The sequence below is a fragment of the Bordetella hinzii LMG 13501 genome, from assembly GCF_001548475.1.
Taxonomy (GTDB): domain Bacteria; phylum Pseudomonadota; class Gammaproteobacteria; order Burkholderiales; family Burkholderiaceae_B; genus Bordetella; species Bordetella hinzii.
Genome location: NZ_LRUJ01000019.1, coordinates 1 through 86,448, shown reverse-complemented (window position 1 = coordinate 86,448; position 86,448 = coordinate 1). Strand labels below are relative to the sequence as shown.

The window sequence follows — 86,448 nt, the reverse complement described above, 5'->3', positions numbered from 1 at the left end:
CCGGCAAAGCCGGCCGGGCCCAAGGCCGCTGGCAAGAATCCGGCCCGCGCCAAGAACGCGGCCAAGCCGGCCGGCGGCAACAAGCCGCGCTCGCGCCGTGGCGGCGAGGGCCGTGGCGATGATTGGCAGCCCAAGGGCGCCGCGGCCCACGAGTCCCGCCTGGGCTTTCTGGGCGGGCGCGGCGGACGCGGCGATCGTTGACCGCTGTGGGGCGCGAGCCACCTTTGGCGGTGGGGCGCGTCCCTTTATCGCGTAAACCCTGGATGAATCAGGAAAATTTACGGTTTATCTGGTAAAATCATTTGTTTTCTGGCGCGTCTTTACCGTAGTTGATCCGTATTTGCCCTTAACCCGCTTGCCCCTTGCGGTGGCTGAGCGGGGCTGGGGCAGCTGGCGTTTGCGAAGTCCCAACAATGGGATTTCGGCAAAAAGGCCGCTGACAGGTAACCGAAGGGAAAGACGAGCTACGCTATTGCACTCGGCCCTGGCCGGGAGTTGAGCCTGGCGGCGCCTGGCCGCGGGCAGTGGCGACAAAGGTCGCAGAGCGTTCGGTCTGCAGGGCCGTTTCCGCGTGTGCGGAGACAGGGCCGGCAGTCCGGGCAACACGGTGGGCTGGGCATGCAGCCCATTTTTTTTGAGCGTATGGCAGATTTATTCGCACTGACCGAAGAAGCGTTGGCGGGCATGGGCATCGAACTGGTCGATGTCGAACGTGCCGCGCTGGGCTTGCTGCGCGTGACCATCGACCGCGAGGGCGGCGTTCGCATCGAAGATTGCGAACAGGTGTCCCGTCAACTGTCGCGCGTCTACGAGGTCGAGAACATCGATTACAAGCGTCTTGAAGTGGGCTCGCCCGGCGTGGACCGTCCCTTGCGCACCGAGGCGGAATTCCGCCGGTTCGCGGATGAGCGCGTCGAGATCAAGCTGCGCGAGGCGGTCGACGGACGCAAAGTGTTTACCGGCACCCTGCGGCTGGCGGAGCCATCTGCCGACGGCAAGACGGTGTTCGGTCTCGAATTTGAGGCAAAGAAGGACGATATTCAGGTACTGAGCTTCACGCTCGATGACATCGAGCGCGCCAAGCTGGATCCCGTTCTGGATTTCAAGGGCAAAAAGCGATGAGTCGCGAAATTCTTCTGTTGGTCGACGCTCTGGCGCGTGAAAAGAACGTGACGCGTGAAGTCGTGTTCGGGGCGCTGGAAAGCGCGCTGGCTTCGGCCATGAAAAAGCGTTTCAAGGAAGACGCCGATATCCGCGTCTCGATCGATCGTGAAACGGGCAGCCATGAAGGCTTCCGTCGCTGGCTCGTGGTGCCTGACGAGGCCGGCCTGCAAGAGCCGGACAAGCAGGAGCTGCTGTCCGATGCGCGCGAGATTTCGCCCGACCTCCAGGAGGGCGATTACATCGAGGAGCCGCTGGAGCCGGTCGAGTTCGGCCGTATCGGCGCGCAGGCCGCCAAGCAGGCCATCCTGCAGAAGATCCGCGACGCCGAGCGCGAGCAGGTGCTCAATGACTTCCTCGACCGTGGCGAGACCATCATCTCGGGCACGATCAAGCGCATGGACAAGGGCGATTGCATCGTCGAGACAGGCAAGATCGAGGCCCGCCTGCCGCGCACCGAGATGATTCCCAAGGAAAACCTGCGGGTGGGCGACCGCGTGCGCGCCTTTGTGCTGCGTGTCGATCACGCCGCCCGTGGCCAGCAGGTCATTCTGTCGCGCACCTCGCCCGAGTTCATCCGCCAGCTCTTCGAAAACGAAGTGCCCGAGATCGAGCAGGGCCTGCTCGAGATCAAGGCTGCCGCCCGCGATCCGGGCGTGCGCGCCAAGATTGCCGTGGTGGCCTACGACAAGCGCATCGATCCCATCGGCACCTGCGTGGGCATGCGCGGTTCGCGCGTGACCGCCGTGCGCAACGAGCTGGGTGGCGAGCAGGTCGACATCGTGCTGTGGTCGGAGGATCCGGCGCAGTTCGTGATCGGCGCGCTGGCCCCGGCCAATGTCGAGTCCATCGTGGTCGATGAAGACAAGCACGCCATGGACGTCGTGGTCGATGAGGAAAACCTGCCCAAGGCCATCGGCGCCAAGGGCCAGAACGTGCGTCTGGCCTCCGAGCTGACCGGCTGGCAGATCAACATCATGACGCCGGAAGAAAGCCTCAACCGCCAGGAAAACGAGCGCGCCTCGCTGCGCGCCACCTTCATGGACAAGCTGGATGTGGACGAGGAAGTCGCCGACATCCTGATCGACGAGGGCTTCACCGGCCTCGAAGAAATCGCCTATGTCCCCATGCAGGAACTGCTGGAGATCGAGGCCTTTGACGAAGATACGATCAACGAGTTGCGCGCCCGCGCCCGCAATGCCTTGCTCACCGAGGCCATTGCCCAGGAAGAACGCCTGGAAACCGCGCAGGACCTGCTCGAACTGGAAGGCATGACGCCGGAGCTGGCCGCCAAGCTGGCCGAGCGCAATGTGCACACGCGGGATGACCTGGCCGAACTGGCGACCGACGAGCTGGCCGAGATTGCCGGCATGGACGAGAAGCAAGCCAGCGACCTGATCATGCGTGCGCGCGCCCACTGGTTCGACGAGGAATGAGCGCGCCGCTGCCTGGCGTTGCTGGACCGCCCCGCGTTGGAATTTGTAAATAGCTGCAGATAGGGAAGAGAGCCTAATGTCGAGTAATACTGTCGCCCAGTTCGCTACCGAGCTGAAAATGCCTGCCAACGTGCTGCTGGAGCAGTTGCGTTCGGCTGGCGTTGACCTCAAATCGGTCGACGATACCGTCACCGACAGCGACAAGGCGAAATTGCTCGACTCGCTGCGGCGCGCGCATGGGGCGACCGAAGGCAAGAAGATCACCCTGACGCGCCGCCAGACCTCCGAGATCCGCCAGGCGGACGCCACGGGGCGTTCGCGGACGATTCAGGTCGAAGTGCGCAAAAAGCGCGTCTTCGTCAAGCGCGACCCGGCCGAACTGGCCGCGGAAGCCGCCGCTGATGCCAAGGCCGCCGCCGAACAGGCCGCCGCCGAGGCTGCGCAGACGCCGGCCGCCGCGCCGGTGACGGCGCCCGAGGCAGCGCCAGTGGCCGAGGCGCCGCAGGCCCCTGCTGTGCAGGCCGCCACCCCGGCCGAGACGCCCAAGACCGAAGCGCCCGAGGCGGAAACGCCCCAGGCCGAGGCCGCCCCGGCCGAGCCGGCGCCCGAGCCGCGAGCCGCCGAACCCAGCAAGACCCAGGCGGCCGATGCCGTCACCGAAACCCCGGCTCCGGCGGCAACGCCGGCGCCAGCTCCCGCGGTCAAGGCTGAAGCAGAGCCCCAGTCCGCCCAACCCGCGGCTTCCCGCAAGCAATCCACGGCACAGCCGGTCGAGCCCGAAGCCAAGAAAGAATCTGTCGCCGCGCCCACGACTCAAGAAGCCGGGCCCGAATCCGTTGTGCAAGCTCAAACTGAAATAACTCCCAAGCCCTCGGCCCCGGTGGCCAAATCCGAACCCGCCCAATCCGCGCCCAAGGCCGACGCGGCACGTCCGCAGGCCGCCGATACGGCGCGCCGCGTGGCCGCGCCCTCGTCGGCCGACCGCGCCCGCGAAGACGCGCGCCGCGCCGCGGAGGCCGAAGCGGCCGCCCTGCGCGAAATGCTCAACCGGCCGCGCAAGGTGCTGCGTGCTCCCGAGCCGGAGCAGGCGCCCAGCAACAATGCGGCCCTGTCCGGCACCCTGCACAAGCCGGCCGGCAAGAAAGACGCCGCTGCCGCGCCCAAGAAGGAGGGCGGCGCCAACAAGCCGGCCGTGGGCGCCGGCGGCAAGAAGACCATCAAGACGGCCGAGGTTTCCTCGACCTGGAGCGACGACGCTTCGCGCAAGAAGCCGGCCGACAAGGCCGCTGCCGCGCCGAGCACCCGCGATGGCTGGCGTGCCGGCGGCAAGGGCGGCGGCAAGGGGTCGCGCGGCGGCCGCAATCAGCAGAACGATCGCCGCCACGAGCCCGCGCCGCAGGAATTCATCGCGCGCGAGATCCACGTGCCGGAAACCATCTCCGTGGCCGACCTCGCGCACAAGATGTCCGTCAAGGCCGCCGAGGTCATCAAGCAATTGATGAAACTGGGCCAGATGGTCACCATCAACCAGGTCCTGGACCAGGAAACCGCGATGATCGTGGTCGAGGAACTGGGCCACGTCGCGATCGCCGCCAAGCTGGACGATCCGGAAGCCTTCCTGGACGAAACCCCGGGCGCCGCCGAGGCCGAAGCCTTGCCGCGCGCGCCGGTCGTGACCGTCATGGGCCACGTCGACCACGGCAAGACCTCGCTGCTGGACTACATCCGCCGCGCCAAGGTCGCCGCGGGCGAAGCCGGCGGCATCACGCAGCACATCGGCGCCTATCACGTCGAAACCGACCGCGGCAGCGTGACCTTCCTGGATACCCCGGGCCACGAAGCCTTCACGGCCATGCGCGCCCGCGGCGCCAAGGCGACCGACATCGTGATCCTGGTCGTGGCCGCCGATGACGGCGTCATGCCGCAGACGCGCGAGGCCATCCACCATGCCAAGGCGGCCGGCGTGCCCCTGGTGGTGGCGGTCAACAAGATCGACAAGCCCGAAGCCAATCCGGACCGCGTCAAGCAGGAGCTGGTGGCCGAGGAAGTCGTGCCTGAAGAATACGGCGGCGACGTGCCCTTCGTGCCCGTGTCGGCCAAGACCGGCGCCGGCATCGACGACCTGCTCGAAAACGTGTTGCTGCAGGCCGAGATCCTGGAGCTCACGGCGCCGGTCGACGCGCCCGCCAAGGGCCTGGTCATCGAAGCCCGCCTGGACAAGGGCCGTGGCCCGGTGGCCACCATCCTGGTGCAAAGCGGCACGCTCAAGCGTGGCGACGTCGTGCTGGCCGGCGCGAGCTTTGGCCGTGTCCGCGCCATGCTCGACGAAAACGGCAAGCAGATCCAGACCGCCGGACCCTCGATTCCGGTCGAGATCCAGGGCCTGACCGAGGTGCCGGCCGCCGGCGACGAGCTGATCTCGCTGAGCGACGAGCGCAAGGCGCGCGAAATCGCCCTGTTCCGCCAGGGCAAGTTCCGCGACGTCAAGCTGGCTCGCCAGCAGGCCGCCAAGCTGGAGTCCATGTTCGACAACATGGGCGAAGGCACGCAGACGCTGCCGCTCATCGTCAAGACCGATGTGCAAGGCTCGCAAGAGGCTCTGGTGGCCGCGCTCACCAAGCTGTCGACCGACGAAGTGCGCGTGCAGGTGGTGCATGCCGCCGTGGGCGGCATCTCGGAAAGCGACGTCAACCTGGCGATCGCCTCCAACGCGGTGGTCATCGGCTTCAATGTCCGTGCCGACCAGAGCGCCAAGAAGCTGGCCGAGAACAACGGCATCGACCTGCGCTACTACAACATCATCTACGACGCCGTGGATGAGGTGAAGGCCGCCATGTCGGGCATGTTGGCGCCCGAGAAGAAGGAAGAGGTCATCGGCCAGGTCGAAGTGCGCGAGGTGTACACCATCTCCCGCATCGGCACGGTCGCCGGCTGCATGGTGCTCGACGGCGTGGTCCGCCGCGATTCGCAGGTCCGCCTGCTGCGCAACAACGTGGTCATCTGGACGGGGCAGCTCGATTCGCTGCGCCGCTTCAAGGACGACGTCAAGGAAGTCAAGTCGGGCTTTGATTGCGGCCTGACGCTGCGCGGCAGCAATGACCTGGAAGTGGGCGACCAGCTCGAGGTCTTTGAAATCAAGGAAATTGCGCGTACCCTGTAAAAAACAGGGCCCCGCGCGGGTTGTTGTTACATGAGCCGTCACAAGTCCAAATCCATCCCCGGCCGCAATCTGCGGCTGGCCGAACAGATCCAGAAGGATCTGGCCGGGATCATCCAGCGCGAGATCGACATGACCCGCGCCGGCCTGATCACGCTCTCGGGGGTGGAATTGTCGGCCGACTACGCGCATGCCAAGGTGTTCTTCACGGTCTTGGGCGCCGAGCCCGAGACCGCCGCCGCCTTGCTGAACGAAAAGGCCGGCTGGCTGCATTCGCAGCTCTACAAGCTTTTGCATATCCATACGGTTCCCACGCTGCGCTTCGTGCACGATCCGCAGCTGGAGCGCGGCATCGAGATGTCGATGCTGATCGACCGCGCCAACCGCGGCCCGCAGTCGGGCGTCCCCGACGAGCCTGAAGACCAGTCCTGATCGGGCTGTCGTCGCTTTTTTTCTCTGTTTCGGATTCCGACGATGGCTAAACGACGCGGGCAGCCGCTCGATGGTGTGCTGTTGCTGGACAAACCGGTGGGTTTGTCGAGCAACCACGCCTTGCAACGCGCCAAGCGCACGCTGGATGCGGCCAAGGCCGGCCATACCGGCACGCTGGATCCCTTCGCCACGGGCCTGCTCTTGTGCTGCATGGGCCGAGCGACCAAGATCTCCGGCGCCATGCTGGAGGCCGACAAGACCTACCGGGCCACCTTGCAGTTTGGCGAGGAGACCGATAGCGGCGACCTGACGGGCAATATCGTGGCGCGGGCCGAGCCCGGCTGGGATGGCGCCGACGAGACGGCGCTGCGCGAAGTGCTGTCACGATTCCAGGGCAGCATCGAGCAGATCCCGCCGATGTATTCGGCGCTCAAGCGCGACGGCAAGCCGCTGTACGAGTATGCCCGCGCCGGCATCGAGCTGGAACGCCCGCCCCGGCGGGTCACGATTTATCGCATCGAACTACTGTCGTTTACCGGGCGCCAGGCGGAGATCGATGTGGCGTGCAGTAAAGGGACTTACATCCGTACGCTGGCCCAGGACATCGGGCGCGCGTTGGGGTGCTATGCCCACCTGGCGGCCTTGTGCCGCACCCAGGTCGGGCCTTTCTCCCTGGACCGCGCGATAACCCTGGATGCCCTGCAAGCGATGCCCGACCCCAAGGCGGCCCTGCTTGCGCTCAATGAATTGCCGGCGGGTTTGCTGCCCGCCACCTGAACTTAAAGGACCTGCTATGACCCGCGCATTGCGCAACGTCGCCATCATCGCCCACGTGGACCACGGCAAGACGACCCTGGTCGACCAATTGCTGCGCCAATCCGGCACCTTCCGCGAGAACCAGGCGGTCGCTGAACGGGTCATGGACTCGAACGACCTGGAAAAAGAACGCGGCATCACGATTCTGGCCAAGAATTGCGCCGTCGAGTACCAGGGCACCCACATCAACATCGTCGACACCCCGGGACACGCCGACTTCGGCGGCGAGGTCGAGCGCGTGCTGTCCATGGTCGATGGCGTGCTGCTGCTGGTCGACGCGGTGGAAGGCCCGATGCCGCAGACCATCTTCGTGACCCGCAAGGCGTTGGCCCTGGGCCTCAAGCCCATTGTCGTGGTCAACAAGATCGACCGTCCCGGCGCGCGCCCGGACTTTGTCATCAACGCCACGTTCGAACTGTTCGACAAGCTGGGCGCCACCGAAGAGCAGCTCGACTTTCCGGTGATCTACGCCTCGGGCCTGTCGGGCTACGCCGGCCTGACCGAGGACGTGCGCAGCGGCGACATGCGTCCGCTGTTCGAAGCCATCCTGCAGCACGTGCCGCAGCGCGACGACGATCCCAACGGCCCGCTGCAGATGCAGATCATCTCGCTGGACTACAACAGCTACGTCGGCAAGATCGGCGTGGGCCGCGTCAACCGCGGCCGCATGCGTCCCGGCATGGACGTCGCCTTCCGCTTTGGCCCCGAGGGCCAGGTCCAGCGCGGCCGCATCAACCAGGTGCTGAAGTTCAGTGGCCTGGAGCGCGAGGTCGTGGAAGAAGCCGAAGCCGGCGACATCGTCCTGATCAACGGCATCGAGGACCTGAACATCGGCACGACGGTGACCGATCCGGCCACGCCCGAGGCGCTGCCCGTGCTGCGCATCGACGAGCCCACCCTGACCATGAACTTCATGGTCAACACTTCGCCGCTGGCCGGCCGCGAAGGCAAGTTCGTGACCAGCCGCCAGCTGCGCGACCGCCTGGAGCGAGAGCTCAAGTCCAACGTGGCGCTGCGCGTGCGCGACACCGGCGACGACACGGTGTTCGAAGTCTCGGGCCGCGGCGAACTGCACCTGACCATCCTGCTTGAAACCATGCGCCGCGAAGGCTATGAGCTGGCCGTCTCGCGCCCGCGCGTGGTGTTCAAGGAAATCGACGGCGTGAAGTGCGAGCCTTTCGAAGCCTTGACGGTGGATGTCGAAGATCCGCACCAGGGCGGGGTAATGGAAGAGCTGGGCCGCCGCCGCGGCGACCTGCAGGACATGCAGCCCGATGGCCGCGGCCGCACCCGCCTGGAATACATCATCCCGGCGCGTGGCCTGATCGGCTTCCAGAACGAGTTCCTGACGCTCACGCGCGGCACGGGCCTGATGAGCCACACCTTCCATGAGTACGCGCCGGTGCGCGAAGGCTCGATCGGCGAGCGCCGCAATGGCGTGCTGATCAGCCAGGACAACGGCGATGCCGTGGCCTATGCCCTCTGGAAGCTGCAAGACCGCGGCCGCATGTTCGTCAGCCCCGGCGAACCGCTGTACGAAGGCATGATCATCGGCATCCACAGCCGCGACAACGACCTGGTCGTCAATCCGATCAAGGGTAAGCAGCTGACCAACGTGCGCGCTTCGGGCACGGACGAGGCCGTGCGCCTGGTGCCGCCCATTCAGTTGACGCTGGAGTACGCGGTGGAATTCATCGACGACGATGAACTGGTCGAGATCACGCCCAAGTCCATCCGTCTGCGCAAGCGCCACCTGCAGGAGCACGAGCGCCGCCGCGCCGCGCGCGAAAGCGTGTAATCGCGGCCTTCGCGAGACCCCTGGGCGGGGTCTCGCGGGCCAGGGCCCGAAGGCCTGGATCCGGCACAGCGCCGGGTCCGGGCCTTTTTGCTGGCGCGCGGCCGGGCCGTGGCCGGCCTTCGGGGAGCGCTCAGGGGGAGGGCGGCTGGCTTAGGAATGCCGGCTCGCATTCCACGGGCAGTTTGAGCGAGTTGGCGATGAAGCACTGTTCGTGCGCCTGGTGGTGCAGCCGCCGCGCCAGGTCCTGGTCATCGCCGGCGCGCAGGGTGATGCGCGGGCGCAGCACGATGCGGGTGAAACGGCCCCGGTCGCCGTCGATCATGGTGCCTTCGGCATGGTCTTCGTAGTCCAGCACGACGATGCCGGCCTCGGCGCAAAGATGCAGATACCAAAGCTTGTGGCAGGCGCTCGCCGAAGCCAGCAGTAGTTCTTCTGGGTTCCAGCGCCGGGGGTCGCCGCGGAAGGCCGGGTCGGCCGAGCCGGGGATGTCGGGCTTGCCCTGCGCCTGGATCAGGTGATCGCGCGCATACTGGCGGTAGCCGGAGGTTCCGCTGCCGGTATTGCCCGTCCAGCGCACGGTGACCGCGTAATGATGTTCATGCCCGCTCATGATGGACTCCGTTGGTGTTCGGCCAGCGCCGCATCAGCCCAGGGCGACATGATTTCGGTGCAGCCCTGGTTGCCGCGGCCGTCGCGCAGCACGCCGCTGGGGCAGGCATAGGCAAAAGGATAGACGCCGCGCCGGGCCTGGGCGTGCGGAAAGCGTCCGGTCAATGCGGCAAGCGTCAGTTCCCCCAGGGCCGGGTCGACGATCAGGGTGTCGGTGCTGGCGTCGATGCGGGGGTGGTGGAATGCTTCCTCCAGCGACATGCCGTAGTCCATCAGGAAGGACGTGAGCTGCAGCACCGCGGGCAGGATCTTGCGTCCGCCCGAGGCGCCCAGCGCGAATAGGCGTTCGTCCTGGCGCCCCACGACGGGGCAGATATTCATCAGGCAGCGCTTGCCCGGCGCCAGCGAATTGGGCTTGCCGGGCTCGGGGTCGAACCACATGACGCCGTTGTTCAGCAGCATGCCGGCAGAGGGCGCGACGACGTGCGAGCCGAAGGCCGACAGCAGGGTCTGGGTGACCGCGCACAGATTGCCGTGACGATCCACGACGCTGAAATGCGTGGTGCAGGACGGCGAGCGCGGGTCCTCGTTGTCGCCCATGTTCTGGTAGCGCCATTGGTATTCGTCCAGCAGGACTTCGGCATAGCGCTCGAAGGCCGCCGGCCCGGGACGGCCTTCGGGCCGCAGCAGGGTTTCGAGGCGGCCCAGGCAGCGGGCCAGGTTGGGGCCCGAGGTCATCTGGGGCGTGGCATAGACGGTGCCGCCCCGATAGGGGACAGCCAGCGCATCGAGCCACTGAGCTTCATAGGATTGCAGATCGCTCAGGGCCAGGCAGCCGCCCAGGGCCTGGACGTCGGCGGCCAGCGCGCGGCCGATGTCCCCGCCATAGAGGGCCTGGGCACCTTCGTCGGCCAGCTGCCGCAGGGTCTGGGCCGCGCGCCGGAAGTCGAGCCGGTTGGCGGCCGTGGCCGTCCAGCCGCTGGCCTTGGGCCACCGGCCCTCGTCCAGGAACAGGGCGGCCGCCCCGGGGTCGCGAGCCAGCCAGCGGGCCGAGCCGGCGATCATGAGCGTGGTGTACCAATCGATGAGCGGGCCCTCTTCGGCCAGGGCGATGGCGGCTTGCAGCGTATCGCGCCAGGGCAGGCGGCCGTAGGCCCGGTGCGCCGTGGCCATGCCGGCCACCGTGCCGGGCACGGCCACGGCGCTTGCGCCGCGGCAATTGCGGTCGTCGACCACGGCCGGCCAGGGAAAGAGGTCGGCCGAGACACTGCCGTCGCCGGCCAGGGGGTAGTCGGCCGGATCCAGGGCGGCGGGCGAGCGCATGCCAAAATGCACCACGCGGGCCTGCCGCGTGTCGGCGCGATAGATGACCATGGCGCCGCCGCCCATGGGGCCGCTCATCCAGGGCTCGACCACACCGGCGGCAAAAGAGGTGGCCACGGCGGCGTCGACGGCGTCGCCGCCGGCGGCCAGGATGGCCGCGCCGGCTTCGGCGGCCTTGCGATGTTGGGCGGCGACGACGCCGTCGGCGCTGTGCAATACCGCCTTGCGGGTGATCTGGGTGCTGGAAAAGTTATCGTGCACGATGGGTCTCCTCTGGGCTATCGCTACAATGCCGCGATGTCCCGACGCAATCAACCCTCCGTGCTTGACCAGCCCTCTCTCTCCGAGGCCGATGGCATCCGCTACCTGCACTTCGGCAGCGAGTGGATACAGGGCGCCATGCGCATCAAGAATCCGGCCGAACTGGTGCTCGAGTACACCTCGCAGATGATGGCCTGGCTGCTTTTCCTGGAGCCGCCGCGCGAGCAATCCATCGGCCTGCTGGGGCTGGGCGCGGGCTCGCTCGCGCGTTTCTGCCTGAAGCACACGCGCAGCCCCCTGGACGTGGTGGAGTGGAACCCCCAGGTGACCGCCGTCTGCCAGATGTTCTTCAAGCTGCCCACGCCCGCCCGCCTGGCCGTGCACCATGAGGATGCCGCCGCCTGGGTGGCCGATCCCCTGAATGCCGGGCGCTGCCCGGTGCTCATGGTGGATCTCTACGACGCCAAGGCCGAAGGGCCGGTGCGTGACAGCGTGGGGTTTTACCGGGATTGCCGGCGGGTGCTGGGCGAGGTCGGGGTGCTGGCGGTCAACCTCTTTGGCCGCCACGAGAGTTTCGGCCGCAACATTGACAACCTGTCGAAGGCCTTCGACGACCGCGTCATCCTCCTGCCCGAGATCGACGCGGGCAACCAGATCGTGCTGGCGTTTTCCGGCCCGCCCCTGGCGGTCACGCCGGCCGAGCTGCTGGCGCGCGCCGAGACCGTGGAGTCCCAGTACGGGCTGCCGGCCCGCCGTTGGGCCCGCTCGCTGGTGCGCCATGCCGTGGACGGCACGCTTCATCTCTGATTATTAAGGGTTTCTCCCGGGGCAGACAGCCGCCGTGGGACGGTTTACCATGTCTGTAATTATGAATTATGGATAAGCCATGGCTGCTCCCATCGTCCGCCAGGCGCTCTACCTGGAGGTCGCCGACCGTCTGCGCGACATGATCCGTTCGCACGCCCTGGCGTCGGGGCAGTGGATCGACGAGGTGCGCCTGACCGAGCAGCTGGGCATTTCCCGCACCCCTTTGCGCGAGGCCCTGAAAGTCTTGGCCAATGAGGGGCTGGTGCGGCTGGAGCCGCGTCGCGGCAGCTTTGTCAACGAGCTGGCGGTCAGCGATCTGGAGCAGATCTTCCCGCTCATGGCCATGCTGGAAGGGCGCTGTGCCTACGAGGCCGCCCAGAAAGCCACGGCGGCCGAGCTGCAGGCCCTGGGGCCGCTGCACGAGAGCCTGCGCGAACAGGCCGCGGCCGGGCGCGTCGACGACTACTACGACACCAACTACCGCATTCATGTGGCGGTGCAAGCGCTGGCGGACAACCGCTGGCTTTCCGACATGGTGGACAAGCTGCGCAAGGTGGTCGGCCTGTTCCGGCACAAGAGCCTGGCGCTGCCCGGCCGCCTGCAGGAGTCCTGCGCCGAACACCTGGCGATCTATGCCGCCCTGCAGGCGCGGGATCCCGAGGGGGCCGAGGCGCTCACGCGCAAGCACCTGCTGCGGCAGATGGACGCGCTGCGCCGACTGGCGGAAATGCAGCCCGGCGGGGGGCTGCCCGATACGGAGGATCAAGATCATGTCATCCCTGGACAGACCGATGTCCGCGCGCGTCGCGGAACCACGCGAGCCGGCTGAGGAGGCTCCCGGCGGCAACGGCCTGATGGCGCGCCTTGGACGCCTGCTGGAGCGCGACCGCCTGGCCGACACCGAGATCCTGGCGCTGTTCGAGGCGCGCGCCACCGATGTGCGCGCCAACAAACTGGCTGCCGCCTGGTGCGCGGCCTACCAGCAGGGCGACGGCGCGCGCCGCCGTGCCCTGCTGTCCGGCCTGGTGCGCGCACATGCGCGTTTCAACCCGGCAGGCGAAGAGGCCGCGCGCCTGTTCAAGCGACTCAATGCCCAGCAGGATGGGCTGCGCTTCCTGGTGGACCTGCGCGCCGACATGTTGCGCTGGCGCAAACAGGTGGCCGGGTTGCAAGCCCTGGAGCAGGTGCTGGAAGGGCTGCTGTCGGCCTGGTTCGACGTGGGGCTGCTGGAGCTGCGTCCGCTGACCTGGGACTCGCCGGCATCGCTGCTGGAGAAGCTGATCAAGTACGAAGCCGTCCATGCCATCCAGTCCTGGGATGACTTGCGCCACCGCGTGGCGCCGGATCGCCGCTGCTATGCCTATTTCCATCCGCAGATGCCGGATGTGCCGCTGATCTTCGTGGAAATCGCTTTCGATGCGCGCATGTCCGACAGCGTGCAGTCGCTGCTCGATCCCCAGGCGCCCACGCAGGATCTGGGCCGGGCGCGCTGGGCCATTTTCTATTCGATTTCCAATACCCAGGAAGGGCTGCGCGGGATCAGCTTCGGCAATTTCCTGCTCAAGCGCGTGATCGAGCGCCTCTTGCAGGAGCTGCCCCAGCTCAAGTCCTTCGCCACGTTGTCTCCCATCCCGGGTTTTGCCGCCTGGCTGGCGCGCCTGAAGGGCCCCGAGGTCGAGCGCATCGTGCGCGGCGACAAGGACGGCGAGCGCCGCACGCCCGACGGACAGCGCTGGGTGGCGCGCCTGGGCCGCGCGGCGCGTGGCAAGCCTTCCGAAGCCCTGCGCCGGGCCGGCGTGAAACTGGCCGCCCACTATCTGCAGACCTTGAAGAACGAGCAGCCGCTGGATCCGGTGGCGCGCTTCCATCTGGGCAATGGCGCCCGGCTCGAACGTCTCAATTGGGCGGCCGACGTGTCCGACAAGGGCTTGGAGCAATCCTGCGGCATGATGGTCAACTACCTCTATGTGCTGGACGACCTTGACGCCAATCTGGCGCGCCTGCAGGCGGGCAAGATCACGGTCAGCCGCGCGTTCGGCCGGGTGGCGTAGCGCATGGACGGCACCGTCGGCTGGCAGCGGCAGGACAGGGTGGCCTGGGTCGAGCTCGCCCATCCCGGCCGCCTGAACGCCATCACCGTGGCGATGTGGCAGCGCCTGCGCGAGGTCTTCGTCCAGATCGCGGCCGATCCCGGGGTGCATTGCGTGGTGTTGCGCGGCGCCGACGGCAATTTTGCCGCCGGCGCCGATATCCGCGAGTTCCCGCGCGTGCGCGCCGACCAGGCCGCGGTCATGCGCTATCACCGCGACATCCTGGCCCCGGCACTGGCCGCCATCGCGGATTGTCCCCAGCCCGTGGTGGCCGAGATCGATGGCGTCTGCGTGGGCGGCGGCCTGGAGATTGCCGCGCAATGCGATATCCGTATCGCCTCGCGCCGGGCGCGCTTTGGCGCGCCCATCAACCGCCTGGGTTTTCCCATGGCGCCCGACGAGATGCAAGGGTTGCTGGCCCTGGCCGGCCGGGCGGCCACGGTTGCCCTGCTCTTGGAGGGCAGGATTTTCGATGCCGCCGAGGCGCTGCGGCTGGGCCTGCTGACGCGGGTGGCCGAGGAGGGCGCCCTGGCGGACGCCGTCAAGGCCTCGGTCGACGACATCCTGCGCGGGGCGCCCGATGCGGCGCGGCGCAACAAGCGCCTGGCCCGCCGCCTGGCGCAGGGCGCGCCCCTGAGCGAAGCGGAGTACCTGGAATTTTTCTCGTATGCCGACAGCCGCGACCATAAAGAGGGCGTGCGCGCCTTCCTGGCCGGCGAAGCAGCACAATTTCATGGAGACTGAAAACGGTGAGCAATGCCAATCTGTACGCCGTCCTGGCGGCGGGCTTTCCCAAGGACCGCAACAAGGTCGCGCTGGAGACGCCCGAACTGAAATACACCTGGAAGGACATCGAGCAGGCCAGCGCCTGCCTGGCCAACCTGCTGGCCTCGCTCAAGCTGCCCAAGGGCGCGCGGGTGGCCGTCCAGGTCGAGAAGTCCCCCGAGGCATTGCTGCTTTACCTGGCCACGCTGCGCGCGGGCTATGTCTATTTGCCGCTCAATACCGCCTATCGCGAATCCGAGGTCCAGTACTTCCTTGAGAACGCCGAACCGGCCGTGGTCGTGTGCGCCAGCAAGAATCTCGATTGGGTCCGGCGCGTGGCCGATGCCGCGGGCACGCGCCATGTTTTCACGCTGGACGAGGATCGCCAGGGCACGCTGCTGGCCGCCGCGGCCGGCATGCCGCGCAGCTTCCGGACGGTGGCGCGCAAGCCCGATGACCTGGCGGCCATCCTCTATACCTCGGGCACGACCGGCCGCAGCAAGGGCGCCATGCTTTCGCATGGCAATCTGGCCGCCAACGCCCGGGTGCTGCACGACTACTGGGGTTGGCGCCAGGACGATGTGCTGCTGCATATGCTGCCCATCTTCCATGTGCACGGGCTGTTCGTGGCCTCGCACGGCGCCTTGCTGGCCGGCGCGCGCATGATCTGGCTGCCCAAACTGGACGTGGACCAGGCCTTGCACTATTTGCCGCAAAGCACGGTGATGATGGGCGTGCCGACCTATTACGTGCGCCTGTTGAGCGATGCGCGGTTCAACCGCGAGGTCTGCGCCAATATGCGCCTGTTCATCTCCGGCTCGGCGCCGCTGCTGACCGAGACCTTCAATGCTTTCCGCGAGCGCAGCGGCCATACCATCCTGGAGCGCTACGGCATGAGCGAGACAGTCATGCTGACCTCGAATCCCTATGCGGCGCAGCTGGGCGAGCGCCTGGGCGGCACGGTGGGCCGGGCCTTGCCTGGTGTCCAGGTGCGCGTGGTCGATGACCAGGGCCGGCCCCTGCCGGCGGGCGAGATCGGCAATATCCAGGTGCGCGGACCCAATGTCTTTTCGGGCTATTGGCGCATGCCCGAGAAAACCCGCGAAGAGTTCACCGCCGATGGCTGGTTCAAGACAGGCGACGTGGGCCGCTGGGGCGGCGAGGCGGCGGCCGGCGCCGTGCCGGCCGACTATCTGTCCATCGTCGGCCGCAGCAAGGACTTGATCATTTCCGGCGGCTACAACGTCTACCCCAAGGAAATCGAAAGCGTGATCGACGATATGCCGGGGGTGGCCGAGTCCGCCGTGATCGGCGTGCCGCATCCGGACTTCGGCGAGGCGGTGGTGGCGGTGGTGGTGCCCAAGCCGCAGGCCACGTTGGACACCGAAGCCATGCAGCAAGTCCTGAAGTCGCGTATCGCCAATTTCAAGGTGCCCAAGCGTATCCACGTCATCGAGCAACTGCCGCGCAACACCATGGGCAAGGTGCAGAAGAACGTGTTGCGCGAGGCCTATCAGGCCTTGTGATGTTTCCGGGCGCCGCGCCCTTTTTCGATTTCTCTTTCCAGTCGAGGTGCAACAGGCGCAGATCCGAGCGTTTCCGCAGTTCGTGGTGGTGGACAGTCGCCGCGCCCTTTCCGGGCGCGCGGACATAACAGGCGCGGCCAAGCCGCGAGACAAATACCGAGGAGGAGACCCCATGAAGCATCGCATCATCGTCGCGGCTTGCGCCGCGCTGGCCGCCCTGGCCGCCACTGCCGCCCAGGCGCAGTGGCCCGAGCGCCCCGTGACCATCATCGTGCCGTTTCCGGCCGGAGGCGGCACGGACACCTTCGCCCGGCCGCTGGCCCAGCAGCTGGGCATGCAGCTGGGCCAGAGCGTGGTCATCGACAACAAAGGCGGTGCCGGCGGCACCGTGGGCGCCGGCGTAGCCGCCAAGGCCAAGCCCGACGGCTACACCTTTTTCATGGGCGGCGCCCACCATGCGCTGGCGCCGTCGTTGTACAAAAGCCTGAACTACAACATCCAGAAGGACTTCGTGCCGGTGGCCCTGCTGGCGCAGCCGCCGCAGGTCATTGTCATCAACAAACAGAAGCTGCCGGTCAAGACCCTGGGCGAATTCATCGCCTATGCCAAGCAGCACGCCGGCGACATCAACTTCGGGACGGCGGGCAAGGGCAGCACGCACCATCTTGCCGGCGAGCTCTTCGCGCTGCAAAACGGCCTGAAACTCGTGGACGTGCCCTACCAGGGCGCCGGTCCCATGCTGTCGGCGCTCATCGGCGGGCAGGTGGACCTGGCCTTCGACGGCCTGGGCTCCTCGGCCAACCATATCCGCGCGGGCAGTATCGTGCCGCTGGCCGTGGCCTCGGCCCAGCGCTCGCCGGCCTTCCCCGACGTGCCGACCGCCAAGGAAGCCGGCGTGCCCAACTATGAGGTGTCGACCTGGTATGCGCTCTGGGCCCCGGCGGGCACGCCCAAGGAGGCGGTCGACAGGATGACGGCCGAGGTGGTCAAGGCGCTGAACCAGCCCAAGATCAAGGAGATCTGGCTGGCCAACGGTTCGGCGACCCCCAATCTGACCGGCGCGCAGTTCGGCGCCTACGTCGACAGCGAAATCGGCCGCTGGGCCAAGGTGGTGAAGGATTCCGGTGTAACCCTGGATTAGCATTGGCAAGCGAATGGGTCCGGATAAGGAAAGCACATTGCCGCCCGGCTCGGGCCACAGATACACTGGCCCAAGCCGTTCCGACGGCCTTGTCTTTCCTTCCCGGAGGCTAGCCCATGAAATCTCTCCTGCAATCAGCCCTTTGTGCCGCCTTGCTGGCGGCAGCCGCGGGCGCGGCGGCCCAGACCGTCGATATGTATGTCGACGGTCCCAAGGGGCCGCAGCAAAAGGCGGGCACCATCAAGATCGAGCAGACCAAGTATGGGGCCTTGCTGACTCCCACCCTGGAAGGCCTGCCGCCGGGCGTGCACGGCTTTCACCTGCACGAAAAACCCTCCTGCGACGCCACCATGGTCGACGGCAAGCCGGTGCCGATGGGCGGGGCGGGCGGCCACTGGGATCCCGACAACACCAAGGCGCACAAGGGGCCCTACGATGACAGCGGGCACAAGGGCGACCTGCCCGCCCTCTACGTGACGGCCGACGGCAAGGCCACCTACCCGGTGCTGGCCCCGCGCCTGAAGGCCAGCGACTTCCCTGGCCATGCCCTCATGATCCATGCCGGCGGCGACAACCATAGCGACCACCCCTTGCCCCTGGGCGGCGGCGGCGGACGCATCGTCTGCGGCATCGTCAAATAGCGGCAGGCCCGCCGCGGCGAGGCCGGGGTTTCTTATTGTTTTTTCCAGGCGCTGGCCTGGCTCAGGCGGTCCAGTTCCTCGCGGCTGAGCTGCAAGCGCGCCGCGCCGATCAGCTCGCTCAATTGCTCCTGCGTGGTGGCGCTGGCGATCGGGGCGGTAATGCCCGGCTGGGCGATCTGCCAGGCCAGCGCGACCTCCGCCGGCGTCGCCCCGCTGGCCTCGGCCACCTCGTCCAGGGCCGCCAATATCCTTTGGCCGCGCTCGTCCAGGTATTTTTCGACGATCTTGGCGCCGCGCACGCTCTTGGCGGCGTCCGCGGCTTGCCGGTACTTGCCGGACAGAAAGCCGCTGGCCAGGGCGTAATAGTTGATCACCCCCACATCCTGGGCCTGCACCAGGGCCTGCAGTCCGGATTCGAAGGGCTCGCGGGTATAAAGGTTGTATTCGGGCTGCACGCTCTCGAAGCGCGGCAACCCCAGGCGCTCGCTGGTGATGAGGGCTTCGGACAGGCGGGCCGCGCTGTAGTTCGAGGCGCCGATCGCGCGCACCTTGCCCGCCTGGATCAGGTCGGCGAAGGCCTCCAGCGTGTCGGCCAGCGGGGTGTCGGGATCGTCGCGGTGGGCCTGGTACAGGTCGATGTGGTCCGTCTGCAGGCGCTTGAGCGAGTCTTCGACGGCCTGGCGGATATAGGCTGGCGCCAGGCCCTTGCGGTCCGGCGCCATTTCCATGCCCACCTTGGTGGCCAGCACGACCTTGCCGCGCTTGCCGGTTTTCTTGAGCCATTTGCCGATGAGCGTTTCCGATTCCCCGCCCTGGTTGCCAGATGCCCAGCGGGAATAGACGTCGGCGGTGTCGATGAAGTTCAGGCCGGCGTCGACCATGGCGTCGAGCAGCGAAAAAGTGCCGGCTTCATCGACGGTCCAGCCAAAGACATTGCCGCCGAAAACGATGGGAGGAACGGCCAGGCCGGAGCGGCCCAACGGACGAGTCTGCATGGAGCTTCCTTGGAAGTTGTGGCGCTGAAGCGTTTCAGTATATCGATCCGTCTTTGGCCTGGCGCGGCCTTTCAGGGATATCCCGCGTCCCGGCCCGCGCCACAAGCCCGGGGCCGCACGTTAGACTACGGGGTTTCCTGGTCTGGCAAACAGGGTCAGAAGCCCGTCGCGCGGGGCCGGGGACAACCGCAATCAAACAAATCAATCTGGTGGAAGGAGCATTCCTATGCTGATCGGGAAAAAACATTTTCTGACCGTGGGAGCGCTGGCGCTGGCCATGGCGGCCGGCTCCGCGATGGCGCAGCAGAAGTCGGTGGCGGTGACCGCCATCGTCGAACACCCGGCGCTGGATTCGGTGCGCGACGGCGTCAAGGATGCCCTGAAGCAAGCGGGCTTTGACGCGAACAAGAATCTCAAGTGGCAATACCAGAGCGCCCAGGGCAATACTGGCACGGCCGCTCAGATCGCGCGCAAATTCGTCGGCGACAAGCCCGACGCCATCGTCGCCATCGCCACGCCCTCGGCCCAGGCCGTGGTCGCCGCGACCAAGGACGTCCCGGTGGTGTATTCGGCCGTGACCGATCCCGTGGCCGCGCAGCTGGTGCCCAGCATGGGCGCGTCCGGCACCAACGTGACCGGCGTCTCCGACCTGCTGGCCCTGGACAAGCAGATCGAGCTGATCAAGAAGGTGGTGCCCGAGGCCAAGCGCGTGGGCATGGTCTACAACCCCGGCGAAGCCAATTCCGTCGTCGTGGTCAAGCAGCTGCAGGAGCTGCTGCCCAAGGCCGGCCTGACCCTGGTCGAGGCCGCCGCGCCGCGCACCGTGGACGTCGCGTCGGCCGCCCGCAGCCTGATCGGCAAGGTGGATGTGATCTATACCAATACCGATAACAACGTGGTTTCGGCCTACGAGGCGCTGGTCAAGGTGGGCAATGACGCCAAGATCCCCCTGGTGGCTTCCGACACCGACAGCGTCAAGCGCGGCGCCATCGCCGCCCTGGGCATCAACTATCGCGACCTGGGCGTGCAGACCGGCAAGATCGTGGTCCGCATCCTCAAGGGCGAGAAGCCCGGCGCCATCCCGTCCGAGACCAGCAGCAAGCTGGAGCTCTACGTCAACCCCGGCGCCGCCGCCAAGCAGGGTGTCACCCTGTCGGATGCGCTCGTGAAATCGGCCGCCCAGGTCATCAAGTAAGCTGTGTGTCCCGGGCCGCACCCCGAGGGTCGGCCCTGAACCCTCTGTTCAAGCGCCGTCCTGGTTCACAAGACCGGGGGCGGCCAAGGTTCTCATGTCCCTGTTCTCACTGCTCGGCGCCCTGGAAATCGGCCTGATCTTCAGCCTGGTCGCGTTGGGTGTATTCATCTCCTTCCGTTTGCTGCGCTTTCCGGACCTCACGGTCGATGGCAGCTTTCCGCTGGGCGGCGCCGTGGCCGCCACCCTGATTTCTTCCGGAGTGGATCCCTTCACCTCGACCGTCGCCGCGACGGCCGCTGGCGCGTTGGCCGGCCTGGTCACCGGCTGGCTGAACGTGCGGCTGCGCATCATGGATCTGCTGGCCAGCATCTTGATGATGATCGCCCTGTATTCGGTCAACCTGCGCATCATGGGCAAGCCCAATGTGCCGTTGATCACCGAGCCCACTGTATTCACCATCCTGCAACCGGGCTGGCTGAGCGATTATGTCGCGCGCCCGCTGATTCTCGTGGTGGTGGTGCTGGCCGCCAAATTCCTGCTGGACTGGTATTTCTCCACGCAAAGCGGCCTGGCCATGCGCGCCACGGGCTCCAACGGCCGCATGGCGCGCGCCCAGGGGGTGAACACCGGCGCCATGATCCTGGGCGGCATGGCCTTGTCCAACGCGCTGGTCGGCCTGGCGGGGGCCCTGTTCGCCCAGACCCAGGGCGGCGCCGACATCTCGATGGGCATTGGCACCATCGTGATCGGCCTGGCCGCCGTGATCGTGGGCGAAAGCATCCTGCCTTCGCGCCGCCTCGTGCTGGCCACGCTGGCCGTCATCATCGGCGCCATCGTCTACCGGTTTTTCATCGCGCTGGCGCTCAATAGCGATTTCATTGGCCTGAAGGCCCAGGACCTGAACCTCGTGACGGCCGTGCTGGTGACCATCGCCCTGGTCATTCCCATGCTGAAACGCCGCCTGCTCGGCAAGAAGGGGCGTTGATATGTTGCGCGCAAAAGATATTTTCATCACCTTCAATGCCGGCACGCCGATCGAGACGCGGGCCCTGCGCGGGCTGTCGCTGGAGATCCCCACGGGCCAGTTCGTGACCGTGATCGGCTCCAATGGCGCGGGCAAGTCCACCTTCCTGAATGCCGTGTCGGGCGACCTGCCCATCGATACGGGCACGATCCAGATCAACGACGCCGACGTCACGCGCAAGCCGGTCTGGGTCCGGTCGGCCCAGGTGGCACGGGTGTTCCAGGACCCGATGGCCGGCACCTGTGAAGACCTCACCATTGAGGAAAACATGGCGCTGGCGCAATGCCGCGGCGCGCGGCGCGGTTTCGGCCGCGCGGTCAAGGCGTCCATGCGCGAGCATTTCCGCGAACGGCTGGCCACGCTGGGCCTGGGCCTGGAGAACCGCCTGAGCGACCGTATCGGCCTGTTGTCGGGCGGGCAGCGGCAAGCGGTCAGCCTGCTGATGGCCGCCCTGCAACCCTCGCGCATCCTGCTCTTGGACGAGCATACGGCGGCGCTGGACCCGCGCACGGCGGATTTCGTGCTGCAGCTCACGGCCCGCATCGTGGCCGAGAACCGCCTGACCACCATGATGGTGACCCATAGCATGCGCCAGGCCCTGGATGTGGGCGACCGCACCGTCATGCTGCACCAGGGACAGGTCGTGCTCGATGTGTCCGGCGATGAGCGCAAGGGCATGGACGTGCCCGACCTGCTGGCGATGTTCGAGCGGGTCCGGGGCGAGAAGCTCTCCGACGACGCCTTGCTGCTGGGCTGATCACGGGGGCCGCGCAGACCGCGGCCCCGTTTTTTTGACCAGCGCTATATACCGAGGTATATTTCGAAACCACGGCGCCCTGGCGCCCGACACCCCGGGGCAGACAATGAAAATCCGCAATCGCTTGTGTCTCCTGGCCGCGCTAGCGTGCGTCTCGACCGCGCAGGCCGCGGATCTCACGGTGTCAGCGGCCTCCAGCCTGACCAATGCCTTCAAAGCGCTGGGCCAGGCCTATGAGAGCAGGCATCCGGGCACCAAGGTCGTGTTGAATTTCGCCGCCTCGGATGTGCTGTTGCGCCAGATCGAGCAGGGCGCGCCCGCCGATGTGTTCGCCTCGGCCGACCAGACCGCCATGGACCGCGCCGTGCAAAGCCGCGCCGTGCGTCCCGACACGCGGGTCGACTTCGCCGCCAACGCCCTGGTGCTGATCGTGCCGGCCACGGGCGGCGCGCCGGTCAAGCGCCTGGCCGACCTCAAGGGCGATGAGGTCAAGCGCGTGGCCTACGGCAATCCGGCCTCGGTGCCGGTAGGCCGCTACACCCAGGCGGCGCTGGAGCAACTCGGGCTGTGGACGGCCGTCTCGGCCAAGGGCGTACCGGCCCAGAACGTGCGCCAGAGCCTGGACTACGTGGCGCGCGGCGAAGTCGATGCCGGTTTTGTGTTCGCCACCGATGCGGCCGTGATGCCCGAGAAGGTCAAGTGGGTCGAGACCGTGCCCACGCCGCAACCCATCACCTATCCCATCGCGCTGACGATGCGCGAGGCCAACAAGGCCGCCGCGCAGGCCTTCGTGGACTATGCCCGCTCGCAGGAGGGGCAGGCGATCCTGGCGCGCTACGGCTTCAAGAAGCCTTGAGGCCATCGTCATGAACGACCCGGTCTGGGTCCCCCTGCTGCTGTCGCTGAAGGTGGCCGGCTGGGCGACCGCCATCAGCGCGCTGAGCGGCACGGCCGTGGGTTTTTGGCTTGCGCGCTGGCGTTCGCCGGCGCGCGAGCTGGTCGATTCCCTCCTGACCCTGCCCATGGTGCTGCCGCCCACGGTGCTGGGCTATTACCTGCTGGTGCTGCTGGGGCGCCGCGGCGTGCTGGGCGAGACGCTGGCCGGGTGGGGCATCGAGCTGGTGTTCACCTGGCAGGGGGCGGTGATCGCGGCGGCCGTGGTGGCCTTTCCCCTGGTGCTCAAGGGCGCCCGCAGCGCGTTCGAGCAGGTCGATCCGCAGCTGGAAGCCGCGGCGCGCGTGCTGGGCTTGCGCGAATCATCGGTTTTTTTCCGCGTCACGCTGCCGCTGGCCCTGCGCGGCATCATGGCGGGCGTGCTGCTGGCTTTCGCGCGGGCGCTGGGCGAGTTCGGCGCCACGCTGATGGTGGCCGGCAATCTGCCCGGCCGCACGCAGACGCTTTCCATCGCCATCTACGAGGCCGTGCAGGCCGGCGACGATGGCACGGCCAATCTGCTGGTGATCATCACGTCGGTGACCTGCGTGGCGGCGCTCTTGCTGGCCAGCCGGCTGGTGCCGCGCCGCAAGGGGATGGCATGATCGATATCGCCTTGCGCAAGACGCTGCAGGCCGAGGAGCGCCGCTTCGTGATGGATGTGCGGCTGCGCAGCGATTCGCGGCGCGTGGTGCTTTTCGGGCCCTCGGGGTCGGGCAAGAGCCTGACGCTGCGCGCGGTGGCCGGCTTGCTGCGGCCGGATTCGGGCCATATCGCGGTCAACGGGCGGGTCTTCTATGACGGCGCCAGCCAGCTCTTCCTGCCGCCCCGGCAGCGGCGCGTGGCCTATCTGTTCCAGGATTACGCGCTGTTTCCGCATCTGACCGTGGGGCAGAACGTGGCTTTCGCCCTGCGCGGCGGCTGGCTCAATCCCCGCCGGCGCGGCATGCCGGCCCAGGCGCGGCGCTGGATCGACGCCTTCGAGCTGGGCCCCGTCATCAATAGCTATCCCTCGCAGATATCGGGGGGGCAGAAGCAGCGCGCCGCACTGGCGCGGGCCCTGGCGGCCGAGCCCGAGCTCCTCCTGCTGGATGAGCCGTTTTCCGCGCTGGATGCGCAATTGCGCGGCAAGATGCGGGTGGAGCTGCGCCGCCTGCTCGACAGCCTGTCCGTGCCGATGATGCTCATCACGCATGACCCGGCCGACATCGACGCCCTGGGCGACGCCGTCTTCGAGGTGCGCGATGGCCGTATCGCCGCCAATCCCGGCCTGGCCGTGGCCAGCTGATCAGTCCATGACGCCGAGGATGACACTGGAGGCGCTGAAGAGGGCCTGCACCGGGCTGCCCTCGGCCAGCGCCAGCTCCCGGGCGCTATCCCGCGTGATGACGGCCACCAGCGTGCCGCCGCCATCCAGGTCGATCACCACCTCGTCGTTCACGGCGCCGCCGCGCAGCTGCGCCACGCGACCGGGCAGCCGGTTGTCGGCCGACAGGCGCAGGCCGGGGCCAGGCAGGCCGACCAGGACCGCGGAGGCCTTGATGAGGGCGATGACTTCGCGTCCCGGCCGCAGGCCCAGCTCGGCCGTGCTTTCGCGGGTGATGGTCGCCCGCAGGGAATGGCCGCCGGTGACGACGATGCGGATGTCGTCATTGACGGCGCCGGGCAGCAGCTCGTCCACCCGGCCCAGTAAACGGTTGCGCGCGCTGGTCTTGAACATGAAACGCCTCATGAGGTCGAGATCGCCGGCCAGGCCCTGGCTGGCCAGATGCTGCATGAAGCGCTGGTGTTCTTCTTGCAGCCGGTTGAATCGGGCGATCAGCGTGTGCGCCTGGGCGGTCAGGCGGGTCCCGCCGCCGCCCTTGCCGCCGGCGGCGCGCTCCACCAGCGGGACGCCGGCCAGGTTGTTCATGGTGTCGATGGCGTCCCAGGCGCCTTTGTAGCTCATGCCCACGGCGCGGGCGGCCGCGGTGATGGAGCCGGTCGCGCCGATCTGGGCCAGCAGGGCGATGCGCTGGGCGCCGCCCCAGGTCTGGTCGCCGCTGCGCAGCCAGATGGAGCCATCGAGTTCCAGGTCGGGGGAGGGGGCCATGCGGTCGGATCCGACAAAAGAGGTGTCAGGGAGTTTATTGCAAGTTGTTCGTATTCAGGGCAAGATCAACCACCCTCAGGTCCGGCGCGGAGATGACGATGCAGGCAATATCCAGGATGGTGGTTGTGGTGGCTCTGGCGGGAGGGCTTGCGGCTTGCGCGTCCAAGCCGACGGTGCGCAGCGACTATGACCACAAGGTCGACTTCAGCCAGTATCGCAGCTACGGCTTCATGCCGGGCCTGGGCACCGATCGCGCCGGGTACAGCAGCCTGCTGACCGAACGCCTGAAGACCGCGGTCCGCGGCGAGATGCAGCGCCGCGGCTACGTCTACGACGACAAGCAGCCCGACCTGCAGATCAATTTCAGCGCCAAGCTGGCCGACAAGGTCCAAGTCGTCCCGGCGCCGCCGCCGCCCATGCCGTACTACGCCTACCGCGGCGGCTTCTATGGCGGCTGGCCGGGCTATGGCTGGGGCGACGACGTCTATCAATACACCGAGGGCACCCTCAACGTGGACCTCGTGGACCGGCGCCGCAAGCAACTGGTCTGGGAGGGCGTGGCCACCGGCGAAGTGAGCGATCCCAATTGGTCCCAAAGCCAGGAGCGCGTCAATGCCGCCGTTGCGCTGATCTTTCAGAAATATCCTTTCGTTGCCGGGGCCGCGGCGCCGGCGGCCAAGTAGACCCGGGAAGCAAGCATGGCCAAGCGGGATCCGGCTGGCGCCGGCAAGCGCGGCACGAACCGGCGCCAGCCGGGTGCCTATGACACGGTGGCATTGGTGTTGCAGGGAGGCGGCGCCCTGGGCGCCTACCAGGCGGGCGTCTACGAAGGCCTGCACGAGGCCGGTATCCGGCCCAACTGGATTTCCGGCATTTCCATCGGCTCGATCAATGCCGCCATCATCGCCGGCTCGCCGGAGGACGAACGGGTGGAACGGCTGCGCGGTTTCTGGGAGGCCATCTGCCGTCCCACCGGTTTTGCCAGCCTGCCCTGGGGCGATGTGTGGGGACCGATGTTCCAGGGCTTGCCTTTCGGCTTCGGTTCGCCCGAGGTCAATGGCCACCTGGCCGCGCTCAATGCGGTCTGGCAGGGGCAGCCGGGCTTTTTTACGCCGCGTTATCCCTCGCCGTATCTGTTGCGCAACGCCGGCCAGGCCTCCACCAGCTTTTATGACACGGCGCCGCTGGCCGAGACCTTGCGGCGCTTCGTCGACTTCGACCTGCTTAACAAGAGCGGGGTGCGCACCAGCTTTGGCGCGGTCAATGTGCGCAGCGGCAACTTCAATTATTTCGACAGCCGCGACCGCGCCCTGCGCCTGGAGCACGTCATGGCCTCCGGCGCGCTGCCGCCGGGCTTTCCCGCCATCGAGGTGGACGGGCAGTATTACTGGGACGGCGGCATGGTCTCGAACACGCCGCTGGCCAAGGTGCTGTCGGATTCGCCGCTGCGCGACACCCTGGCCTTCCAGGTGGATCTCTGGCCGGCCCGCGGGCCCTTGCCCACCACCATGGACGAGGTGGCCGAAAGACAGAAGGACATCCAGTACTCCAGCCGGACCCGTACCGTGACGGACAATTTCGCGCGTGTGCTGCGCCTGCGCCGCGGCCTGCAGCGCTTGCTGGAGCGCCTGCCCGAAGACGAGCGCAACAGCCCCGAGCTGGCGGATATCCGGGCCGAGGCCTGCACGCCGGCCGTGAACATCGTCAACCTCATCTACGAGGCCAAGCACTACGAGCGGCACTCCAAGGACTATGAATTCAGCACCGAAGCCATGCGCGAGCACTGGCGCAGCGGGCTGAGCGACATCCGCCGCACGCTGGAGCAGCCCGGTGTGCTGGATCGCCCGCCGCCCGAAGTCTCCTTCGTGGCGCACGACGTGCATCGCAAGTAGCGGCGGCAGTCTCGCGAGCGATAGCTGGGTCAGATTAGTCTGGTTTATGTGCAAGCAAGCCGGAGGGTTATGCAATCTGCCGTAGCCTGACGTGCATTTGAGCAAGCTGGTGCGTGGTTCGCACGCTTGCCGTATGACTTGGCCTATCACTATGACTCAACATTTCCCTGCTTCCGGCCTATCCGACGATGTCGCAACCGCCCCGCCGGCGGTGTTGCCGGCCGATGCAAACGAGACCTGGCATCTGCTTTACCGCGGCTGGGTGCTGAGTACGCCGCAGGGTGTGCGCATCAGCCTCACGGCGCTGGAGCGCGTGTGTTTCCTGGCCATCGCCGAACATCCCGGGCGGGAGCTGTCCCGGGACGCGCTGATGAAGGCGCTGCCAGGAGCCAGCCTGCGCACCCTCAACGTGGCCATCAGCCGCCTGCGCAAAAAGGTCGGCGAAGCGGGCGCCGAGCTTCCTTTGCACACCGTCCATGGGATGGGTTATGTCTTTCTTGGCCATTTGATGGTCCAGCCTTCCTGAGCACGCCCGCCGGGCGTTGTTGCCGCGTCACGCCGATCGAGCCCTTTGCTTATCATTTTCGGCAGAAAATGAGGGTTTCCCCTCAAAAAGTACGCTACATTACGTGGGTCCGCGTCCCCCTCTTCATGAACAGAACAACCGCTCGAGGGCGGAAGTGAGGGAGACGTGTTTTCACTCCGTGAGGGATCCATGCGTTTTTCACCTCAGCGTGTCTCGGGTCTTGGCATCGTTGTCGCTCTTGGCTGGATGTTGGCAGGATGCGGCGAAAAGCCGCATGCAAGCCCGAGTATGCCGCAGGTTGCCGTCGTGACGGTGCAACCCCAGAAAGCGTCGATTGTTTCCGATCTGCCCGGCCGCGTGGACGCGGTGCGCGATGCGCAGATCCGCGCCCGCGTGACGGGCATCGTGCAGAAGATCCTGTTCGAACAGGGCGGCGACGTCAAAGAAAACCAGGTGCTGTTCAAGATCGACCCTGCCTCCTATCAGGCGTCGTACGACCAGGCGACCGCCCAGCTCAAGCAGGCGCAGGCGGACCTGTACAGCGCCAAGCTGCTTGCCGACCGCTATGCGCCCTTGGTCAAGGCCAATGCCGTGAGCAAGCAGGAGTACGACAATGCGGTGGCCAGTTATCGCCAGGCCGATGCCGCGGTGGCGGCGGCCAAGGCGGCGCAGACCTCGGCGAGCATCAATCTGGGCTATACCGATGTCACCTCGCCGATCACCGGCCGCATCGGCAAGCCTTTGGTGACCGAAGGGGCGCTGGTCGAGGCGGGCACGGCCACGCAGATGGCCGTGGTGCAGCAACTGGATCCCGTCTACGTCGACTTCACGCAGTCCACCTCCGAACTGGCCCGCCTGCGCGAGGCGTTTGCCTCCGGCCAGCTGCAAAAGCTCGGGCCGGACGCCGCGCGGGTGTCCATCGTGCTGGAAAACGGCTCGGTCTATAAGTTCCCGGGCAAGCTGCTGTTTACCGGCATCACCGTGGATCCTTCGACCGGCAATGTGAACCTGCGCGCCGAAGTGCCCAATCCGGACCAGGTCCTGCTGCCCGGCATGTATGTGCGCGTGCGCCTCGACGAAGGGGTGGACGAGAAGGCCTTGCTGGTGCCGCAGCAAGCCTTGCAGCGCACCGCCGACGGCCTGCAGAGCCTGATGGTGGTCAAGGACGGCAAGGTCCAGCAGGTCGCGGTACGCACCGGATCCTCGGTCAACAACCAGTGGATTATCAGCAGCGGCCTGTCGGCGGGCGACATCGTCATTGTCGAGGGTTTCCAGAAGATCCGACCGGGGGCTCCCGTGCAGACTTCGCCCTGGGATCCCAAGGCCAAGGCCGGGGCCGCCAGCCAGCCAGGCGCCAAGCCCGCGGACGGGCAGGCGCCGGCCAAGCAGGAATCCAAATCCTAAGCGGCGCGCGGCGCGAGCCGCGTTCCTCGTTCGTGAGCATCGCTTTCAGAGTCAGCCCACATGCCGCAATTTTTCATTGATCGACCCATTTTTGCCTGGGTGGTTGCGCTGTTCATCCTGCTGGCGGGCATATTGGCCATTCCCAATATGCCTGTCGCGCAGTATCCGGACGTGGCGCCGCCGGCCATCACCATCACCGCGACCTATCCTGGCGCTTCGGCCCAGGAAGTGGCCGAGACGGTGACCAGTATCATCGAGGACGAGCTCAACGGGGCCAAGGGCCTGCTGTATTACGAGTCCGTCAGCGATTCCAATGGCCAGTCGCAGATCACCGCCACCTTTCGCCCGGGCACCGACCCGGACCTGGCGCAGGTGGACGTGCAGAACCGGATTTCCAACGTCACGGCCCAGCTGCCGGCGGCGGTGACCCAGCAGGGCCTGCAATATGAGCAGACCAGCGCCGGCTTCCTGCTGTTCGTGACGCTGTCCTCCACCGATGGCACGCTGGACCAGGCGGCGCTGGCCGACTACATCACCCGCAACGTCAAGAATCCGATCTCGCGGGTGCCCGGGGTGGGCCAGTTCCAGCTGTTTGCCGCGCCCCGCGCCATGCGCATCTGGGTCGACCCGCAGAAGCTGGTGGGTTTCAACCTCAGCATGCAGGAAGTCAACCAGGCCATCGCCGCGCAGAACGTGCTGATTTCGGGCGGCTCGATCGGCGCGCCGCCCAATCCCAAGGAAGTGCGCGTCACGGCCACCGTCACGGCCAACGGCCAGCTGAGCACGGTCGAAGGCTTCGGCAAGATCGTGCTGCGGGCCAACACCGACGGCTCCAAGGTGCTGCTGAGCGACGTGGCCCGCATCGAGGTGGGCGCGGACAACTACCAGTTCGGCGCGCGCCTGAATGGCCAGCCCACGGCGGCTTTCGCCATCGTGCTCTCGCCCGACGCCAACGCCTTGCAGACGGCCGAAGGCATCCGCACGCAGATGGCGGCGCTGTCCAAGTATTTCCCGGACAACATCAAGTACGAAATCCCGTATGACACCGCGCCCTATGTGAAGGTGTCCATCGAGAAGGTGATCCACACCCTGGTCGAAGCCATGGTGCTGGTGTTCCTGGTGATGTTCCTGTTCCTGCAGAACGTGCGCTACACCCTGATCCCGGCGCTGGTGGTGCCGGTGGCCATGATGGGCGCCTTCGCGGTCATGCTGGCGCTGGGGCTGTCGATCAACGTGCTGACCATGTTCGCCATGGTGCTGGCCATCGGCATCCTGGTCGATGACGCCATCGTGGTGGTCGAAAACGTCGAGCGCATCATGGCCACCGAAGGCCTGCCGCCCAAGGAGGCCACGGCCAAGGCCATGCCGCAGATCACCGGCGCCATCATCGGCATCACGCTGGTGCTGGTGACGGTGTTCCTGCCGCTGGCCTTCATGAGCGGGTCGGTGGGCGTGATCTACCGCCAGTTCGCGGTGGCCATGGCCGTGTCGATCTTCTTCTCGGCTTTCCTGGCCCTGAGCTTCACGCCGGCCCTGTGCGCGACGCTGCTCAAGCCCATCCCCAAGGGGCATCACGAAGAGAAGAAGGGCTTTTTCGGCTGGTTCAACCGCAAGTTCGAGGCGACCACGCATCACTATCAGAACTGGATCTCGCGCGTGCTGCACAAGGGCGGGCGCATGATGATCGTGTTCGCGCTGCTGGTCGTGGCCCTGGGCTGGCTTTACCTGCGCCTGCCGTCGTCCTTCCTGCCCGAGGAAGACCAGGGCTATGTCATCAGCAACATCGAGCTGCCGGCCGGCGCTTCGGCCAACCGCACGATCGAGGTCATCGAGCAGGTGGAGCATTATTTCCGCCAGCAGCCGACCACCCAGAACATCGTGGCCGTGCAAGGCTATTCGTTCAACGGCAACGGCCTGAACGCGGCGCTGGTCTTCACCACGCTCAAGGACTTCGCCGAGCGCAAGAGCGCGCAGGACTCGGCCCAGGCGGTCGCGGGCGGCGCCTTCCAGCATCTGTTCATGGGGATCAAGGATGCCATGGTGTTCACCGTGGTGCCGCCGGCCATCTCTTCGCTGGGCAATGCCGCGGGCTTCGACTTCCGCCTGCAGGACCGTGGCGGCGCCGGCACCGAGGCCCTGGCCGCGGCGACCGGACAGTTGATGGGCATGGCCATGCAGAGTCCGGTGCTCTCGCAGGTGCGCATCACCGGCCTGGGGCCGGGCGCGCAGCTGTCGCTGAACATCGACCGTGACAAGGCGGCCGCGCTGGGCGTGGACTTTTCCGAGGCGGCGCAGCTGATCTCCACGGCGGTCGGTTCGGCCTACCTGAGCAAATTCCCCAACATGGGCCGGATGCAGAACATCTGGGTGCAGGCGGATGAGAAGTACCGCATGCACATGGAGGACGTGCTCAACCTGAACGCCCGCAACAAGGATGGCGGCATGGTGCCCTTGTCGTCCTTCGTGACGGCCAAGTGGTCGCAGGGCCCGACCCAGGTGGTGCGCTACAACAGCTATGAGTCCGTCCGTATCGGCGGCGATGCCTCGCCTGGCCACTCGACCGGTGAAGCCATGGCCGAGATGGAACGCCTGGTCGCCCAGTTGCCCTCGGGCTTCGGCTACGAATGGAATGGCCTGTCCTACCAGGAGCGCCTGGCCGGCAACCAGGCCGTCGTCCTGATGGCCCTGGCGCTGCTGGTGGTCTTCCTGGTGCTGGCGGCCCTCTATGAGAGCTGGGCCATCCCGCTGTCGGTCATGCTGGTGGTGCCGCTGGGCATGCTGGGCGCGGTGGCGCTGGTCTCCCTGATGGGGATGTCCAACGATGTGTACTTCCAGGTGGGCATGGTGACCGTGATCGGCCTGGCGGCCAAGAACGCCATCCTGATCATCGAATTCGCCAAGGACCAGTACGCGCGGGGCAACGGCCTGTACGAGTCGGCGGTGGAGGCGGCGCGCCTGCGGTTCCGTCCCATCCTGATGACCTCGCTGGCCTTCATCCTGGGCGTGGTGCCGTTGGCCATCGCCACCGGCGCCAGCGCCGCCAGCCAGCGCGCCGTCGGTATCGGCGTGCTGGGCGGCATGCTGGCGGCCACGCCTTTCGCGGTGATCTTCGTGCCGACCTTCTTCGTGGTCGTCATGAGCCTGGTCAAGACCCGTCCGCGCCTGCTGGGCGCCGAGCTTCGCGCCTTCCAGGCCGAGCAGGCCGCCAAGAAGGCCGAAGAGGAAAAACAGGCAGCCAATACCCAAAACCAAGGCGGTCAGGAGAACAAGGAATGACGGCCCTGATGCATAAGCGCGGCGCCCTGGCGGTGCTGCTGGCCGCCGGCCTGGCCGGCTGCTCGCTGGCGCCGGACTATCATCGTCCGCAGGCTCCGGTGCGCGCCGACTGGCCGGACCAGCCCAGGATCAGCTACGGCGCCTACAGCCGGCCCACCGAACTGGGCTCGCAACCGGCCGCCGCCGTGGCGCCGCCGGCCGATACGGCGGCCGCCGAGATCGGCTGGCGCAGCTTCTTCCGCGATCCGCAGCTGCAGGCGCTGATCGAGCTGGCCCTCAACAACAACCGCGATCTGCGCGTGGCCGTGCAGAACGTCGAAGTCGCGCGCGCCCAGTACGGCATCCAGCGCGGGGCGCAATGGCCGTCCATCGGCGCCGGCATCCAGGGCACGCGCCAGCATCTGCCCAAGAATATGCGCACGGGCGGGCCGGACTCGACGTCGATCAGCAGCCAGTACCAGGCCGGCATCGGCCTGACGACCTTCGAGATCGACCTGTTCGGACGTCTGCGCGATCTATCGGAAGCGGCGTATCAGCAGTATCTGTCGACCGAGCAGGCCCAGCGTTCGGTGCATATCACCCTGGTGGGGGCGGTGGCCGAGTCGTATTTCAATCTGCGGGCGGCCGATGTCCAGCTGGATCTCACCCGCAAGACGCTGCAGTCCCGCCAGGAGTCCTACAACCTCGTCAAAACGCGGTTTGACGGCGGCGTGGCTTCCGAACTCGACCTGAACCAGTCCAAGTCGCTTCTGGACTCGGCGTCTTCCGATCTGGCGCAGCTGGCGCGCACGCGCGCCCAGGCGCTCAATGCGCTGGTCGTGCTGCTGGGCGTGCCCAGCCTGCCGGCCGACCTGCCGCAGCCGGCCGAGTTCGGCCGCGACCAGATCCTGGCGACCGTGCCGGCCGGCCTGCCCTCGGACCTGCTGGAGCGGCGGCCCGACATCCTGGCCGCCGAGAACCAGCTGCGGGCGGCCAAGGCCAATATCGGCGCGGCGCGGGCCGCGTTCTTCCCGACGATCTCGCTCACCGGCCTGCTGGGAGTGGCCAGCCCCTCTCTGGACACGCTGTTCCGGGGAGGGCAGGGCTATTGGAGCTTCTCGCCGCAGATCACCACGCCGCTGTTCGCAGGCGGCAGCATCATCGAAGGCCTGAACCTGGCCAAGGCGCGCGACAACATCGCCGTGGCGCAGTATGAGCAGACCATCCAGCAGGCTTTCCGCGAGGTCGCCGATGCGCTGGCCGGCGAGGCGACCTACAGCGCCCAGCTGGACGCGCAGCGCGGCCTGCAGGCCTCGTCGGCCCGCACGCTGGAGCTGTCCAACATGCGCTACGTCAACGGCATTGACAGTTATCTGCAGGTGCAGACCGCCCAGGTGGATTTCTTCAATGCCCAGATCGCCCTGGTGCAGGCGGGCCTGGCGTCGCTTGTCAACCGCGTCGAACTCTACAAGGCCCTGGGAGGCGGCTGGCTGGAAAATACCGCCGTGTCCCAGGCTCAACCCCCGACCACGCAACAACAATGATTGAACTTGGCGTCAATATCGACCATGTGGCCACCCTGCGCCAGCAGCGCCACACTGTGTATCCCGATCCGGTGGAGGCGGCCGTGCGCGCCGAGGACGCCGGCGCGGACGTGATCACTCTGCATCTGCGCGAAGACCGCCGCCATATCCAGGATGCCGATGTCTACGCCATTCGTCCGAAGCTGCGCACGCGCATGAATCTGGAGTGCGCGCTTACGCCGGAGATGCTGGAGATCGCCTGCGCGGTCAAGCCGGACGATGTCTGCCTGGTGCCGGAGAAGCGCGCCGAGCTCACGACCGAGGGCGGGCTGGATGTGCTGGGCCAGTTCGAGGCCGTGGCCGACGCCGTGGCCCTGCTGGCCGCCGCGGGTATCCGGGTATCGCTCTTCATCGATCCGGACGCCGCCCAGATCGAGGCGGCGGCGCGCGCCAAGGCGCCGGTCATCGAGCTGCACACCGGCGCTTATGCCGAGGCCGAAGGCCCGCAGGCCGAGGGCGAGCTGCTGCGCATCCGCGAGGCGGTCCGCGAAGGGCTGCGCCATGGCCTGCGAGTCAATGCCGGCCATGGCTTGCATTACGGCAATGTGCAATCCGTGGCCGCCATTGACGGGATCTCCGAGCTGAATATCGGGCATGCCATCGTGGCCCGGGCTGTCTTCGACGGCTGGGAGAAGGCCGTGCGCGACATGAAGGCGCTCATGATCCAGGCGCGCGGCCGCTAGGCGGCGGCCGGCGCCGGCGAGGCCGTCCCGCGGGACGGCTTTTTTCATGGGCGGGCGCCTGCGTGTGGACGCGCCCGGGCTCGCGTATGATTTCGCTATTGCGGCGCCTTCCCGCGCCGGGCTTTTCCGGTTTGCCATGGTCTCTCTCAGCCCCCCCAGCGGCGCCATCGCCGGCATCGGCATGGACCTGATCCGCGTCGATCGCATCTCCCGAGCCCTGGAGCGCCATGGCGAGCGCTTTGCCGAAAAAATCCTCGGCGTCCAGGAAATGGAAAAATTCCGCGCCCGCAGCGCCCGCGATCCGGCGCGCGGCGTGCGTTTCCTGGCCACGCGCTTTGCCGCCAAGGAGGCTTTTTCCAAGGCCATCGGCCTGGGGATGCGCATGCCCATGACCTGGAACCGGGTGCAGACGCTCAATGCGCCGGGCGGGCGCCCCGTGCTGGTCATCGACGCGGCGCTGCGGCCCTGGTTCGAGCAGCGTTTCGGCGCGGCCCATGTCTCGATCACCGATGAATCCGACATGGCGGCCGCCTATGTCATCGTGGAGTCCCGGGCCGGGGCATCCACCCAATGAGGACAGTTTGATGTCGAAATCCAAGAAACACCGCAAGCTGCCGCCCGGACCGGTCATGGTCGATGTGGCCGGCACGCGGCTGACCAAGGAAGAAAAACAGCGCCTGCGCCATCCGCTGGTGGGCGGCGTGATCCTGTTCGCGCGCAACTTCGAGAGCCGCGCCCAGCTGACGGCGCTCACGCGCAAGATCCACGAGGCGCGCGGCGAACCGCTGCTGATCGCGGTGGACCACGAGGGCGGGCGCGTGCAGCGTTTCCGCGAGGACGGCTTCACGGCCTTGCCTCCCATGCGCGCGCTAGGCGAAGCCTGGGACCGCGATCCGCTGGCGGCCATGCGGCTGGCGACCGCGGCCGGCTATGTGCTGGCCGCCGAACTGCGGGCCTGTGGCGTGGACATGAGCTTCACGCCCGTGCTGGATCTGGACTATGGCGCGAGCAAGGTCATTGGCAATCGCGCCTTCCATCGTGATCCGCGCGTGGTCGCCATGCTGGCGCGCGCCCTGATCCAGGGCCTGGCGCTGGCCGGCATGGCCGCCTGCGGCAAGCATTTCCCGGGCCATGGCCATGTCCAGGCCGATTCGCACCACGAGATCCCGGTCGACAAGCGCACGCTGGCCGACATCCTGAAGGAAGACGCCGCGCCTTATGGCTGGCTGGGCGACGGTGTCCTGTCCTCGGTGATGCCGGCCCATGTGATCTATCCCAAGGTGGACAGCCAGCCGGCCGGCTTTTCGCGCCGCTGGGTGACCGACATCCTGCGCGGCCAGCTGGGGTATGACGGCGTGGTGTTTTCCGATGATCTCACCATGGAAGGCGCCTCGGTGGCCGGCGACATCCTGGCCCGTGCCCAGGCGGCCTTGTCGGCCGGCTGCGACATGGTGCTGGTCTGCAACCGGCCGGACCTGGCCGATGAGTTGCTGGGCCGCCTCGACGTCGCGCATGCGCCGGAATCGGTGGCGCGTATCCGCCGCCTGGCGCCGGCCTTCGCGAGCCCGGATTGGGATGGCCTGCAGGCCGATTCACGCTATCAGCATGCCCGACGACTTCAATCTCAAATCGTTTCTGGCTGATCTGCCGCATCTGCCCGGCGTCTATCGGCATCTGGATGCCGCCGGAGAGGTGCTGTATGTCGGCAAGGCGCGCGACCTCAAGAAGCGCGTGTCTTCGTATTTCCAGAAGAATTTGGCCAGCCCGCGCATCGCGCAGATGGTGGGCAAGGTCGCCCGGGTGGAGGTGACGGTCACGCGCTCGGAGGCCGAGGCGCTGATTCTTGAAAACAATCTCATCAAGAGCCTGCGCCCGCGCTACAACATCCTGTTCCGTGATGACAAGTCCTATCCCTATCTGCTGATCACGGGACATGCCTGGCCGCGCATTGCCTACTATCGCGGTGCCACCCACAAGCGCGGCCAGTACTTCGGCCCTTATCCCAACGCCTGGGCCGTGCGCGAAACCATACAGATCCTGCAGAAGGTCTTCCGCCTGCGCACCTGCGAGGACACGGTCTTCGCCAACCGCTCGCGCCCCTGTCTGCTGCATCAGATCGGGCGCTGTTCGGCGCCTTGCGTGCAGGCCATCGAGGCGGACGACTATGCGCGCGATGTGCAGCGTGCCGCGCGTTTTCTCAATGGCGAGGCGCGCGAGGTCATGGGCGAGATCGAGACCCGCATGCTGCAGGCCTCCAGCGAGCTGCGCTTCGAGGAGGCCGCGGCCCTGCGCGACCAGATGGGCTCGCTGTCCAAGGTGCTGCACCAGCAGACCATGGAGAACGTCGGCGGCGAAGACACCGATGTGATCGCGGTGGCCGCCGCCGGCGGCAAGGTCTGCGTCAACCTGGCCCTGGTGCGCGGCGGCCGGCACCTGGGGGACAAGCCTTTCTTTCCCGCCCACGCCGAGGGCGAGGCAGCCGCCGAAGTGCTGGAGGCGTTCGTCGCCCAGCACTATGCGGACAATGCCTTGCCTCCGGTGCTGGTGTGCTCGCATGCCTTGCCGGATCCGGCGCTGGTCGGGCTGCTGGCCGAGCAGGCCGGCACGCGCTGCCGGCTGTTGACGCGGCCCCAGGGCGTGCGGCGCTCCTGGCTGGAGCAGGCCCAGAAGAATGCCGAGATGGCCCTGGCGCGCGCCTTGACCGAGTCCGGCGCGCGGGCCGCGCGCACCCTGGCCCTGGCCGAAACCCTGGACATGGATACCGACGAGGCCGCGCTCGATGCGCTGCGCATCGAGTGCTTCGATATCAGCCATACGGCGGGCGAGGCCACCCAGGCCTCCTGTGTGGTCTTTCTGCATCATGACATGCAGCCCTCGCTTTACCGGCGCTACAACATCGTGGGCATCACGCCCGGCGACGACTACGCTGCCATGCGGCAGGTGCTGACGCGGCGTTTCGGCAAAGTGGCCGATGGCGAGGCGCCCATGCCGGGCCTGGTGCTCATCGATGGCGGCAAGGGACAGGTGGAGGTGGCGCGCCAGGTCTTCGCCGAACTGGGCCTGGACATCGCCACCCTGGTGGGGGTGGCCAAGGGCGAAGGGCGCAAGGTTGGCCTCGAAACCCTGGTTTTCGCCGACGGGCGCCCGCCCGTGGCGCTGGGCAAGGAGTCGGCCGCCCTCATGCTCATCGCCCAGGTGCGCGACGAGGCTCACCGCTTTGCGATCACCGGCATGCGGGCCAAGCGCGCCAAGGCGCGCAATGTTTCCCGGCTGGAGGAGATCGAGGGAGTGGGGGCCAAGCGGCGCCAGCGCCTGCTGGCGCGCTTCGGCGGGCTGTCCGGCGTGACCTCGGCCAGCATCGAAGACCTGGCTTCGGTCGAGGGGATTTCAGAAGAATTGGCCCAGCGGATCTATGATGCCTTGCACTGATGACGGGCGTCCGCGGGGCGGCTGATGTAGCATACGGGGCACTATGCCGATAAACGTTCCCATTTTCCTGACATGGCTGCGCATCGCCATGATTCCGCTGGTGGTCGGGCTGTTCTATGTCCCCGATGCCTGGATGTCGGTCGGTGTGCGCGATACGCTGGCCGCCGTGGCCTTCATCGTGGCGGCCCTGACCGACTGGTTCGATGGCTGGCTGGCGCGCCGCTGGAACCAGACCTCGGCCTTCGGCGCTTTCCTGGACCCCGTGGCGGACAAACTGATGGTCTGCGCCGCCCTGATCGTGCTGCTGGACCTGAGCCGGGTGGATGCCTTCATCTCCCTCATCATCATCGGCCGCGAGATCACGATTTCGGCCCTGCGCGAATGGATGGCCAAGATAGGCGCCAGCGCCAGCGTGGCCGTGCATCGCCTGGGCAAGTTCAAGACCGCCGCGCAGATGGTGGCCATCCCCTGCCTGCTCTACAACCAGAAGCTCTGGGGCGTGGACACGCGCCTGCTGGGCAATTGGCTGATCCTGCTGGCCGCCGTGCTGACGGTGTGGTCCATGCTGTATTACCTGCAGCGCGCCTGGCCGGCCATCCGCGAGAAAGCGGGCTGAGTGATCCAGGGCCGGGCGGCGCGTGGGGCGCCGCCCGGCCCCATCCCTAGAGGCCATTCGAGTGGCCCGATGAGCGTGGCGGCCAAGCCGCCACGGACCGGAGACTTTTTCAAAAGGGGGCCGCAGCCGGCCCTGTTCGCGCATGAACACCGCTACCGCTGTATCCGATTCCCCCAACCTGCGCCGCCGGGATTGGCAGATCATCCTGCTGATCGGCGTGGCCCACGCCAGTTCGCACTTCTTCCAGCTCGTGCTGCCTTCGCTCTACGTCTCGCTGGGCAATGAGTTCGGCCTGGACTTTGCCCGCCTGGGCCTGCTGGTATCGGTGTTTTATGTGGTCTCGGGGCTGGGCCAGGCCTCGTCGGGCTTTATCGTCGACCGGGTCGGCGCGCGTCCCGTGCTGTGGTTCGGCCTGTCGTGCTTCGTGCTGTCGGCCGTGCTGATCGGCTCGGCCAATGGCTACGGCATGCTGATGCTGGCGGCCGCCATCGGCGGTATCGGCAATTCCATTTTCCATCCGGCGGATTACTCCATCATCAATCACCGGGTCAGCCCGGCACGCTTGGGCCATGCGTTCTCGGCCCACGGCCTGACGGGCAACCTGGGCTGGGCGCTCACGCCGGTGTTCATCACCACCATCACGCTGCTGGCCAATTGGCGCGTGGCGGCTTTTTCGGCCGCCGCGCTGGTGGCCGTCATCCTGCTGCTGACCGTGCTGGGGCGCGACCTGCTGGGCGGCCAGGCCCAGCCGCGCGCCGACGACAAGGCCGCCGCGCCGCAGCCCAGCGCCTGGCAGACCCTGACCGCGCTGCTGGCGCGTCCGGCCTTGTGGGGCGCCTTCCTGTTCTTCGCCTTCACCTCGATCGCCCTGTCCTCGGTGCAGAACTACACCATCCCCTTGCTGGCCCACCTGTATGACTTGTCCAAGGTCGCGGCCAGTTCGGCGCTGTCGGGCTATATGGTGGCCTCGGCCGTCGGCATGGCCGCGGGCGGCTTCCTGGTGTCGGCCACGCCGCGCACCGAACGCACCGTGACGGCCGCCCTCATCCTGGCGGGCCTGACCTTGGTGGTGCTGGCCATGGGCGGGGTGCCGGCGTCGATGGCGGCCTTCGTGGTCGGCCTGGCCGGCTTCTGCTCGGGGGTGGCGGCGCCTTCGCGCGACATGCTCATCCGCCGTGTCACGCCCAAGGGTTCCACCGGTTCGGTCTATGGCCTGGTCTATTCGGGCATGGACGTGGGGTCCGCCCTGGGGCCCCTGGGTTTCGGCCTGCTGCTCGATGCGGGCCTGGCGCAAGGGCCGTGGATTGGCGCGGGCCTGGCCTTCGCGATCGCGGCCATCCTGGCGCAGTGGATCGCGATCCAGGCGCGCAAGGCATCTTGAACCTGTCCGGCACGGTATGACACAGGCCCCGCGAGGGGCCTGTTTTCATTGGCGGGCGGTGCGGATATCGGCCGGCGCGCTGGCGGCCGTGTTGCTGCGCCAGGGATTGATGTCCAGGCCGCCGCGGCGGGTGTAGCGGGCGTAGACGCTGAGCTGCTCGGGCCGGCAGGCCCGCATCAGGTCGCAGAAGATGCGCTCGACGCAATGCTCATGGAACTCGGCGTGTTGCCGGAACGAAACGATGTACTTGAGCAGGCCGGCGCGGTCGATGGGGCGGCCCCGGTAGGCAATCTGCACGCTGCCCCAGTCGGGCTGGCCCGTGACGGGGCAATTGGATTTCAGCAGGCGCGAGACCAGGGTCTCTTCGACGACCTCGCCCTCGGCGCAGGCCAGCAGCTGCGGGGCCGGCTCGTAGCAATCGATCTCGACATCCAGCTTGTCCAGGCTGATGCCTTCAAGCTCGGCGATGCGCAGCGTCTCGAAGCGCTGCGGCAGGATGAAATCCATCCCGATGGGCGCGCCGGCGGCGGCCGACAGGTCGGCCTCGAGCCGCTCGCGCAGGGCCTGGGCATTGGGCAGGCGCGTCTGGTTGAAGGAGTTCAGATAGAGCTTGAAGGACTTGGACTCAATGATATTGGGGCTGTCGGCAGGCACCCGGAAGCTTGCCATGGCAATGCGCGGCTTGCCCTTGGCGTCCAGCCAGGAGACCTCATAGGCATTCCAGATGTCGACGCCGCGAAAGGGCAGCGCGCCGCCCGGCAGGGGCGGCAGGCCGTCCAGGCCCAGACTGGCGCGGTTTTCGGCGCGCGGAATGGGAAAGAGCAGCGAAGCATCGTATTCGGAGGGATAGGCCACGCTGTGGCCCAGCGGCGCGTCGGTAAGCGGCATGGAGATGGCGAAAGGCGGATCAGGTCGATGCCCGCATTGTAGGGCTTTGGAAAGGGTGCTTTTTTTGCATGGTGAAATCCCGCTCGCGGCATGTGAAAGCGCATGCTGCGCAGCAGCGAAGCGGCATTTCACGGCACTCAATCGGTTTTCGTAATGCGAAACAATGCTTGTAATACATTGATTTTACGATAAAAAATTTTCTGCTCATGCAGGCGCCCGCCCATACGCTGCTGCGCAGCATGTCCGTAGACTGTCCTCCATGGATTCGCGGCAAGACCAGACCCTGAATCCGCTGCTTCGCAAACCTCACTACTGGAGAGACACCATGAGCCAACGCGAGACCGACATCCGCAAACTGGAACAAGACTGGGCCGAGAATCCCCGCTGGAAGGGCATCAAGCGCGCCTACTCGGCCGAAGAGGTGATCCGCCTGCGCGGCTCCACCCAAGTCGAGCACACCCTGGCGTGCCGTGGCGCCACCCGCCTGTGGCAGTCGCTGCATTCCGAGCCCTTTGTCAATTCACTGGGCGCGCTGACCGGCAACCAGGCCATGCAGCAGGTCAAGGCCGGCCTGAAGGCCATCTATCTCTCCGGCTGGCAGGTGGCGGGCGACGCCAACCTGGCGGGCGAAATGTACCCCGACCAGTCGCTCTACCCGGCCAACTCCGTGCCGCAAGTGGTCCGCCGCATCAATAATTCGCTGGCCCGCTGCGACCAGATCCAATGGATGGAAGGCAAGAACCCGGGCGATGAAGGCTATGTGGATTACTTCGCGCCCATCGTGGCCGACGCCGAAGCCGGCTTTGGCGGGGTGCTCAACGCCTTTGAATTGATGAAGGGCATGATCGAGGCGGGCGCGGCCGGCGTGCATTTCGAGGACCAGCTGGCCTCTGTGAAGAAATGCGGCCACATGGGCGGCAAGGTGCTGGTGCCGACCCGCGAGGCCGTCGCCAAGCTCATCGCCGCCCGCCTGGCCTCCGACGTGATGGGTACCCCCACGCTGCTGCTGGCGCGTACCGATGCCGATGCGGCCGACCTGGTCACCAGCGATGTGGACGAGAATGACCGTCCCTTCATCACCGGCGAACGCACCGTGGAAGGCTTCTTCCGCACCCGCGCCGGGATCGACCAGGCCATCTCGCGCGGCCTGGCCTATGCGGCCTATGCCGACCTGATCTGGTGCGAGACGTCCACGCCCAATCTGGAGTACGCCCGCAAGTTCGCCGATGCCATCCATCGCAAGTACCCGGGCAAGCTGCTGGCCTACAACTGCTCGCCGTCCTTCAACTGGAAGAAGAACCTGGACGACGCGACCATCGCCAAGTTCCAGCGCGAGCTGGGCGCCATGGGCTACAAGTTCCAGTTCATCACGCTGGCCGGTTTCCATTCGCTGAACTACGGCATGTTCGAGCTGGCCCATGGCTACGCCCGCCGCCAGATGAGCGCCTTCGTCGAACTGCAGCAGAAGGAGTTCGCCGCCGCCGAGCTGGGCTTCACCGCCGTGAAGCACCAGCGCGAAGTGGGCACCGGCTACTTCGACGCCGTCACCCAGACCATCGAGGGCGGCCAGTCCTCGACCACGGCCCTGACCGGCTCGACCGAAGAGGCCCAGTTCGAGCACGGCGAGGCCCAGGCCGCTTGAGCGCGGCGCGCTTTCGGATGCTGTAGTACCTGTTTGTAGGGTGGAGTGTTTTGGGGGACCGACGGGTCCCCCTTTTTTTTAGAGCGTGGCCAGCAGGCTGTCCAGGCTGGGGATGCGGCCGGCCCAGGCGTCCACCGCCTGCGCGTCGACCGTCTCCAATGGCGGGATCTGGGCCAGCACGCGAGTCTGGCCGAATTGTTCGATGGCCTGGCGGTTGCTGTCCGAAGGGGGGCCGCTCATGATCACGCCCAGTACGGGGATGCCGCGCGCGCGCAGGGCATGCAGGCTGAGCAGGCTGTGGTTGATGGTGCCCAGGCCGCTGCGCGCGGCCAGCACGACCGGCAGCCCCAGCTGTTCGATCAGGTCGATCATCATGGTCTGCCCATCGATGGGCACATACAAGCCGCCCGCGCCTTCGACCACCAGCGGTTCATCGGTTTCGGGCGGCCGCAACCCGAGGGTGTCGATGTGGACGCCTTCCAGGAGGGCGGCCGCCCAGGGCGACAGCGGCGCCTGCAAGGCATAGGCCGGCGCGTGCCGGCGTTGCGGCGGCAGGCGGGCCAGGCGGGCGACGGTGGCGCTGTCACCCGCCTCGTCGGCCAGGCCGGTCTGCAGGGGCTTCCAATAATGGGCCTGCCAGGCGCGCGCCAGCAGCGCCGAGACCAGCGTCTTGCCCACGCCGGTGTCGGTCCCGGTCACGAAGACGCCCTTGGGCTTGCGCCAGTGTCCATAGGCCAGTTGATAAGTCACATGGGCTCCTTGTCGGTCGAATTGCCGCAGCACGGCGCGCATCTGGGCCGTGCTCAGAGGCTGGTGGCCGGCGCGCGGCGCGGTGGCGCCTATGCCTTTGAGCGCGCGCAGGAAATCCAGGCCATCGGCGTGCTGTTCGCTGCGGGGCCGGCAGATGGCGTGGCCGGGCAGCAGGCCGGCGCGCATGGTCGGGGCGGCCGGATAAGAAGGGGTGGCGGCGCGCAGGGCGAGCGCATGATGCGCCTGCCGCCACTCGTGGAAGCTGCCTTCGGCCAGGGTGGCGATGGCCAGATGGCCGCCCGGTCGCAGCCAGGCCGCCAGGCGCGCCAGCCCCGCGTTCAGGTCGCCGAACCATTGCACGGCGAGGCTGGAGCAGATGAGGTCATACGTCCCGTGCAGCCCTTGCGGGAACTCGCCATCCATGAGGTGGTAGCGCACCGGCCCGCGCAGCCGCAGCCCGGCGCGGGCCTGGCGCAGCATGTCCGGCGCGATATCGCTCAGTGTCCAGTCGGCTTCGCCCAGGTGTCCGGCCAGGGCGCGGGTCAGCAAGCCCGTGCCGCAGCCTATCTCCAGGATGCGCGGGCGGGCGGGCAGGGGCAGGGCGGCGATCCGCCGCGCCAGGGTTTCGGCGGCATGGCGCTGCACCCGGGCATGGCGTTCGTAGTGGCGGGCGGCCGCGCCGAAACGGTGGGCAGGGTCGCGGCTCATTGCGGCGGCAGGGTTTCGAGAAACGCCCGGATATGCGCCGCGCACCAGCCGGCGGCCGAGCGCGGCAGCATATGGCCGCCGCCGTCGTGCCAGTGGACCGGGGCCGGCAGGTCGGCGCGCGACAGCGCCTCGGGCACGATGGCGTCGGCGGTCGCGGCCAGGCTGCACAGCGGGCGGCGCCATGCCCGCAGTTCGGCCAGCCGGTCTTCATCGCGCAGGCGCAGCAAGTCCTCGTCCAGCCGATCAATGTCGGGCTCGCCGGCCGGCGGGCCGGTGTCGGACCCGGCCTGGCGGTGGAAATCCGCCAACATGGCGCGCGGCTGCGTCCGCAACCGCATGCGCATGCGGTCCAGCAGGCGCCTGGGCACGCCCAGCCCGGGAGCGGCGCCCAGCCGCGCAAAGCTGTTGATGAGCACGAGCGCCCGGCAGTCCGGGAGCGGCGCGCCAAGCAATTTCATGCCGCCCAGGGAGTGCGCGATGGCGATGACGGGGCCCGCCGGCACGGCTTGCGGCGGCGCGCCGAAATAGCCGGTCTCGGCCACGGCCTGCGGCCAGTCCTGAAGCTGGGCGCGCAGGGGGTCCCAAAGACCGGCGTCGCAGGCCCAGCCATGGACGAAATAGAGCGTCGGGCGCGTCATGGCAGGGCCTGGGCCAGCGCGGCGAGCAGCGTATCGATGTCCTGCTCGCGGTGCGCGGCGCTCAGGGCGAAACGCAGGCGGCTGGTGCCGGCCGGCACGGTGGGCGGCCGGATGGCGATGGCCAGCAGCCCGGCGGCTTCCAGGCGGGCTGCCAGCGCCACGGCCTGGTCGGCCGGGCCGACGATGGCCGGCACGATCTGGGTCGAGGAGGCGCCGCAGTCCAGCCCCAGCCCGGCCAGGCCGTCGCGCAGGCGCTGCGCCTGGCCATGCAGATGCCGGCGCTCCTCGTCCAGCGTGGGGACCAGGTCCAGCGCGGCGTCCATGGCGCCCAGCACGGCGGGCGGCAGCGAGGTGGTGTAAATCAGTCCTGAGCAATGATTGACCAGATAGTCGCAAAGCGCGCGCGAGCCGGCGATGTAGGCGCCAAAGCCGCCCAAGGCCTTGCTGAACGTGCCCATGACAAGGTCCACCCCGCCGGGCGCCAGGCCCGACAGCCCCATGCCGCGCGGGCCCAGCACGCCGGTGGCATGCGCTTCGTCGAGATAGAGGAAGGCGCCGTACCGGTCCGCCAGCGCGGCCAGCGCCGCCACGTCGCTGCGGTCGCCGTCCATGCTGAAGACGCTTTCGGTCACGATGAAGGGCGTGCCGGGCGCCTGGCGGTCGCGCCGCAGCAGGCTTTCCAGGTGGTCGAGGTCATCATGGCGGTAGCGGATCTGCCGCTGGCCCAGGCAGCCCTGGTGCAGGCTGGCGTGGTTGAGCCTGTCGGTATAGACGCGGGCTTGGCCGGCAGCCTGGAGCAGGGCGGGCAGCACGGCGGCATTGGCCTGCCAGCCCGAGGCCAGCAACAGGGCGGCCTCGGCGCCTTTGGCGCGGGCCAGCTTGGTCTCGACGGCCTGGTGCATGTCCAGCGTGCCGCAGACCAGCCGCGAGGCGCCGCTGCCGGCGGTCAAGGTCCAGTCGCGAGAGCGCCGGATCAGTTCGGGATGATGACTCAGGCCCAGATAGTCATTGCTGGAGAAGTTCAGCAAGTCGCGCCCATTGCGTCGGATGCGTCCGGCGGCGATGCTTTGCACCGGGTGCAGCTCACGCAGGCGGTGGGCGGCGCGCGCCGCTTGGAGCGCGTCGAGAAAGACAGAATCCAGCTTGGACATGGCAGTGTGCACAACAGGGGCCGGCAGCGTCCCGGCCGTAGAATGCGAGGCATTGTAGTGTGTGGCGGGCCGGCCCGCCGACGGAGTTTGCATGACCCAACCCGATTGGATGCGCCAGGGCTATCCGCATATCTGGCTGCCCTATGCGCAGATGAAGACCACGCCGCCGCCGCTGCCGGTGGCGGCCACCCAGGGCACGCGGCTGATCCTGGCCGACGGCCGCAGCCTGATCGACGGCGTGGCCTCGTGGTGGACGGCCTGCCATGGCTACAACCATCCGCATATCGCCCAGGCCGTGGCCGGACAGCTGCAGGCCATGCCCCATGTCATGTTCGGCGGCCTGACGCATGAGCCGGCGCTCACGCTGGCGGCCCGGCTATGCGCCAGCCTGGGGCCGGGCCTGGACCGTGTGTTCTATACCGATTCTGGGTCGGTGGCGGTCGAGGTCGCCATGAAGATGGCCTTGCAGTTCTGGCTCAACCGGGGCGAGTCCGCGCGGCGGCGTTTCCTGGCTTTCCGCGGCGGCTATCACGGCGACACCTTCGGCACGATGGCCGTCTGCGATCCGCAGGATGGCATGCATGCGCGTTTCGGCGGCATGCTGGCCGGGCACCTGATCGCCGACCTGCCACGCGACGAGGCCTCGCTGGCCGCCCTGCGCGGCCAGCTCGGGCAACATGCCGGCGGCCTGGCCGGCATCCTGGTCGAACCCCTGGTGCAGGGGGCCGGCGGCATGTTGCTGCATGAACCCGAGGTGCTGCGCCGTCTGCGCGTCCTGGCCGATGAATTCGGCCTCTTGCTCATCTTCGACGAGATCTTCACCGGCTTTGGCCGCACGGGCACCATGTACGCCTTTGAGCAGGCCGGCATACGACCGGACATCATCGCGCTGTCCAAGGCCTTGACGGGCGGCACGCTGCCCCTGGCCGCGACGGTGGCCAGCGCGCGCGTCTTCGAGGGTTTTCTGTCGGACGACCCGGGGCATGCCTTGATGCATGGCCCGACCTTCATGGGCAATGCGCTGGCCTGCGCGGCGGCCAATGCCTCGCTGGACCTGTTCGAGCGCGAGCCGCGCCTGGAACAGGTGCGCGCGATCGAGACGGGCTTGCGCGCCGGCCTGGCGCCCTGCCGCGACCTGCCCTGGGTGGCCGATGTGCGCGTGCTCGGCGCCATCGGCGCCGTCGAGCTGTCCGCCATCGGGGACCTGGCCGGGCTCCGGCGGCGTCTGGTCGAGGCCGGGGTGTGGCTGCGGCCTTTTGGGCGCACGGTCTACTTGACGCCGGCCTTCACCATGGAGGCGGCCGAACTGCGGACGCTGACCTCCGTCGTCTGCCGCGTGCTGGGCGAGCAGGCGCCCTGAGCGCGTGGCCGCCATATGGGCGCGGCTTGATTTGCGTCAAGCGGGGCGGGAGGCGGCGGCCTTAGCATCGCGCCCATGCGCGCTCATTCCCTTTTCGCCTTGCCGCCGGCCCTGCCCGCGCCGCAACGCCTCGCCCGCCGGCATGCCTTGCTGCGCCTGGGCGTGGCCTGGCTGGCCATGATGCAGGCAATGATGTTCGCCTGGCCCGGCTATGTCCGGCACGAAGCCATGCCCGCCGATGCCCTGTCCACGCTGGACCGCGCCATCGTGCTGATGAATTGGGCCAGCCTGCTGGTGAGCGTGCCGGTCGTGCTCTATTGTGCTTGGCCCGTCTGGGCCGGCGCCTGGCGCAGCTTGCGGCACGGCCGCGCCGGCATGGACGTGCCGGTGGCCCTGGGCATCCTGGCCGCCTTTCTGCCCAGCGCGCGCGCGACTTGGCTGGGGCATGGCGCTGTCTATTTCGATTCGGTCACGATGTTCGTGGCCTTCCTGCTGAGCGCCCGCTATCTCGATCTGTGCGCGCGCCAGGCCAGCCTGCCCGCGCCGCCGGCGGCGCGCACGATGCTGGCCCTCACCGGCCGCGCGCTGTCGGCCCGCGCCGACCGCGTGGCCGCGCGGTTCGTGATGGCGCAGGTCCTGCTCGCCTTGGGCGCCGGCCTGGCCTGGATGCAGTGGGACCCGGCCCGCGCGCTGCCGGTCATGGTGGCCTTGCTGGTCATGAGCTGTCCCTGCGCCATGGCCATGGCCGTCCCGGCGGCCTTGGCCGCCGCCTACAAGATCGCGGGCGAACAGGCCTGCGCCAGGCCGGCGGCGCTGGCGCGCCTGCGCCACGATCTGCGGCGCAACGCCTTGGGCAGTCTTTACGGCTCGCTGGCCTGGCACCTCCTGATGGCGCCGCTGGCCTTGGCCGGCTGGGTGGCGCCCTGGCTGGCGGCCCTGACGATGTTTCTGTCCTCGATGGCCGTGGCCGGGCATGCCTGGTGGCTGTACCGGAGATCGGCATGACCATCCTGTATCTGTTGCTGCCGCTGTCGCTGCTGTTCGTGCTGGGCATAGGCGTGGCGCTGTGGTGGGCCGTGCTCGACGGGCAATACGAGGAGACCGAAGACGCTTCGCTGTCGATATTGCGCGACAAAGAGGGCTGACGCTCAGACTCCTTGATGCAAATCAAGCCGGCCGCCGGGCTGCTCGCGCATCATCCGGGCCTGGAGAAGAAGCAGCGCCAACTTTGGGTTAGGGGAAGGGCATGAGCGACCAGGTCGCAATACAGGAAGAGGCCTTCAACTACGGCGTGGTTCGGCAGTTCGCGATCATGACCGTGGTCTGGGGTATCGTCGGCATGGCAGTGGGGGTGTTGATCGCCGCCCAGCTGATCTGGCCGCAATTGAATTTCGACACACCGTGGCTGACATATGGCCGGCTGCGGCCCTTGCATACAAACGCGGTGATCTTCGCCTTTGGCGGCAGCGCCTTGTTCGCGACCTCGTATTACGTGGTGCAGCGCACCTGCCAGACGCGGCTGTTCTGTGCGCGTTTGGCGGCTTTCACGTTCTGGGGCTGGCAGGCCGTGATCGTGGCGGCCGCCATCACGCTGCCCATGGGCTTTACCAGCAGCAAGGAATATGCCGAACTGGAGTGGCCCATCGATATCCTGATCACCCTGGTCTGGGTGGCCTATGCGGTGGTGTTCTTCGGCACCATCGTCAAGCGGCGCGTCAAGCACATCTACGTCGCCAATTGGTTTTTCGGCTCCTACATCCTGACGATCGCGCTGTTGCACGTGGTCAACAACATCGAGATACCGGTCTCGATGTGGAAGTCGTACTCGGCCTATGCGGGCGTGCAGGACGCCATGGTGCAGTGGTGGTACGGCCATAACGCCGTGGGCTTTTTCCTGACCACGAGCTTCCTGGGCATGATGTATTACTTCGTGCCCAAGCAGGCGGGGCGGCCGATCTACTCCTATCGCCTGTCCATCGTGCATTTCTGGGCGCTGGCCTTCACGTATATGTGGGCCGGGCCGCACCACCTGCTCTACACCTCGCTGCCGGACTGGACGCAGTCGCTGGGCATGACTTTCTCGCTCATCCTGTTGGCGCCATCCTGGGGCGGCATGATCAACGGCATCATGACGCTGCAGGGCGCCTGGCACAAGCTGCGCACCGATCCCATCCTGAAGTTCCTCGTGACGGCGTTGTCGTTCTACGGCATGGCCACCTTCGAGGGCTCGATGATGTCCATCCGTTCGGTGAATTCGCTGTCCCACTACACCGACTGGACGATCGGCCATGTGCACTCGGGCGCCCTGGGCTGGGTGGCCATGATCACCTTCGGTTCGCTGTACTACCTGATTCCGCGCCTCTATGGCCGCCAGGCCATGTACAGCGTGCGCGCCATCGAGCTGCATTTCTGGATCGCGACCCTGGGCGTGGTGCTGTATATCGCCGCGATGTGGGTGGCTGGCGTGCAGCAGGGCCTGATGTGGCGCGCCACGGCCCCGGACGGCACGCTGGTCTACAGCTTCGTGGAGGAACTCAAGACGCGGGTGCCGTTCTACTTCATCCGTCTGCTCGGCGGCACGCTGTTCTTGTCCGGCATGGGCATCATGGCCTGGAATGTCTGGATGACGGTGCGCGGCGCGCAGGCGGTCAACCCTTCGGTGCCGCGTCCGGCGCTGGCGGCCTGAGGAGCGGATATGTCGCAACAATCGCGTTTCTTTTCGCACCAGACGCTGGAGAAGAACATCGGCCTGATGATCGTGGCCAGCATCGTGGTGGTCTCCTTCGCCGCGCTGGCCCAGATCGTGCCGCTCTTTTTCCAGCATTCGACCACCGAGCCCGCGCCAGGCGTGCGGCCCTACGAGGCGCTGACCTTGATCGGCCGCGACATCTATATCCGCGAGGGCTGCGTGGGTTGCCATTCCCAGCAGATCCGCACGCTGCAATCCGAAGTGCAGCGCTACGGGCCGTACTCGGTGGCGGGCGAATCGGCATTCGATCATCCTTTCCTGTGGGGATCCAAGCGCACCGGACCCGATCTGGCGCGCGTGGGCCAGCGGTATTCGGACGACTGGCATCGCATTCATTTGCGCGACCCGCGCGCGGTGGTGCCGGAGTCCAACATGCCGGCTTATCCCTGGCTGCGGCAGCGCAGCGTCGCCGACGCCGACGTGCAGGCCCGCATGCGGGCCCTGCGCCGCGCGGGCGTGCCCTATGGCGATGAACAGATCGCCCGCGCGCCGGCCGCGCTGGCCGGCAAGACCGAAGAAGATGCCCTGGTGGCGTATCTGCAAAGCCTGGGCGTGCGCAAGAAAGAAGGGGAATGAGATGGCCTGGATCACTGGAACGATGACCGTCCTGTCGATGGCGACCTTTCTGGGCATCGTGGCCTGGGCCTGTTGCCGCGGCCGCGAGCAAGCCAACCGCGAATCGGCGCAACTGCCCTTCGCCCTGCCCGACGAGGGCTGCCATGAGTGATTTCGTCAGCGGCTTCTGGAGCCTGTTCATCACCGTGCTCGCCCTCGGTGGCGTTGCCTGGTGCGTCTGGCTCCTGTTCTCCCAGCGGCGCTGGTTGAGCAAGACCCCCGGCGGCGCGGTGCAGGATACCGGCCATGTCTGGGACGAAGACCTGAGGGAACTGAACAACCCGGTGCCGCGCTGGTGGACCTGGATGTATCTGCTGACCTGCGTTTTCGCCCTGGCCTACCTTTATCTTTTCCCGGGCCTGGGCGCCTATGCGGGCGCGCTGGGCTTCAGCAGCACGGGCGAGGTCAAGGCGCAGCAGGAGAAACTGGCCGAATCCGTCAGGCCGCTCTATGCGCGCTTTGCCGGCATGGACCCGGCCCAGCTGGCGGCCGATCCGGCCGCGCGCGAAATCGGCCAGCGCCTGTTTCTCAACACCTGCTCGCAATGCCATGGCTCCGATGCCAAGGGCGGGCCGGGCTTTCCCAACCTGACCGACAACGACTGGCTGCACGGCGGCTCGCCCGAGGCCATCGCGCAGAGCATCCGCGACGGACGCCATGGCATGATGCCGGCGTGGAAGGGCACGATCGACGCCAAGATGGCGGGCGACATCGCCCACTATGTGCGCTCGCTTTCCGGCTTGGCCGCCGACCCTGTGCGCGTTTTCCGGGGCAAGCGCGAGTTCGGCAACTACTGCGTGGCCTGTCACGGCGTGGACGCCAAGGGCAACCCGGCCCTGGGCGCGCCCAATCTCTCCGACGATATCTGGCTGTACGGCAGTTCGGAGGCCAGCATCACCCGCACCATACTCGAAGGCCGGGATAACCGGATGCCGGCGCATCGCGAACTGCTCAGCCCGGAGCAGATTCATCTGCTGAGCGCCTGGGTGTGGAACCTGTCGCGGCGCGAGACGAGGGACTCGCCATGATGCGCCGGAGCATCCGGGGGCGCCTCGGATGAACAAGCCCGCCGCCGGGACGCCCTGGCAACCGGTGATGCCGCCATCGGGTTCGGTGGAGCAGGCGCTGGACGAGGTGCGCGGCAAGATCCACCCTCGTTCGGTCAGCGGCCGCTACGCGCGCTGGCGCGTGGGGCTGGTCGTGGTCACGCAACTCGTTTTCTACGGCTTGCCCTGGCTGCAATATGGCGGACGCCAGGCGGTGCTGTTCGATCTGGGCGCGCGCAAGTTCTACCTCTTCGGCCTGGTGCTCTGGCCGCAGGACGCGATCTATCTGGCGCTGTTGCTGGTGATCTCCGCCCTGGCGCTGTTCCTGTTCACCGCGATCGCGGGACGGCTGTTCTGCGGCTATGCCTGCCCGCAGACGGTCTACACCGAGCTCTTCATGTGGATAGAGCGCCGCGTCGAAGGCGATCGGCTGGCGCGCATCCGGCTGGACGAAGCGCCCTGGGACGCGCGCAAATGGCGTCTCAAGATCACCAAGCATGCGCTGTGGCTGGCATTGGCCTGGTGGACGGGGTCGACCTTCATCGGCTATTTCGCGCCCATACGGGAGTTGGGCGGACAGCTGTTCGCCGGCCAGCTCGGCGGCTGGCAGTGGTTCTGGATGCTGTTCTACGGTTTCGCCACCTGGGGCAATGCCGGTTTCATGCGCGAGTCGGTCTGCAAATACATGTGTCCCTATGCGCGCTTCCAGAGTGTGATGGTGGACCCGGACACTTATGTCGTGACCTATGACCGGCCCCGCGGCGAGCCCCGGGGCGGGCGTTCGCGCCGCCTCGATCACCGTGGGGCCGGCATGGGCGATTGTGTGGATTGCAGCCTATGCGTGCAGGTCTGCCCGACGGGCATCGACATCCGGGATGGCCTGCAGTACCTGTGCATCGGCTGCGGCGCCTGTATCGATGCGTGCGGCGCCGTTATGGACAAGATGCGCTATCCGCGCGGCCTGATCCGCTATACCTCCGAGCGCGCCATGCAGCAGGGCCTGTCGCCCGGCCAGACGCGCAAGCGCCTGCTGCGTCCCCGGGTGTTGATCTATGGCGGGCTCCTGCTGCTGCTTTGCCTGGGGTTCGCCGGGTCGCTGGCGTTGCGCAGCCCGCTGCGACTGGACGTGATGCGCGACCGCGGCGTGCTGGGCCGCGAGGTGGCCGGCGGCGAGATTGAAAACGTCTACCGCCTGCAGTTCATCAATACCTCCGACCAGCCGCTGACCTTGCGCCTGACGGCGCAGGGGCTGCCGCAGCTGCGCGTGCTGGCCCTGCCGCAGGCGCGCGAGGTGCTGAGCCTGCCGGCGGCCAGCAATACGCTGGTGCCGGTGGTGATCCGGGGCAAGGGCGCGTCCCCCGGCCCGCATTCCATCGTGCTGCGCGCCGAAGCGATCCCCGCCGGGCCGCAAATCGAGGAAGCCGCCACTTTCTATGTGCCTGAATGAGGAGGGCGCCATGCAGAACACGGAGAGCGCGATGCAAAAACCGTCCGGCCCTTGGTGGCGTGAACCCTGGCCATGGATTCTGATGGCCGGCCCGGCCCTGGCCATCGCCGGCTGCGGCCTGACCATTTACCTCGCGGTCTCCCATACCGATCCGCCGGCCGAAGGGGCGGCCCGGCGCGGCCTGGTGGTGGAACATGCGCCGCGCGTCTAGCCTGGGCTTCTGGATCGGGGTGCTGTGGCCGTCCTTTCTGGCGGCGGGCCTGGCCAGCGGCCTTGTCTTTGCCCTGATCGACCCGCTGGACGTGGCTATCCTCGGCGTTCATACGGTCGGGCGCAGCGGCTTCTATACCGTGACCTTTTTCTTGCTCTGGGCCATGGGCGCCTGCTCCAGCGCGCTTACGCTGTGGCTGCAGCCAACCCAGGCGCCGGACGAAGAAGACTAGCGCGGGGAGGAAAAATCGCTTGCTATTGGATAGTGCGCGATATAATATCCCAACATCATGACCCCCAAGACCTCCTCCTCGCCCTCGCTGCTGCTCGATGACCAGCTGTGCTTCGCCCTGCATTCCACCACGCTGGCCATGAACAAGGTCTACCGCAAGCTGCTGGCGGGTCTGGGGCTGACGTATCCGCAGTATCTGGTCATGATGGTGTTGTGGGAGCAGGATGGGCTTACGCTATCGGATATCGGCAAGCGCCTGTTCCTGGACTCCGCGACACTGACGCCCCTGCTCAAGCGGTTGGAGGCCGCCGCGCTGTTGCGGCGCGACCGGGGCCAGCATGACGAGCGCCAGATCATCATCAGCCTGACCCCGCAGGGCCAGGCCCTCAAGGCCCGGGCGGCGTCGGTGCCACGGGGCGTGGCCCAGGCCCTGGCGTGTTCGGCCGAGGAGGTCCATGCCCTCAAGGCCCACCTGGAGCGCCTGCGCGAGCAATTGGCGCAGGGCGAACAGGGCTGACCTGGTCCGCATTATGCGGGGATGTGTATTGCAGTGCATCGATTTATCGTATAAATAGCGAACGATTTAATAGCGAGCTATTTTTTCTCCGGCGGCGTGCCGTCATCCCGTGCCTCGGCGCGGTTTACCTCAAAGGAACCCACCATGTCTCTCGAAAAAGTCCTCTATCGCGCCCATGCCCAGGCCACCGGCGGCCGTGATGGCCGTGCCGTCTCGTCCGACAAGCAGCTGGATATCAAACTGACCACGCCCAAGGAGCTGGGGGGCGCGGGCGGCGAAGGCACCAACCCCGAGCAGTTGTTCGCCGCCGGCTATTCGGCCTGCTTCCTGGGCGCGATGAAATTCGTGGCCAACCGCGACCATATCGCCATTCCCGGCGATGTGTCGGTGCAGGGCGCGGTGGGCATCGGCCCGCTGCCCACCGGCTTCGGCATCGAGGTCGAGCTGACGATCTCGCTGCCGGGCATGGACCGCGCCGTTGCGCAGCAGCTCATCGACAAGGCCCACATCGTGTGCCCGTACTCCAATGCCACCCGCGGCAATATCGACGTCACGCTGACGCTGGCATAAGGCCGGCCTGAGCGGGCAGGCGCCATGAACGGCGCCTGCCCGTGCTTCGCTTGTGTTTCAATTGGCCGGTAGGCGCGACATCAGTCTTTGGCGCGTGCCTTCGAGCCGCCCGCGATGAGTGCGTTATCGTTACGGGTGTCTCCTTCATGGCCAGAATAACAAGCGAGGTTGCCGTGCCCGGCGATAGTGTGATTTCCGTACAGGACCTCTCCAAGATCTATGCCTCGGGGCATCAAGCCCTGAAGAACATCAACCTGGAAATCCGGCGTGGCGAAATTTTCGCCCTGCTCGGCCCCAATGGCGCGGGAAAGACCACGCTGATCAGCATCATCTGCGGCATCGTCAATGCCAGCAGCGGGCGCGTGCTGGCCGATGGCCATGACAACGTGAAAGCCTATCGGGCCGCCCGCCAGGCCATTGGGCTGGTGCCCCAGGAGCTGACCACCGACGCCTTCGAGACGGTCTGGAATACCGTGAGTTTCAGCCGCGGCCTGTTCGGCAAGCCCGCCAATCCCGCCCTGATCGAGCGTATCCTGCGCGATCTCTCCCTCTGGGACAAGAAAGACAGCCGCATCATGGCGCTGTCCGGCGGCATGAAACGCCGCGTCATGATCGCCAAGGCGTTGTCGCATGAACCGCGCATTCTTTTCCTGGACGAACCGACCGCCGGCGTGGACGTGGAATTGCGCCGGGGCATGTGGGAGATGGTGCGGCGCCTGCGAGAGCAGGGCGTGACCATCATCCTCACCACCCACTACATCGAGGAAGCCCAGGAGATGGCCGACCGCGTCGGCGTCATACGCAAGGGCGAGATCATCCTGGTGGAGCAGACTCATGCGCTGATGCGCAAGCTGGGCAAGAAGCAGCTGGTCTTCATCCTGACGGCGCCGCTGGCGGCCGTGCCGGCGGCCTTGTCGCATTACGACCTGGCGCTGGGCGAGGACGGCGGCTCGCTCATCTACACCTACGACACCCAGGGCGAGGTCAACCCCGTGCAGCCGCTATTGCGCGAACTCGACGCCCTGGGCATAGGCTTCAATGACCTGCAGTCCTCCGAAAGCACGCTGGAGGAGATCTTTGTCAGTCTGGTGAGTGCACAATCATGAATTGGTATGCGGTCCGCGCCATCTATCTCTTCGAAATGGCCCGCGCCTGGCGCACGCTCATGCAAAGCGTCGCCTCGCCAGTGATTTCGACTTCGCTGTATTTCGTGGTGTTCGGTTCGGCCATCGGTTCGCACATGGTCGAGATCGGCGGCGTGAGCTATGGTGCCTTCATCGTGCCCGGCATGATCATGCTGTCGCTGTTGACGCAGAGCGTGGCCAATGCCTCGTTTGGCATCTATATGCCGCGCTTTTCGGGCACCATCTACGAAATCCACTCCGCGCCGATTTCCTATGTCGAGATCGTCATGGGCTATGTGGGCGCGGCGGCCAGCAAGTCCATCCTGCTGGGCATCATCATGCTGGCCACGGCCAGGCTGTTTGTCGCCTACGAAATCCAACATCCGGTGTGGATGGTGGTCTTCCTGGTGTTCACGGCGGTGACCTTCAGCCTGTTCGGCTTCATCATCGGAGTATGGGCCGACGGCTTCGAGAAGCTGCAGATCATTCCGCTGATGATTATCACGCCGCTGACCTTCCTGGGCGGCACCTTCTATTCCATCCACATGCTGCCGCCGTTCTGGCAGACCGTCACGCTGTTCAACCCCGTGGTCTACCTGGTGAGCGGCTTTCGCTGGAGCTTTTTCGGCGTGGCCGACGTCAACCTCGGGGTAAGCATAGGCATGACGCTGCTTTTTCTGGCGATCTGCCTGGCGACAGTGCGCTGGATTTTCAAGACCGGCTATCGCCTGAAGACCTGACCTGGCCGTCGACCATGGGGTCGCGCACCCACTGCATGAACAGCACATAGCCCAGCGCGAATCCCACGGGGCCCAGGAACAGGCCGACCAGGCCGGCGGCGATCACGCCGCCCAGCGCGCCGATCAGGATGATGGGCAGCGGGATGCTGATGCCGCGCGCCAGCATCAGCGGCTTGAGGATGTTGTCCAGCAGACCCACCAGCACGCACCAGACCGCGAAGCCCACGGCCATCGGCGTGCTGTTGTTCATGAACACATAGATGGCCGCGGGCAGCAGCACCACCAGGATGGGCAGCTGCACGATGCACACGGCCAGCGCCACGATGGCCCAGATGCCGGCGCCCGGCACGCCCGCTACCAGCATGCCCAGTCCGCCCAGCGCCGACTGGATCAAGGCCACGCCGATGACGCCCTGAGCCACGGCCCGGATGGTCGTGGCCGTCAGCTGGACCAGCTCATGGCCGCGCTGCGGGCCGGCGATGCGGGCGGCGATATCATCGGCCATGCGCTTGCTGTGCCGGCCGTAGACGAGGACCAGCCCGGCGATCGCGACCGCCGCCAGGAAGATCAGGAATTCCATGCCGGCGGTCGTTGCGCTGTTGAGCAGCCATTTCGCCGCGGCTGTCAGTACGGGCTGCAGCGGTTTGAGCGCGGTCTCGACGTTTTCGGTGGCCAAGGCCCAGGCGTCGTGCAGGCGGCCGCCGACCAACGGCAGGCTGGAGATAAAGTCCGGTGGATCGGGGATGCGCAGCGTGGGCTGGCCCTCGGCATGATGGAACAGCCGCGGCAGGCTTTCGGCCAGGGAGCCGGCCAGGAGCGCGCCGGGGATCATGAAGGCGAGCAGGGTCAGGATGACCAGCAGCAGCGAGGCCGATTTCGGCCGCCCGCCCAGCCAGCGCGCCAGGCGCTGGTGGATGGGCGCCAGGGTGACGGCCAGGATGATGGACCAGAGCAGCAGGCCGATGAAGGGTTCGGCGACCCGGTAGCACCAATAGACCAGCCCGCCGATGAGGCTGATCCGGATGAAGAGGTCAAGCAGGCTGCGGGACAGCACTTGTTGAAAATCGACGTCCGGACGAAGGCGCATGGCTCAGTCTCTGGGGACCGGGATGAAGGGCGCCGCGGGTCCCGGCGCGGCGCCTTTGTTTGTAGCGGATAGGAGGTTCGCCTGGCAAGCGGGGCGCGGCCTCACTCCGCCCGGCGGGCGAAGTCCGCCTTGAGGAAGTCCTGGGCCGGCAGGGGTTTGCCCAGTAAAAAGCCTTGCAGCGAGTCGCAGCCCAGGTCCGTCAGGAAGCGCTGCTGGGCCGGGGTCTCCACGCCTTCGGCGACGATTTTCAGGTTCAGGCGCTGGCCCAGCGCGATGATGGCCGACACGATGGCCGCGTCTTCCTGGTCATGTTCGAGCTGGTTGATGAAACCGCGGTCGATCTTGAGTTCGCTGGCCGGCAGCCGCTTGAGGTAGAGCAGGCTGGAATAGCCGGTGCCGAAATCGTCGATGGAGATGGACACGCCCAGCGAGGCCAGTTCGCGCAGCACGGCCAGGCTGGCCTCGGCGTCGCGCATGGCGGTGGTTTCGGTGATCTCGATGGCCAGGCAGCTGGCCGGCAGCAGGTGGCGCGCCAGCGTGTCGCGGATGGTGTCGACCAGGCCGGCCTGGGAAAATTGCATGGCCGACAGGTTGACCGCCACGGTCCAGTTGCCATGGCCGAGGTCGCGCCAGATGCGCATCTGGCGGCAGGCCTCGTCCAGCACCCATTCCCCGATGGAGAAGATCAGTCCGGTGCGTTCGGCGATAGGGATGAACTCGGAGGGCGAAATCAGGCCGCGCTTGGGGTGGTTCCAGCGCAGCAAGGCCTCGGCGCCCACCACCGGGCCGGACGGCGCGATGAATTTGGGCTGGTAGTGCAGCACGAGCTCGCCGCGCGCGCGGGCCTGGCGCAAGTCCTGCAGCAGTTGCAGCTGCTCGCGCGCGTTCTCGTTCATGGCCGGCTCGAAATAGCTGTAGCGCCGGTCGCGGCCCAGACGCTTGGCGTGATACATGGCCGCGTCGGCGTGGGTCAGCAGGGTATGGCCATCTTCGCCATCGCCCGGGTAGATGGAAATACCCACGCTGGCCGTGACCGACAGCGTGTGGCCATCGACGATGATCTCGCGCGACAGCGCATCGATCAGCTTTTCGGCCAGGTTGGCGGCATCGGTGGGTTCGACCACCTCGGCCACGACGATGAATTCGTCGCCGCCCAGGCGGGCCACCGAATCGCCCGGACGCAGCACCTCGGTCTGGATGCGCTGCGCCAGCTGGCGCAGCAGGCTGTCGCCGCTCTGGTGGCCGTAGGCGTCATTGACGGCCTTGAAACCGTCCAGGTCGATGCACAGCACGGCGAAGTGGCCGCGCGCGGCCTTGGCGCGCGTGATGGATTGGATCAGGCGTTCGTCGAGCAGGGCGCGGTTGGGCAATTGGGTCAGCGCGTCATGCAGCGCCAGGTGCAGCAGTTCTTCATTGGCCTGGGCCAGGGAGCTCGCCAGGGCCGAGGTGCGCGCCTCCAGGCGCGTGTCCAGCACCGCCACCACCAGGGCGATGCCCAGCACGCTCAGCGTCACGGCGGTGACGCTGGCGGCGAGCCAGCCGGCGCTGATGCCATGCAGCACGGCCATGCAGACGCTGCCTTCGGCAAAGCGCGCGGCCGCCATGCCGGTATAGTGCATGCCGACGATGGCCAGGCCCATGACGACCGCGGCGCAGACCCGGTAGGCCGGCGCGCCGGGCCGGTTGTGGCGCAGATGGTGCGTGATCCACAGCGCCGCGCCCGAGGCCAGGATGGCTACCATGACCGACAGCAGGAAGAGCCAGGGCGAATACTCGATGGCCGGATACATGCGCATCGCTTCCATGCCCACATAGTGCATGGCGGCGATGCCGCAGCCCATCAGCATGGCCGCGCCCGCCAGGCGCCACTTCGGCAGCGCGGCGCGCGTGACCACCCAGAGCGCGAATGCCGAGCAGATGATGGCGATGAGCAGCGACAGCCCCGTAAGCGTCAGGTCATAGCCCAGGGCGATGGGCAGGCTGAAGGCCAGCATGCCCACGAAATGCATGGACCAGATGCCCAGGCCCATGGCGCAGGCGCCGCCGAATAGCCAGCCGCGTGCCGCCGGGCCTCGCGCGGACGTCACGCGGCTGGCCATGCCCAACGCCGTATAGGAGGCCAGGATGGCGACCCCGAGGGATACCAGCACCAGGGTGGGGTCGTAATTTCCGACAAGCATTAAAGGCCTCCGCGAGGCAGATCAGGCAGGCGCGACATAAGGGGGCAGTGGAGCCGGGCAGGCCGGGGTGGCGCAAGAAGATCCGCGAGCGCGAAAGCGTATCCGATTTTTGCCTTGCCCGATTGTCGACAATCTATTTTTTTTCAGGTCCCCACGCGCAGCGGGGCGGTGAGCTTGCGCAGCGCGGCAACGACGCTCTGGGCGGTGATCCGGCCCGTCTTGGGGTTCTCAGAAGGGATGTTCTGGATTTCCATGGAGAAACTGGCCGCGTCCGAGTCCACTTCGACGCGGTGCACATTGCGGGTAACGCCGGGATCGGCCCAGATCTCCAGGGTGGTCCGGTCCGCGCCGATGCCAGCCAGCGAGACGCTGACCGCGACGTTGAGATTGGCCGGAAAGCCCACGGCCGCGTCGCGCGGCGAGCCCCGGAATACCAGCGTGGGTTCGGTGATGCCGGCCAGGTCGATGCGATGGGTTTCCAGATAGGGGGCGCCGGCCAGGCCGCGCGGCGGCTTGCGGGTGATCATGGTGACCGAATGGATCTTGCCTTCGGCGGCGGCGGTCAGGGCGTCCAGGCCCAGGATGGCGCCCGAAGGAATGATGATCTGCCCGCCATGCTCGCGGGCCAGGGCGATCAGGTCTTCATTGCGCAGCAGGGCGCCGGAGCTGAGCACCATCAGCTTCTTGCCGGCGCGAAGCACCGGCTCGGACAGCTCGCGGAAGACGGCGGCGGGCGCGGCCTCGACCACCAGATCGCAGCGGTCCGCCAGCCCGGCCAGGTCCGTGAAGACCGGCGCGGCGCCCTGCCAGCTCCGGCCGGCATGGCGCTGCGGATCGCGCACGGCGATGGCGGCGAGCTTCAGCCCGGGCAGCCCATGGTCCAGGGTGTGGGCGACGGCTTGGCCGATGGCGCCGAATCCGGCGATTCCGACTTTCAGGGCAGGCATGACGATCCTCTATGGGCGATGAAACAGCCGGGGAAGAATACTAGATCGCAGGCGCCGCGTGGGCTTCAGGCGGCCGGCGGCGCCAGTTCGCGCAGCAGGGCGATGGCATGGCGGGCGGCAGTGGAGCGTTCATGGCGCCGGTAGGCCATGTCCAGCAGGGCGCGCGGCGCATCGCCGCGTATGGGCCGGTATTCGATGCCTTCGGCCCCCATATGGCGCATGGCGGCCGGGACAATGGAGATGCCCACGCCGGCGGCCACCAGGCTGATGATGGAAGCCATCTGCGGCGCTTCCTGGATGACGCGGGGCGTGAAGCCGGCGCGCAGGCAGGCCGACAGGATGGCATCGTACAGGCCGGCCCCGATGGGCCGCGGATACAGCACGAACGCTTCGTCGGCCAAGGCCTTCATGGGCACGCTGCGCCTGCGGCACAGGGCATGTCCTGGCGGCAGGGCGACCAGCATGGGTTCGTCCATGACGCGCTCGGAGGCGCACGCCGGGTCCAGCGCATACGGCGGGCGCACGAAGGCCACATCCACTTCGCCCAGGCGCAAAGCCTGCAGCAGCGCGCGCGATGTGCTTTCGGACAGCGACAGCTGGACGCCGGGATAGCGGTCACGATAGGCGCGGATGGCGCGCGGAAGATAGGGATGGAAGACGGCCGAAGCCGTAAAGCCCACGCTGACCGAGCCGCGTTCGCCCCGGCCCAGGCGGCGCGCGGTTTCCACGGCGCGGTCGGCGGCAGCCAGGATGTCGCGGGCGTCTTCCAGAAAGCGGGCGCCGGCCTCCGTCAGCTCCACGCCGCGTGGCAGGCGCAGCAGCAGGGGTGTGCCGATCTCGCGTTCGAGCTGCTGGATCTGCAGGCTCAGGGGCGGCTGGCCGATGCCCAGCCGCTGGGCCGCCCGCGTGAAGTGCAGGGCCTCGGCGACGGCCACGAAATAGCGCAGATGCCGCAGTTCCATACTTTTTAGAAATGACAAATCACAGTTTCATATATTGGACAAATGTACACGGAAAGTCTACCGTTGAAGACAAGGCCAGCCAGGCCTGCGTTTTTCGAGATTTCCGCCATGTCCGCCCCTCAACCTCCCGCCACGTCCACGCCCGCGCCCGCCGCGGACGAGGGACAGGGATATCTGCGCCGGGGCACCCCGGCGCTGCGCCGCGCCCAGTGGGCCCTGTTCGCCGCCGGCTTCGCCACCTTTTCCCTGCTGTATTGTGTCCAGCCGCTGATGCCGCTGTTTACCCACAATTTCGCGATATCGCCCGCGCAGAGCAGCCTGTCGCTGTCGCTGTCCACGGGGATGCTGGCGCTGGCTATTTTCCTCGTCGGTCTGTGGTCGCAGGCCTTGCCGCGCAAGCGGGTGATGGCGGCCTCGCTGATGGCTTCGGCCGTGCTCGGCACCCTGGCCGCCTTTGCTCCGGACTGGACCAGCCTGCTGGCGCTGCGTACTTTGCAGGGCTTGGCCATGGGCGGGGTGCCCGCCGTGGCCATGGCCTATCTGGCCGAGGAGGTCGAGCCCGGGACGCTGGGTTTCGCCATGGGCCTCTATATCAGCGGCAGCGCCTTCGGCGGCTTGACCGGCCGGGTCATCACCGGCCTAGTTTCGGACTTCTTCGGCTGGCGCGCGGCGCTGGGCGCGCTGGGCCTGCTGGGCTTGGTCGCCGCCTTGCTATTCACCTGGCTGCTGCCGGCTTCGCGCCGCTTTTCGCCCAAGCGCGGCAACGGCTGGCGCGAGGCCCGCAAGGGGCTGTCCACGCATATGCGCAACGGCCCGCTGGTCAGCCTGTTCCTGCTGGGCGGTCTGCTGATGGGCGCTTTCGTCACGGTCTATAACTACGTCGGTTTCCGGCTGCTGCAAGCGCCTTTTTCGCTCAGCCAGACTTTCATCGGCGGGATTTTCCTGGTCTATCTGGTGGGCATTTTCGCCTCGACCTTTTTCGGACGCCTGGCCGACCGGCATGGCCGCGGGCCCATGCTGGTGCTGGGCACCGTGCTCACGCTGAGCGGCTTGCTCTTGACGCTGTCCGACCACCTGGCGGTGCTGGTCGCCGGCATCGTGGTCTTCACCTTCGGGTTCTTTGCCTCGCATGCCGTGGCCAGCGGCTGGGTGGGCCAGATGGCGCGCGGCTACAAGGCTCAGGCCGCTTCGCTGTATCTGTTGGTCTATTACCTGGGCTCCAGCGTGCTGGGCTCGGTGGGCGGCAAGAGCTGGGCGCTGGCTGGCTGGGTCGGTGTGGCGGAGTTGACCGGGGCGTTTCTCATCCTGGCCCTCGGGGTCAGCGCCACATTGGCCTTGCGGGCGGCGCGGCGGGAACAGGCGGGACTGGCCCCCGGGCGCGAGCCGCAAGTTTGAGCGCGGCGCGCGTTTCGGAGGCGGCGGGAGCGGCGCTCAGCCGGCGCCCTTGAGGATGGCGTAGAGCTGGTCCTTGATGTGGAGTTTTTCTTTTTTGAGTTTTTCGATCTCTAACGTGGTCGCGGTTTCTCTCCCGGCTTCCATGTTCTGGATCTGCTGATCAAGCTGATTGTGCTTGTCGAACAACTTCGCGAAATGCGGATTGTCGGTCTTGAGTCGGGAAATCTGATCGCGAAACTCAGGGAACATAACGGGACCTCCGTGGTGAGGATGCCACGCCCAGCTGGTCCGCGACCCGCGAGAGCGCGCAAGGAAAGACTGCCGGTGTCCTTGATATGAACCCAGTATAGCGGTCGGGGCGGGGGCGTCAATTGGCCGCCGCAGGCCGCCGCGGCAAAGCCCCGGGTGGGTCCCCATGGGCGGGCGCGGCGCCTTTGCCGGGAGCGTCACGCCCGCCCACGGCCTTCAGCGCTTCGGCCCCCCCATGACCAGGGCCAGGCCGCCGAGGATGGCGGCCATGCCACCCAGGGCCAGCAGCGGCAGCGGATTGCCCAGCAGCAGGTAATCCAGCAAGGCCGTGCCGGCGGGCACCAGGTAGAAGAGGCTGGTCACATTGACCAGGTCGCCGCCCTGGATCAGGTGATAGAAGAGCAGGGTGGCGCCCACGGAGATGACCAGGCCCAGCCAGAGCAGAAGCGCCAGCAGCGGCCAGCCAGGGGTCAGGTCCAGCGGCTGCGAGGGCGCGATCAGCAGGCATAGCACGAGGCTGGCCGCGTACTGCAGCGGCATCACGTCCAGCGGCGCCTGGGCCGAGCGTTTCTGCATGATGGCCCCGGCTGTCATGCACAGCAGCGAGCCCAGCGCGAAGGCCATGCCCAGCCAGCCCAGCCCTTCCAGGTGGATGCCTTGCCATACCACCAGCACCAGGCCGGCCAGCGCCAGGGCCAGGCCCGCCAGGCGGCGGCCATGGAAGCGGCGTTCCGTCCAGAGCAGGGTCAGGATGGGCTGTATGCCCAAGACCGTGGCCAGCACGCCAGGCGCCACGCCATGGGCCAGCGCCAGCAGATAGCACACGGTATAGCCACCCAGGATGAGCAGGCCGATGCCTATGGTCGTGATCCGGCTGCCCGGGGCGGGCAAGAAGCGGCCGCGCCGCGCCGCCAGCAGACAGAGCACGGCGAAGGCCAGTCCCAGGCGCATGAGCAGGAAGGCGAAGGGGGTGGCGTAGAGCAGCGAAAGCTTGGCGGTGATGGCGCCGCTGCTCCAGAGCAGAACAAACAAAGACGTGGATCCATGGGAGATCCAGGATGATTTTTGCATCGGAAAAATCCTGTCGAAAGACGCAACAGCCCCCGGGGCGCGAAAAAAAGCGCCGGCGGTAAAGCGGGGGAGTGAAGAGGCTTAGCGGCGGTTTGACGGCCCTTGCGGGACAGCAACGACCCCGGCGGCCGGCGGAGAGGCCGGCGGCGAGTCGACAGGCGGAGGTGCCGTCCGCGCGCGCGCCAATGCCACGGCCTCAAGAGGCGGGCTGACGGGCGGATGATGCGAGAACGGCATGGATGAGAAACCTGGAAGACGCGGATTGGACAACCCGCAGTGAACGCATCTTACGTTGGCGGCCGCGAGGGCGTCAATGGCCACTCACCAGTGCTGAAGCTCCTGCGGGCCGCGCAGTGTCCACAGTTCCGGCGCGCATTCGGCTTCCCAGCCGCTGGCCGCGGCCAGGATCTGCAATTCTTCGGCCAGGATGGGCTCGGGCTGGCCGGGCCACGCCGGCGCGGCCGATTGCCCGCCGGGAGCGGCGGTCCACACATTGGCCGAGGGAGCGCGCACCTGCAGTTCCTCGCCGTCGGCCAAGGTGTCCAGCAGACAGAACAGCCAGGCGAGAATGATGTAGCGCGAGGAAAACAGGCGCAGGTCGGGCACGATGGTGAATTGCGGCAGCGCGACATGCTTGCCGGTGGCCAGCAGGCGCGCGGCCACGATGCGGCTGCAGTCCTCGAACAGCACGCCCGCGTCACCATGGCGCTCGCGGTCGACCAGCCAGTCGTCCAGGCCGCGCAGGCTGGCCACGCCCTCGTCGAGCAGGCTCTGCACCTCATCGACCAGGCGTTCGTGGCGCGCGCCGTTATCGCCATCGGGTGGCTGATGCAGCATGGCCGAGGCCAGACCTGCATTGGAGATGGGGCCGATGACATCGTGGCGCAGCACCGGAAATATATGCGCCAACACTTTGAACCGTACTCCCTGAGCCTGGAGATCCAGCCTGGAATCAGTCATTGCCTGATAACGCCTTTCTGAGAATGCCCCGGCGGACCGCGAGGTCCGCTGAAGCATTATGGCAAAGAATGTCTTTTGCGGGACAATGCATTAATAGTGTCGTATTAACCAGGAATTGCAGATGTCACAGGTCGCCGACCTCCAGGATCCCCGCCCCGTGCCGCCCGAGGCGCCTGGCCCCAACGAATGCTGCCAGAGCGGCTGTATCCCCTGCGTCTATGACCTCTATGACGAAGCCATGGCGAATTACCGCGAGGCCCTGAAAGCCTGGCTGGCCCGGCATCCCGAGGCCAGCGGGCAGGGCGACCGCTAAGGGGCGACGCGCTTGAGGATGTAGTGCTCGGCCAGCGGGCCGGTGACGGGCTGGCCATCGGCATCGAGCATGAACAAGCGGTCTTCGCCCACGCGCCAGCGGCTGCCTTGGCCCTCGAGTTCGATGCTGCCGTCGCCCGGCAGCCAATGAAAGCGGCCGCGCACGATATCGGGCCTGGCCTGGCGGTCCTGGTACAGCTGGCTCAGCTCATAGCTGCCGTCCGCGCCGAGCGTGAGCTGGATGCCGATGCCAGGGCAGTCGGCGCAGGGCAGTACGCCGGCATAGCTGCCTGGCCAGTCCAGCGCCTGGCGCGAGGTATGCGTATCGGGCGCGGCTGCCGGCTTTTGCGCGGGCGCCGCGCAGGCCGACAACAGGAGGGCGGCGGCCAGCGGCGGAAGAAACTTGAACATGGCGTCATCTCCAGACAGCGAGTGAGTCCACACGGTAGCGGTTAAGCGAGTACGACCATGCACCGTCTGGTAACGCGATGTGTCCTCGCGTCCTTGCCGCGGCCGCTAAGCGGCGATCTCGCGCCAGGCGGCGGCCGCGGACAAGACCGTGTGCATGTGCACGGTGTGCGCGAACACATAGTCGGCGCCATACACGGTTTCGTCGGGGAACTCCGCGGTCAAGGCCAGGCTGGCCAGCTCGCGGGTGCTTTCTCCGAGCAGCACCGGCACACCGTTGAATACTGGCCAGTCTTCCGTGGCGGCGTAGGCCGCGCGCCGCGCTTGCTGCGCGGCATTGAAATCCGCCAGGTCCGGCATGGCGAGCGCCAGTCGGGCGGTGGCCGCCTGCGCCAGCCGCCGGGCCTGCTCTTCCCATCCCGGGTGATAGCGCAGGATGAGGAAAAAGCCTTTGGGCAAGGTCCAGGATTCAAATCCGCGCGGCAGGTAACCCGACAGCGGCCGGGTCCATTCGTGCGAGGGATAGCCATGCAGATTGATGTGCAGCCGGGCGCCGCTTTGGACCAGCGCCTGATGCCGGGCCAGGCTTTCGGCGGCGGGCGGGCCTTCGCGGTAGGCCACGTCATCGCCCAGCGCGCTGTAGCGCGCGGCATGATGCATATGGTTGGGATGGATGGCGCGCAGCGCTTCGAAAAGCGCATAGCCATCGGGGTTTTCGACCGGGATCAGGGCGAATGGGCCCTGGCCGAGCAATTGGCCGGCGGCGCGCAACGCGCCCACCACGCCCGAGGTTTCATTGGCATGCTGGGCCGCGGAAATCAGCACCGGCGCGGCGGGCAGCGCGCTCGGACAGTAGTGCCACAGGATGCGCCGTCCTTGGCGCGTGGGCGCCTCGTTTGCCTGGCCGCCCAGGGCGGCCAGGCTGTGGGCGACTTCGTCCAGTGTCAGCGGATGGCCGCGCGTGGCCAGCGCCGCGGCCCGAGGTGTGAGCGGCGCGACAGGCGCGAAGGATTCGGTGGCGATGATGAGCCGGGGCACTGTGCCGTGCCGTACGTCGGGTACGATCTGGCCCGGGCGCAGCCCGCGGTCGCCCAGCGGCCGGCCCGAATGGCGCTGGAAGAATTCCAGCGCCGAAAAATACAGGTCTTCATGCAGCGCTTCGCAGCTGCTGGCGGTTTCGCCGCCGGGCAGCGGTGTTTCCAGCGGCGGGATGTCCACACGCAGGCTCAGGCGCTCGAAATAAGGTTCGGCCTGGCCCCAGGGATGGGCAGCCAAGGTGTCCATGGCGGCATCGAAGATCTGCCGGTATTCGGCGCGCTCGGCCTGGTCCAGCAGGCAGGCTCCGTCCGGACCGGCCAGGCGCAGCCAGGCGCTGGGCGATAGCGCGGCCAGGCCCTGGCGGTCGCGGCTCCAGGTGTTGGGCGCCTCGATGCGGCAAGTCTGGACGGCGCCCGAGCGGCGGTGCAATACCGCGGTGTAGACGGCGGGCCCGTCCTGCGGCGCTTGCGGCAGGAAGCGCACGCCGGGCAGCAGATCGGCCAGCGGATAGGCTTCCAGCAGAAAGCGGTCCGGCGCCACGCCGGCCAGGACCGGATAGCGGATTTCGGCCCGGATCACATCCTGCGCCTTGATGTCTTCCAGGAAGGCGTGCACCAGCGGCTTGTAGGCCGATCGTATCCGGGCCGTGACGCCGGCCTCGGCCAGGGCGGCTTCGAGCTGCCGCCGCGCGGCCAGGCCTTCGAACAGCCAACCTTCGAGGCGGCACCCCTGCCATCGGGGCCGGGCATAGCGCTCCAGCCAGGTGTCGGCCAGGCGCGCGAACGTGGTTTCCAGCAAGATCACGATACAGGTCCGAAAACGGATGCGGAAGACACAGCTTACTGTGTCCGGGTGCGGCCGCGTTATCGCTCTGTTGCGAATGTTGCGGCTTGGAAGCGTTTGGCGGGGCTACCATACAGGCGCGCCGACCGCTGGCGCATCCTATGCGGAGGTCTCATGAAACATACCCGTTCACTGCTCGCGCTGGCCGTCTTTTGCCTGGCTGGCGCCGCGCACGGTCAATCCGGCACCCAGGAAATGCAGTTTCCGGGCGCCCAGCCCAAATCCTCGGCCAATTGGTCGCCGCCGGCCACGCTGCGCATGACGGTGGAGCCGTCGGCGCCGGCAGCCGCGCCCATCCACGACACGCCCGAAAGCATTGCCGAGTACCAGCGTTGCCGCACGGTGTCGGATCGCGCCGCCGTCACCAACGAACAGCGCACCGCCGGCGTGGCCGCCTGCCTGAAGGAACTGCAGGACCGCCGCCAGCCACGCTGACGTTCCGCATGACCTTATGAGAAATCGAGATAATCCGCCGGCGCATTCTCGGCAACACTGCAGGCCATTGCATGCAAGGCCGGCGCGCCGATGGATTCCTCGACATATACCTTTGACCTGAGCCTGTTGCGCAGCTTCGTGGCGGTGGTGGATCACGGCTCTTTTGCCCGGGCCGGGCAGGCCCTGGGCTATACGCAGGCGGCGGTGTCGCAGCAGATGCAGCGCCTGGAGGCGCAGATCGGCCTGCCGTTGTTCCGCAGACAGGGGCGCAACAAACACCTGACCGACAGCGGCATGCAGTTGCTGCGCTATGCCCGCGAGATGATTCTGCTCAACGATGACGCGGCGCGCGCGCTGACCGACATTCGCCTGAGCGGCATCCTGCGCCTGGGCGCGCCGCCCGATGTGGCCGAGACCCTGCTGCCCGCCATCCTGGGCCAGATCGCGCGGTCCGCGCCGCAGCTGCGCCTGGAGATCGATGTGGGGCGCAGCCCCTACCTCATGCAGGCGCTGGAGCGCGGTGACATCGACATGACGATTTCCACCCGCCGCCAGGAGGGCCTGCAAGGCCTGCTGCTGCGCACCACGCCTACCGTATGGATCAGCGCCACGCAGTTCGCGCCGGTGCGCGGCCATCCCCTGCCTCTCATCCTGATCGACGAGCCGAGCATCTTCCGCCGCCTTGCCATCGATGCGCTGGATCGCGCCAAGATCCCGTGGCGGCTGGCCTATCGCGCCTCCAACCTGACCGGGGTCAAGGCGGCTATCCGCGCCAATCTGGGCGTGACGGCGCGCACCATGGACCTGTTGGGGCCGGATATGCGGGTGCTGGGCGAGGGACTGCCCCGGCTCGCCGATCTGCCTTACTACCTCTGGATGCGTCCGGGCGCGGCCAATCCGGCGGCGCGGCAGGCCTTCGAGCTGCTGCAGCGATCGGGGCAGTACACCCCTGTCCTGGCCGCCGCGGGATAAGCCCCCGGAAGGAACAGATAAGATCTTCTTATGTATGCGGACAGCGGGTGCCATCGTCACGGACCGGTAAAAACCCCGCCGATTCATGGGATTGCGCGCGACGGCGGGCCGGGCGGCCAGGGCCGCATCCGCAAATTCTCATAAAGATATGGGGGCTTTGTATTTCAGCCCGGCCGCCCGCGCTGGCCACAATGCGGCCTTTCCCAATCAGGCAAGGCAGCACACGACATGGCTCTTCCCGATCTTCCGGACCCTGCGGCGGGCCCGGCCGATATTCCCGGCAGTCCCTTGCACGAGGTCTTGCGCCAGCCCTTGCTGCTGGGCCTGTTCCTCCCCATCCAGAGCGGCGGCTGGAGCCCATCGACCCTGCCGCGCGGCACCGATTGGACGTTTGAGTACAACGCGGCGTTGACCGAACGCGCCGAGGCCCTGGGCTTCGACCTGGTTTTCGGGCTGGCGCAATGGCTGGGCAAGGGCGGGCATGGCGGCCGCATGCAGTACCGCGAGAACTCGCTCGATCCTTTCGTGACCACCGCCGCCCTGGGCGCGCGCACGCGGCGCATCCTGCTCATTTCCACCATCCAGATCCTGTACGGCCCTTGGCATCCGCTGCACCTGGCCAAGTTCGGCGCCACGCTGGATCACATCACCGGCGGACGCTGGGGCCTGAACATGGTGACAGGCAATCTGCGTTCGCAGGCGCTGATGTTCGGCCGCGACCAGATCGAGCACGATCTGCGCTATGAGATGGCCGATGAGTTCACGCGCATCCTGCGCGGACTCTGGCGCAGCGAGGAAAACCTGTCTTTCGCGGGGCGGTTCTGGTCGGGCCAGGACAGCTATGTGTCGCCCCGCCCGCGCTACGGCCGTCCCATCCTGGTCAACGCCACCGGCTCGCCGGCCGGCATGGACTATGCCGCGCGCCACTCTGACCTGGTCTTCATCACCAGCCCGGCCGGCGCGCAGATCGAGGCCGCCCTGCAGGCCTTGCCCGCGCATGTGGAGCGCTTGCGCCAGGCCGCAGGCAAGGCGGGCCGCGAGCTGCGCACCCTGATCAACCCCATGATCATCTGCCGGCCCACCGAGCGCGAAGCCTGGGCCTACCACGACGCCATCGTGGCCGCGCAGGACGCCGCCGCCGTGGATGCCTTCCAGGCCTCGTCGCGCGCGCGCGACAGCCAGTCCTGGGGCGGGCATCAGCGCGACCAGCGCGCCGTGGGCGGCAATATCCAGCTGGTGGGCAGCCCGCAGCAGATCGCCGATTACCTGCTGCGTCTGAAGCAGGCTGGCTGCGACGGCGTGCAGATCTCCTTCTATGACTTCGCGCCCGACCTGGAGTATTTCGGCCAGGCGGTCCTGCCCCTGCTCAAGCAGGCGGGCCTGCGCCTCTGAGGGGATGGGCTTGCTGTCGATACGCTATCTCCTGGGCCGGGTCGTGCAGGTGCTGCCGGTGACCTTCCTGGTCATCGTGATGAACTTCCTGCTCATGAAGTTCATGCCCGGCGACCTGGCCGACATCATCGCGGGCGAGGCCGGCGCGGCCACGCCGGCGTTCATGGCGCAGCTGCGCGGGCAGTTCGGCGACGACCTGCCGCTGGCCCGGCAGTTCCTGGCCTATGTGGGCAAGATGCTGACGCTGGACCTGGGCTGGTCCTTTCGCTACAACACCTCCGTATTGCAGCTGATCGCCGAACGCATTCCGGCCACCTTGCTGCTCATGGTCTCCGCGCTGGTGATATCGGCCGTGCTGGGCGCCTGGCTGGGCACGGTCAGCGCGGTCACGCGGCGGCGCTGGGCGGACCAGGTGATTTCCGCCGTGGCGGCGCTGGGACTGGCCTTGCCGCTGTTCTGGCTGGGCCTGATGGGCGTGGTGCTGTTTTCCGTCTATCTGGGCTGGGTGCCGTCCAGCGGCATGCGCGACGTGGCCAGGACGGCCAGCGGCTGGGCCGCCTTGTGGGATCTTCTGCGCCATCTGGCCCTGCCCGTGGGCTGCCTCTGCCTGCACTACACCGCCATCTACATCCGGCTGATGCGCGAGTCGGTGCGTGACCACGCCCTGCTGGACCATGTGCGCACCGCGCGGGCCAAGGGGGCGTCGCGCCGGCGCCTGGTGTGGCGCCACATCTTCCCTAATGCGCTGCTGCCGCTGGTCACCATGACGGGCCTGCAGTTCGGCGCCTTGTTGAGCGGTTCGGTGACGGTGGAGACGGTCTTCGCCTGGCCGGGCCTGGGGCAGCTGGCCCTGGCCGCCGTGACCTCGCGCGACGTGAACCTGCTGTTGGGCATTTTGTTCATCGGCTCGCTGTTCGTGGTGGCCGTCAATCTGCTCACGGATCTGCTCTACGCCGTGCTGGACCCGCGCATCGAGGTGCAGGCATGACGTGGTCGCGGCATCGGAGCCTGTGGCTGGGCCTGGCCGGCCTGGCCCTCATTGTCCTGGCGGCCATGCTCGCCGCGCCGCTGTCTTCCGAAGACCCGCAGGCCATCGTGGCACGCCCCTATCTGTGGCCGGGCGCCGACCCGGCGCATTGGCTGGGCACCGACACCCTGGGACGCGACATCTGGAGCGAGCTGCTGCATGGAGCGCGGATCTCGCTGCGCATCGGCCTGCAGGCCGGGGTGCTCGCCGCGATGGCGGGTTTGGCGGTCGGATGCGCGGCGGGCTATTTCGGCGGCTGGCTGGACAATCTGCTCATGCGGCTGGCCGAGCTTTTCCAGGTGATGCCGGCGCTGTTGTTCACCATCGTCGTGGTCACCATTTTCCAGCCTTCGGTGGCGAGCATCGCGCTGGCCATCGCGCTGACCAGCTGGCCCAATGCGGCGCGGCTGGCGCGCGGCGAAGCCTTGAAACTGCGGCGCTCGGAATTCGTGCAGGCCGCCGTGGTGATGGGCATGGGCCATGTCCGCATCCTCTTTGTCCATGTCCTGCCCAATGCCCTGTCGCCCGTGCTGGCCCTGCTGTCGCTGCTGGCCGGCCAGGCCATCCTGACCGAGGCCGCGCTGGCCTTCCTGGGGCTGGGTGATCCCAACAGCATGTCCTGGGGCGCCATGATCGCCACCGGACGGGACGTCCTGCGCACGGCCTGGTATATGACGGCCCTGCCCGGGCTGGCCATCTTTCTGGCGGTGTTGTCGCTCAACCTGCTGGGCAGCGGCCTGAACGACTTCCTGAACCAACGCCGTGGAGAACTGCAATGAGCCTGCTGGACGTCGATGGCTTGGACGTGGATTACGGCCCGCACCGCGCCGTGCGCGACCTCTCCTTCCAGCTGGAGCCGGACGAGACGCTGGCCTTGGTGGGGGAGTCGGGTTGCGGCAAGTCGACCACCGGCCTGGCCTTGCTGGGTCTTCTGCCGGCCGCGGCCAAGGTGCGCGCGCGCCGGCTGAGGTTTGCGGGCCGGGATCTGCTGAGCCTGGACGAACGCGGCCGGCGCGCCCTGCGCGGCGGCGGCATCGGCCTAGTGTTCCAGGATGCACTGTCGGCGCTCAATCCCATCATGCGCGTGGGCGAGCAGGTCGCCGAGGCCGTGCGCCTGCATCATAGGTGCAGCCGCGCGCAGGCGGCCGAACGGGCGCTGGCCTTGCTGCGCCAGCTGCGCATCCCCGAGCCCCAGCGGCGGATGCGCGAGTATCCCCACCAGCTCTCGGGCGGCATGCGACAGCGCATTGTCATCGCCATCGCGCTGGCCGGCGAGCCCGCGCTCCTGATCGCCGATGAGCCGACGACGGCGCTGGATGTCACCATCCAGGCGCAGATCCTGGCGCTGTTGCGCGAGCTGCAGCGCGAACTGGGCATGGCCTTGCTGCTTATCACGCATGACCTGGGCGTGGTGGCCGAGATGGCCGACCGCGTGCTGGTCATGCGCGAGGGGCAGGCGGTCGAAGCGCGCCCGGCCGGCGAACTGTTCGCCGCGCCCGCTCATCCCTATACCCGGCTGTTGCTGGCCTCGCGGCCCGGCCACGTCACGATGGAGCGCGCCGCATGACTGACAGCCTGCTGGAACTGCGCGACCTGCATCTGCGCTACCGCACGCGCCGCGGCCCGCTTTCGGCGGTCGATGGCGTGAGCCTGACGGTGGGGGCGGGCGAGACCGTGGCGCTGATCGGAGAGTCGGGCTGCGGCAAGACCTCGCTGGGCAAGGCCGTGGTGCGCCTGAACAATGTGAGCCAGGGCGAGATCCGCTTCAAGGGACAGGACCTGGCCCGCCTGCAGGGCCGGGCCCTGCGTCCTTACCGCGCCGATATCCAGATGATTTTCCAGGACACCCTGGCGGCGCTCGATCCCAGGCACAAGGCCGCGCACAGCGTGGAGATGCCGCTGCGGGTCCAGGGTGTGCCGAGCGCCGAACGCCGGCGGCGGGTCGAGGCGTTGTTCGGGCAGGTGGGCCTGTCGTGGGCCCTGCGCGACCGCCTGCCGCACCAGCTGTCGGGCGGGCAGCGCCAGCGCCTGAATATCGCGCGCGCCTTGGCGACGCGGCCGGCCCTGGTGGTCTGCGACGAGCCCGTGTCCGCGCTGGATGTGACGCTGCAGACGCAGATCCTGGACCTGCTGCACGGATTGCAGCAATCGCTGGGCGTGGCCTATCTCTTCATCAGCCACGATCTGTCGGTTGTCTCGGCCGTGGCCGACCGGGTGGCCGTGATGTACCTGGGCCGCATCGTCGAGATCCTGCCGGGCGCGCAGCTGGGCCGCCTGGCGGCCCATCCGTATACGCGATTGCTGCTGGAGAGCATCCCCGGGCAGACCCCGGCGCACCGCAAACTGGCCGGCCTGGCCGCCGATGCGGTAGAGCTGCCCAGCCCCTATGCGCTGCCGCCGGGCTGCCGCTTCCAGTCGCGCTGCCCGCGCGCCGCCGCGCTGTGCCGCCAGGTCGAGCCCGCCCTGGCGCCCGCCGCGCCCGGGCAGGCCGTGGCCTGTCATTACCCCATTCATTTTCAGCCGGAATCCGCATCATGGCCCTTGTCCCGCAGCGCGAGCTGATCACGCCCCAAACCCTACTGGAACGCGCCGAGGGGCTGGCAGACGAGCTGGCCGCCGAATCGGCCGCGCGCGATGCGCAGCGCCTGCTGCCTGTCGACGCCTTTGCGCGTATCCGTGCCCTGCGCCTGGGTTTGCTGCGCCTGCCCCGGGAGTGGGGCGGGGCGGGCGGCGGCGTGACCGACATGGCGCGCCTGGCGATCGCGCTGGCGCGCGGCGACAGCAATGTGGCCCAGGCCTTCCTGGGTCATTTCGTGGTGCTGGAGCGCGTGCGGCTGATGGGAACCCCCGGCCAGCATGCGCGCTATCTGGCCCTGGCCGGCCAGGGCGTCCTGTTCGGCGCAGCCGCGGCCGAACGCGGCAGTGGGGTGCGCGGCGAACTCAAGACCCGGCTGCGGCGCGCCGGCGCTCATTGGGTCCTCGACGGCATCAAGCATTACAGCACCGGCGCCTGGTTCGCCGATGTGCTGAAGATCCGGGCACTGGACGAGGATGGGCAGCTGGTGGCCGCCCTGGTGCCGGCCGACCGGGCGGGCGTGGAGCGCATCGACGATTGGGATGGCATGGGCCAGCGCTGCACCGCCAGCGGTACGACCGTGTTGCGCGCGGTCCGGATCGAGCCGCAGGAAGTGCTGTCCATGCAGCCCTGGAAGGGCCGGCGGCATCATACCGGCGCCCTGGCGCAGATCTTTCATTGCGCCATCGAGGTGGGCATAGGCCTGGCCGTGCTGCGCGATGCCGTGGACTGGGGGCGGCGCGGCATCCGCCCCGTGCCCGAAAGCGGCGTGGCGCGGGCCCAGGATGATCCCTATGTGCTGCACACCATCGGCGACATCGCGGCCCAGGTCCATGCCGCGCGCGCCCTCGTGCTGGAAGCCGCCGGCCGCATCGACCAGGCCGCCCAGGCCCGGTTCGATGGCGCCGGGGACATCGAGGCCCTGGCCGTGCAGGCCTCCGTGGCCACGGCGCAGGCCAAGATCGTCGCCACCCAGGCGGCGCTGCGCGCGGCTCAGCTGCTGTTCGATGTGGGCGGCGCGGCCACCACCTTGCGCGCGCACAACTATGACCGCCACTGGCGCAATGCCCGCACGCACACCGTTCATGATCCCGTGGCCTACAAGTTCAAGGCCGTGGGCAACTACTTCCTCAATGGCGAAGCGCCGCCCTTGACCTTCTCCTACTGAGCGCCAACGATAGTCCACGAGGTATAGACCATGCAGCAAGCATCCTGGCAATTGAGCCGACGACATTTCCTGGAACTCCTGGCCGCTGGCGCCGGCGTGGGCATGCTGCCCTCGGCCTGGGCCGCGCAGGCGGCCGCCGGCGGGCCGGCGCGCGGCGGGACCCTGGTCGCCAATGTGACGCCCGAGCCCTCGGCCGGCCTGGTGGGCGGCATCAACATCTCGGCCCCCGTGCTGCCCATCTCGGCCAGCATCTTCGACGGCCTGGTGACCTATGACCGGGAATTCAAGCCGCAGCCGCAATTGGCCGAGTCCTGGGAGCAGTCCGCCGACGGCAAGCAGATCGTGTTCCACCTGCGCCGCAATGTGAAGTGGCATGACGGCACGCCTTTCACGTCGGCCGACGTGCAGTACTCCATCCTCAACGTGGTCAAGAAGACTCATCCGCGCGGGGCGTCGACCTTCGCCAAGGTCATCGCCGTGGACGCGCCCGACGCGCACACCGTGGTCCTGCGCCTGAGCGGGCCTTCCCCGGTGATCTGGGCCGCGCTCTTTGGCACGGAAACCCAGATCGTGCCCAAGCACCTGTACGAAGGCAGCAACCCGCTGACCAATCCCTGGAATCTCAAGCCGGTGGGCACCGGCGCTTTCGTGTTCAAGGAGTGGGTGCGCGGCAGCCACATCCTGTTGGAGCGCAACCCGGACTACTGGGATTCCGGCAAGCCCTATCTGGACCGCATCATCTTCAAGAACATTCCGGATGCCGGCTCGCGCGCGGCCGCGCTGGAAAACGGCGAAATCCTGCTGGGCGCCAATAACCCGGTGCCCGAAAGCGACGTGGCGCGCCTGCAGGCCAATCCGCGCCTGGAGGTCAACACCGAGGGCTGGCAGGCGCCCGCGCCCATGTTCTTCTTCGACTTCAATTTCCGGCAGGAACGTTTCCGGGACATCCGCGTGCGCCGCGCCTTTGCCCACGCCCTGGACGCCAAGACCCTGGCCGAAACGGTCTGGTACGGCCTGGCCGACGTGGCCACCAGCCCGGTGCCCAGCTACCAGAAGGCCTTTTACAAACCCGGCCTGACGCAATACGCCTACGATCCGGCCAAGGCCGAGCAACTGCTGGACGAGGCCGGATTCCGGCGCGGCGCGGACGGCTGGCGCATGTCCATCACCCATGTCACCTGCGCGCCCTATGGCGCGGCCTATGTGCGCGCTGGCGAGTTGTTCCGCCAGCAATTGAAGAAGATCGGCGTCGACCTGAAGCTGGTCAACTACGACCTGGGCACCTATGTGCGCAAGATGTTCACCGATTATGAATTCGATACGGCATCGATGTGGTACTCGGCGTATACCGATCCGCAGATCGGTGTGCAGCGGCGTTTCTGGAGCAAGAACATCAAGCCGGGTTCGCCTTCGAGCAATGGTTCGGGCTATGCCTCGGCCGAGATGGACCGCGCCATCGAGGCCATGCAGGAAGAGGGCGATGTCCAGAAACGCCGCGAGCATATCTTCGAGATGCAGCGCATCGCCCAGGACGACGTCGCCTCCATCACCTTGCTGGAACTGAAGTTCTACGGCATCTACGATCGCCGCGTCCAGGGGTTGCGCCAAGGGCCGCTGACCTTCTATTCCACGCTGGCCGATGCCTGGCTGCAGGCTTGAGGAGGTGTCCGCCATGCATGCTTCGATCAGTCCGCGGGACCTGCTGGACGCGGCGCGGGCGCTGGGCTCGTCCCTGGCGGCCGAGGCCAGCGAGCGCGATCGCGCGCCGTCTTTGCCGCATGATGCCTTTGCACGGGTGCGCCAGGCCGGCCTGGGCGCGCTGCGGGTGCCGCGGCGGCTGGGCGGCGCCGGCGGCAGCCACGAGGACCTCGCTCAGTTGGTCATCCTGCTGGCCGAGGGGGATCCCAGCGTGGCGCAGGCGCTGTTGCCGCATTTCGTCTTTGTCGAGCGCACCCTGCTCATGGCCACGCCTGCCCAGGCGGATGATTTCCTGGCCCAGGTGGCGCAGGGCCGTTTGGTGGGCGGCGCCTCGGCCGAGCGCGGCGGCAAATACCGCGGCGAGGTGGCCACGCGCCTGCGCCGGGCCGGGCAGGGCTATGTGCTGGATGGCGAGAAACAGTACTGCACGGGCGCCATGCTGGGTGATCTGTTGAAGATCCTGGCCGTGGACGAGGCCGGCGAAAAAGTGCTGGCCGTGGTGCCGGTGGGGCGCGACGGCATCGAGCTGCGCGACGATTGGGACGGCATGGGGCAGCGCTGCACCGCCAGCGGCACGGCCAGTTTCCGCGGGCTGGCCGTCGGCGAGCACGAGCTCATGCGCGTGCAGCGTTGGCAGACCGAACGGCATCACACGGGGGCGACCTCGCAGCTCATCCATTGCGCCATCGAGGTGGGCATCGGCCTGGCCGCCTTGCGCGATGCGGTGGACTGGGGCCGGCGCGGCATCCGGCCTGTGCCGGAAAGCGGCGTGGCGCGCGGCCAGGATGATCCCTATGTGCTGCACACGATCGGCGACATCGCGGCCACCGTCCATGCCGCGCGGGCCCTGGTGTTCGAAGCCGCGCGGGCTGTCGAGCGCGCCGCGCAGGCGCGCTATGCCGGCCAGGGGGACATCGCCGGCCTGGCGGCCGAGGCCTCGGTGCTGACCGCGCAGGCCAAGATCGTCTCGACGCAGGCGGCCTTGCATGCCGGCCAGCGCCTGTTCGACGTAGGCGGGGCGGCCACGACGCTGCGCTCGCACAACTACGACCGGCACTGGCGCAACGCCCGCACCCACACCACTCACGATCCCGTGGCCTACAAGTTCAAGGCGGTGGGCAATTATCTGCTCAACGGGGTCGCGCCGCCGGTCAGCTATGCCTATTGAGAGCCGCCCTGGACCTTGACCCCGGCGGCCGGGCGCGGCGCGGCCCACCACCAGGTCATGAGGGCGGCCAGTCCGACCACGGGCAGCATGGCCGCGTTCAGGCTGTCCCAGCCGAATCGCGCCAGGGCAGGCCCGGCGGCCAATGTGGCCAAGGCGGTGGTGATGTAGCGCAGCATCTCGGCCGCGCCCTGGACGCGGGCCCGTTCGGCGGGACGGTAGGATTGGGCCAGCAGCGTCGTGCCGCCGACGAACATGAAGTTCCAGCCCACGCCCAGGCAGAACAGCGCGGCATAAAAGGCGGGCAGGGAGGTGGACTGCATGGCGATCACCGAGCAGGCCGCGTTCAGCAGCATGCCCAGGCCCAGCACGCGCGGCAGGCCCAGGCGCTTGATCAGCGCACCGGCGAAAAACGCGGGCGCGTACATGCCGATCAGGTGCCACTGCATGATGTTGGCGCCGTCGCCGATGCTGTGCTGGCACGCGACGGCGGCCAGCGGCGCGGCCGTCATGATGAACATCATCGTGACCGAGCCCACGACGTTGTTGGCCAGGGCGGCGACAAAGATGGGCTGGCGCATGACTTCGCCCAGCGCGCGGGCCGGCAGCGGCTGGTCATGGACATCGGCCTGGGCGGGGGCTTCCTGGTCGCGATAGCCCAACAGCAGCAGCAGGGCGCTGGCGCCGCCAAGCAAGGCCACCATCAGATAGGCGCCGGCAAAGGTCGCCAGCGGAAACAGATCCTTGGCCCAGGCCGCCAGCGCCGGTCCGGCGATAGCGGCGATGACGCCTCCGGTCAGCACGATAGAGATGGCGCGGCTCTTGGCCTCGGCGGGCACGGCGTCGGCCGCGGCCAGCCGGTAATACTGCGCAAAGGCCTGGAACACGCCGACCAGAGCCGTGCCCAGGCAGAAGAGCCAGAAATCGCTGTGGAACACCGCCGCCACGGAGATCAGCCCGCCCGCCGCGCCGGTCAGGGCGCCCAGCATGAACCCCGCGCGCCGTCCGATACGTTGCATGAGCAGGGAGGCAAACCAGGTGACCACGGCGCCGGCCACGGTGATCAGGGCGAAGGGCAGCGTCGCCAGGGCCGGATAAGGCGCCAGCATCTGGCCGGTCAGGGCAGTCAGGGTCAGGTCGATGGAAATGGCGGCGATGTACAGGCCTTGGCAGATGGCCAGGATGCGGGCGTTGCGCTGGCCCAGGGAGGAAGACGTCATGGTTTTCGTTGCGGGGGTTTGACAGCCTTCACTCTAGCCGGCCACACTATGGCAAGAACGACTATTTTCCCTCTTTTCATGCCATGACTCACCGTGTCTGCATCCTGCCCATGCCGGGCTTTCAGCTGCTGGATATGGCCGGACCGCTGTCCGTCTTCCATGTCGCCGCCGAGCTGGTGCCGGGGGCCTATGAGACCGTGCTGGCCTCGGCCGACGGCGCAGCGGTGCGCTGCTCGGCCGGCGTGCTCGTGCAGACGCGCGCCTGGCGCGGCCTGCGCGCCGACACGGTGCTGGTGCCGGGCGGCTGGGGCGCGCGGGTGCCGCGCGCCTCTGCCGGCATGCTGGCCTATCTGCGCGCGGCCCAGGCCCGTGGCCGCCGCGTGGCCAGTGTCTGCACCGGCGCCTTCGTGCTGGCCCAGGCCGGCATCCTGCAAGGCCGGCGCGTCACCACCCATTGGCGCCATGCGGCCGAGCTGCAGCAGCGCCACCCCGAGCTGGCCGTCGAGGCCGACCGCATCTATGTCCAGGACGGTCGGGTATGGACCTCGGCCGGCATCACAGCGGGCATCGACCTGGCGCTGGCCCTGGTGCAGGCCGATCATGGCGAGGCCGTGGCGCGGGCCACGGCGCGCGAGATGGTCGTCTATCACCGCCGCACGGGCGGGCAGTCGCAGTTCTCGGCCCTGCAGGACCTGGCGCCCGCCAGCGGACGCATGCGGGAGGTGCTGGCCCATGTGGGCGAGCACCTGGATGAGGTGCTGGACATCGAGCGGCTGGCCGGGGTGGCCTGCCTGAGCCCGCGCCAGTTCTGCCGCCAGTTCAAGCGGGAGACCGGGCAGACGCCGGCCAAGGCGGTCGAGCGCGTGCGGGCCGAGGCCGCGCGCGAGCTGGTCGAGGAAGGCGAGGCGGGGCTGGATGCCATTGCGCGCCGCGTGGGCTTCGGCGATACCGAGCGCATGCGCCGCGCCTTCATCCGCATCTATGGCCAGCCGCCGCAAGCCTTGCGCCGCAGCGCGGGCAGGGCGTTACAGTAGCGTTTTCTTCCGAGCTGTCTTGCCATGGATCCCGAACTGCTTGCTCTCCTGGTCCGCCGTGAAATGCCTTTCGGCAAATACCAGGGGCGGCTGATCGCGGACCTGCCCGGCCATTACCTGACCTGGTTCGCCCGCAACGGTTTTCCCAAGGGCGAGATCGGCCGGCTGCTGGCGCTCATGCACGAGCTGGACCACAACGGCCTGCGTCCCTTGCTGGATCCTCTGCGCGGAAACAAACCCTAGGCCCGCAGCGCCTGCACCAGGGCCTGCACATAGCCGGGCGCGGCGGCCAGGCCGCGCACGCACAGCACCAGGCGGCGGTCGGCCCAGTCGTCGGTCAGCGCCAGGCGCCGCAGGCCGGCGCCCAGGCGCAAGCGGCGGGCGGCCGATTGCGGAATGACGGCCACGCCCACGCCGCGCTCGACCATGCGGGCAATGGACGCGAAGGTGCGCATGCGCACGCGCGCCCGCATCTGGCGGCCGGCCCGGGCGGCCTGGTCGTCCAGGTGGGCCGACAGCGCGCTGCCGGCCTCCAGCGCCACATAGTCATGGTCCAGGGTTTCGGCATAGCGCAGCGGGCCGCGCCGCGCCAGCGGATGATCGGCAGGCGTCAGCAATTCGAGGCGGTCGGTGCGGAAAGGCAGCACGTCCATGCCGGTCAAGTCCACCGCGTCGGAGACGATGCCTACGTCGGCCGCGCCCTGCACCAGGGCGGGCACGATGCGGTAGCTGGGCTGCTCCTGCACATCGACGTCCACATTCGGGTGCGCCTTGAGGAAGTCGGCCAGCGGGTCGGGCAAGAACTCGGAGATGGCGGCGGTATTGCACAAGAGCCGCACGCGGCCCTTGAAGCCCAGCGCGTATTCGCCCAGGTCTTCCTGCAGGTGGGCGACTTGCTGCAGCAGCAGCCGGGCATGGTGCGCCAGGGCCAGGCCGGCGGGAGTGGCCGTGACGCCGCGCCGCTCGCGGCTGAAGAGCGGCGTGCCTAGCGAGGCCTCCAGGCCGCGCAGCCGGGCGCTGGCCGAGGGCAAGGCGAGATGGCTGGCCGCCGCGCCGGCCGTGATGCTGCCTTTTTCACAGATATTGAGGAACAGGCGCAGGTCCGTCAGGTCGAAATGCATATCCAGGCTCTGTCAGGGACATAGGCTGGGTCAGTGTATTACGCATTTTCAAAGCAAGGGCGCGGGCGCATGATGCCGCCATCATGCATCTATTCACTGACTTCTTCGTCCAGGCGGGCTGGCCCCTCGCCGCCGCCGTGCTTGGCGTCTTTCTCCTGGCCGGCTTCGTCAAAGGCTGCATCGGCCTGGGCATGCCCACGGTCGCCGTCGGGCTGCTCAGCATGGCTATGCCTGCGCCGCAGGCTGCCGCGCTGCTGGTGGTGCCCGCCGTCATCACCAATATCTGGCAGATGGCCTCGGGCGGCCATTTCCGCGTCCTGCTGCGCCGGCTGGCCGTGCTGCTGGTCACCATCTGCCTGGGCACCGCGCTGGGCGCCTGGCTCTTTGCCGGCGTCAGCGATGCCGGGGCCTCCAGCCTGCTGGGCGGCGCGCTGCTGTGCTACGCGGCCGTGGGCCTGTCGCCCATCAAGCTGCGCGTGCCGCCGCGCCAGGAAGGCTGGCTTGGGGCCCTGACCGGGACGGTCACCGGCCTGATCACGGCCGTCACGGGCGTGTTCGTGCTGCCCTCGGTGCCCTATCTGCAAGCCCTGGGCCTGGACCGCAACACGCTGGTGCAGGCCATGGGCATTTCCTTCATGGTGTCCACCTTGGCCATGGCTGGCGGGCTGGCCTATGGCGGCGCGCTCGGCGCCGGCGAGATGGCGGCGTCGGCGCTGGCCCTCGGGCCGGCCCTGCTGGGCATGTGGGCCGGCCAGGGCCTGCGGCGGCGTATCAGCGAGACCGCCTTCAAGCGCGGGTTTTTCATCGCCCTGGCGCTACTGGGCGTGAACCTCCTGCTCAAGCATTGAGCCCGGGGCGCGGATGGTAAATTGTGGGCAGGCGCGTCGCCGCGGCGCGCGTTCTTCACGAGAATCATGTCCATCGATCCCCAAGAGCAACACCTGCTGGAAACCCGGGAGAGCAGCGAGCTGGTCTACGACGGCCGCTTCCTCAAAGTGCGCCGCGACATGGTGCGCCTGCCCAATGAACACGTCGTTTCGCGCGAATATGTGGTCCACCCCGGCGCCGTGGTCGTGATCCCGCTGCTCGACGACGGCCGGGTGCTGCTGGAGCGCCAGTACCGCTATCCGGTCGGGCGCGTCATGACGGAATTCCCGGCCGGCAAGCTCGATCCGGGCGAGGACCCGCTGGCCTGCGCCAAGCGCGAGCTCCTCGAAGAGACCGGCTACACCGCGGCCCAATGGGCCCGGGCCGGCGCGCTGCATCTGGCCATCGCCTATTCCACCGAGATCATCCATATCTATTTCGCGCGCGGCCTGACGGCGGGCGAACGCCGCCTGGACGCGGACGAGTTTCTCGACGTGCGCAGCGCCACCCTGCCGGCCCTGCTGCAGGCGTGCCAGCGCGGCGAGGTGACCGACGCCAAGACCCTGACCTGCATGCTCTGGCTGCAGAACGCCCTGTCGGGGGCCTGGGAACTGGATTGGCAGGCCGCGTGAGCACGGAATACGAAGTCCTGCTGCTGCCTTCGGGCTGGCGCTTCCGGGCTGGCGCCGACACGCCCGTCCTGCGCGCGGCCAAGGCGGCCGGGATCCGCCTGCCCAGCTCCTGCCGCAACGGCAGCTGCCGGGCCTGCATGTGCAAGATGGAATCGGGCCGCGTGGCCTACCGCATCGAATGGCCGGGCGTGGCCAGCGATGAGCAGGCCGATGGCTGGATCCTGCCCTGCGTGGCCCATGCCGAGACCGACCTGGTGCTGCAGGCGCCGCTGGCCGAGCCGCTGGCGCCGCCCGCGCCGGCCGAGCGCGCCTCGCTGACCGGCGCGCGGCGCTAAGGCAGCATGACGGCGATGGCTCCCAGGGCCAACGCCAGGCCCAGGCCGTTGAGGGCCGACAGTTTCTCCCCGAACAGCAGGGCGCCGGCGGCGGTGCCCAAGGCGATCACGCCCATATTCATCGAGGCGAACACCAGGGCGGGCTGGTCGGGCAGGCTCTGGTGGGCGCGGATATAGGTGTAGATATTGCCGAAGTTGACGAGACCCAGCAGCAGGCCGGCGGCCAGATCGCGGGCGCGCCAGGCAGCGCGTCGCCACAGCAGCCAGCACAGTATCAGCCCGCCGGCGAGCATGAAGGCGCCCAGCAGCGCGGCGGCGAAGCCCGCGCCGGCCCGCGCCAGCAGCTTGAACAGCACGTCGATCACGCCATAGCCCATCCACACCACCAGCGGCCAGGCCCATGCGGCGCGGCCGCCCCCCTGCCGCGCCGGCCTGCGCAGCAGGCAGAAAAGCGCCGCGCAGGCCAGCGCGATGCCGCCCAGCTTGCGCGCCGTGACAGGCTCGCCGAACAGCACAAAGGCCGCGCCCAGGGCGATGAAGAGCGACAGGCGCTGGGCCGCGTCTGTCTTGACGATGCCGGCATGGCGCACCGACTGGGCCAGGGCCATGAAGATGGTGGGCAGCAGCACGCCCAGGCCGGCCAAGGTCAGCAGCAGCGGCGCATGCGGCAGCGAGCCCAGGTCGGGCCGCAGCAGGAGCAGGCACAGCACCGAGGCCAGCGCGTAGTTGGCCAGGATGGCCTGGCGCACATCCACGCCGTGGCGGCGCGCCAGCTTGAGCAGCACGGCCAGCGTCACGCTGCACAACACGCTGGCCGGCAAGAACAGCAGTCCGGGGTTCATGCCTCGGCCCGCAAGCCCAGCTTGTCCATCAGCGCGCGGTCGGCCTGGACTTGCGGATTGCCCGTGGTGAGCAGGGCGTCGCCGTAGAACATGGAGTTGGCGCCGGCCAGGAAGCACAGGGCCTGCTCGGCTTCGCTCAAGGCCTGGCGGCCCGCCGACAGGCGCACCTTGGCGCGCGGCATGGTGATGCGCGCCACGGCGATGGTGCGCACGAACTCGAACACATCCAGCGGCTCGGCCTCGGCCAGCGGCGTGCCGGCGATGGGCACCAGATGGTTGATGGGCACGGATTCGGGGTAGGGCTCCATGCTGGCCAGTTGCGCGATCAGGCTGGCGCGGTCGCGGCGCGACTCGCCCATGCCGATGATGCCGCCGCAGCAGACATGGATGCCGGCTTCGCGCACCTGCGCCAGCGTGTCCAGGCGGTCCTGGTAGCCGCGGGTGGTGATGACGCGGCCGTAGTACTCGGGCGAGGTGTCCAGGTTGTGGTTGTAATAATCCAGCCCGGCCTCCTTGAGCTGCCCGGCCTGGCCTTCCTTGAGCATGCCCAGGGTGACACAGGTCTCCAGGCCCAGGGCCTTGACCTCGCGCACCATGTCGGCGACGGCTTCGAGCTGGTGGTCCTTGGGGCTGCGCCAGGCCGCGCCCATGCAAAAGCGCTGCGCGCCGGCCTGTTTGGCGGCGCGCGCGGCGGCCAGCACCTCGTCCAGCGGCATCAGTTTCTCGGCGGCCAGGCCCGTGTCATGACGGGCCGACTGCGAGCAGTAGCCGCAATCTTCGGGGCAGCCGCCCGTCTTGATCGACAACAGGCTGGAGAGCTGGATATCCGTGGGGTCGAAGTGCTCGCGATGCACGGTCTGCGCCCGGTGCATCAGCACGGGGAAAGGCAGCTCGTACAGGGCCAGCACATCGGCGGTGCGCCAACGTCCGGCGGCCGGGCGGATGGGCAGGGGGATGGTCTGCATGCGGATCTCCAGTGAGTCGGAACGGCGGATCGTAGAAAGCCCGGCGATCCCTGGCAATGTGTCCTGAAACCGCCTGATTGGCCACATGAACGGCGACGAAAGGCGGAGATGGGGAGCAAATGCGCAATGGCCTCGACTAAGTCCCCGCCATCTTCCGGGAGCGCGACGGCGCCGAAAAATTGTTTCGTTGTGTAAATCAGATTTTTAGGGGCGGCCATTGGGGACTTCTTCTGTCCGACCGCCATGCACGCGATTGGGAAGATGGTTTGTTACAAATGTGTACATATCCCCGGCTTGCGTTATCTATCTACTAGTAGGTAGTATTCGTCCAACGGTGCACAAAACCGGAGTTCCTCCCAAGCCGGGAGCGCAGCACGAGGCCTTGCCTCTTTTTATTTCCCTAGCAGCCTATCTATAAGTAGATAGATTTTTATCGACAGTCTGTGTTGTCCCCTTACGGAGTTTGATCATGAAGACCCTTGTTTCCGCCCTGATGCTTTCCGCCGTGTTCGTCGGCGCCGCCCAAGCCGGTGAGCTGGATTGGCCGCCCGCCCAGGACAGCCATGCCACGGCTACCCGCGCCCAAGTGCAGTCGGACTTGCAAGCCGCCCGCCAAGCCGGCCTGCTGGCCTCCGGTGAAGAAGACTATCCCGTCACCGCCTACGCCGCCGCTGGCCAGGCCAGCCGCAGCCAGGTCAAGGCCGAGCTTGCCGCCGCCCGTGCGCAAGGCCTGACCGACAGTGGCGAGCTGGACTACCCGCCCGTGGCCGGCTGATGCGCCGCCCGGCGCCGCGCCCCGGGACTACCCGGGTGCGCGGCGGCTGCATGCTGATCTATGAGTAGGTAAACTAGCGTCATGGATACGCCAACCGCAAATTCGACGCGCGACCAGCTGCTCAGCCATGCCCAGACCCTGATTCGTATCCGGGGGTGCAATGGCTTTAGCTACCGTGACCTGGCCGAGCATGTGGGCGTGAAAACGTCCAGCATCCACTACTACTTCCCTTGCAAGGACGACCTGTTGCTCGAGGCGGTGCAGGCCTATAGCGCCCGAGCCCTGGCCACGATCCGCGGCATCGATCCCGCCTTGCCGGCGCGTCAGCGCCTGGACCGTTATTTCGAGACCCTGGAGTCGCACGCCTGCAGCGAGCAGCTGTGCCTGGGCGGCATGCTGGCCGCCGAAGTCATGTCCCTGCCTGAAAAAGTCAGGCTGGCGCTGCAAGGGTTTTTCCACGCGCACGAAGCGTGGCTGACCGCCGTCCTGCGCGAAGGCCAGGCCGACGGCAGCCTGCGCGTGGAAGGCGATCCCGAAACCGCCGCGCGCGGCCTGTTCGCGGCGGTGCAAGGTTTGATGATCACGGCGCGGCTGTTCCAGACGCCGCCGCGCCTGAAAGACACGCTGCGGTTCTAGCCCCGCGCGCCGCCAGCAAAAA

General features: G+C 67.5%; 86 protein-coding genes and 1 pseudogene. 66 read left to right on the top strand and 21 right to left on the bottom strand.

Annotated elements, in window-relative coordinates; all coding sequences use genetic code 11:
* From AXA74_RS13975 to typA, 7 genes and pseudogenes are all read left to right on the top strand, one after another.
* Positions 1–201: pseudogene (locus AXA74_RS13975) on the top strand (23S rRNA pseudouridylate synthase B); the annotation flags it as partial.
* A gap of 441 nt (positions 202–642) precedes the next feature.
* A complete protein-coding gene (rimP, locus tag AXA74_RS13970) occupies positions 643–1,122 on the top strand; it encodes a ribosome maturation factor RimP (protein WP_029579364.1) in 480 nt (159 codons plus the stop codon).
* Positions 1,119–2,597: a transcription termination factor NusA gene (gene nusA, locus AXA74_RS13965; RefSeq protein ID WP_029579365.1), complete on the top strand. Its 1,479-nt coding sequence runs from the start codon at positions 1,119–1,121 to the stop codon at positions 2,595–2,597. Before rimP ends, nusA begins: the two co-directional genes overlap by 4 nt.
* Positions 2,598–2,673: 76 nt before the next feature.
* Positions 2,674–5,757, top strand: a complete 3,084-nt coding sequence (infB, locus tag AXA74_RS13960; protein ID WP_032955816.1) for a translation initiation factor IF-2 — start codon at positions 2,674–2,676, stop codon at positions 5,755–5,757.
* A 30-nt stretch (positions 5,758–5,787) separates the two neighbouring features.
* Positions 5,788–6,186, top strand: a complete 399-nt coding sequence (gene rbfA / locus AXA74_RS13955; RefSeq protein WP_029579367.1) for a 30S ribosome-binding factor RbfA — start codon at positions 5,788–5,790, stop codon at positions 6,184–6,186.
* 42 nt (positions 6,187–6,228) lie between these two features.
* Positions 6,229–6,963, top strand: a complete 735-nt coding sequence (gene truB / locus AXA74_RS13950) for a tRNA pseudouridine(55) synthase TruB (RefSeq protein WP_029579368.1) — start codon at positions 6,229–6,231, stop codon at positions 6,961–6,963.
* Between the two features lie 16 nt (positions 6,964–6,979).
* Complete coding sequence (typA, locus tag AXA74_RS13945; RefSeq protein WP_029579369.1) at positions 6,980–8,800, top strand: translational GTPase TypA; 1,821 nt, start codon at positions 6,980–6,982, stop codon at positions 8,798–8,800.
* Between the two features lie 130 nt (positions 8,801–8,930).
* On the opposite strand, the gene AXA74_RS13940 is transcribed toward typA, so the two are convergent.
* Both AXA74_RS13940 and AXA74_RS13935 read right to left on the bottom strand, forming a co-directional pair.
* Positions 8,931–9,410 (bottom strand): OsmC family protein, encoded by a 480-nt coding sequence (locus AXA74_RS13940; RefSeq protein WP_029579370.1) that lies wholly within the window; start codon positions 9,408–9,410, stop codon positions 8,931–8,933.
* A complete protein-coding gene (locus AXA74_RS13935; RefSeq protein WP_032978527.1) occupies positions 9,407–10,993 on the bottom strand; it encodes a gamma-glutamyltransferase in 1,587 nt (528 codons plus the stop codon). The genes AXA74_RS13940 and AXA74_RS13935 overlap by 4 nt, the downstream gene beginning before the upstream one ends.
* A 36-nt stretch (positions 10,994–11,029) precedes the next feature.
* On the opposite strand from AXA74_RS13935, the gene AXA74_RS13930 reads away from it, so the two are divergent.
* The 7 genes from AXA74_RS13930 (at position 11,030) to sodC (ending at position 17,963) form a co-directional block, all read left to right on the top strand.
* A complete protein-coding gene (locus AXA74_RS13930; protein ID WP_032978563.1) occupies positions 11,030–11,800 on the top strand; it encodes a class I SAM-dependent methyltransferase in 771 nt (256 codons plus the stop codon).
* 79 nt (positions 11,801–11,879) lie between these two features.
* Positions 11,880–12,629 (top strand): GntR family transcriptional regulator, encoded by a 750-nt coding sequence (locus AXA74_RS13925; RefSeq protein ID WP_029579373.1) that lies wholly within the window; start codon positions 11,880–11,882, stop codon positions 12,627–12,629.
* Positions 12,571–13,851 carry a malonyl-CoA decarboxylase domain-containing protein gene (locus AXA74_RS13920; RefSeq protein ID WP_162230778.1) on the top strand — a complete coding sequence of 427 codons (1,281 nt, stop codon included), beginning with the start codon at positions 12,571–12,573 and terminating at the stop codon, positions 13,849–13,851. The genes AXA74_RS13925 and AXA74_RS13920 overlap by 59 nt, the downstream gene beginning before the upstream one ends.
* A gap of 3 nt (positions 13,852–13,854) precedes the next feature.
* Positions 13,855–14,634 carry an enoyl-CoA hydratase/isomerase family protein gene (locus AXA74_RS13915; RefSeq protein ID WP_032956268.1) on the top strand — a complete coding sequence of 260 codons (780 nt, stop codon included), beginning with the start codon at positions 13,855–13,857 and terminating at the stop codon, positions 14,632–14,634.
* A gap of 5 nt (positions 14,635–14,639) precedes the next feature.
* Entirely contained in the window at positions 14,640–16,181 is a 1,542-nt protein-coding gene (locus AXA74_RS13910) for a malonate--CoA ligase (RefSeq protein ID WP_029579376.1), read from the top strand.
* A gap of 172 nt (positions 16,182–16,353) precedes the next feature.
* Positions 16,354–17,322, top strand: a complete 969-nt coding sequence (locus AXA74_RS13905; RefSeq protein ID WP_029579377.1) for a Bug family tripartite tricarboxylate transporter substrate binding protein — start codon at positions 16,354–16,356, stop codon at positions 17,320–17,322.
* Between the two features lie 116 nt (positions 17,323–17,438).
* Positions 17,439–17,963 carry a superoxide dismutase family protein gene (sodC, locus tag AXA74_RS13900; RefSeq protein ID WP_032956270.1) on the top strand — a complete coding sequence of 175 codons (525 nt, stop codon included), beginning with the start codon at positions 17,439–17,441 and terminating at the stop codon, positions 17,961–17,963.
* 32 nt (positions 17,964–17,995) lie between these two features.
* On the opposite strand, the gene AXA74_RS13895 is transcribed toward sodC, so the two are convergent.
* Positions 17,996–18,958 carry an aldo/keto reductase gene (locus AXA74_RS13895; RefSeq protein ID WP_032978530.1) on the bottom strand — a complete coding sequence of 321 codons (963 nt, stop codon included), beginning with the start codon at positions 18,956–18,958 and terminating at the stop codon, positions 17,996–17,998.
* 226 nt (positions 18,959–19,184) lie between these two features.
* Here AXA74_RS13895 and AXA74_RS13890 point away from each other — a divergent pair, with 226 nt between their 5' ends.
* The 6 genes from AXA74_RS13890 (at position 19,185) to AXA74_RS13865 (ending at position 24,155) form a co-directional block, all read left to right on the top strand.
* Entirely contained in the window at positions 19,185–20,153 is a 969-nt protein-coding gene (locus AXA74_RS13890) for an ABC transporter substrate-binding protein (RefSeq protein WP_029579379.1), read from the top strand.
* Between the two features lie 94 nt (positions 20,154–20,247).
* A complete protein-coding gene (locus AXA74_RS13885; RefSeq protein ID WP_029579380.1) occupies positions 20,248–21,138 on the top strand; it encodes an ABC transporter permease in 891 nt (296 codons plus the stop codon).
* Between the two features lies 1 nt (position 21,139).
* A complete protein-coding gene (locus AXA74_RS13880; RefSeq protein WP_029579381.1) occupies positions 21,140–21,934 on the top strand; it encodes an ABC transporter ATP-binding protein in 795 nt (264 codons plus the stop codon).
* Positions 21,935–22,040: 106 nt separating this feature from the next.
* On the top strand, positions 22,041–22,790 hold the full coding sequence (gene modA, locus AXA74_RS13875; RefSeq protein WP_032978533.1) for a molybdate ABC transporter substrate-binding protein: 750 nt from the start codon (positions 22,041–22,043) through the stop codon (positions 22,788–22,790).
* A gap of 10 nt (positions 22,791–22,800) precedes the next feature.
* Positions 22,801–23,472, top strand: a complete 672-nt coding sequence (gene modB / locus AXA74_RS13870; RefSeq protein WP_029579383.1) for a molybdate ABC transporter permease subunit — start codon at positions 22,801–22,803, stop codon at positions 23,470–23,472.
* On the top strand, positions 23,469–24,155 hold the full coding sequence (locus AXA74_RS13865) for an ATP-binding cassette domain-containing protein (protein WP_032956276.1): 687 nt from the start codon (positions 23,469–23,471) through the stop codon (positions 24,153–24,155). The genes modB and AXA74_RS13865 overlap by 4 nt, the downstream gene beginning before the upstream one ends.
* Here AXA74_RS13865 and AXA74_RS13860 read toward each other — a convergent pair whose 3' ends face one another.
* Complete coding sequence (locus tag AXA74_RS13860) at positions 24,156–24,959, bottom strand: TOBE domain-containing protein (protein ID WP_029579385.1); 804 nt, start codon at positions 24,957–24,959, stop codon at positions 24,156–24,158.
* Positions 24,960–25,057: 98 nt separating this feature from the next.
* On the opposite strand from AXA74_RS13860, the gene AXA74_RS13855 reads away from it, so the two are divergent.
* The 12 genes from AXA74_RS13855 to AXA74_RS13800 all read left to right on the top strand — a co-directional run bounded on the left by AXA74_RS13855 (position 25,058) and on the right by AXA74_RS13800 (position 39,728).
* A complete protein-coding gene (locus AXA74_RS13855) occupies positions 25,058–25,642 on the top strand; it encodes a DUF4136 domain-containing protein (RefSeq protein WP_029579386.1) in 585 nt (194 codons plus the stop codon).
* Positions 25,643–25,657: 15 nt separating this feature from the next.
* A complete protein-coding gene (locus AXA74_RS13850) occupies positions 25,658–26,851 on the top strand; it encodes a DUF3734 domain-containing protein (RefSeq protein ID WP_032978535.1) in 1,194 nt (397 codons plus the stop codon).
* Between the two features lie 151 nt (positions 26,852–27,002).
* Entirely contained in the window at positions 27,003–27,377 is a 375-nt protein-coding gene (locus AXA74_RS13845) for a helix-turn-helix domain-containing protein (RefSeq protein ID WP_029579388.1), read from the top strand.
* 189 nt (positions 27,378–27,566) lie between these two features.
* Complete coding sequence (locus AXA74_RS13840; RefSeq protein WP_032956283.1) at positions 27,567–28,781, top strand: efflux RND transporter periplasmic adaptor subunit; 1,215 nt, start codon at positions 27,567–27,569, stop codon at positions 28,779–28,781.
* 60 nt (positions 28,782–28,841) lie between these two features.
* Positions 28,842–32,057: an efflux RND transporter permease subunit gene (locus tag AXA74_RS13835; protein ID WP_029579390.1), complete on the top strand. Its 3,216-nt coding sequence runs from the start codon at positions 28,842–28,844 to the stop codon at positions 32,055–32,057.
* On the top strand, positions 32,054–33,580 hold the full coding sequence (locus tag AXA74_RS13830; RefSeq protein WP_032978538.1) for an efflux transporter outer membrane subunit: 1,527 nt from the start codon (positions 32,054–32,056) through the stop codon (positions 33,578–33,580). The genes AXA74_RS13835 and AXA74_RS13830 overlap by 4 nt, the downstream gene beginning before the upstream one ends.
* Positions 33,577–34,302, top strand: coding sequence for a pyridoxine 5'-phosphate synthase (locus AXA74_RS13825; RefSeq protein WP_029579392.1), 726 nt, complete (start codon positions 33,577–33,579; stop codon positions 34,300–34,302). The genes AXA74_RS13830 and AXA74_RS13825 overlap by 4 nt, the downstream gene beginning before the upstream one ends.
* Positions 34,303–34,438: 136 nt before the next feature.
* Positions 34,439–34,876: a holo-ACP synthase gene (gene acpS / locus AXA74_RS13820; RefSeq protein ID WP_029579393.1), complete on the top strand. Its 438-nt coding sequence runs from the start codon at positions 34,439–34,441 to the stop codon at positions 34,874–34,876.
* 10 nt (positions 34,877–34,886) lie between these two features.
* Positions 34,887–35,945, top strand: a complete 1,059-nt coding sequence (gene nagZ / locus AXA74_RS13815; protein ID WP_032956285.1) for a beta-N-acetylhexosaminidase — start codon at positions 34,887–34,889, stop codon at positions 35,943–35,945.
* Complete coding sequence (gene uvrC, locus AXA74_RS13810) at positions 35,908–37,731, top strand: excinuclease ABC subunit UvrC (protein WP_029579395.1); 1,824 nt, start codon at positions 35,908–35,910, stop codon at positions 37,729–37,731. Before nagZ ends, uvrC begins: the two co-directional genes overlap by 38 nt.
* Before the next feature lie 43 nt (positions 37,732–37,774).
* Entirely contained in the window at positions 37,775–38,347 is a 573-nt protein-coding gene (gene pgsA, locus AXA74_RS13805; protein ID WP_029579396.1) for a CDP-diacylglycerol--glycerol-3-phosphate 3-phosphatidyltransferase, read from the top strand.
* A 142-nt stretch (positions 38,348–38,489) separates the two neighbouring features.
* A complete protein-coding gene (locus AXA74_RS13800; RefSeq protein WP_029579397.1) occupies positions 38,490–39,728 on the top strand; it encodes an MFS transporter in 1,239 nt (412 codons plus the stop codon).
* A 45-nt stretch (positions 39,729–39,773) separates the two neighbouring features.
* On the opposite strand, the gene queF is transcribed toward AXA74_RS13800, so the two are convergent.
* Positions 39,774–40,616, bottom strand: a complete 843-nt coding sequence (queF, locus tag AXA74_RS13795; protein ID WP_029579398.1) for an NADPH-dependent 7-cyano-7-deazaguanine reductase QueF — start codon at positions 40,614–40,616, stop codon at positions 39,774–39,776.
* 325 nt (positions 40,617–40,941) lie between these two features.
* On the opposite strand from queF, the gene aceA reads away from it, so the two are divergent.
* On the top strand, positions 40,942–42,258 hold the full coding sequence (gene aceA / locus AXA74_RS13790) for an isocitrate lyase (RefSeq protein ID WP_032978541.1): 1,317 nt from the start codon (positions 40,942–40,944) through the stop codon (positions 42,256–42,258).
* Between the two features lie 78 nt (positions 42,259–42,336).
* Here aceA and bioD read toward each other — a convergent pair whose 3' ends face one another.
* Genes bioD through AXA74_RS13775 form a run of 3 tightly spaced genes read right to left on the bottom strand, consistent with a single transcriptional unit; the run spans position 42,337 to position 45,505 of the window.
* Complete coding sequence (gene bioD / locus AXA74_RS13785) at positions 42,337–43,716, bottom strand: dethiobiotin synthase (protein ID WP_032978543.1); 1,380 nt, start codon at positions 43,714–43,716, stop codon at positions 42,337–42,339.
* The gene (locus AXA74_RS13780) at positions 43,713–44,354 is read right to left on the bottom strand and encodes an alpha/beta fold hydrolase (protein WP_032978545.1); all 642 of its coding nucleotides are present in this window, start codon (positions 44,352–44,354) and stop codon (positions 43,713–43,715) included. The genes bioD and AXA74_RS13780 overlap by 4 nt, the downstream gene beginning before the upstream one ends.
* A complete protein-coding gene (locus AXA74_RS13775) occupies positions 44,351–45,505 on the bottom strand; it encodes an aminotransferase class I/II-fold pyridoxal phosphate-dependent enzyme (protein ID WP_032978549.1) in 1,155 nt (384 codons plus the stop codon). Before AXA74_RS13775 ends, AXA74_RS13780 begins: the two co-directional genes overlap by 4 nt.
* 91 nt (positions 45,506–45,596) lie before the next feature.
* Between AXA74_RS13775 and AXA74_RS13770 the strand changes: the two genes are divergently transcribed.
* The 14 genes from AXA74_RS13770 to AXA74_RS13705 all read left to right on the top strand — a co-directional run bounded on the left by AXA74_RS13770 (position 45,597) and on the right by AXA74_RS13705 (position 56,115).
* The gene (locus tag AXA74_RS13770) at positions 45,597–46,865 is read left to right on the top strand and encodes an adenosylmethionine--8-amino-7-oxononanoate transaminase (protein ID WP_029579403.1); all 1,269 of its coding nucleotides are present in this window, start codon (positions 45,597–45,599) and stop codon (positions 46,863–46,865) included.
* Positions 46,866–46,940: 75 nt separating this feature from the next.
* Complete coding sequence (locus AXA74_RS13765; RefSeq protein ID WP_032956292.1) at positions 46,941–47,870, top strand: P-type ATPase; 930 nt, start codon at positions 46,941–46,943, stop codon at positions 47,868–47,870.
* Positions 47,867–48,010: a cbb3-type cytochrome oxidase assembly protein CcoS gene (ccoS, locus tag AXA74_RS13760; protein WP_029579405.1), complete on the top strand. Its 144-nt coding sequence runs from the start codon at positions 47,867–47,869 to the stop codon at positions 48,008–48,010. Before AXA74_RS13765 ends, ccoS begins: the two co-directional genes overlap by 4 nt.
* A 101-nt stretch (positions 48,011–48,111) precedes the next feature.
* A complete protein-coding gene (ccoN, locus tag AXA74_RS13755) occupies positions 48,112–49,551 on the top strand; it encodes a cytochrome-c oxidase, cbb3-type subunit I (RefSeq protein ID WP_029579406.1) in 1,440 nt (479 codons plus the stop codon).
* Between the two features lie 9 nt (positions 49,552–49,560).
* Positions 49,561–50,190: a cytochrome-c oxidase, cbb3-type subunit II gene (gene ccoO / locus AXA74_RS13750; RefSeq protein ID WP_032956294.1), complete on the top strand. Its 630-nt coding sequence runs from the start codon at positions 49,561–49,563 to the stop codon at positions 50,188–50,190.
* 1 nt (position 50,191) lies between these two features.
* Entirely contained in the window at positions 50,192–50,341 is a 150-nt protein-coding gene (locus AXA74_RS13745) for a cbb3-type cytochrome oxidase subunit 3 (RefSeq protein WP_029579408.1), read from the top strand.
* Complete coding sequence (gene ccoP / locus AXA74_RS13740) at positions 50,334–51,257, top strand: cytochrome-c oxidase, cbb3-type subunit III (RefSeq protein WP_032956295.1); 924 nt, start codon at positions 50,334–50,336, stop codon at positions 51,255–51,257. Before AXA74_RS13745 ends, ccoP begins: the two co-directional genes overlap by 8 nt.
* A 28-nt stretch (positions 51,258–51,285) precedes the next feature.
* A complete protein-coding gene (gene ccoG, locus AXA74_RS13735) occupies positions 51,286–52,722 on the top strand; it encodes a cytochrome c oxidase accessory protein CcoG (protein WP_032978552.1) in 1,437 nt (478 codons plus the stop codon).
* Positions 52,723–52,753: 31 nt separating this feature from the next.
* Positions 52,754–52,933 carry a FixH family protein gene (locus AXA74_RS13730; protein ID WP_029579410.1) on the top strand — a complete coding sequence of 60 codons (180 nt, stop codon included), beginning with the start codon at positions 52,754–52,756 and terminating at the stop codon, positions 52,931–52,933.
* Positions 52,917–53,165 (top strand): hypothetical protein, encoded by a 249-nt coding sequence (locus AXA74_RS13725; RefSeq protein WP_029579411.1) that lies wholly within the window; start codon positions 52,917–52,919, stop codon positions 53,163–53,165. Before AXA74_RS13730 ends, AXA74_RS13725 begins: the two co-directional genes overlap by 17 nt.
* Positions 53,166–53,222: 57 nt before the next feature.
* On the top strand, positions 53,223–53,681 hold the full coding sequence (locus AXA74_RS13720; protein ID WP_172899595.1) for a MarR family winged helix-turn-helix transcriptional regulator: 459 nt from the start codon (positions 53,223–53,225) through the stop codon (positions 53,679–53,681).
* Positions 53,682–53,825: 144 nt separating this feature from the next.
* Positions 53,826–54,251: an organic hydroperoxide resistance protein gene (locus tag AXA74_RS13715; RefSeq protein WP_029579413.1), complete on the top strand. Its 426-nt coding sequence runs from the start codon at positions 53,826–53,828 to the stop codon at positions 54,249–54,251.
* Between the two features lie 146 nt (positions 54,252–54,397).
* Complete coding sequence (locus AXA74_RS13710) at positions 54,398–55,357, top strand: ABC transporter ATP-binding protein (RefSeq protein WP_048940601.1); 960 nt, start codon at positions 54,398–54,400, stop codon at positions 55,355–55,357.
* Positions 55,354–56,115, top strand: a complete 762-nt coding sequence (locus AXA74_RS13705) for an ABC transporter permease (protein ID WP_029579415.1) — start codon at positions 55,354–55,356, stop codon at positions 56,113–56,115. Before AXA74_RS13710 ends, AXA74_RS13705 begins: the two co-directional genes overlap by 4 nt.
* Here AXA74_RS13705 and AXA74_RS13700 read toward each other — a convergent pair.
* The 4 genes from AXA74_RS13700 to AXA74_RS13685 all read right to left on the bottom strand — a co-directional run bounded on the left by AXA74_RS13700 (position 56,087) and on the right by AXA74_RS13685 (position 61,291).
* Positions 56,087–57,202 (bottom strand): AI-2E family transporter, encoded by a 1,116-nt coding sequence (locus AXA74_RS13700; RefSeq protein WP_029579416.1) that lies wholly within the window; start codon positions 57,200–57,202, stop codon positions 56,087–56,089. The genes AXA74_RS13705 and AXA74_RS13700 overlap by 29 nt on opposite strands.
* Positions 57,203–57,303: 101 nt before the next feature.
* Positions 57,304–59,382, bottom strand: coding sequence for a putative bifunctional diguanylate cyclase/phosphodiesterase (locus AXA74_RS13695; RefSeq protein ID WP_060833214.1), 2,079 nt, complete (start codon positions 59,380–59,382; stop codon positions 57,304–57,306).
* 143 nt (positions 59,383–59,525) lie between these two features.
* The gene (locus AXA74_RS13690) at positions 59,526–60,329 is read right to left on the bottom strand and encodes an aspartate dehydrogenase (RefSeq protein ID WP_029579418.1); all 804 of its coding nucleotides are present in this window, start codon (positions 60,327–60,329) and stop codon (positions 59,526–59,528) included.
* Positions 60,330–60,394: 65 nt separating this feature from the next.
* On the bottom strand, positions 60,395–61,291 hold the full coding sequence (locus AXA74_RS13685) for a LysR family transcriptional regulator (protein WP_029579419.1): 897 nt from the start codon (positions 61,289–61,291) through the stop codon (positions 60,395–60,397).
* A gap of 108 nt (positions 61,292–61,399) precedes the next feature.
* Between AXA74_RS13685 and AXA74_RS13680 the strand changes: the two genes are divergently transcribed.
* On the top strand, positions 61,400–62,686 hold the full coding sequence (locus AXA74_RS13680) for an MFS transporter (protein ID WP_032956300.1): 1,287 nt from the start codon (positions 61,400–61,402) through the stop codon (positions 62,684–62,686).
* Positions 62,687–62,722: 36 nt separating this feature from the next.
* On the opposite strand, the gene AXA74_RS13675 is transcribed toward AXA74_RS13680, so the two are convergent.
* The 3 genes from AXA74_RS13675 to AXA74_RS13665 form a co-directional block, all read right to left on the bottom strand.
* Positions 62,723–62,935, bottom strand: a complete 213-nt coding sequence (locus tag AXA74_RS13675) for a YdcH family protein (protein WP_029579421.1) — start codon at positions 62,933–62,935, stop codon at positions 62,723–62,725.
* Positions 62,936–63,151: 216 nt separating this feature from the next.
* On the bottom strand, positions 63,152–64,006 hold the full coding sequence (locus AXA74_RS13670) for a DMT family transporter (RefSeq protein WP_029579422.1): 855 nt from the start codon (positions 64,004–64,006) through the stop codon (positions 63,152–63,154).
* Positions 64,007–64,327: 321 nt separating this feature from the next.
* Positions 64,328–64,918, bottom strand: a complete 591-nt coding sequence (locus AXA74_RS13665) for a hypothetical protein (RefSeq protein WP_223850507.1) — start codon at positions 64,916–64,918, stop codon at positions 64,328–64,330.
* 169 nt (positions 64,919–65,087) lie between these two features.
* Between AXA74_RS13665 and AXA74_RS13660 the strand changes: the two genes are divergently transcribed.
* Positions 65,088–65,279, top strand: a complete 192-nt coding sequence (locus AXA74_RS13660; protein ID WP_029579424.1) for an oxidoreductase-like domain-containing protein — start codon at positions 65,088–65,090, stop codon at positions 65,277–65,279.
* On the opposite strand, the gene AXA74_RS13655 is transcribed toward AXA74_RS13660, so the two are convergent.
* Both AXA74_RS13655 and AXA74_RS13650 read right to left on the bottom strand, forming a co-directional pair.
* Complete coding sequence (locus AXA74_RS13655; protein WP_029579425.1) at positions 65,276–65,689, bottom strand: copper resistance protein NlpE; 414 nt, start codon at positions 65,687–65,689, stop codon at positions 65,276–65,278. The genes AXA74_RS13660 and AXA74_RS13655 overlap by 4 nt on opposite strands.
* A gap of 105 nt (positions 65,690–65,794) precedes the next feature.
* A complete protein-coding gene (locus tag AXA74_RS13650; RefSeq protein WP_051593929.1) occupies positions 65,795–67,528 on the bottom strand; it encodes a M14 family metallopeptidase in 1,734 nt (577 codons plus the stop codon).
* Between the two features lie 153 nt (positions 67,529–67,681).
* Between AXA74_RS13650 and AXA74_RS13645 the strand changes: the two genes are divergently transcribed.
* From AXA74_RS13645 to AXA74_RS13600, 10 genes are all read left to right on the top strand, one after another.
* Positions 67,682–68,002, top strand: coding sequence for a hypothetical protein (locus tag AXA74_RS13645; protein ID WP_029579427.1), 321 nt, complete (start codon positions 67,682–67,684; stop codon positions 68,000–68,002).
* 90 nt (positions 68,003–68,092) lie between these two features.
* Positions 68,093–68,974 (top strand): LysR substrate-binding domain-containing protein, encoded by an 882-nt coding sequence (locus AXA74_RS13640; protein WP_051593930.1) that lies wholly within the window; start codon positions 68,093–68,095, stop codon positions 68,972–68,974.
* Between the two features lie 228 nt (positions 68,975–69,202).
* On the top strand, positions 69,203–70,366 hold the full coding sequence (locus AXA74_RS13635) for an LLM class flavin-dependent oxidoreductase (RefSeq protein ID WP_029579429.1): 1,164 nt from the start codon (positions 69,203–69,205) through the stop codon (positions 70,364–70,366).
* A gap of 10 nt (positions 70,367–70,376) precedes the next feature.
* Positions 70,377–71,354: an ABC transporter permease gene (locus AXA74_RS13630; RefSeq protein ID WP_230588819.1), complete on the top strand. Its 978-nt coding sequence runs from the start codon at positions 70,377–70,379 to the stop codon at positions 71,352–71,354.
* Positions 71,351–72,172: an ABC transporter permease gene (locus tag AXA74_RS13625; protein ID WP_029579431.1), complete on the top strand. Its 822-nt coding sequence runs from the start codon at positions 71,351–71,353 to the stop codon at positions 72,170–72,172. The genes AXA74_RS13630 and AXA74_RS13625 overlap by 4 nt, the downstream gene beginning before the upstream one ends.
* Complete coding sequence (locus tag AXA74_RS13620; protein ID WP_051350505.1) at positions 72,169–72,960, top strand: ABC transporter ATP-binding protein; 792 nt, start codon at positions 72,169–72,171, stop codon at positions 72,958–72,960. Before AXA74_RS13625 ends, AXA74_RS13620 begins: the two co-directional genes overlap by 4 nt.
* Complete coding sequence (locus AXA74_RS13615) at positions 72,957–73,955, top strand: oligopeptide/dipeptide ABC transporter ATP-binding protein (RefSeq protein ID WP_029579432.1); 999 nt, start codon at positions 72,957–72,959, stop codon at positions 73,953–73,955. Before AXA74_RS13620 ends, AXA74_RS13615 begins: the two co-directional genes overlap by 4 nt.
* Positions 73,928–75,136, top strand: coding sequence for an acyl-CoA dehydrogenase family protein (locus tag AXA74_RS13610; protein ID WP_029579433.1), 1,209 nt, complete (start codon positions 73,928–73,930; stop codon positions 75,134–75,136). The genes AXA74_RS13615 and AXA74_RS13610 overlap by 28 nt, the downstream gene beginning before the upstream one ends.
* 30 nt (positions 75,137–75,166) lie before the next feature.
* Entirely contained in the window at positions 75,167–76,795 is a 1,629-nt protein-coding gene (locus AXA74_RS13605; RefSeq protein WP_032956306.1) for an ABC transporter substrate-binding protein, read from the top strand.
* 13 nt (positions 76,796–76,808) lie between these two features.
* The gene (locus tag AXA74_RS13600; protein WP_029579435.1) at positions 76,809–78,002 is read left to right on the top strand and encodes an acyl-CoA dehydrogenase family protein; all 1,194 of its coding nucleotides are present in this window, start codon (positions 76,809–76,811) and stop codon (positions 78,000–78,002) included.
* Here the strand turns inward: AXA74_RS13600 and AXA74_RS13595 are convergent.
* Positions 77,996–79,219: an MFS transporter gene (locus tag AXA74_RS13595; protein ID WP_032963059.1), complete on the bottom strand. Its 1,224-nt coding sequence runs from the start codon at positions 79,217–79,219 to the stop codon at positions 77,996–77,998. The two genes, AXA74_RS13600 and AXA74_RS13595, sit on opposite strands and share 7 nt — an antisense overlap.
* An 83-nt stretch (positions 79,220–79,302) precedes the next feature.
* On the opposite strand from AXA74_RS13595, the gene AXA74_RS13590 reads away from it, so the two are divergent.
* Positions 79,303–80,253 carry a GlxA family transcriptional regulator gene (locus tag AXA74_RS13590; protein ID WP_032956314.1) on the top strand — a complete coding sequence of 317 codons (951 nt, stop codon included), beginning with the start codon at positions 79,303–79,305 and terminating at the stop codon, positions 80,251–80,253.
* Between the two features lie 24 nt (positions 80,254–80,277).
* Complete coding sequence (locus AXA74_RS13585) at positions 80,278–80,496, top strand: DUF3820 family protein (protein WP_032956316.1); 219 nt, start codon at positions 80,278–80,280, stop codon at positions 80,494–80,496.
* Here AXA74_RS13585 and AXA74_RS13580 read toward each other — a convergent pair.
* Positions 80,493–81,374 (bottom strand): LysR substrate-binding domain-containing protein, encoded by an 882-nt coding sequence (locus AXA74_RS13580; RefSeq protein ID WP_029579439.1) that lies wholly within the window; start codon positions 81,372–81,374, stop codon positions 80,493–80,495. The genes AXA74_RS13585 and AXA74_RS13580 overlap by 4 nt on opposite strands.
* Positions 81,375–81,457: 83 nt before the next feature.
* Between AXA74_RS13580 and AXA74_RS13575 the strand changes: the two genes are divergently transcribed.
* From AXA74_RS13575 to AXA74_RS13565, 3 genes are all read left to right on the top strand, one after another.
* On the top strand, positions 81,458–82,222 hold the full coding sequence (locus AXA74_RS13575; RefSeq protein WP_029579440.1) for a sulfite exporter TauE/SafE family protein: 765 nt from the start codon (positions 81,458–81,460) through the stop codon (positions 82,220–82,222).
* Positions 82,223–82,288: 66 nt separating this feature from the next.
* Positions 82,289–82,873, top strand: coding sequence for an NUDIX domain-containing protein (locus AXA74_RS13570; protein WP_029579441.1), 585 nt, complete (start codon positions 82,289–82,291; stop codon positions 82,871–82,873).
* Positions 82,870–83,208 (top strand): 2Fe-2S iron-sulfur cluster-binding protein, encoded by a 339-nt coding sequence (locus AXA74_RS13565; RefSeq protein WP_029579442.1) that lies wholly within the window; start codon positions 82,870–82,872, stop codon positions 83,206–83,208. The genes AXA74_RS13570 and AXA74_RS13565 overlap by 4 nt, the downstream gene beginning before the upstream one ends.
* Here AXA74_RS13565 and AXA74_RS13560 read toward each other — a convergent pair.
* Both AXA74_RS13560 and bioB read right to left on the bottom strand, forming a co-directional pair.
* Complete coding sequence (locus AXA74_RS13560; RefSeq protein WP_032978557.1) at positions 83,205–84,050, bottom strand: EamA family transporter; 846 nt, start codon at positions 84,048–84,050, stop codon at positions 83,205–83,207. The genes AXA74_RS13565 and AXA74_RS13560 overlap by 4 nt on opposite strands.
* Complete coding sequence (gene bioB, locus AXA74_RS13555; RefSeq protein WP_029579444.1) at positions 84,047–85,015, bottom strand: biotin synthase BioB; 969 nt, start codon at positions 85,013–85,015, stop codon at positions 84,047–84,049. Before bioB ends, AXA74_RS13560 begins: the two co-directional genes overlap by 4 nt.
* Before the next feature lie 469 nt (positions 85,016–85,484).
* Between bioB and AXA74_RS13550 the strand changes: the two genes are divergently transcribed.
* Both AXA74_RS13550 and AXA74_RS13545 read left to right on the top strand, forming a co-directional pair.
* Positions 85,485–85,790 carry a DUF4148 domain-containing protein gene (locus AXA74_RS13550; protein WP_029579445.1) on the top strand — a complete coding sequence of 102 codons (306 nt, stop codon included), beginning with the start codon at positions 85,485–85,487 and terminating at the stop codon, positions 85,788–85,790.
* A gap of 81 nt (positions 85,791–85,871) precedes the next feature.
* Positions 85,872–86,426 carry a TetR/AcrR family transcriptional regulator gene (locus AXA74_RS13545; protein ID WP_032978560.1) on the top strand — a complete coding sequence of 185 codons (555 nt, stop codon included), beginning with the start codon at positions 85,872–85,874 and terminating at the stop codon, positions 86,424–86,426.
* The last annotated feature ends 22 nt before the right edge of the window (positions 86,427–86,448 follow it).

Coding starts and splice junctions, on each gene's coding strand:
- AXA74_RS13690 (WP_029579418.1), bottom strand. CDS start 60,329: ATGCCTGCCCTGAAAGTCGGAATCGCCGGATTCGGCGCCATCGGCCAA.
- queF (WP_029579398.1), bottom strand. CDS start 40,616: ATGCCGCTTACCGACGCGCCGCTGGGCCACAGCGTGGCCTATCCCTCC.
- AXA74_RS13825 (WP_029579392.1), top strand. CDS start 33,577: ATGATTGAACTTGGCGTCAATATCGACCATGTGGCCACCCTGCGCCAG.
- AXA74_RS13700 (WP_029579416.1), bottom strand. CDS start 57,202: ATGCGCCTTCGTCCGGACGTCGATTTTCAACAAGTGCTGTCCCGCAGC.
- AXA74_RS13685 (WP_029579419.1), bottom strand. CDS start 61,291: ATGGAACTGCGGCATCTGCGCTATTTCGTGGCCGTCGCCGAGGCCCTG.
- AXA74_RS13925 (WP_029579373.1), top strand. CDS start 11,880: ATGGCTGCTCCCATCGTCCGCCAGGCGCTCTACCTGGAGGTCGCCGAC.
- AXA74_RS13605 (WP_032956306.1), top strand. CDS start 75,167: ATGCAGCAAGCATCCTGGCAATTGAGCCGACGACATTTCCTGGAACTC.
- ccoG (WP_032978552.1), top strand. CDS start 51,286: ATGAACAAGCCCGCCGCCGGGACGCCCTGGCAACCGGTGATGCCGCCA.
- AXA74_RS13835 (WP_029579390.1), top strand. CDS start 28,842: ATGCCGCAATTTTTCATTGATCGACCCATTTTTGCCTGGGTGGTTGCG.
- AXA74_RS13710 (WP_048940601.1), top strand. CDS start 54,398: ATGGCCAGAATAACAAGCGAGGTTGCCGTGCCCGGCGATAGTGTGATT.
- AXA74_RS13645 (WP_029579427.1), top strand. CDS start 67,682: ATGAAACATACCCGTTCACTGCTCGCGCTGGCCGTCTTTTGCCTGGCT.
- AXA74_RS13595 (WP_032963059.1), bottom strand. CDS start 79,219: ATGACGTCTTCCTCCCTGGGCCAGCGCAACGCCCGCATCCTGGCCATC.
- ccoS (WP_029579405.1), top strand. CDS start 47,867: ATGACCATCCTGTATCTGTTGCTGCCGCTGTCGCTGCTGTTCGTGCTG.
- AXA74_RS13620 (WP_051350505.1), top strand. CDS start 72,169: ATGAGCCTGCTGGACGTCGATGGCTTGGACGTGGATTACGGCCCGCAC.
- AXA74_RS13680 (WP_032956300.1), top strand. CDS start 61,400: ATGTCCGCCCCTCAACCTCCCGCCACGTCCACGCCCGCGCCCGCCGCG.
- modA (WP_032978533.1), top strand. CDS start 22,041: ATGAAAATCCGCAATCGCTTGTGTCTCCTGGCCGCGCTAGCGTGCGTC.
- AXA74_RS13625 (WP_029579431.1), top strand. CDS start 71,351: ATGACGTGGTCGCGGCATCGGAGCCTGTGGCTGGGCCTGGCCGGCCTG.
- AXA74_RS13770 (WP_029579403.1), top strand. CDS start 45,597: ATGACCCAACCCGATTGGATGCGCCAGGGCTATCCGCATATCTGGCTG.
- modB (WP_029579383.1), top strand. CDS start 22,801: ATGAACGACCCGGTCTGGGTCCCCCTGCTGCTGTCGCTGAAGGTGGCC.
- bioB (WP_029579444.1), bottom strand. CDS start 85,015: ATGCAGACCATCCCCCTGCCCATCCGCCCGGCCGCCGGACGTTGGCGC.
- AXA74_RS13800 (WP_029579397.1), top strand. CDS start 38,490: ATGAACACCGCTACCGCTGTATCCGATTCCCCCAACCTGCGCCGCCGG.
- rbfA (WP_029579367.1), top strand. CDS start 5,788: ATGAGCCGTCACAAGTCCAAATCCATCCCCGGCCGCAATCTGCGGCTG.
- AXA74_RS13585 (WP_032956316.1), top strand. CDS start 80,278: ATGGATCCCGAACTGCTTGCTCTCCTGGTCCGCCGTGAAATGCCTTTC.
- rimP (WP_029579364.1), top strand. CDS start 643: ATGGCAGATTTATTCGCACTGACCGAAGAAGCGTTGGCGGGCATGGGC.
- ccoN (WP_029579406.1), top strand. CDS start 48,112: ATGAGCGACCAGGTCGCAATACAGGAAGAGGCCTTCAACTACGGCGTG.
- AXA74_RS13780 (WP_032978545.1), bottom strand. CDS start 44,354: ATGACGCGCCCGACGCTCTATTTCGTCCATGGCTGGGCCTGCGACGCC.
- bioD (WP_032978543.1), bottom strand. CDS start 43,716: ATGAGCCGCGACCCTGCCCACCGTTTCGGCGCGGCCGCCCGCCACTAC.
- AXA74_RS13590 (WP_032956314.1), top strand. CDS start 79,303: ATGACTCACCGTGTCTGCATCCTGCCCATGCCGGGCTTTCAGCTGCTG.
- nusA (WP_029579365.1), top strand. CDS start 1,119: ATGAGTCGCGAAATTCTTCTGTTGGTCGACGCTCTGGCGCGTGAAAAG.
- AXA74_RS13670 (WP_029579422.1), bottom strand. CDS start 64,006: ATGCAAAAATCATCCTGGATCTCCCATGGATCCACGTCTTTGTTTGTT.
- AXA74_RS13890 (WP_029579379.1), top strand. CDS start 19,185: ATGCTGATCGGGAAAAAACATTTTCTGACCGTGGGAGCGCTGGCGCTG.
- AXA74_RS13840 (WP_032956283.1), top strand. CDS start 27,567: ATGCGTTTTTCACCTCAGCGTGTCTCGGGTCTTGGCATCGTTGTCGCT.
- AXA74_RS13655 (WP_029579425.1), bottom strand. CDS start 65,689: ATGTTCAAGTTTCTTCCGCCGCTGGCCGCCGCCCTCCTGTTGTCGGCC.
- truB (WP_029579368.1), top strand. CDS start 6,229: ATGGCTAAACGACGCGGGCAGCCGCTCGATGGTGTGCTGTTGCTGGAC.
- AXA74_RS13635 (WP_029579429.1), top strand. CDS start 69,203: ATGGCTCTTCCCGATCTTCCGGACCCTGCGGCGGGCCCGGCCGATATT.
- AXA74_RS13600 (WP_029579435.1), top strand. CDS start 76,809: ATGCATGCTTCGATCAGTCCGCGGGACCTGCTGGACGCGGCGCGGGCG.
- AXA74_RS13715 (WP_029579413.1), top strand. CDS start 53,826: ATGTCTCTCGAAAAAGTCCTCTATCGCGCCCATGCCCAGGCCACCGGC.
- ccoP (WP_032956295.1), top strand. CDS start 50,334: ATGAGTGATTTCGTCAGCGGCTTCTGGAGCCTGTTCATCACCGTGCTC.
- AXA74_RS13865 (WP_032956276.1), top strand. CDS start 23,469: ATGATCGATATCGCCTTGCGCAAGACGCTGCAGGCCGAGGAGCGCCGC.
- AXA74_RS13545 (WP_032978560.1), top strand. CDS start 85,872: ATGGATACGCCAACCGCAAATTCGACGCGCGACCAGCTGCTCAGCCAT.
- pgsA (WP_029579396.1), top strand. CDS start 37,775: ATGCCGATAAACGTTCCCATTTTCCTGACATGGCTGCGCATCGCCATG.
- AXA74_RS13615 (WP_029579432.1), top strand. CDS start 72,957: ATGACTGACAGCCTGCTGGAACTGCGCGACCTGCATCTGCGCTACCGC.
- AXA74_RS13905 (WP_029579377.1), top strand. CDS start 16,354: ATGAAGCATCGCATCATCGTCGCGGCTTGCGCCGCGCTGGCCGCCCTG.
- sodC (WP_032956270.1), top strand. CDS start 17,439: ATGAAATCTCTCCTGCAATCAGCCCTTTGTGCCGCCTTGCTGGCGGCA.
- AXA74_RS13765 (WP_032956292.1), top strand. CDS start 46,941: ATGCGCGCTCATTCCCTTTTCGCCTTGCCGCCGGCCCTGCCCGCGCCG.
- AXA74_RS13720 (WP_172899595.1), top strand. CDS start 53,223: ATGACCCCCAAGACCTCCTCCTCGCCCTCGCTGCTGCTCGATGACCAG.
- AXA74_RS13940 (WP_029579370.1), bottom strand. CDS start 9,410: ATGAGCGGGCATGAACATCATTACGCGGTCACCGTGCGCTGGACGGGC.
- AXA74_RS13730 (WP_029579410.1), top strand. CDS start 52,754: ATGCAAAAACCGTCCGGCCCTTGGTGGCGTGAACCCTGGCCATGGATT.
- AXA74_RS13660 (WP_029579424.1), top strand. CDS start 65,088: ATGTCACAGGTCGCCGACCTCCAGGATCCCCGCCCCGTGCCGCCCGAG.
- AXA74_RS13920 (WP_162230778.1), top strand. CDS start 12,571: ATGTCATCCCTGGACAGACCGATGTCCGCGCGCGTCGCGGAACCACGC.
- AXA74_RS13845 (WP_029579388.1), top strand. CDS start 27,003: ATGACTCAACATTTCCCTGCTTCCGGCCTATCCGACGATGTCGCAACC.
- AXA74_RS13610 (WP_029579433.1), top strand. CDS start 73,928: ATGGCCCTTGTCCCGCAGCGCGAGCTGATCACGCCCCAAACCCTACTG.
- AXA74_RS13695 (WP_060833214.1), bottom strand. CDS start 59,382: ATGCTTGTCGGAAATTACGACCCCACCCTGGTGCTGGTATCCCTCGGG.
- AXA74_RS13745 (WP_029579408.1), top strand. CDS start 50,192: ATGGCCTGGATCACTGGAACGATGACCGTCCTGTCGATGGCGACCTTT.
- AXA74_RS13570 (WP_029579441.1), top strand. CDS start 82,289: ATGTCCATCGATCCCCAAGAGCAACACCTGCTGGAAACCCGGGAGAGC.
- typA (WP_029579369.1), top strand. CDS start 6,980: ATGACCCGCGCATTGCGCAACGTCGCCATCATCGCCCACGTGGACCAC.
- AXA74_RS13880 (WP_029579381.1), top strand. CDS start 21,140: ATGTTGCGCGCAAAAGATATTTTCATCACCTTCAATGCCGGCACGCCG.
- ccoO (WP_032956294.1), top strand. CDS start 49,561: ATGTCGCAACAATCGCGTTTCTTTTCGCACCAGACGCTGGAGAAGAAC.
- AXA74_RS13560 (WP_032978557.1), bottom strand. CDS start 84,050: ATGAACCCCGGACTGCTGTTCTTGCCGGCCAGCGTGTTGTGCAGCGTG.
- AXA74_RS13850 (WP_032978535.1), top strand. CDS start 25,658: ATGGCCAAGCGGGATCCGGCTGGCGCCGGCAAGCGCGGCACGAACCGG.
- AXA74_RS13725 (WP_029579411.1), top strand. CDS start 52,917: ATGCGCCGCGCGTCTAGCCTGGGCTTCTGGATCGGGGTGCTGTGGCCG.
- AXA74_RS13895 (WP_032978530.1), bottom strand. CDS start 18,958: ATGCAGACTCGTCCGTTGGGCCGCTCCGGCCTGGCCGTTCCTCCCATC.
- AXA74_RS13575 (WP_029579440.1), top strand. CDS start 81,458: ATGCATCTATTCACTGACTTCTTCGTCCAGGCGGGCTGGCCCCTCGCC.
- AXA74_RS13775 (WP_032978549.1), bottom strand. CDS start 45,505: ATGTCCAAGCTGGATTCTGTCTTTCTCGACGCGCTCCAAGCGGCGCGC.
- AXA74_RS13640 (WP_051593930.1), top strand. CDS start 68,093: ATGGATTCCTCGACATATACCTTTGACCTGAGCCTGTTGCGCAGCTTC.
- AXA74_RS13855 (WP_029579386.1), top strand. CDS start 25,058: ATGCAGGCAATATCCAGGATGGTGGTTGTGGTGGCTCTGGCGGGAGGG.
- AXA74_RS13830 (WP_032978538.1), top strand. CDS start 32,054: ATGACGGCCCTGATGCATAAGCGCGGCGCCCTGGCGGTGCTGCTGGCC.
- AXA74_RS13580 (WP_029579439.1), bottom strand. CDS start 81,374: ATGCATTTCGACCTGACGGACCTGCGCCTGTTCCTCAATATCTGTGAA.
- AXA74_RS13860 (WP_029579385.1), bottom strand. CDS start 24,959: ATGGCCCCCTCCCCCGACCTGGAACTCGATGGCTCCATCTGGCTGCGC.
- aceA (WP_032978541.1), top strand. CDS start 40,942: ATGAGCCAACGCGAGACCGACATCCGCAAACTGGAACAAGACTGGGCC.
- AXA74_RS13915 (WP_032956268.1), top strand. CDS start 13,855: ATGGACGGCACCGTCGGCTGGCAGCGGCAGGACAGGGTGGCCTGGGTC.
- AXA74_RS13705 (WP_029579415.1), top strand. CDS start 55,354: ATGAATTGGTATGCGGTCCGCGCCATCTATCTCTTCGAAATGGCCCGC.
- AXA74_RS13930 (WP_032978563.1), top strand. CDS start 11,030: ATGTCCCGACGCAATCAACCCTCCGTGCTTGACCAGCCCTCTCTCTCC.
- AXA74_RS13550 (WP_029579445.1), top strand. CDS start 85,485: ATGAAGACCCTTGTTTCCGCCCTGATGCTTTCCGCCGTGTTCGTCGGC.
- nagZ (WP_032956285.1), top strand. CDS start 34,887: ATGTCGAAATCCAAGAAACACCGCAAGCTGCCGCCCGGACCGGTCATG.
- acpS (WP_029579393.1), top strand. CDS start 34,439: ATGGTCTCTCTCAGCCCCCCCAGCGGCGCCATCGCCGGCATCGGCATG.
- AXA74_RS13675 (WP_029579421.1), bottom strand. CDS start 62,935: ATGTTCCCTGAGTTTCGCGATCAGATTTCCCGACTCAAGACCGACAAT.
- infB (WP_032955816.1), top strand. CDS start 2,674: ATGTCGAGTAATACTGTCGCCCAGTTCGCTACCGAGCTGAAAATGCCT.
- uvrC (WP_029579395.1), top strand. CDS start 35,908: ATGCCCGACGACTTCAATCTCAAATCGTTTCTGGCTGATCTGCCGCAT.
- AXA74_RS13885 (WP_029579380.1), top strand. CDS start 20,248: ATGTCCCTGTTCTCACTGCTCGGCGCCCTGGAAATCGGCCTGATCTTC.